General features: G+C 68.6%; 103 protein-coding genes and 1 tRNA gene (1 of these 104 only partly in view). 66 read left to right on the forward strand and 38 right to left on the reverse strand.

Features of this window, described 5'->3' with window-relative positions; all coding sequences use genetic code 11:
* The first annotated feature begins 30 nt into the window (after window positions 1-30).
* The 5 genes from AC5P9I_RS08550 (at window position 31) to AC5P9I_RS08570 (ending at window position 5,440) form a co-directional block, all read left to right on the forward strand.
* Window positions 31-1,452 carry an FAD/NAD(P)-binding protein gene (locus AC5P9I_RS08550; protein WP_130768296.1) on the forward strand — a complete coding sequence of 474 codons (1,422 nt, stop codon included), beginning with the start codon at window positions 31-33 and terminating at the stop codon, window positions 1,450-1,452.
* Between the two features lie 9 nt (window positions 1,453-1,461).
* Window positions 1,462-3,654 carry a DNA helicase II gene (gene uvrD, locus AC5P9I_RS08555; protein ID WP_130768295.1) on the forward strand — a complete coding sequence of 731 codons (2,193 nt, stop codon included), beginning with the start codon at window positions 1,462-1,464 and terminating at the stop codon, window positions 3,652-3,654.
* A 122-nt stretch (window positions 3,655-3,776) separates the two neighbouring features.
* Entirely contained in the window at window positions 3,777-4,103 is a 327-nt protein-coding gene (locus AC5P9I_RS08560; protein WP_130768294.1) for a low molecular weight protein tyrosine phosphatase family protein, read from the forward strand.
* 106 nt (window positions 4,104-4,209) lie between these two features.
* Window positions 4,210-4,764: a hypothetical protein gene (locus AC5P9I_RS08565; RefSeq protein WP_049471154.1), complete on the forward strand. Its 555-nt coding sequence runs from the start codon at window positions 4,210-4,212 to the stop codon at window positions 4,762-4,764.
* Window positions 4,765-4,993: 229 nt separating this feature from the next.
* Window positions 4,994-5,440 (forward strand): universal stress protein, encoded by a 447-nt coding sequence (locus tag AC5P9I_RS08570; protein ID WP_005411629.1) that lies wholly within the window; start codon window positions 4,994-4,996, stop codon window positions 5,438-5,440.
* 169 nt (window positions 5,441-5,609) lie between these two features.
* On the opposite strand, the gene AC5P9I_RS08575 is transcribed toward AC5P9I_RS08570, so the two are convergent.
* Window positions 5,610-5,894, reverse strand: coding sequence for a DUF2782 domain-containing protein (locus AC5P9I_RS08575; protein ID WP_014038952.1), 285 nt, complete (start codon window positions 5,892-5,894; stop codon window positions 5,610-5,612).
* Window positions 5,895-5,992: 98 nt separating this feature from the next.
* Between AC5P9I_RS08575 and polA the strand changes: the two genes are divergently transcribed.
* Together polA and AC5P9I_RS08585 are read left to right on the forward strand one after the other, a co-directional pair.
* Window positions 5,993-8,767: a DNA polymerase I gene (gene polA / locus AC5P9I_RS08580; RefSeq protein ID WP_130768293.1), complete on the forward strand. Its 2,775-nt coding sequence runs from the start codon at window positions 5,993-5,995 to the stop codon at window positions 8,765-8,767.
* A 367-nt stretch (window positions 8,768-9,134) separates the two neighbouring features.
* On the forward strand, window positions 9,135-9,614 hold the full coding sequence (locus AC5P9I_RS08585) for a DUF421 domain-containing protein (RefSeq protein ID WP_057494038.1): 480 nt from the start codon (window positions 9,135-9,137) through the stop codon (window positions 9,612-9,614).
* A 72-nt stretch (window positions 9,615-9,686) separates the two neighbouring features.
* Here AC5P9I_RS08585 and AC5P9I_RS08590 read toward each other — a convergent pair whose 3' ends face one another.
* The 6 genes from AC5P9I_RS08590 to AC5P9I_RS08615 all read right to left on the reverse strand — a co-directional run bounded on the left by AC5P9I_RS08590 (window position 9,687) and on the right by AC5P9I_RS08615 (window position 17,324).
* Complete coding sequence (locus AC5P9I_RS08590) at window positions 9,687-11,207, reverse strand: hypothetical protein (RefSeq protein WP_495229813.1); 1,521 nt, start codon at window positions 11,205-11,207, stop codon at window positions 9,687-9,689.
* Window positions 11,208-11,303: 96 nt separating this feature from the next.
* Window positions 11,304-12,200, reverse strand: coding sequence for an oxygen-dependent coproporphyrinogen oxidase (gene hemF / locus AC5P9I_RS08595; RefSeq protein WP_235644870.1), 897 nt, complete (start codon window positions 12,198-12,200; stop codon window positions 11,304-11,306).
* 53 nt (window positions 12,201-12,253) lie between these two features.
* Window positions 12,254-13,870, reverse strand: coding sequence for a hypothetical protein (locus AC5P9I_RS08600; RefSeq protein ID WP_103282737.1), 1,617 nt, complete (start codon window positions 13,868-13,870; stop codon window positions 12,254-12,256).
* A 77-nt stretch (window positions 13,871-13,947) separates the two neighbouring features.
* Window positions 13,948-14,508, reverse strand: a complete 561-nt coding sequence (locus tag AC5P9I_RS08605; RefSeq protein WP_049471165.1) for a hypothetical protein — start codon at window positions 14,506-14,508, stop codon at window positions 13,948-13,950.
* Between the two features lie 30 nt (window positions 14,509-14,538).
* Window positions 14,539-14,958, reverse strand: a complete 420-nt coding sequence (locus tag AC5P9I_RS08610) for an NUDIX hydrolase (RefSeq protein WP_049471166.1) — start codon at window positions 14,956-14,958, stop codon at window positions 14,539-14,541.
* On the reverse strand, window positions 14,955-17,324 hold the full coding sequence (locus AC5P9I_RS08615; RefSeq protein WP_130768292.1) for a S9 family peptidase: 2,370 nt from the start codon (window positions 17,322-17,324) through the stop codon (window positions 14,955-14,957). Before AC5P9I_RS08615 ends, AC5P9I_RS08610 begins: the two co-directional genes overlap by 4 nt.
* Before the next feature lie 161 nt (window positions 17,325-17,485).
* Between AC5P9I_RS08615 and AC5P9I_RS08620 the strand changes: the two genes are divergently transcribed.
* From AC5P9I_RS08620 to AC5P9I_RS08750, 27 genes are all read left to right on the forward strand, one after another.
* Window positions 17,486-17,938 carry a hypothetical protein gene (locus tag AC5P9I_RS08620; RefSeq protein WP_049471174.1) on the forward strand — a complete coding sequence of 151 codons (453 nt, stop codon included), beginning with the start codon at window positions 17,486-17,488 and terminating at the stop codon, window positions 17,936-17,938.
* Between the two features lie 70 nt (window positions 17,939-18,008).
* Window positions 18,009-18,338, forward strand: coding sequence for a hypothetical protein (locus AC5P9I_RS08625; protein WP_005414880.1), 330 nt, complete (start codon window positions 18,009-18,011; stop codon window positions 18,336-18,338).
* A gap of 37 nt (window positions 18,339-18,375) precedes the next feature.
* Window positions 18,376-19,029 carry an RNA polymerase sigma factor gene (locus tag AC5P9I_RS08630; RefSeq protein ID WP_049471176.1) on the forward strand — a complete coding sequence of 218 codons (654 nt, stop codon included), beginning with the start codon at window positions 18,376-18,378 and terminating at the stop codon, window positions 19,027-19,029.
* A complete protein-coding gene (locus AC5P9I_RS08635; RefSeq protein WP_064239511.1) occupies window positions 19,026-19,241 on the forward strand; it encodes a hypothetical protein in 216 nt (71 codons plus the stop codon). The genes AC5P9I_RS08630 and AC5P9I_RS08635 overlap by 4 nt, the downstream gene beginning before the upstream one ends.
* Before the next feature lie 246 nt (window positions 19,242-19,487).
* Window positions 19,488-20,885, forward strand: coding sequence for a cytochrome ubiquinol oxidase subunit I (locus tag AC5P9I_RS08640; protein ID WP_049471179.1), 1,398 nt, complete (start codon window positions 19,488-19,490; stop codon window positions 20,883-20,885).
* Between the two features lies 1 nt (window position 20,886).
* Window positions 20,887-21,900, forward strand: coding sequence for a cytochrome d ubiquinol oxidase subunit II (gene cydB / locus AC5P9I_RS08645; RefSeq protein WP_049471180.1), 1,014 nt, complete (start codon window positions 20,887-20,889; stop codon window positions 21,898-21,900).
* A gap of 217 nt (window positions 21,901-22,117) precedes the next feature.
* Window positions 22,118-22,861 (forward strand): beta-ketoacyl synthase chain length factor, encoded by a 744-nt coding sequence (locus AC5P9I_RS08650; protein WP_049471182.1) that lies wholly within the window; start codon window positions 22,118-22,120, stop codon window positions 22,859-22,861.
* Complete coding sequence (locus AC5P9I_RS08655) at window positions 22,854-23,651, forward strand: lysophospholipid acyltransferase family protein (protein ID WP_049416042.1); 798 nt, start codon at window positions 22,854-22,856, stop codon at window positions 23,649-23,651. The genes AC5P9I_RS08650 and AC5P9I_RS08655 overlap by 8 nt, the downstream gene beginning before the upstream one ends.
* Window positions 23,638-23,895, forward strand: coding sequence for a phosphopantetheine-binding protein (locus tag AC5P9I_RS08660; RefSeq protein ID WP_005411610.1), 258 nt, complete (start codon window positions 23,638-23,640; stop codon window positions 23,893-23,895). Before AC5P9I_RS08655 ends, AC5P9I_RS08660 begins: the two co-directional genes overlap by 14 nt.
* Window positions 23,896-23,912: 17 nt before the next feature.
* A complete protein-coding gene (locus tag AC5P9I_RS08665; RefSeq protein WP_049471185.1) occupies window positions 23,913-24,170 on the forward strand; it encodes an acyl carrier protein in 258 nt (85 codons plus the stop codon).
* A gap of 22 nt (window positions 24,171-24,192) precedes the next feature.
* Window positions 24,193-24,744 carry a COG4648 family protein gene (locus AC5P9I_RS08670; protein WP_049471213.1) on the forward strand — a complete coding sequence of 184 codons (552 nt, stop codon included), beginning with the start codon at window positions 24,193-24,195 and terminating at the stop codon, window positions 24,742-24,744.
* Window positions 24,737-26,422 carry an ApeI family dehydratase gene (locus AC5P9I_RS08675; RefSeq protein WP_130768291.1) on the forward strand — a complete coding sequence of 562 codons (1,686 nt, stop codon included), beginning with the start codon at window positions 24,737-24,739 and terminating at the stop codon, window positions 26,420-26,422. The genes AC5P9I_RS08670 and AC5P9I_RS08675 overlap by 8 nt, the downstream gene beginning before the upstream one ends.
* Window positions 26,412-27,182 carry a glycosyltransferase family 2 protein gene (locus AC5P9I_RS08680; protein ID WP_049471187.1) on the forward strand — a complete coding sequence of 257 codons (771 nt, stop codon included), beginning with the start codon at window positions 26,412-26,414 and terminating at the stop codon, window positions 27,180-27,182. The genes AC5P9I_RS08675 and AC5P9I_RS08680 overlap by 11 nt, the downstream gene beginning before the upstream one ends.
* Before the next feature lies 1 nt (window position 27,183).
* Entirely contained in the window at window positions 27,184-28,125 is a 942-nt protein-coding gene (locus AC5P9I_RS08685) for a lysophospholipid acyltransferase family protein (protein WP_049471214.1), read from the forward strand.
* Window positions 28,115-29,665 (forward strand): HAL/PAL/TAL family ammonia-lyase, encoded by a 1,551-nt coding sequence (locus AC5P9I_RS08690; RefSeq protein ID WP_049471192.1) that lies wholly within the window; start codon window positions 28,115-28,117, stop codon window positions 29,663-29,665. Before AC5P9I_RS08685 ends, AC5P9I_RS08690 begins: the two co-directional genes overlap by 11 nt.
* The gene (locus tag AC5P9I_RS08695) at window positions 29,658-30,083 is read left to right on the forward strand and encodes an acyl-CoA thioesterase (RefSeq protein WP_014648843.1); all 426 of its coding nucleotides are present in this window, start codon (window positions 29,658-29,660) and stop codon (window positions 30,081-30,083) included. Before AC5P9I_RS08690 ends, AC5P9I_RS08695 begins: the two co-directional genes overlap by 8 nt.
* Window positions 30,080-30,709, forward strand: coding sequence for a LolA family protein (locus tag AC5P9I_RS08700; protein WP_049471194.1), 630 nt, complete (start codon window positions 30,080-30,082; stop codon window positions 30,707-30,709). The genes AC5P9I_RS08695 and AC5P9I_RS08700 overlap by 4 nt, the downstream gene beginning before the upstream one ends.
* Window positions 30,702-33,056, forward strand: coding sequence for an MMPL family transporter (locus AC5P9I_RS08705; protein WP_088475897.1), 2,355 nt, complete (start codon window positions 30,702-30,704; stop codon window positions 33,054-33,056). Before AC5P9I_RS08700 ends, AC5P9I_RS08705 begins: the two co-directional genes overlap by 8 nt.
* Before the next feature lie 55 nt (window positions 33,057-33,111).
* Window positions 33,112-34,362 carry an NAD(P)/FAD-dependent oxidoreductase gene (locus AC5P9I_RS08710; protein ID WP_049471199.1) on the forward strand — a complete coding sequence of 417 codons (1,251 nt, stop codon included), beginning with the start codon at window positions 33,112-33,114 and terminating at the stop codon, window positions 34,360-34,362.
* Window positions 34,350-34,907, forward strand: a complete 558-nt coding sequence (locus tag AC5P9I_RS08715; RefSeq protein ID WP_049471201.1) for a DUF3261 domain-containing protein — start codon at window positions 34,350-34,352, stop codon at window positions 34,905-34,907. The genes AC5P9I_RS08710 and AC5P9I_RS08715 overlap by 13 nt, the downstream gene beginning before the upstream one ends.
* A complete protein-coding gene (locus AC5P9I_RS08720) occupies window positions 34,904-36,088 on the forward strand; it encodes a beta-ketoacyl-[acyl-carrier-protein] synthase family protein (RefSeq protein WP_049471203.1) in 1,185 nt (394 codons plus the stop codon). The genes AC5P9I_RS08715 and AC5P9I_RS08720 overlap by 4 nt, the downstream gene beginning before the upstream one ends.
* Window positions 36,085-36,540, forward strand: a complete 456-nt coding sequence (locus AC5P9I_RS08725) for a hotdog family protein (protein WP_032960608.1) — start codon at window positions 36,085-36,087, stop codon at window positions 36,538-36,540. The genes AC5P9I_RS08720 and AC5P9I_RS08725 overlap by 4 nt, the downstream gene beginning before the upstream one ends.
* Window positions 36,537-37,268 carry a 3-oxoacyl-ACP reductase FabG gene (gene fabG, locus AC5P9I_RS08730; protein ID WP_049471205.1) on the forward strand — a complete coding sequence of 244 codons (732 nt, stop codon included), beginning with the start codon at window positions 36,537-36,539 and terminating at the stop codon, window positions 37,266-37,268. The genes AC5P9I_RS08725 and fabG overlap by 4 nt, the downstream gene beginning before the upstream one ends.
* On the forward strand, window positions 37,268-38,506 hold the full coding sequence (locus tag AC5P9I_RS08735) for a beta-ketoacyl-ACP synthase (protein WP_049471207.1): 1,239 nt from the start codon (window positions 37,268-37,270) through the stop codon (window positions 38,504-38,506). The genes fabG and AC5P9I_RS08735 overlap by 1 nt, the downstream gene beginning before the upstream one ends.
* Window positions 38,507-38,567: 61 nt before the next feature.
* Window positions 38,568-39,008, forward strand: a complete 441-nt coding sequence (locus AC5P9I_RS08740; RefSeq protein ID WP_005420284.1) for a hypothetical protein — start codon at window positions 38,568-38,570, stop codon at window positions 39,006-39,008.
* Between the two features lie 160 nt (window positions 39,009-39,168).
* Window positions 39,169-39,429, forward strand: coding sequence for a YcgL domain-containing protein (locus AC5P9I_RS08745; RefSeq protein WP_049459612.1), 261 nt, complete (start codon window positions 39,169-39,171; stop codon window positions 39,427-39,429).
* A complete protein-coding gene (locus AC5P9I_RS08750; RefSeq protein ID WP_049471209.1) occupies window positions 39,422-42,760 on the forward strand; it encodes an ankyrin repeat domain-containing protein in 3,339 nt (1,112 codons plus the stop codon). Before AC5P9I_RS08745 ends, AC5P9I_RS08750 begins: the two co-directional genes overlap by 8 nt.
* Before the next feature lie 124 nt (window positions 42,761-42,884).
* Here AC5P9I_RS08750 and AC5P9I_RS08755 read toward each other — a convergent pair whose 3' ends face one another.
* Window positions 42,885-44,663, reverse strand: coding sequence for a monovalent cation:proton antiporter-2 (CPA2) family protein (locus tag AC5P9I_RS08755; RefSeq protein ID WP_049459610.1), 1,779 nt, complete (start codon window positions 44,661-44,663; stop codon window positions 42,885-42,887).
* Between the two features lie 342 nt (window positions 44,664-45,005).
* On the opposite strand from AC5P9I_RS08755, the gene mgtE reads away from it, so the two are divergent.
* Both mgtE and AC5P9I_RS08765 read left to right on the forward strand, forming a co-directional pair.
* Window positions 45,006-46,376, forward strand: a complete 1,371-nt coding sequence (gene mgtE, locus AC5P9I_RS08760; RefSeq protein WP_049471211.1) for a magnesium transporter — start codon at window positions 45,006-45,008, stop codon at window positions 46,374-46,376.
* An 85-nt stretch (window positions 46,377-46,461) separates the two neighbouring features.
* The gene (locus tag AC5P9I_RS08765; RefSeq protein ID WP_235644866.1) at window positions 46,462-49,182 is read left to right on the forward strand and encodes a bifunctional acetate--CoA ligase family protein/GNAT family N-acetyltransferase; all 2,721 of its coding nucleotides are present in this window, start codon (window positions 46,462-46,464) and stop codon (window positions 49,180-49,182) included.
* Window positions 49,183-49,255: 73 nt separating this feature from the next.
* On the opposite strand, the gene AC5P9I_RS08770 is transcribed toward AC5P9I_RS08765, so the two are convergent.
* The gene (locus AC5P9I_RS08770; protein WP_130768290.1) at window positions 49,256-49,636 is read right to left on the reverse strand and encodes a YbjQ family protein; all 381 of its coding nucleotides are present in this window, start codon (window positions 49,634-49,636) and stop codon (window positions 49,256-49,258) included.
* 98 nt (window positions 49,637-49,734) lie between these two features.
* Between AC5P9I_RS08770 and AC5P9I_RS08775 the strand changes: the two genes are divergently transcribed.
* Window positions 49,735-50,442, forward strand: a complete 708-nt coding sequence (locus tag AC5P9I_RS08775; RefSeq protein WP_049470736.1) for an alpha/beta fold hydrolase — start codon at window positions 49,735-49,737, stop codon at window positions 50,440-50,442.
* On the opposite strand, the gene AC5P9I_RS08780 is transcribed toward AC5P9I_RS08775, so the two are convergent.
* Complete coding sequence (locus AC5P9I_RS08780) at window positions 50,399-51,178, reverse strand: YdcF family protein (RefSeq protein ID WP_049470740.1); 780 nt, start codon at window positions 51,176-51,178, stop codon at window positions 50,399-50,401. The two genes, AC5P9I_RS08775 and AC5P9I_RS08780, sit on opposite strands and share 44 nt — an antisense overlap.
* A 310-nt stretch (window positions 51,179-51,488) precedes the next feature.
* Between AC5P9I_RS08780 and AC5P9I_RS08785 the strand changes: the two genes are divergently transcribed.
* The gene (locus tag AC5P9I_RS08785; protein ID WP_049470743.1) at window positions 51,489-51,893 is read left to right on the forward strand and encodes a hypothetical protein; all 405 of its coding nucleotides are present in this window, start codon (window positions 51,489-51,491) and stop codon (window positions 51,891-51,893) included.
* Window positions 51,894-51,909: 16 nt separating this feature from the next.
* Window positions 51,910-53,628, forward strand: a complete 1,719-nt coding sequence (locus tag AC5P9I_RS08790; RefSeq protein WP_495223781.1) for an ATP-binding response regulator — start codon at window positions 51,910-51,912, stop codon at window positions 53,626-53,628.
* 109 nt (window positions 53,629-53,737) lie between these two features.
* On the opposite strand, the gene dkgB is transcribed toward AC5P9I_RS08790, so the two are convergent.
* Window positions 53,738-54,547 carry a 2,5-didehydrogluconate reductase DkgB gene (gene dkgB / locus AC5P9I_RS08795; RefSeq protein ID WP_049470749.1) on the reverse strand — a complete coding sequence of 270 codons (810 nt, stop codon included), beginning with the start codon at window positions 54,545-54,547 and terminating at the stop codon, window positions 53,738-53,740.
* Window positions 54,548-54,769: 222 nt separating this feature from the next.
* Window positions 54,770-56,890: a methyl-accepting chemotaxis protein gene (locus AC5P9I_RS08800; RefSeq protein ID WP_049470753.1), complete on the reverse strand. Its 2,121-nt coding sequence runs from the start codon at window positions 56,888-56,890 to the stop codon at window positions 54,770-54,772.
* A gap of 183 nt (window positions 56,891-57,073) precedes the next feature.
* On the opposite strand from AC5P9I_RS08800, the gene AC5P9I_RS08805 reads away from it, so the two are divergent.
* On the forward strand, window positions 57,074-57,529 hold the full coding sequence (locus AC5P9I_RS08805; RefSeq protein WP_049470756.1) for an Rrf2 family transcriptional regulator: 456 nt from the start codon (window positions 57,074-57,076) through the stop codon (window positions 57,527-57,529).
* Entirely contained in the window at window positions 57,519-58,424 is a 906-nt protein-coding gene (locus tag AC5P9I_RS08810; RefSeq protein ID WP_049470760.1) for an NAD(P)/FAD-dependent oxidoreductase, read from the forward strand. The genes AC5P9I_RS08805 and AC5P9I_RS08810 overlap by 11 nt, the downstream gene beginning before the upstream one ends.
* 95 nt (window positions 58,425-58,519) lie before the next feature.
* Here AC5P9I_RS08810 and AC5P9I_RS08815 read toward each other — a convergent pair whose 3' ends face one another.
* The 4 genes from AC5P9I_RS08815 to AC5P9I_RS08830 all read right to left on the reverse strand — a co-directional run bounded on the left by AC5P9I_RS08815 (window position 58,520) and on the right by AC5P9I_RS08830 (window position 63,060).
* Window positions 58,520-59,740, reverse strand: coding sequence for an RtcB family protein (locus tag AC5P9I_RS08815; RefSeq protein ID WP_049470762.1), 1,221 nt, complete (start codon window positions 59,738-59,740; stop codon window positions 58,520-58,522).
* 56 nt (window positions 59,741-59,796) lie between these two features.
* Window positions 59,797-60,921, reverse strand: coding sequence for a slipin family protein (locus tag AC5P9I_RS08820; protein ID WP_049470767.1), 1,125 nt, complete (start codon window positions 60,919-60,921; stop codon window positions 59,797-59,799).
* 356 nt (window positions 60,922-61,277) lie between these two features.
* A tRNA-Gln gene (locus tag AC5P9I_RS08825) sits at window positions 61,278-61,350 on the reverse strand.
* Between the two features lie 753 nt (window positions 61,351-62,103).
* Entirely contained in the window at window positions 62,104-63,060 is a 957-nt protein-coding gene (locus AC5P9I_RS08830; RefSeq protein ID WP_049470769.1) for an aldo/keto reductase, read from the reverse strand.
* Window positions 63,061-63,229: 169 nt separating this feature from the next.
* Between AC5P9I_RS08830 and AC5P9I_RS08835 the strand changes: the two genes are divergently transcribed.
* The 3 genes from AC5P9I_RS08835 to AC5P9I_RS08845 all read left to right on the forward strand — a co-directional run bounded on the left by AC5P9I_RS08835 (window position 63,230) and on the right by AC5P9I_RS08845 (window position 65,098).
* Complete coding sequence (locus AC5P9I_RS08835) at window positions 63,230-64,087, forward strand: class I SAM-dependent methyltransferase (protein ID WP_049470771.1); 858 nt, start codon at window positions 63,230-63,232, stop codon at window positions 64,085-64,087.
* A gap of 110 nt (window positions 64,088-64,197) precedes the next feature.
* Window positions 64,198-64,449, forward strand: a complete 252-nt coding sequence (locus tag AC5P9I_RS08840) for a hypothetical protein (RefSeq protein WP_223224768.1) — start codon at window positions 64,198-64,200, stop codon at window positions 64,447-64,449.
* 109 nt (window positions 64,450-64,558) lie between these two features.
* Window positions 64,559-65,098 (forward strand): pseudouridine synthase, encoded by a 540-nt coding sequence (locus tag AC5P9I_RS08845; protein WP_049470775.1) that lies wholly within the window; start codon window positions 64,559-64,561, stop codon window positions 65,096-65,098.
* Between the two features lie 93 nt (window positions 65,099-65,191).
* On the opposite strand, the gene AC5P9I_RS08850 is transcribed toward AC5P9I_RS08845, so the two are convergent.
* Window positions 65,192-65,581: a hypothetical protein gene (locus AC5P9I_RS08850; protein ID WP_049459858.1), complete on the reverse strand. Its 390-nt coding sequence runs from the start codon at window positions 65,579-65,581 to the stop codon at window positions 65,192-65,194.
* Window positions 65,582-65,781: 200 nt separating this feature from the next.
* Entirely contained in the window at window positions 65,782-68,286 is a 2,505-nt protein-coding gene (gene hrpB, locus AC5P9I_RS08855; protein ID WP_049470779.1) for an ATP-dependent helicase HrpB, read from the reverse strand.
* 175 nt (window positions 68,287-68,461) lie between these two features.
* Between hrpB and AC5P9I_RS08860 the strand changes: the two genes are divergently transcribed.
* On the forward strand, window positions 68,462-68,839 hold the full coding sequence (locus AC5P9I_RS08860) for a hypothetical protein (protein WP_130768288.1): 378 nt from the start codon (window positions 68,462-68,464) through the stop codon (window positions 68,837-68,839).
* A 61-nt stretch (window positions 68,840-68,900) separates the two neighbouring features.
* Complete coding sequence (locus AC5P9I_RS08865) at window positions 68,901-69,698, forward strand: TatD family hydrolase (RefSeq protein WP_049470782.1); 798 nt, start codon at window positions 68,901-68,903, stop codon at window positions 69,696-69,698.
* A 56-nt stretch (window positions 69,699-69,754) separates the two neighbouring features.
* On the opposite strand, the gene AC5P9I_RS08870 is transcribed toward AC5P9I_RS08865, so the two are convergent.
* The 5 genes from AC5P9I_RS08870 to AC5P9I_RS08890 form a co-directional block, all read right to left on the reverse strand.
* On the reverse strand, window positions 69,755-70,639 hold the full coding sequence (locus tag AC5P9I_RS08870) for an NAD-dependent epimerase/dehydratase family protein (protein WP_049470785.1): 885 nt from the start codon (window positions 70,637-70,639) through the stop codon (window positions 69,755-69,757).
* Complete coding sequence (gene panE / locus AC5P9I_RS08875) at window positions 70,636-71,574, reverse strand: 2-dehydropantoate 2-reductase (protein ID WP_049470788.1); 939 nt, start codon at window positions 71,572-71,574, stop codon at window positions 70,636-70,638. The genes AC5P9I_RS08870 and panE overlap by 4 nt, the downstream gene beginning before the upstream one ends.
* 189 nt (window positions 71,575-71,763) lie before the next feature.
* Entirely contained in the window at window positions 71,764-72,531 is a 768-nt protein-coding gene (locus tag AC5P9I_RS08880) for a hypothetical protein (RefSeq protein WP_049470791.1), read from the reverse strand.
* Window positions 72,532-72,659: 128 nt separating this feature from the next.
* Window positions 72,660-73,451, reverse strand: a complete 792-nt coding sequence (locus AC5P9I_RS08885) for an ABC transporter permease (protein ID WP_049459865.1) — start codon at window positions 73,449-73,451, stop codon at window positions 72,660-72,662.
* The gene (locus tag AC5P9I_RS08890) at window positions 73,448-74,416 is read right to left on the reverse strand and encodes an ABC transporter ATP-binding protein (RefSeq protein WP_049470794.1); all 969 of its coding nucleotides are present in this window, start codon (window positions 74,414-74,416) and stop codon (window positions 73,448-73,450) included. Before AC5P9I_RS08890 ends, AC5P9I_RS08885 begins: the two co-directional genes overlap by 4 nt.
* Before the next feature lie 84 nt (window positions 74,417-74,500).
* Here AC5P9I_RS08890 and AC5P9I_RS08895 point away from each other — a divergent pair, with 84 nt between their 5' ends.
* Window positions 74,501-75,250 (forward strand): ferredoxin--NADP reductase, encoded by a 750-nt coding sequence (locus AC5P9I_RS08895; protein WP_130768286.1) that lies wholly within the window; start codon window positions 74,501-74,503, stop codon window positions 75,248-75,250.
* A gap of 169 nt (window positions 75,251-75,419) precedes the next feature.
* On the opposite strand, the gene AC5P9I_RS08900 is transcribed toward AC5P9I_RS08895, so the two are convergent.
* The 3 genes from AC5P9I_RS08900 to AC5P9I_RS08910 form a co-directional block, all read right to left on the reverse strand.
* Window positions 75,420-76,574, reverse strand: a complete 1,155-nt coding sequence (locus AC5P9I_RS08900) for a lytic polysaccharide monooxygenase (RefSeq protein ID WP_049465222.1) — start codon at window positions 76,572-76,574, stop codon at window positions 75,420-75,422.
* 181 nt (window positions 76,575-76,755) lie between these two features.
* Entirely contained in the window at window positions 76,756-77,928 is a 1,173-nt protein-coding gene (locus tag AC5P9I_RS08905; RefSeq protein ID WP_049465224.1) for a lytic polysaccharide monooxygenase auxiliary activity family 9 protein, read from the reverse strand.
* A gap of 191 nt (window positions 77,929-78,119) precedes the next feature.
* Window positions 78,120-78,647: a DUF1203 domain-containing protein gene (locus tag AC5P9I_RS08910; protein ID WP_049465226.1), complete on the reverse strand. Its 528-nt coding sequence runs from the start codon at window positions 78,645-78,647 to the stop codon at window positions 78,120-78,122.
* Between the two features lie 155 nt (window positions 78,648-78,802).
* On the opposite strand from AC5P9I_RS08910, the gene AC5P9I_RS08915 reads away from it, so the two are divergent.
* The 4 genes from AC5P9I_RS08915 to AC5P9I_RS08930 all read left to right on the forward strand — a co-directional run bounded on the left by AC5P9I_RS08915 (window position 78,803) and on the right by AC5P9I_RS08930 (window position 83,524).
* Window positions 78,803-80,005: a GGDEF domain-containing protein gene (locus AC5P9I_RS08915; RefSeq protein WP_049465228.1), complete on the forward strand. Its 1,203-nt coding sequence runs from the start codon at window positions 78,803-78,805 to the stop codon at window positions 80,003-80,005.
* A 68-nt stretch (window positions 80,006-80,073) separates the two neighbouring features.
* Entirely contained in the window at window positions 80,074-81,600 is a 1,527-nt protein-coding gene (locus tag AC5P9I_RS08920; protein ID WP_049465230.1) for an alpha/beta fold hydrolase, read from the forward strand.
* Window positions 81,597-82,343: an ABC transporter ATP-binding protein gene (locus AC5P9I_RS08925; protein ID WP_049465232.1), complete on the forward strand. Its 747-nt coding sequence runs from the start codon at window positions 81,597-81,599 to the stop codon at window positions 82,341-82,343. Before AC5P9I_RS08920 ends, AC5P9I_RS08925 begins: the two co-directional genes overlap by 4 nt.
* Window positions 82,340-83,524 carry an ABC transporter permease gene (locus AC5P9I_RS08930; protein ID WP_049465234.1) on the forward strand — a complete coding sequence of 395 codons (1,185 nt, stop codon included), beginning with the start codon at window positions 82,340-82,342 and terminating at the stop codon, window positions 83,522-83,524. The genes AC5P9I_RS08925 and AC5P9I_RS08930 overlap by 4 nt, the downstream gene beginning before the upstream one ends.
* Window positions 83,525-83,596: 72 nt before the next feature.
* Here the strand turns inward: AC5P9I_RS08930 and AC5P9I_RS08935 are convergent, their stop codons facing one another.
* Both AC5P9I_RS08935 and AC5P9I_RS08940 read right to left on the reverse strand, forming a co-directional pair.
* Entirely contained in the window at window positions 83,597-84,025 is a 429-nt protein-coding gene (locus AC5P9I_RS08935) for a DUF7832 domain-containing protein (RefSeq protein ID WP_049465236.1), read from the reverse strand.
* 67 nt (window positions 84,026-84,092) lie between these two features.
* The gene (locus AC5P9I_RS08940; protein ID WP_049465238.1) at window positions 84,093-84,878 is read right to left on the reverse strand and encodes an AraC family transcriptional regulator; all 786 of its coding nucleotides are present in this window, start codon (window positions 84,876-84,878) and stop codon (window positions 84,093-84,095) included.
* A gap of 78 nt (window positions 84,879-84,956) precedes the next feature.
* Between AC5P9I_RS08940 and AC5P9I_RS08945 the strand changes: the two genes are divergently transcribed.
* Window positions 84,957-85,211 (forward strand): hypothetical protein, encoded by a 255-nt coding sequence (locus AC5P9I_RS08945; protein ID WP_049465240.1) that lies wholly within the window; start codon window positions 84,957-84,959, stop codon window positions 85,209-85,211.
* 85 nt (window positions 85,212-85,296) lie between these two features.
* Here the strand turns inward: AC5P9I_RS08945 and AC5P9I_RS08950 are convergent, their stop codons facing one another.
* The gene (locus tag AC5P9I_RS08950; protein WP_049459556.1) at window positions 85,297-86,310 is read right to left on the reverse strand and encodes an energy transducer TonB; all 1,014 of its coding nucleotides are present in this window, start codon (window positions 86,308-86,310) and stop codon (window positions 85,297-85,299) included.
* Window positions 86,311-86,511: 201 nt separating this feature from the next.
* Window positions 86,512-87,132: a TIGR00645 family protein gene (locus AC5P9I_RS08955; RefSeq protein ID WP_049465242.1), complete on the reverse strand. Its 621-nt coding sequence runs from the start codon at window positions 87,130-87,132 to the stop codon at window positions 86,512-86,514.
* A gap of 112 nt (window positions 87,133-87,244) precedes the next feature.
* On the opposite strand from AC5P9I_RS08955, the gene AC5P9I_RS08960 reads away from it, so the two are divergent.
* The 4 genes from AC5P9I_RS08960 (at window position 87,245) to AC5P9I_RS08975 (ending at window position 92,928) form a co-directional block, all read left to right on the forward strand.
* The gene (locus tag AC5P9I_RS08960; RefSeq protein ID WP_049465243.1) at window positions 87,245-87,934 is read left to right on the forward strand and encodes a glutathione binding-like protein; all 690 of its coding nucleotides are present in this window, start codon (window positions 87,245-87,247) and stop codon (window positions 87,932-87,934) included.
* A 176-nt stretch (window positions 87,935-88,110) separates the two neighbouring features.
* Window positions 88,111-90,336 (forward strand): S9 family peptidase, encoded by a 2,226-nt coding sequence (locus tag AC5P9I_RS08965; protein WP_049465246.1) that lies wholly within the window; start codon window positions 88,111-88,113, stop codon window positions 90,334-90,336.
* Between the two features lie 25 nt (window positions 90,337-90,361).
* Window positions 90,362-90,877, forward strand: a complete 516-nt coding sequence (locus AC5P9I_RS08970) for a cytochrome c oxidase assembly factor Coa1 family protein (RefSeq protein ID WP_049465248.1) — start codon at window positions 90,362-90,364, stop codon at window positions 90,875-90,877.
* A gap of 251 nt (window positions 90,878-91,128) precedes the next feature.
* Window positions 91,129-92,928 carry a DUF885 domain-containing protein gene (locus tag AC5P9I_RS08975; protein WP_088476065.1) on the forward strand — a complete coding sequence of 600 codons (1,800 nt, stop codon included), beginning with the start codon at window positions 91,129-91,131 and terminating at the stop codon, window positions 92,926-92,928.
* A gap of 154 nt (window positions 92,929-93,082) precedes the next feature.
* Here the strand turns inward: AC5P9I_RS08975 and AC5P9I_RS08980 are convergent, their stop codons facing one another.
* Window positions 93,083-93,541, reverse strand: a complete 459-nt coding sequence (locus AC5P9I_RS08980) for a hypothetical protein (protein WP_005420187.1) — start codon at window positions 93,539-93,541, stop codon at window positions 93,083-93,085.
* A 184-nt stretch (window positions 93,542-93,725) separates the two neighbouring features.
* Between AC5P9I_RS08980 and AC5P9I_RS08985 the strand changes: the two genes are divergently transcribed.
* The 4 genes from AC5P9I_RS08985 (at window position 93,726) to AC5P9I_RS09000 (ending at window position 96,325) form a co-directional block, all read left to right on the forward strand.
* Window positions 93,726-93,974, forward strand: coding sequence for a hypothetical protein (locus AC5P9I_RS08985; RefSeq protein ID WP_006475755.1), 249 nt, complete (start codon window positions 93,726-93,728; stop codon window positions 93,972-93,974).
* Between the two features lie 122 nt (window positions 93,975-94,096).
* Window positions 94,097-95,014, forward strand: coding sequence for a bestrophin family protein (locus AC5P9I_RS08990; protein ID WP_049465251.1), 918 nt, complete (start codon window positions 94,097-94,099; stop codon window positions 95,012-95,014).
* Window positions 95,015-95,033: 19 nt separating this feature from the next.
* Entirely contained in the window at window positions 95,034-96,023 is a 990-nt protein-coding gene (hemB, locus tag AC5P9I_RS08995) for a porphobilinogen synthase (RefSeq protein ID WP_049459543.1), read from the forward strand.
* A 32-nt stretch (window positions 96,024-96,055) separates the two neighbouring features.
* Window positions 96,056-96,325: a hypothetical protein gene (locus tag AC5P9I_RS09000; protein ID WP_049465253.1), complete on the forward strand. Its 270-nt coding sequence runs from the start codon at window positions 96,056-96,058 to the stop codon at window positions 96,323-96,325.
* Between the two features lie 82 nt (window positions 96,326-96,407).
* Here the strand turns inward: AC5P9I_RS09000 and AC5P9I_RS09005 are convergent, their stop codons facing one another.
* On the reverse strand, window positions 96,408-97,271 hold the full coding sequence (locus AC5P9I_RS09005; RefSeq protein WP_049465296.1) for a TolB family protein: 864 nt from the start codon (window positions 97,269-97,271) through the stop codon (window positions 96,408-96,410).
* A gap of 48 nt (window positions 97,272-97,319) precedes the next feature.
* Between AC5P9I_RS09005 and aroE the strand changes: the two genes are divergently transcribed.
* The 3 genes from aroE to dinG all read left to right on the forward strand — a co-directional run bounded on the left by aroE (window position 97,320) and on the right by dinG (window position 100,792).
* Window positions 97,320-98,165 carry a shikimate dehydrogenase gene (gene aroE / locus AC5P9I_RS09010; protein WP_130768284.1) on the forward strand — a complete coding sequence of 282 codons (846 nt, stop codon included), beginning with the start codon at window positions 97,320-97,322 and terminating at the stop codon, window positions 98,163-98,165.
* 3 nt (window positions 98,166-98,168) lie between these two features.
* Window positions 98,169-98,522 (forward strand): hypothetical protein, encoded by a 354-nt coding sequence (locus tag AC5P9I_RS09015; protein ID WP_049465257.1) that lies wholly within the window; start codon window positions 98,169-98,171, stop codon window positions 98,520-98,522.
* Between the two features lie 167 nt (window positions 98,523-98,689).
* Complete coding sequence (dinG, locus tag AC5P9I_RS09020; protein ID WP_049465259.1) at window positions 98,690-100,792, forward strand: ATP-dependent DNA helicase DinG; 2,103 nt, start codon at window positions 98,690-98,692, stop codon at window positions 100,790-100,792.
* A gap of 130 nt (window positions 100,793-100,922) precedes the next feature.
* Here dinG and ilvD read toward each other — a convergent pair whose 3' ends face one another.
* Window positions 100,923-102,761, reverse strand: a complete 1,839-nt coding sequence (gene ilvD / locus AC5P9I_RS09025; protein ID WP_049465262.1) for a dihydroxy-acid dehydratase — start codon at window positions 102,759-102,761, stop codon at window positions 100,923-100,925.
* 382 nt (window positions 102,762-103,143) lie between these two features.
* On the opposite strand from ilvD, the gene AC5P9I_RS09030 reads away from it, so the two are divergent.
* Genes AC5P9I_RS09030 through AC5P9I_RS09040 form a run of 3 tightly spaced genes read left to right on the forward strand, consistent with a single transcriptional unit; the run spans window position 103,144 to window position 105,549 of the window.
* Entirely contained in the window at window positions 103,144-103,716 is a 573-nt protein-coding gene (locus AC5P9I_RS09030) for a DUF1190 domain-containing protein (protein WP_049465264.1), read from the forward strand.
* 7 nt (window positions 103,717-103,723) lie between these two features.
* Window positions 103,724-104,902, forward strand: coding sequence for a glutathionylspermidine synthase family protein (locus AC5P9I_RS09035; protein WP_049465267.1), 1,179 nt, complete (start codon window positions 103,724-103,726; stop codon window positions 104,900-104,902).
* Entirely contained in the window at window positions 104,902-105,549 is a 648-nt protein-coding gene (locus tag AC5P9I_RS09040; protein WP_049465269.1) for a hypothetical protein, read from the forward strand. Before AC5P9I_RS09035 ends, AC5P9I_RS09040 begins: the two co-directional genes overlap by 1 nt.
* A gap of 142 nt (window positions 105,550-105,691) precedes the next feature.
* Here the strand turns inward: AC5P9I_RS09040 and AC5P9I_RS09045 are convergent, their stop codons facing one another.
* The 5 genes in view from AC5P9I_RS09045 to AC5P9I_RS09065 are tightly spaced (each overlapping or abutting the next) and all read right to left on the reverse strand, a layout consistent with a single transcriptional unit that may run on beyond the window.
* The gene (locus AC5P9I_RS09045; protein WP_049465271.1) at window positions 105,692-106,990 is read right to left on the reverse strand and encodes a DUF58 domain-containing protein; all 1,299 of its coding nucleotides are present in this window, start codon (window positions 106,988-106,990) and stop codon (window positions 105,692-105,694) included.
* On the reverse strand, window positions 106,987-107,973 hold the full coding sequence (locus tag AC5P9I_RS09050) for an AAA family ATPase (RefSeq protein WP_049465272.1): 987 nt from the start codon (window positions 107,971-107,973) through the stop codon (window positions 106,987-106,989). The genes AC5P9I_RS09045 and AC5P9I_RS09050 overlap by 4 nt, the downstream gene beginning before the upstream one ends.
* The gene (locus AC5P9I_RS09055; RefSeq protein WP_049465273.1) at window positions 107,970-109,154 is read right to left on the reverse strand and encodes a DUF4350 domain-containing protein; all 1,185 of its coding nucleotides are present in this window, start codon (window positions 109,152-109,154) and stop codon (window positions 107,970-107,972) included. Before AC5P9I_RS09055 ends, AC5P9I_RS09050 begins: the two co-directional genes overlap by 4 nt.
* Entirely contained in the window at window positions 109,151-110,767 is a 1,617-nt protein-coding gene (locus AC5P9I_RS09060; protein WP_495217356.1) for a DUF4129 domain-containing protein, read from the reverse strand. The genes AC5P9I_RS09055 and AC5P9I_RS09060 overlap by 4 nt, the downstream gene beginning before the upstream one ends.
* Window positions 110,757-111,731, reverse strand: the 3' portion of a protein-coding gene (locus AC5P9I_RS09065; RefSeq protein WP_057493950.1) for a stage II sporulation protein M. Its footprint extends 18 nt past the window's final position; only the last 975 of its 993 coding nucleotides appear in the window; the start codon falls outside the window, past its right edge; its stop codon occupies window positions 110,757-110,759. Before AC5P9I_RS09065 ends, AC5P9I_RS09060 begins: the two co-directional genes overlap by 11 nt.

A 111,731-nucleotide genomic window follows, 5' to 3' on the forward strand; every position in this document is an offset into this window, starting at 1 on the left:
CCGCTTCGGCAACCCGGCCCGTCATCGCCGATGGCCTACAATCGGCGCATGACTGATTCACCGCGTAATGGCGAACTGGACCTGGCAATCATCGGCGGTGGTGCGGCCGGGGTGCTGGTGGCGATCCAGGTGCTGCGCCAGGCCCAGGCGCCGCTGGCGATTGCCATCTTCGAACCCGCCTCGCAGCTGGCGCAGGGCATCGCCTATGCCACGCCCTGGCCGGAGCACCTGCTGAACGTGCCGGCGGCGAAGATGAGTGCGTTTGCCGACCAGCCTGGCGATTTCCTCGACTACCTGATGGCCGCCAACGCCTACCCGGGCGAGGCGCGCGAGGTGCTGGGCGAGCGCTACGTGTGCCGCCACTACTTTGCGGCGTACCTGCAGCAGCGCCTGCAGGAGGCCGCCGCGGCCAGCCCGGCGCAGCTGCAGGTGATCGCGCAGCCGGTGCTGGGCCTGCAGCCGGATGACCACGGCTACCAGCTGGCACTCGGCGATGGACAGACGCTGCATGCCGCGCAGGTGGCACTGGCCACCGGCAACAGCATGCGGCCGCTGCCGGTAGCCGGTGCCGAGGCACTGCCCGCCGACGATGTGATCGAGGCCTGGGACTACGACGGCGTGCGCACCCTGGCCGGTGAGCAGGCCGTGGCCATCGTCGGCTCCGGCCTGAGCATGGCCGACACCGTGCTGGCGCTGGTTGCAGCCGGCCACACCGGCCCGCTGCATGTGATCTCGCGCCATGGCCTGCTGCCGCTGCCGCATGCGCATGGTGGCCTGCCCACGTTCGACCCGGCTGCGCTGCTGCCGATGAGCCTGCGCCAGCGCCTGCGCGCGTTGCGCGGGTTCGCCCGCCAGGCGCAGGCCGAGGGCCTGCCGTGGCAGGGCGTGATGGACCGCATCCGTCCGCACGGGCAGGCGCTGTGGTGCAGCCTCGACGCGGCCGACCAGCGCCGCTTCCTGCGCCATGTGGTGCGCTACTGGGACGTGCATCGCCACCGCATCGCCGAAGAGGTCGACGCACAGCTGCAGGCGCTGATCGAAAGCGGCCAACTGCGTATTCACCGGTCCCGCCTGCAACGCGTCGGCCGCGAAGGCGATGCCCTGCGGCTGTCGGGTCGCGATGCCTCCGGCAAGGATCAGCAGTGGACGATCAGCGGGGTGATCAACGCCACCGGTGTGGAAACCCGCGCCAGCGCGCTGCGCAATCCGCTGCTGCAGCAGCTGCAGGCCGATGGCCTGGCCCGCCCCGGCCCGCATGGGCTGGGCCTGGACAGCACGGTGCCGGGCGACCGCCTGCGTGCGGCCGGTGGCCAGTCGCAGGCACGGCTGGGCGTACTTGGCAGCCTGCGCATCGGCAGCCTGTGGGAAAGCCTGGCGGTGCCTGAACTGCGTCAGCAGGCGCAGGCGCTGGCCACCCAGGTGGTCGCAGGAGCCGCGACGGCGATGCCGTAAAATGGGGGCATGGATGTCTCCCACCTGCTTGATGGCCTGAACCCGGCCCAGCGCGAAGCCGTCTCCGCTCCCCCCGGTCACCACCTGGTGCTGGCCGGTGCCGGTTCCGGCAAGACCCGCGTACTCACCCACCGCATCGCCTGGCTGCATGAAGTCGATGGCGTGCCGACCCACGGCATTTTCGCGGTGACCTTCACCAACAGGGCGGCCGGCGAGATGCGCCACCGCATCGATGCACAGTTGCCCCATGGCAGCCGTGGCATGTGGATCGGTACCTTCCACGGCCTGGCCAACCGCCTGCTGCGCCTGCACTGGCAGGACGCGAAGCTGCCCGAAGGCTTCCAGGTGATGGATTCGGACGACCAGCTGCGGCTGGTCAAGCGCGTGGTGCAGGCGCTGGAGCTGGACGACGGCAAGTACCCGCCCAAGCAGATCGCGTGGTGGATCAACGCGCAGAAGGACGAGGGCCGCCGCCCACAGCACATCCAGCCGGAACCGCACGACGCGTGGCTGGAAACCATGCGCCAGGCCTACATCGAGTACCAGGCGCGCTGCGACCGCGCCGGGCTGGTCGACTTCGCCGAGCTGCTGCTGCGCGCGCATGAACTGCTGCGCGACAATCCGGCGCTGCTGTCGCACTACCGCGCCCGCTTCCGCGAGATCCTGGTGGACGAGTTCCAGGACACCAACGCCATCCAGTACGCCTTCGTGCGCGTGCTGGCCGGTGATTCCGGCCACGTGTTCGTGGTCGGCGACGATGACCAGGCCATCTACGGCTGGCGCGGCGCCAAGGTCGAGAACGTGCAGGGCTTCCTGCGCGATTTCCCGGGCGCGCAGACCATCCGCCTGGAGCAGAACTACCGCTCCACCGCCAACATCCTCGGCGCTGCCAACGCGGTGATCGCGCACAACCCGGACCGCATCGGCAAGCAGCTGTGGACCGACAGCGGCGACGGCGAGCCGATCGACCTGTACGCCGCGTACAACGAGATGGACGAGGCGCGCTACATCGTCGAGCGCGCCCGCCAGTGGGTGCGCGACGGGGGCAGCTACACCGAAGTGGCCGTGCTCTATCGCAGCAACGCGCAGTCGCGCGCGCTGGAAGAAGCGCTGCTGAGCGAGCAGGTGCCGTACCGCGTGTATGGCGGCATGCGCTTCTTCGAACGGGCCGAAATCAAGGACGCGCTGGCCTACCTGCGCCTGCTGTCCAACCGCAACGATGACGCCGCCTTCGAGCGCGCGGTCAACACGCCCACCCGGGGCATCGGCGACCGTACGCTGGACGAAGTGCGTCGCGAGGCGCGCGCGCAGGGCATCTCGCTGTGGGAAGCAACGATGCTGGTCACCCAGGGCAACGCGCTGGCCGCGCGCGCGCGCAATGCGCTGGCCGGCTTCCTGGGACTGGTCAACGAGCTGCAGGCACAGACCGTGCACATGACCCTGGCCGAGCGCGTGGACCACGTGCTGGCCCGCTCGCAGCTGCGCGAGCACTGGAGCAAGGAAAGCCGCAATTCGCTGGATTCGGAATCGCGCACCGACAACCTCGACGAACTGGTCTCGGTCGCCTCGCGCTTCGTGCGCCGCGCCGACGACATCGAGGAAGTGGGCGAGGACATGGACGAGCTGGTCGCGTTCCTGGCCTATGCCGCGCTGGAGGCCGGTGAAGGCCAGGCGCAGGCCGGCGAGGACGGTGTGCAGTTGATGACCCTGCATTCGGCCAAGGGCCTGGAATTCCCGCTGGTGTTCCTGGCGGGCATGGAAGACGGCCTGTTCCCCAGCGCACGTTCGCTGGAAGAAAGCGGGCGGCTGGAGGAAGAGCGCCGCCTGGCCTACGTCGGCATCACCCGCGCGCGCCAGAAGCTGGTGCTGAGCTACGCCGAGTCGCGCCGCATCCACGGCCAGGACAACTACAGCCTGCCGTCGCGCTTCCTGCGCGAGATTCCGCGCGAGCTGCTGCACGAAGTGCGCCCGAAGGTGCAGGTCTCGCGGCCGGCCTCGATGGGCGCCAGCCGGGTGATGGGCCATGCCTCGATCGAGGCGCCGCCAGTCAAGCTCGGCGCGCTGGTCACCCATCCCAAGTTCGGCGAAGGCATGGTGACCGACTACGAAGGCAGCGGCGCGCACGCCCGCGTGCAGGTCGAGTTTGCTGATGCCGGCAGCAAGTGGCTGGTGATGGCCTACGCCAACCTGACGGTGATCTGATCACCGTTCAGGGGTCGGATCCCTCCCGCAGGGAGGGCTCTGACCCCATCGCGGAATGCACGTGGTTGGGGCCGGAGCCTTTTCCGTTGGAAAAGGGATCCGGCCCCGATTAGGCTGCGCGCATGACCCGCAACGTGCTCTTCCTCTGCAGCCAGAACCGCCTGCGCAGCCCCACCGCCGAGCAGGTATTCGCCGACTGGCCGGGCATCGAGACCGCCTCGGCCGGGTTGCTGGCCGATGCCGAGGAAGTGCTCAGCTCTGAGCTGCTGCAGTGGGCCGATATCGTGTTCGTGATGGAGCGCGCCCACCGCAACCGGCTGTCCAGCCGCTACAAGGCATGGCTGAACGGCAAGCGGGTGATCTGCCTGGATATCCCGGACGACTACGAGTACATGGACCCGGTGTTGGTGGAGCTGCTGAAGCGCAAGGTCACGCCCTTCCTGCGTTGACAGGCTGTTGTAGAGCCGAGCCGATGCTCGGCGGCGTCTGGCGCGAAAAGCAGCCGAGCATCGGCTCGGCTCTACAATAGGCGGCACTTCTTCCAGGAACGCCCCCATGACCGAACCCACGCTGCACGTCACCGTGACGTTGAATGCCAAGCTGCAACCCGAACATCGCCATGAACTGTTCGAGGATCCGCTTGACGCGTTGTTGCAGGCGGCCCAGGTGGGCGAGCTGACGGGCGGCGGCACTGCGATGTCCGATCTGGGTGAGGTCGAATACGGCGACATCGAAGTGGCGCTGGTCGATGCGGGTGGCGTACCGAAGCTGATCGACCTGCTGGAGCAGTTGGGTGCACCGAAGGGCTCGAAGATCCACGGCGCAGGCGAGGCCGACCGCAGTTTCGGCGTGACCGAGGGCCTGGGCATCTACCTGGATGGCCTGAACCTGCCGGACGACGTCTACGAGCAGTGCGATTCCAACCACGTGTTCGAGCAGCTGTCGGAGAGCATCGACGGCCTGGGCGAGATCTGCAGCTGGTGGCAGGGCCCGACCGAGACCGCGCTGTACATGTACGGCCAATCGTTCGAGGCGATGCGCGATGCGATCGCCGAATTCGTGGCCAGCTACCCGCTGTGTCAGAACGCGCGCATCGTGCAGATCGCCTGAGCGACGTTGTCGTAGAGCCGAGCCCATGCTCGGCTGCCTTTCCCGCCAGAAGCAGCCGAGCACGGGCTCGGCTCTACAGAGAAGGGCGGGCCGGGCCTGTCCCCCGGACCACGTGACGATGCGCACAGGCCGCTGCGCGACGCCGGATTGATCCTGCTCAAGGCGCCGCCTCCACATCCGGTGTGCAATGGTGTCGTTCCCATCTGGCAGACCGCCACGGAGCCCCACCATGTACAAGCGCATCCTGATTGCCACCGACGGGTCCGAGCTGGCCGACAAGGGCCTGGCGAAGGGCCTGGAGCTGGCCAAGGACCTCAACGCCGAGGTCGATATCGTCACTGTTTCCGAGCCGTGGGCGGTCGGCATGTACGACGCCATGGGCTGGAGCGTGGGTTACATGAACAGCCCCGAGTACAAGGCCGACCGCGAGGAAGGGGCGCAGAAGGTGCTGCAGCCGGCGCTGGCCAAGGCCGCCGAGCAGGGCATCACCGCCAACCCGGTACACGTGCTGGACCGCTACGCGGCCGACGGCATCATCGAGACCGCCGGCGAGCGCAACAGCGACCTGATCGTGATGACCTCGCACGGCCGCCGTGGCGTGACCCGTGTACTGCTGGGCAGCCAGACCGCCGAAGTGCTGGCGCGCAGCACGCTGCCGGTGCTGGTCATCCGCTGATCCATACCCGCTGATTCAAGCGTTCCCGGGGAGGGGACCCGACGCCGGCCGCAGGATGCGCGCCGGCGTTGTTTTTTGTGGGGGATCGGGGGCCGTGCCGACGGCCCCGAGGGGGTCAGAGCCCTTTCCTGTGGAAAGGGATCCGGCCCCGGTCACAACCCCGGTCACCTCACCAGCTGTACAGCTTCCAGTAGACCGGCGACACGCCGTCCTTGTCGTTGTCCATGCGGCCGTCGCCGTTCTTGTCGTACATGTAGAACGGGGCACCGCGCGACGGGGTCACCTTGACCATGCGCAGCTGGCCGGACACACGGTATTCCTCGATGGTGTCACCGTTGTCCATGGTGCGCTTGGATACATCCGCGCCCTTGACGTCCACCGGGGGAGCACCCGCGCCACCCATGCTGGCGCAGCCAGCGAGCAGGAGCAGGGAAGCCAGCATCAGGGTCTTCATCGGCGGGGGCCTTTGCCTGGAAAGAGCCCTGATTATGCCCCATCGCGGTGTGCGCGCCGTGTCGCCGCGGTGCAGGCACGGGCGCGTAGAATCGGCCCATGAGCAGATTAGTCCTGATCGACGGGTCCAGTTACCTGTACCGCGCGTTCCACGCGCTGCCGCCCCTGTCCAATGCACAGGGTGAACCCACCGGCGCGCTGTTCGGCGTGGTCAACATGCTGCGTTCGACGCTGAAGGAGCGCCCGGCCTACGTCGCGTTCGTGGTCGACGCGCCGGGCAAGACCTTCCGTGACGACCTGTACGACCAGTACAAGGCCAACCGCCCGCCGATGCCCGATGAGCTGCGCAGCCAGGTCGAGCCGATGTGCCGCATCGTCGAAGCGCTGGGCATCAGCATCCTGCGCGTCCCCGGCGTGGAAGCCGATGATGTGATCGGCACGCTGGCCCTTCAGGGCCTGGCGCAGGACCTGAAGGTGACCATTTCCACCGGCGACAAGGACTTCGCCCAGCTGGTGCGCCCGGGCATCGAGCTGGTCAACACCATGACCGGCAGCCGCATGGATTCGGACGCGGCGGTGATGGAGAAGTTCGGCGTGCGCGCCGACCAGATCATCGACCTGCTGGCGCTGATGGGCGACGCGGTCGACAACGTGCCGGGCGTGGAGAAGTGCGGGCCGAAGACCGCCGCCAAGTGGCTGGCCGAGTACCAGCACCTGGACGGCGTGATGGCAGCCGCGCCGGCCATGAAGGGCAAGATCGGCGAGAACCTGCGCGCCGCACTGGAGCGGCTGCCGCTGAACCGCGAGCTGGTGACCATCCGTACCGACGTGCAGCTGGACGCCAGCCCGACCACGCTGGCCCTGCGCGAGCAGGATGTGCCGGAGCTGACCGAGCTGTATACGCGCTATGGCTTCACCCAGGCGCTGAAGGAGCTGGGCGCGCCGGTGCCGGCACCGGTGGCCGCCAGCGAGGCGACCCCGAGCCTGCGCGGCACTGCGGCCGGCTTCGCGCGTGGCGGCGTCGAGGCGCCCGCCGCCGGCACGCTGGATCCGGCACTGTCCGCGCCGGGTGAATACGAGACCGTGCTGACCGCCGAGCAGCTGCAGGCCTGGGTCGAACGCCTGCAGCAGGCCGACCTGATCAGCTTCGATACCGAGACCGACGCGCTGGACGCGATGCGCGCGCGCCTGGTGGGCATCAGCCTGGCCGTCGAGCCGGGCAGGGCGGCGTACATTCCGGTCGGCCACGATTACCCAGGTGCGCCGGCCCAGCTGCCGATGCAGCAGGTGCTGGACGCACTGCGCCCGGCGCTGCAGGACCCGGCGAAAAAGAAGCTGGGCCAGCATGGCAAGTACGACCTGCATGTGCTGCGCCGCCACGGCGTGGCGGTGCAGGGCTACCACGATGACACCATGCTCGAGAGCTTCGTGCTCAATTCCACCGCCACCCGCCACGACATGGATTCGCTGGCCCTGCGTTACCTGGGCTACAGCACCATCAAGTTCGAGGACGTGGCCGGCAAAGGCGCCAAGCAGATCCCGTTCTCGCAGGTAGGCATCGACGAGGCCAGCCGCTATGCGGCCGAAGACGCCGACATCACCCTGCGCCTGCACCACGCGTTGCAGCCGCAGCTGCTGGCCGAGCCGGCGCTGGACAGCGTGTACCGCAACATCGAGATGCCGCTGGTGCCGGTGCTGGCCAGCATTGAAGCCAATGGCGTGCGGATCGACACCGACGAACTTCGCCGGCAGAGCCAGGACCTGTCCTCGCGCATGCTGGCCGCGCAGCAGAAGGCCACCGAGCTGGCCGGGCGCAGCTTCAACCTGGATTCGCCCAAGCAGCTGCAGGCGGTGCTGTTCGACGAGCTGAAGCTGCCGGCGGTGGTGAAGACCCCGAAGGGCCAGCCCAGCACCAATGAAGAGGCGCTGGAGGCGATTGCCGACCAGCATGAGCTGCCGCGGGTGATCCTCGACTACCGCGGGCTGGCCAAGCTGCGCAGCACCTACACCGACAAGCTGCCGGAGATGGTCAACCCGGACACCGGCCGGGTGCATACCAGCTACCACCAGTCCGGTGCCGCCACCGGCCGCCTGTCCTCCTCGGACCCGAACCTGCAGAACATCCCGATCCGCACCGAGGACGGCCGCCGCATCCGCCGCGCGTTCGTGGCGCCGGAAGGCTTCCAGCTGCTGGCGGCCGACTATTCGCAGATCGAGCTGCGGATCATGGCGCACCTGTCCGAAGACCCGGGCCTGGTGCGTGCCTTCGAGCAGGGCGCCGACGTGCATCGTGCCACCGCCGCCGAGGTGTTCGGGCGCACGCTGGAGGAGGTGACCCCGAACGAGCGTCGCGCCGCCAAGGCGATCAACTTCGGCCTGATGTATGGCATGAGCGCGTTCGGCCTGGCCCGCAACCTGGGCATCGACCGTGGCCAGGCGCAGGACTACGTGGCCCTGTACTTCAGCCGCTACCCCGGCGTGCGCGACTTCATGGAGCGGATGCGCCAGCAGGCCCGTGACCAGGGCTACGTGGAAACCCTGTTCGGCCGCCGCCTGTACCTGAACGACATTCATGCCCGCAACCAGGGCCTGCGCGCCGGTGCCGAGCGCGCGGCGATCAACGCGCCGATGCAGGGCACCGCCGCCGACATCATCAAGCGCGCGATGGTGGATGTGGACCAGTGGCTGCGCGACAGCGGGGCACCGGCACGGATGATCCTGCAGGTGCACGATGAACTGGTGTTCGAAACCGAAAGCAGTTTCGTTGAAGACTTGCGTTTGCAGGTGGTGGAGCGCATGTCGCAAGCGGCCAAACTGCGAGTGCCGCTGGTGGTCGACACGGGCGTCGGCAATAACTGGGACGAAGCACACTGACGGTGTTTCAGGCCGAAAACGACGTGAATTTGTTCATGAGTCGGGTGTTTCTGACTCGACCATGAATGTTGCCCCGATTGAAATTCATTAAATGGGGCCCCTTCACGAACCGTTAGTGTTCGGAGTGCTTCTATAACTCCCGACAGGCGCAATGCCTGTTGTGGATCTCTCCCATCCCCTGGAGCAGATCTCGGAACGGGGACTCCTCCCCAAGTGCCCGTTCCCCGGCCCCGTTGACCTCCCCCTGGTCAGCGGGGCTTTTTATTTGTGCCGCCGGAACCTCGGATGGGGTCAGATCCCTTTGCCCGACGGGCAAGGGATCTGACCCCAGGTGCTAGGCTGGGCCACCGTTCCGCAGGGGAAGACCATGCCCGACCTGTTCGCCCTGGCCATGCCGTGGTGGGAATTCATCCTGCGCGCGGTGGTGGTCTATGTCGTGGTGCTGGGCATGGTCCGGCTGGGCGGCAAGCGGGCTCTGGGGCAGATCACGCCCTTCGACGTGCTGCTGATCGTGCTGCTGGGCAACGCGGTGCAGAACGCGCTGCTGGGTACCGATACGTCGCTGGGCGGCGGCCTGCTGCTGGCGGCCACCCTGATCGTGCTGAACTATGGGGTGGGCTGGTTGACCACCCGCAATCGGCGCATGGAGCGGATGATCGAAGGAGAGCCCACCGTGATCGCGCGTGATGGCCGGCTGTTGGAGGGCGTTCTCCGCCGCGAACTGATCAGCCGTGCAGATTTCGACGCCGCGCTGCGCCAGCAGGGCGGGCTGCAGATCGAAGACGTACAGATCGCCCTGCTGGAGACGACCGGGCACATCACCATCATTGCCAGGAAGAGCGCCTGACCTTGTAGAGCCCTTGCTCGGCTGCCTTGCGCCCGGAGCCAGGCATGCGCCCGGCTCAACAGGTGCCTGGCCTCAGGGCGCGGCTTCGGCCTTCAGCGCCGGCCAGTTGCGCGTCGCGTCCACATCGCAGGCGACGTGGGTGCCCTTGCCCTCCTTCGCACAGGTCGCAGCCATGGCCTGCGGAATCTTCGGGTCCGCGGTATGCGCATACACCGCGGCCATTGCCAGGCAACCTTCGCGCACACCCGCGCTGCACAGCGTCTGGAAGTAGGGCAGCGATGCGGCCCATTGTTCGTTGTTGAACAGTGCCTCGCCGGCAACCTTGCAGCCCAGCAGCTTGCCATCGGTGCAGCAGGCCTTGGCGCCGTCCTTGCGGTCCAGGGTCGGGCAGTCCAGCGGCAGGGGGATCTCCACGAAGGCCACCGGCGGTGCGCAGCTGGCATTGCCTGAGCCCGGCTTGCGCTCGTAGTAGGCGAAGCGGTTGCCGCCGTCGACGCTGGCCAGGTTTCCGTTCTTCAGCGGCTGCAGTACGAAGTCGCTGCCGACGTCGCGATGGATGAGGATGCGGCCGTCCTGCAGGCTCGCGCGCAGGCGCTGGTCGCGGCCCCCGGCTTCCACCAGGCCACCCTCGAGGAAGCGCAGCTGCGAGAGCACGCCGTACTCCGCTTCATAGCTCCCACAGGGCAGCGCGGAAGCCGGCACCGGGGCCAGTGCAGCGGCCGGTACCGAGGCCAGGCGGGCATGCGCCTCGGCGCGGCCGCAGGCCACGCCCTCCGCGCGCTGGGCGCACGACAGCTGCAGCGCCTCGTGGGCCTGCGGCAGGCGCCCACCACTCCACAGCGCCTCGGCAACGTCGGCGCAGAACGTCTCGCCGTGCTGCTGCCGGCACAGTACGGCCAGCTCATCGAGCTGCGCGGATGGCAACGCAGGGTCGACCGAATGCTGCAGGCCGAGCACGGCCTTGCCCATCATCTCCGCGCCGATCACCTCGGCGATCGCCCTGCAGCCCTCGGCATTGAAGGAGGCGGAATCCTCCTTGCAGATCTCAGGCATCGGCGGCTCGGTACGTGCAGGCGCCGGGGCGGCCTCCTTGGCCTGCCGCTGGTAAGTCTCCAGCAGCTGCATGCAGGCCGCGCCCACGCCTTCGGCGCACCAGGCATGCAGCTTCAGCGGTTCGGCCTCCGGCAACGCCTCCAGGCACTCGGAGGTGTTCATCACGCAGCCGCCCTCGATGGGTTCCGGCATCGTCGTGCACGCGGCGGAACGCTCACGGGTGAACTCGCGATAGGGCGTGCTGATCGTGCGGTCGTTGTCCGAGAAGTACCAGTTTTCCAGTTGGCCCGTGGACAGGTTGCCGGTGCCGAGCACGTCCTCCTGGCGGGCGATGCGCAGTTGCTCGGTGGCCTGGTAGGGACCGGACAGGAAACCGTGGCCTTCGCTCTCGATGGTCAGCGTGGTGTTGCCGCTGCTGTCCTTGTAGGTGCCGCAGGCCATCGATTGCGCCGCGGCCGGCAGGCTGGCCGAGGCCAGCGCGAGCACCAGCAGGGCACGCCAGCCCGCGGCGCGGGGGCGGAAGGGAACAGCAACAGGCATGGGGTCATCCTTGAAGGAGGCAGAGCAGGGCCTGTCCGGTGCAGGGCGCACCACAGGCGCGAGAAGGCGCCACGCGTCAGGCGCGGCGCCGGAAGATCAGAGCCAGTCGCGTGGCACCAGGTAGTCGGCCAGGCGCGATTCGGCACTGCCGGGTTCAGGCGAGAAGCCGTACTCCCAGCGCACCCGCGGCGGCAGGCTCATCAGGATGCTTTCGCTGCGGCCGCCGCTCTGCAGCCCGAACAGGGTACCGCGGTCATAGACCAGGTTGAATTCCACGTAGCGGCCGCGGCGGTACAGCTGGAACTCGCGTTCGCGCTCTCCATAGAGGGTGTCCTTGCGCTGCTGCACGATCGGCAGGTACGCATCAAGGAAGCCATCGCCGACCGCACGCAGATAAGCGAAATCGCGCTCGAAGTCGCCGTGCAGGTCATCGAAGAACAGGCCGCCGACGCCGCGCGTTTCATTGCGGTGGCGCAGGAAGAAGTATTCGTCGCACCAGCGCTTGTGCGCGGCATAGCGTTCTTCGCCGAACGGCGTGCACAGGTCGCGTGCGACCCGGTGCCAATGCTGCACGTCCTCGTCGAACGGGTAGAACGGGGTCAGGTCGAAGCCGCCGCCGAACCAGCTGGCCACCACTTCGCCGTCGCGCTGCGCTTGGAAGAAGCGCACGTTGGCATGGGTGGTCGGCACGTAGGGATTGAGCGGGTGGAACACCAGCGACACGCCGGTGGCGCGCCAGGAGGCGCCGGCCAGTTCCGGGCGGTTGGCCGAGGCCGACGGCGGCAGGCGGCTGCCGGCCACGTCGGAGAAGCCGATGCCGGCCTGCTCGAATACCGCGCCGTCGCGCAGCACGCGGGTACGCCCACCACCACCCTCGGCACGCTGCCACAGGTCTTCCTGGAAGCGGGCCCGGCCATCGACGGCCTCGATCGTCGCACAGATGCGGTCCTGCAGCTCGGTGAGGTAGGCGCGCACGCGCTCGAATTCGTTCATGGCGCTACTTTACCGCAGGGCCCGGGCAACGCTGCGGACAGGCGCTGGCAGGCTCAGCGCTTGCGGTTGGAAGCACGCGGCGCCGGAGTGTCGCCCGCGGCGGCACCGTCCACCGCCTCCTGCAGGACGCGACCCAGCTCCAGGGCGCTCCAGTTTCCGGTGTCCAGCACGTCGCAGGCGACGTGGCGCCCGCTGCGGTCGGCAGTGCACAGCCGCTCCAGCGTCGCGTGGGCATCCACGTCGCCGCTGTGACCCTGCGCCGCGACCAGGTTCTCGCAGCCCTCGCGGACACCGGCACGGCACACGGTGGCGTAGTGCTCTGCGGCCTGTCGCCACTGGCCGGACAGGGCAAGGCGGTTGCCGAGGATGTTGCAGCCCTGCAGCTTGCCCTCCGCGCAGCACGCTTCGGCACCGCCGCTGGCCAGTGCCTGCGGGCAGTCCCGTGGCAGCGGCAGCACCGTGTAGTGTTTCGGCGGGTTGCAGGTGCTCGCGCCCTCGCCGGTCGGCACGAATACCTGGAAGCGGGTCCACGTGTCCAGGCCCAGCAGCTGCCCCCCGGGCAACGGGCGCAGCACGAAGTCACCGCCCTTGTCGTGGCGGATGCGGATGTCGCCGTCTTCGACACGGGCACGCAGCTGGCTGTCCCAGCCGATGCCGACCCGTCCCGCATCGCCGAAGTCCAGCGTGTCCATCAGGCCACCCTCGGCGTGGAAGTTGCCACAGGGCAGTGCCGTTGCCGGCTGCGGCCGCAACGAGGTGCCCAGCGCCTGCAACGCAGGCAGGCGCTCACAGGCGGCGCTGTCATTGCCGGGTGCGCACGCTACGGCCAGTGCCTGCACCGCCTGCAAGTGATCTCCGGACTCCCACGAGAGCTCGGCCACGCGGCTGCAGAAGCCGCCATGGCTGACCTGCTGGCACAACTGCAACAGCTGCTGGCGCTGCACGGCTGGCATCACCACCGGCGTGGATGGTGACAGCACGGAGCTCACGGCTTCGACCATCGCCGCGCCCATCGCGGCCTTGACGATCTGCTCCTGCAGCGCCGGATCCGCTTCCAGCGCCGCTGCACAGGCCGGTGTTTCGTTGCTGAAGCCGCCATCCCGGCACGGCGCAGGCAGTGCGATGCCGGCCAGTGCGGTATCGAGGATGGCCTGTTGTTGCGCCTCATCCGGCGTGGCCGGCGCCCTGGCCTCGTCATGCCAGCGATCGGCCAGCTGCAGGCACATGCCCGGCACGCCTTCCCGGCACGCCGCTTCCAGCGCGGTCGGGGTCGCCTCGTGGCGGTTGTCCAGGCAGGCCGCTGCATCGGCCAGGCAGCTGCCCGCAGCCGGCGTGGCGGCTGCGGCGCACTGTGCAGGCGCCTGCAGGTTGTAGATCGTGCCGTCCACCTCGAGGGTGCGGCCACGGTCGCGCACCTGCAGCGCGCTGGGCAGGCCGTATTCCAGATTGACCAGTTGCAGCTTCCCTTCGATCTGCTGGAACGCGACCGGCGTGGGTGCGCTGCCGAAGTGCTTCTGCTCGCCACGGTTGGATGAGCTGACCCGCAGCGTGCTGCTGCCTTCGTCGGCCTTGAACAGGCCACATTGCGGCGACTGTGCGGCGGCGGCTACCGGCGCGGCGAGCAGCAACGCCCAGGCCATCCAGTGGCGGTACGGCGTGAGTGAGCGCATTGTGCGCATGTCGTCTCCTTGACGATCAAAGGAAGAACGCCGGGCGGTGCCGGGGACCCGCGCACGCCGGGTGGGAGTCAGTGGAAGCGCGAGCGCACATCCGGTCGCAGCAGGCGCCAGGCCAGCCAGCCCTGCAGGCCGAGAAGCACGAACGACATGCCGACCACGGTCAGCGTGATCAGCCAGCGTTTCAGCTGCAGCTCCTGCAGCAGGGCCGGGTCATCGGCCAGCAGCGGAATGAAGTCGCCCATGAACAGGTCCAGCCACCAGGCGGCCGCGAAGTTGGTCAAGCCACTCAGCAGCAGCAGTACCACGAAGCTCCACAGGCCCCAGCGACGTTCACGCAGCAGGCCCCAGCTGGACACGGTCGAGGCCAGGCACAACAGCGCGACGACCATCGATGCGGCGACCGGGTGCGCCAGCAGCCAGATCAGGCTGTGCAGCTGCTGGTGCTGCACTTCGCTTTCCACCAGGCGCCACAGCGCGAGGTTGTGCAGCGGCCACAGCACCAGTCCCTGCAGCACGAAGTAGACCGTCAGCAGCAGTGACAGCCAGAACGAGGCCTGTGCCACCGGGCGCACCCAGGCGTGATAGGCCGGGGACGGCGGCGAGGGGATCGACGGGATCGACATTGACATCCGATGTCCTTGCAGTCGGCGCCCGCCTGCTCAGCGGGCCGTCACCCGGGTGGCGACCGCCGGCAGGATATGGTGTTCGCTCAAGGGTGCCAAGGGCAGGCCATGCGGCGGTTGCAGCGGCACCCAGGCCAGTTCGGCGATCTCGGCGCGCGCCTGCGGCGTGCCGTGCACCTGCACCCACCACGCCTGTGCCTGCACGCGGTGGCCGGGCTCGTTCACCGCCCAGTCCTCGAACGTGCCCAGCGCGATGGCGGCATCGGCGCACAGCTGGACGCCCAGTTCTTCGTCCAGCTCGCGGGCCAGCGCCTGCAGGGGTGCTTCGCCGGGTTCGGGCTTGCCACCGGGCTGGATGAAGCGGCGGGCACCGTGCTTGCGCACCAGCAGCGCCCGGCCGCGGTCATCCAGGATGACCGCGGCCACGATCCGGATCGTGGCCGCGGTGTTGCTCACTTCAGGTTCTGCTCGAACAGCTTGAGGATGCGCTTGTACTGGTCCAGCCAGGAATCGGCGCGCACGTAGCCGTGGCGTTCCAGCGGGTACGGTGCGATCGACCAGTTGTCCTTGTGCAGCTCGATCAGGCGCTGGGTCAGGTTCACCGAATCCTGGAAGAACACGTTGTCATCCATCATGCCGTGGGCGATCAGCAGGTTGTCCTGCAGGTTCTGCGCGTACTCGATCGGCGAGGACACGCGGTACGCCTCCGGGTCGATGTCCGGCGTGTTGAGGATGTTGCTGGTGTAGCCGTGGTTGTAGTTGTGCCAGTCGACCACCGGGCGCAGCGCGGCGCCGGCCTTGAAGGTGCCCGGCGCACGGAACAGCGCCATGAAGGTCATGAAACCGCCGTAGGAGCCACCGTAGATGCCGGCGTGGTCACGGTCGCCCTGCTGGGTGTCGACCAGCCAGTCCAGGCCGTCCTTGTAGTCATCCAGTTCCGGGTGGCCCATGTTGCGGTAGATCGCCGTGCGCCAGTCGCGGCCGTAGCCCTCGCTGCCGCGGTAGTCCATGTCCAGCACGATGTAGCCCTTCTGCACCAGCAGGTTGTGGAACATCTGCTCGCGGAAGTAGGCCGGGTAGCGCTGGTGCACGTTCTGCAGGTAGCCGGCGCCGTGCACGAACATCACGATCGGGTACTTCTTCCCCGGTTCCTTGTTTTCCGGCTCGTAGTACTTGGCCCAGACCACGCCGGCACCGTGCTTGGACGGTACCGCGACCAGCTTCGGCTGGATCCACTGGCGTGCCTTGTAGTCGGCGGTGCGGGTGTCGGTCAGCACGCGTGCCTGGCCACCGGCACTGGGCAACACCGCCAGCTGCGGCGGCAGGTAGGCACCGGAGTAACGCACCAGCAGCTGCTGGCCGTCCGGCGACAGCGAGAAATCCTCCACGCCGTTGAGGCTGGTCAGCTCGCGCACCTGGCGGCTGCCGGTGTCGACCGCGCAGACTTCGTAGTCATGCGGCGCCTGCTGGTTGCACAGGAAGTAGAAGCCCTTGCCATCGGCCGACGGCACCGGCGCCGAGGTTTCCCACTTGCCGCTGGTCAGCGCCTGCGGCTTGGCGGTGCCGGCCTGGGTGTACAGGTGCGAGAAGCCCGATTCCTCGGACAGCAGCCACAGCGTGCGGCCATCGGCCATCCAGCCGAAATCGTTGAAGCCCCAGTTGATCCAGGCGTTGTCGGTCAGGCGGTGGCGGTTCTGCACGCGGCCGTCGGCGGCATTGACGCTGATGATCCAGCGGTCCTTGTTGTCGTTGGCACGCAGCATCACGGCGGCCTGCTGGCCATCGGCGCTCCAGCGGATGCCACCGCCCATGAAGTCGCTCATCACCTGCACGCTGCGCTCGCCCTTCAGCGCGTCCTTGCCGGCCTTGCGGCGCAGTTCGGCCAGCGGGTCGGTGCTGATGCCCGGCAGGCTGGCCAGCGAGAGCTTTTCGGCCTTGCCGGTGCGCACGTCCACGTACCACAGGGTGTGCGGTTCGAAGCCGTTGCGGCCGACGCGGGTGCGGGTGTCCTCGGTTTCCTCGTAGCCCGATTCGGTCACGTACAGCGGCATCTTGCTGGTGCGGCCGTCGTCGAAGTCCTTCGGCTTGGTCACCACGATCAGGTGGGTCAGGTCCGGCGACAGCACGCTGTCACCGATCTCGACGTCGGCACCCAGGTAGACCGGGCCCGGTGCGCGGGTCGGGTCGGCCTGGCGCCAGCGCTGGTCCTGGTCCTTCAATGCCTCGCGCTGCTCGCGGTCGCGGCGCAGGGTTTCCAGCGTGCGCAGCTGCTGGTCGCGCAGCACGTCGGCCTTCGGCGGCGTGCGCGGGTCCTTCTCGGCCTTCAGGCTGGCCACCTGCTGCACGCCGCTGGCGGCGGTCCAGTGGAACCAGTTCTGGCCGACGCGCCAGATCACGCCGTTGTCGGCGGCAAAGTTCACGTTGCCCGCGCGCTCGTTGCTGCGGGTGAGCTGGGTCAGCGCGCCGCTGCGCAGGTCGCGCACGAACACATCGCCATTGCGCACGAAGGCGCTGCGGCTGCGGCTGCGGTCGTAGACCGGCTCGGCCACGTCCAGGGTGCCGCGCTGGTCATCAGCCACCTGCGCGGCCACGCCGCCGGCCACCGGCTGGCGGAAGGTATCGCGTACCGGGCTGCCGTTGCGCTTGAGCTGATACTCCACCTGCTGGCTGTTCCACGACCACCAGGCCTTCTCGACCGGCGGACCGATCCAGTCCGGGTCGGCCATCGCCTGTTCAATGGTGATCGGCGTCGGCGCGGCATGCGCGGCCGGTGCGGCCAGCACGGCCGACAGCAGGAGGGACAGGGGCAGCACTCGGAACATGGGCGGACGGCACCAGAAGAGGAAACCGGGCAAGCGTAGCAGCCGCACGGGCCCGGGGCAGGGGCCACAGGTCATGGCAGCGGAATCGGCAAAATGGCACCGCCCGGCTCGCTGCGACGGCGTGTGCGGCATGATGGCCATTCCCTTCGGATGGAACCGATATGTACTGCTACGACTACAGGATCTCTCTGGGCGTGCAGCACCCCACGCAGGCCGGTGCCGGGATTGCCGCCCGGCTGGATCTGGAACCCGGGTTTACCCGTGGTGCCGGGACCGGATACAGGGATCGCGACGGCACCCTGATCAGGGTGCATGCGGCGACCCGCGTGGTGTTCGTACTGGAGAGGGGCAAGGACGGTTGGTTGATGGATGCCTGGCCGGCGTTGGTCGATCTCCTTCGGGCACGCGCCGACGTGATCAGGGAACTGCTGCAGGAGGGGGCCGCGATCGGCCTGCGTGTCGGCATCTTTGGAAAGACCGCATGGGCGGGTTTTGTGCTGGATCAGCAGTTGCTGCGACTCATGGCGGACCTGCAGCTGGATTTTCAGGTGGAGACCTACTTCCCGGACCCGGTGGACGCGCCCGGCACCAGCGACGAGGTAGCAGACGCCTAGTGCAACCGGTTGCCATGGTCGCGCATCCATTCTCCTGAACCCGCATCATCCACCGAACAGGAGCCCGACCATGCAGGAACTGATCCCGATCACCCTCTTCATCTGCATCGCCTACGCGATCCACGCCATTGCCGATGCGCGCGCGCGCAGCAAGCTGGTGGCCCCGCACGTGCCGGAGGAAGTGATCCGCTCGCTGGCCGTGCTGGAAGAAGAGCGCCGCCGCCAGGGCGCGCTTCGCTGGGGCATCAGCCTGGTCTGCCTGGCCCTGGCCATGGCCCTGCTGGAAGCCATCGGTGCCCGTGACCTGACCTTTGGCGCCGCCGCCGCGCTGGTCGGTAGTGCCGGCCTGGGCCAGCTGCTGGCCTGGCACTTTACCCGTCCCGCCGCACGCAAGGGCTGAGCCAGGACATGCCACGGGCACAGGGGGCGCCCCGCGCATGAGCCTGCTCGGCGAAGCGCTGTCGGCACTGCGGGGCCGTCGCCGCGAGGATACGGCGGCGACGGCGGCACCCGCCGAACCGCTGGATGGGGACCAGGCCCTGGTACGGGCCATCATCGATGGCTCGCAGGCGGCCTTCGCGCAGCTGGTGGAGACCCACCAGCGCACCTGCGCGCATGTGATCGGACGCATGGTGGGCGACCGCGACCAGGTCGCCGACCTGCTGCAGGAAACCTTCCTTGCGGTGTTCCGCCAGCTGCACCGGTTTCGTTTTGAATCCTCGCTGCGCACCTGGGTTTCCCGGGTCGCCTACACCACTGCACTGCAGCATCTGCGCCGGCGGCGGCTGGAGGCGCAATGGAGGGTGGCGGTGGAGGTGCCGGAGGAACTGGGGATCGGCGATGAAGGCCCCGGGCCCGCCGAGTTGAGCGAGGCCCTGCAGGCCGGGCGCCAGCTTGGCGCGGCACTGGAACGGCTGAGCGCGCCGCAGCGCCTGATCGTCGGCCTGCATTACCTGGAGGATTTCGATCTGGCCGAGATCGAACAGGTGACCGGGCTGGCACGCGGTACCATCAAGAGCCACCTGCACCGCGCGCGCCAGGTCCTGAAGCAGGAACTGACGCGGCATGCCACCGCCGGAGAGCTGCTGTGAACCGACCGACCGACCCTCGCGATGCGGAAGCGCGCGCGCTGGCACAGGCGTTGCGTGAGCAGGCGCAGCAGGAAGCAACGCCGGATGTGAGCGAGGCGCTGCAGAAGCGCATTGCCGCTGAGTCGCGCGACAGTGGTGTGGTCTATGTGGTGGTGCAGGTGCTGTTGTTTGGCGCGCTGCTGGCTGCAGCGGCCTGGTATTTCTGGCACTGAGGCACCCGCCGGGTGATGGGCCGCTCCAATCGCTGCTGGTAGATGCCGACCTTGGTCGGCGTTTGGGTGTGTGTGCCAACCAAGGTTGGCAGCTACCAAAGCGCTTAATCCGTGGTGTTGGGCCATGCCTGGCAGGCCTTCCGCCTGCGACAAAGTGAAGCAGCGCGTCACCCGGTCGCATCCCACCTTAACGAAATCCTCCTAAAGTGGTCCGGTATCCCACCGGTCGCAGGCAGGAGGCGTCCCTTGGACGCGTTGTTGTTGTCCCGGATCCAGTTCGGATTCGTCATCAGTTTCCACGTGCTGTTTCCGGCCTTCACCATCGGCACGGCCAGCTGGCTGGCCTTCATCGAATGGCGCTGGCTGCGCACGAAGTTGCCCGTGTGGCGCGAGCTGTATTTCTTCTGGCAGAAGATCTTCGCGGTGTCGTTCGGCATGGGCGTGGTCAGCGGCATCGTCATGGCGTTCCAGTTCGGCACCAACTGGCCGCGGCTGAGCGAGGTGGCCGGTACGGTCATCGGCCCGCTGCTGACCTACGAAGTGCTGACCGCGTTCTTCCTGGAAGCCAGCTTCCTCGGCGTGATGATGTTCGGCTGGGGCCGCGTCTCGCCGCGCCTGCATTTCCTGTCCACCTGCATGGTGGCGCTGGGCACGCTGTTCTCCACGTTCTGGATCCTGTCGTCCAACAGCTGGCTGCATACGCCGGCCGGCTACGAGATGGTCAACGGCGTGGTGCATCCGGTGGACTGGTGGCAGGTGGTGTTCAATCCTTCGTTCCCGTACCGGCTGGCGCACATGGCGCTGGGTTCGTTCATCACCACCTGTTTCGTGATCGGTGGCGTGGGTGCGTGGTACCTGCGCAGGGGCACGCACGTGGAAGCGGGCCGGCGCATGCTGATCGCCGCCGTTGCATTCGCCGCGCTGACCGTGCCGGTGCAGATCTTCGTCGGCGACATGCATGGCCTGAACACGCTCAAGCACCAGCCGATGAAGATCGCGGCGGTGGAAGCGCACTGGCATGAAACCCGGGAAGGCGAGGGCGTACCGCTGGTGGTGTTCGCGCTGCCCAACGAGAAGGAAGAGCGCAACGATTTCGAAGTGGCCATTCCGAAGCTGGGCAGCGTGATCCTCACCCATTCGCTGGACGGCACCTTCGACCCGCTGACCTCGGTACCGGCCAGCGAGCGGCCGCCGGTGACGCCGGTGTTCTTCGCCTTCCGCATCATGGTCGGGCTGGGCACGCTGATGCTGCTGCTGGCCTGGGTATCGGCGTTCCAGCTGTGGCGGAACAGGCTGCTGGATTCGCCGTGGCTGCTGCGCGGCTGGAACTGGATGCTGCCCAGCGGCTTCATCGCGCTGCTGTCCGGCTGGTTCGTCACCGAGATGGGCCGACAGCCATGGGTGGTGTATGGCCTGCTGCGCACCGCCGATGCGGTCGGCCCGCAGAGCGCGTGGATGACGGCGTTGTCGCTGGGCGTGTACGTGGTTGGCTATGCCTTCGTGTTCGGCTGGGGCATCTGGTACCTGGTGAAGATCCTGCGCCACGGGCCGCAGCCATATGCCGAGGGGCCGTCGCTGGACCATGGCAGCCACACCCCGGCACGCCCGCTGTCGGCGGCCGACGAACCGCTGGAGGAGCGCTGACATGGACCTGATGACCTGGCTGCCGGTGGCGTGGTTCGCGGTGATCGGCTTCGGCGTGCTGATGTACGTGGTGCTGGACGGCTTCGTGCTCGGCATCGGCATCCTGGCCCCGTTCGCCGAGGACGAGGAGCAGCTGGACCTGATGATGAACACCGCCGCGCCGATCTGGGACGGCAACGAGACCTGGCTGGTGCTGGGCGGCGCCGGGCTGCTGGCGGCGTTCCCGAAGGCCTATGCGGTGCTGTTGTCGGCGTTGTACCTGCCGGTGCTGCTGCTGGTGGTGGCGCTGGTGTTCCGCGGCGTGGCGTTCGAGTTCCGCTTCAAGGCACACCGGTCGCGCCGGCTGTGGAGCGTGGCGTTCGGCCTCGGCTCGCTGCTGGCGACCTTTGCCCAGGGCGTGATCCTGGGCACCCTGGTGCAGGGCATCCCGCTGGTGGACGGTGCCTACCAGGGCGGCGCGTTCGCCTGGTTCAGCCCGTTCGCGATGCTGACCGGTGCTGCGCTGGTGGCCGGCTATGCGCTGCTGGGCAGCACCTGGCTGATCCTGAAGACCGAAGGGCGCGTACAGGCGCTGGCGCGGCAGATGACCCGCCCGCTGGTGGTGGCGGTGATCGCGGCGATGGGGCTGGTCAGCAGTTGGCTGCCGTTCCTCGATTCGCGGCTGATGGCACGCTGGTTCAGCGACGGCAACTTCTGGTGGCTCTCGCCGGTGCCGCTCCTGACCCTGGCGGTGGCCGCCGCGCTGTGGCGCAGCGCGACCCATCCGCGCCGCGACCTGCCACCGTTCCTGCTCAGCCTGGCCCTGTTCGTGCTCGGTTTCCTTGGCCTGGTACTGGGCATGTGGCCGTACCTGCTGCCGCCGTCGATGACCCTGTGGCAGGCCGCCGCGCCGGCCTCCTCGCTGGGCTTCACCCTGGTCGGGCTGGTCATTCTGCTGCCGGTCATCCTCGGCTATACGGCGTGGTCGTACCGGGTGTTCCGCGGCAAGGTGCACGCCGATACCGGCTACCACTGATGGGTTGAAAGCGGGGCCCGCCGGTGCCGGGCCCCGTGTTGGGGAATGTGAAACCTGCACACCCTGGGCAGGACGTGCTAGCGTGCGCTCCTTTCCGGCAGCCAGGGGGGCAGCCGGCGACGTCCTGGACGGACGCACGGCTGCAGGAATGGGGGGCCGCCGCGCGTCGCCGTAATGGCTCGTGCCTATCGTTCTCCCATTGAAGCACCGTCGCTAAATGATCGAATTCTCCATCGTCGACTGGGCCGCCTGGGCGCCCGGCCTGAGCGAGCGTAGCCAGTGGTTGGGCTGGGCCGGTGCGCCATACCTGCCGCAGGGCGAAGACACGCCGGCACTGGCCGAGATCCCGGCGATGCAGCGCCGCCGCATCGAGCGGCTGGGCCGGATGGCGATCCAGACCGCCTGCTGGTGCGAGGATGGGCAGGGCGCGGACAGCCAGGTCCCGTTGGTGTTCGCCAGCCGCCACGGTGACGTGGCCCGTTCGATGGACCTGCTGGGGGCGCTGGCCAGCGATCAGCCTTTGTCCCCGACCGGGTTCGGCCTGTCGGTGCACAACGCGATCGCTGCCCTGTACTCGATCGCCCGCGGCCACCGCGGCAACTACCTGGCGCTGGCCGCTGGACAGGCCACGGTCGAGGCCGCCTGCCTGGAGGCCGCCGGTCTGCTGGCCGATGGTGCGCGCGAGGTGCGGGTGGTCGTCTACGAGTCGCCCCTGCCCGAGATTTACGCGACGTTCGCTGACGAACCCGACCCGTTCTTTGCCTGGTGCTGGCGATTGACGGCACCGACAGCGGGTCAGCCGGTGCTCTCGCTGCAGTGGGACGCGGCGCCGGCTATGGCCGACACCGCCCCGGGCACGCTGCCGCACGCGTTGGACCTGCACCGCTTCCTGCTGTCCGGCGCGCCGGCGCTGGAACATGTGGCCCAGGGCCAGCGCTGGCGCTGGGGACGCCGTGGCTGAGGCGCTGCGCCGCCTCGATCACGCCTGGCGGGTGCTCGGCACCGGCCTGAGCTTTGCCGCGTTCGGCGTGGGCGGCCTGCTGCTGGGCGTGCTGGTGATGCCGGTGCTGCTGCTGATGCGCGACCCGGTGGTCCGCCGCCGCCGCGCCCGCCGCGTGGTCCAGGTCGCCTTTGCCAGCCACCTGCGCCTGATGCGTGCGCTGGGGGTGATGACCTACCAGATCGAGGGCGGTGAGCGCCTGCAGCGCGACGGCCTGCTGGTGCTGGCCAATCATCCGACCCTGATCGATGTGGTCTGCCTGATCTCGCTGCTGCCCAACGCCGACTGCGTGGTGAAGCGGGCCGTGGCCTGCAACCCGTTCATGCGCGGCCCGGTGCGGGCGGCCGGCTACATCGCCAACGACGACGGGGCGGGCCTGGTCGATGACTGCGTGGCCGCGGTGCATGCGGGCGGCACCCTGGTGATCTTCCCGGAGGGCACCCGCAGCGTGCCGGGCCAGCCGCCGCGGCTGCAGCGCGGGGCCGCCAACATCGCCGTCCGCGGCCGGCTGGACATCACCCCGGTGCGGATCACCTGCACCCCGCCCACGTTGACCAAGGGGCAGAAGTGGTATCGTGTACCCTCACGTCGCTTTCACGTTCGGCTGCAGATCGGCGAAGATATCCCGATCGCGCCCTTCCTGGCCGATGACGACTCGCCAAGGGGGGATGCCTTGGCAGCACGCCGCGTCACCGAGCACCTTTCTCGTTATTTCGACCTGTCTGGAGATCCGCCCCGTGCAAGCACTTGAGCACGAGATCAAGGAATTGATCATTTCCTCCCTTTCGCTGGAGGACATCACGCCGGAGGACATCGATCCGACCGCGCCGCTGTTCGTCGAGGGCCTCGGCCTGGATTCGATCGACGCGCTGGAGCTGGGCCTGGCACTGCAGAAGAAGTACGGTGTCAGCCTGTCGGCCGATTCGGAAGAAACCCGTCGCCATTTCTCCAGCGTGCGCGCGCTCGGCGAGTTCGTCGCCGCCCGCCAGTCGTAACGGCGCCAGGAATTGCCATGACCAAGAATGAACTGTTCGAACGCATCGTCAGCATCCTGACCGACAGCTTCGAGATCGACGCCGCCCGGATCACCCCCGAGGCGCGCCTGTATGACGACCTGGACATCGACAGCATCGATGCGGTCGACCTGATCGTGCAGCTCAAGCCCCTGCTCGGCCGCAACCTGCAGCCGGAAGCGTTCAAGGCCGTGCGCACCGTGCAGGACATCGTTGATGTCGTGCATGGACTGCTGCCGGACCAGGCAGCCGCCTGACCGCAGCGCCGGCGGCTTCGCCATGGCTCGCGCACGTACCGTCGTGGTGGCAGCGATCTCGCTCGCCTACCCGCTGCTGGTGTACCTGGCGATGGGCCGCTTCGAGCCGCGCTGGCTGTCGCTGCTGCTGTTCACCCTGGCGCTGCTGCGTGCGCTGACCACGCGCCAGCCATTGTGGTGGGCCGCCGCGGCCGGGGCTGGCCTGCTGGCCGTGCTGGCCACCGTGCTCAACCAGGCCCTGCCGCTGAAGCTGTACCCGGTGCTGGTCAATGCGGTGATGCTGGCGGTGTTCGGCACCAGCCTGCGCTTCGGGCCGCCGCTGGTGGAGCGCCTGGCGCGGCTGCAGGAGCCGGACCTGCCCCCGTTCGCGGTGGCCTATACCCGCCGCGTCACCCAGGTGTGGTGCGGCTTTTTCGTTCTCAACGGCAGCCTGGCCCTGCTGACCGCGCTGTACGCGTCGGACCGGGCCTGGATGCTCTACAACGGATTGTTGGCGTACGTGATGATGGGCGTGTTGTTCGCAGGGGAGTGGCTGGTGCGGCGGCGGGTGAAGGCGGCGCACGCGCATGGCTGAGTGGATTGCCCTGGACCGGCTGCTGCTGGAGGCCCGGCCGCAGCGCAGCGTCGGCCTCTGCAATGGCGAGGTGATCGACCATGCCGGCTTCCGCCAGCGCGTGCTGGCCTGGCGCGCCGCCTTTGCGGCGGCCGAAGGCCGCGACTGGGCCCTGTACTTCGATGACGCCGTGGCCTTTGCCGCGGCGCTGTTCGGTGCCTGGCATGCCGGCAAGCGGGTGTTCCTGGCCGCCGACAACCTGCCGGCCACGCTGCAGGCGTTGCAGCCGCAGGTGAGCGGTTTCGCCGGTGATGTCTGTGCCGATTACCGCCCGCTGGCCGCACCGGATGCTGTGCTGGACGACGGGCTGCAGGCGCTGGACGAGCGCGCCTGCGAGCTGTGCGTGTTCACCTCCGGCAGCACCGGCCAGCCCAGTGCGATCGGCAAGCGGCTGGACCAGCTGGCGCGCGAGGTGGAGGCGCTGCAGGCCGCGTTCGGCGCGCAGATGGAGGGTGTGCAGGTCCATGGCACGGTCTCCCACCAGCACATCTACGGGCTGTTGTTCCGCGTGCTGTGGCCACTGGCCGCCGGCCGCCTGATCCATCCGCGCCGGTTCTTCCACGAAGACCTGGTCGGCGCGCTGGCCGGTACCGACACGGTGCTGGTGGCAACGCCGGCCCACCTCAAGCGCCTGCCCGAGCAGCTCGACTGGGCCAGCCTGCACGGCCGCCTGCGCGCGGTGTTCTCCTCCGGTGGCCCACTGCCGGAAGAAGCGGCACGACAGGTGCGGCAGTGGCTGGGCGTGGCCCCGACCGAGGTCTACGGCAGCAGCGAGACCGGCGGCATCGCCTGGCGCCGCTGGGACACCGACCTGCCGCCGTGGCAGCCGTTGCCGGGCGTGCAGTGGCGGATCGACGACGGCTGCCTGGCGGTGGCCTCGGCGCATCTGGACACCCCTGACTGGTGGCGCACCCAGGACCGTGTTGAAGCCCTGGCCGACGGCCGCTTCCGCCTGTTGGGCCGGGCCGACCGCATCGTCAAGATCGAGGAACGCCGGGTATCGCTGGATGCGCTGGAACGCGCGCTGCGCGAGGATGCCGAGGTGGATGACGCGCGTGTACTGGTCCTGCCGGGCCATCGCGAGCAGCTGGCCGCCGTGGTGGTGCCGGCCGACCCGGCGCTGCTGGAGGGCGGCGACGCTGCGCGGCGGGCGCTGGGCCAGCGCCTGGGCGCACGCCTGGCCAACGCGCATGACGCGGTGACCCGGCCGCGCCGCTGGCGGCTGGTGCAGGCGCTGCCGATCAATGCGCAGGGCAAGGTGACCCAGGCCGCGCTGGCGGCGCTGTTCCAGCCGTTGATGCCGGTGCCGGCGTGGGACCGCCGCGATGCCGCCAGCGCCACCCTGCGCATGACCCTGGACCCGGCGCTGCGGCCGTTCCAGGGCCACTTCCCACAGGCGGCAATCCTGCCCGGCGTGGCGCAGCTGGACTGGGCGGTGCGCTTCGCCCGGCAGACGTTCGTGATGCCGGCCGCGTTCGTGCGCATGGATGCGGTGAAATTCCAGCACGTGGCCCGCCCCGGTGACGAGTTGACCCTGCAGCTGGACTGGGATGCCGCACGCAACGTGCTGGCCTTCCGCTACACCTCCAGCCACGGTGTGCATGCCAGCGGCAGGGTGGTTTTCGCTGATGCGGACTGATCCGGCCGTTGCCGGTGCCGCATTCGCGCCACTGGTTGTGATTCCCGTCTACGACCACGAGCACGCCATCGCGGCGGTGGTCGATGGCGTGCAGGCCGCGGGGCTGCCCTGCCTGCTGGTCGACGATGGTTCGCACGATGGGTGCGCGGCGGTGCTGCGCGCGCTGGCACAGCGCCAAGGCGTCGACCTGCTGCGCCTGGACATCAACCAGGGCAAGGGCGGGGCGATGCTGGCCGGTTTTGCCGAGGCCGGCGCGCGTGGCTACAGCCACGTGCTGCAGATCGATGCCGACGGCCAGCACGATACCGCTGACCTGCCACGCTTCATCGAAGCCGCGCGCGCCCATCCCGAGGCGGTGATCTGCGGCATTCCGGCTTACGACGCCAGTGTTCCCAAGGCGCGCCTGTATGGCCGCTACGCCACCCACATCTGGGTCTGGATCAACACGCTGTCGCTGCACCTGCGCGACACCATGTGCGGCTTCCGCGTGTATCCGCTGCCGCCGGTGCTGCGCCTGATCGGTGAAGAGACCATCGGCCGGCGCATGGATTTCGATACCGAAATAATGGTGCGCCTGTACTGGCGCCGGCTGCCGGTCGAGCACCTGGCCACGCGGGTGACCTATCCGTCCGATGGCGTGTCGCACTTCGATGTGTGGCGCGACAACGTGCGCATCAGCCGCATGCATACCCGCCTGTTCTTCGGCATGCTCTGGCGTGCGCCGCGCCTGCTGTGGCGCCGCCTGCGGGGGCAGCGCTGAGATGGCGGCCGCGCAGGGCGCCCCGCACTGGGCCGACATCGGCGAATCGACGTCGGTGGCCGGCGTGCTGTTCCTGTGCTGGGTGCACCGCTGGTTCGGGCGCTGGCCGTTCCGCCTGTGCGTGTGGCCAGTGGTGGCCTGCCATTGGCTGGGCAACCGTGTAGGGCGCCAGGCCTCGATGCAGTACCTGCAGCGGCTGCAGGCGCACAGCGGCGTGCTCGGCCGCGCGCCGACACGGCGTGACAGCCTGCGCCACTTCTTCGCCTTCGCCGACACGATGCTGGACAAGATCCTCGGCCTGGGCGGGCGCTACCCGGCCGACTGCATCCACCTGCACCGCGACCTGGTACTGCAGAAGATCGCGCGCCGCGAGGGCGGGCTGATCCTCACCGCGCACATCGGCTGCCTGGAGCTGTGCCAGGTGCTGGCCGAGCAGGTGCCGGGATTCCGCATCACCGTGCTGGTGCATACCGCGCACGCGCAGCGCTTCAACCGTTTGCTGCAGCGGCTGGACCCGCTGGCGGCGGTGGAACTGGTGCAGGTGACCGAAATGGGGCCGGCCACGGCGGTGATGCTGGCCGAGCGCGTGGCGGCGGGGGGCTTCGTTGCCATCGTCGGCGACCGCACGCCGGTGCAGGGTGGCCGCAGCGTCACCGCCGATTTCCTGGGCCACCGCGCGCCGTTCCCGATCGGCGCCTATGTGCTCGCCGCGGCGCTGGGGTGCCCGGTCTACACCATGGCCTGCCTGCATGAGGGCGACGGCTATCGGGTGGCATTCGAACAGTTCGCCGAACGCATCGTACTGCCGCGTGGCTCGCGCGACGCCGCGCTGGCCGAACAGGCACAGCGCTTCGCGCGCTGGCTGGAACTCCAGGTCATCCAGTCCCCGTTGGACTGGTTCAATTTCTTCCCCTTCTGGGATCAGGCTCCGCATGACGACTGACGCCGTACCCGTGTGCCGCTTTGGCGATGCACCGTTGACCATCGAAGACGTGGTTGCCCTGGCCCAGCGCCAGTGCGAGGCCGCACTGAGCGACGCACCGGCCTTCCGCGCGCACATCCAGCGCGGTGCCGACTTCCTCGACCGCCTGTTGCGCGAGGATGGCGTGATCTACGGCGTGACCACCGGCTATGGAGACTCGTGCACGGTGAACATCCCGTCGGCGCTGGTGGTCGAGCTGCCGCACCACTTGTACACCTACCACGGCTGCGGCCTGGGCCGTTACCTGGACCCGGTCGAGACCCGTGCAGTGCTGGCTGCGCGCCTGGCGTCGCTGGTGCGCGGCATGTCCGGCGTCAGCGTGCCGCTGCTGGAAGGCCTGGCCACGCTGCTGCAGCACGACGTGCTGCCGATGATCCCGGCCGAAGGCTCGGTCGGTGCCAGCGGCGACCTGACCCCGCTGTCGTACGTGGCGGCGGTGCTGTGCGGCGAGCGCGAGGTGCTGCACGACGGTCGCGTGCAGCCGGCGGCGGAGGTGCTGGCGAAGATCGGCATGACCCCGCTGAAGCTGCGGCCGAAGGAAGGCCTGGCGATCATGAACGGCACCGCGGTGATGACCGGCCTGGCCTGCCTGGCCTGGCAGCGCGCCGATTATCTGGCTCGCATGGCCACGCGCCTGACCGCGTTCAACGTGCTGGCCAGCGACGGCAACGCGCACCACTTCGACGAAACCCTGTTCGCCGCCAAGCCACACCCGGGCCAGGGCCGCATCGCTGCGCGCCTGCGCAGCGACCTGCACAGCGAACGCCCGCCGCGCAACGAACAGCGCCTGCAGGACCGCTACTCGTTGCGCTGCGCGCCGCACGTCATCGGCGTGCTGGAAGACAGCCTGCCGTTCCTGCGCCAGCTGATCGAAACCGAGCTGAACAGCGCCAACGACAACCCGCTGATCGATGCCGATGGCGAGCGCATCCTGCACGGCGGCCACTTCTACGGGGGCCACATCGCACTGGCGATGGACACCCTGAAGAACACCGTGGCCAACGTTGCCGATCTGCTTGACCGGCAGCTGGCGCTGGTGGTCGATGCCCGCTACAGCCATGGCCTGCCGGCCAACCTGTCGGCGGCCACGGGCCCGCGCGCGGCCATCAACCATGGCCTGAAGGCGCTGCAGATCAGCGTTTCGGCCTGGACCGCCGAAGCGCTGAAGCAGACCATGCCGGCCAGCGTGTTCTCGCGCTCCACCGAGTGCCACAACCAGGACAAGGTCAGCATGGGCACCATTGCCGCGCGCGACTGCCTGCGCGTGATCGAGCTGACCGAGCAGGTGGTGGCCGCGATGCTGATCGCTGCCCGCCAGGGCCTGGCGCTGCGCGAACGGGTTGGCCTGAATGCGCAGCTGCATGGCAGTCTGGCCGACATGTACGCCGACCTGGGGCAGCGCATCGCCCTGGTCGAAGAAGACCGCGCGCTGGATCGCGAACTGCGGGAACTGCTGGTGGAGATCCGCGCGCAACGTTGGGAGCTGTACGCCGGTGAATGAGGCCATCGAACGGGTTGGCGAAATCGCGTTGACCCCTGCCTTCCATGACTGCGATCCGATGAACGTGGTCTGGCATGGTAACTACTTCAAGTACTTCGAGATCGCGCGCTGCGCGCTGCTCGGCCGCTATGACTACGACTATCCACAGATGCTCGAATCGGGCTACCTGTGGCCGGTGGTCGATGCGCGGGTGAAGTACGTGCGGCCGCTGTTGTTCAACCAGGCCCTGCGCGTGGTCGCGCGCATCGTGGAATGGGAGAACCGGCTGAAGATCGAGTATGAAATCCTCGACGCGCAGAGCGGCCAGGTGCTGACCCGCGCGATGACCATCCAGGTCGCGGTGGACGCGGCCAGCAAGGAAATGCTCTACCAATGCCCGCCGGTACTGTGGGAACGCCTCGGAGTGCCTGCACCGTGAACACCCTTGTCCGTCTTTCGAGCGTGCTGCTGTGCGCGCTGATCTTCGTTGCCGCACCACAGGTGCAGGCCGCCGACCCCGCCATCGATGCGATTACCCAGGCGGTGGCGCAGCCGGAGGTACTGCGTGGCCAGTTCAGCCAGGAAAAGCAGGTCAGCGGCTTCAAGAACCCGCTGCGCTCGCAGGGCCAGTTCGTGGTCGCGCGCCAGCACGGCGTGATCTGGACCACGCTCAAGCCGTTCCCTTCCGAAGTGGTGGTCACTGCCGACCGCATCCTCAGCCGCCAGCGCGATGGCAGCACCCGTGTCGAGCTCGACGCACGGCAGCAGCCGGCGATGCGTTCGGTGAACGCGATCATGTTCGCGCTGATGAGCGGCGACGTGCAGGCGCTGTCGAGCCAGTTCAATGTGGCGGCCAGCCGCGAAGGGCAGGGCTGGCGGCTGCGCCTGACGCCGAAGTCGGCGATGCTGGCCAAGGCCTTCCAGTCGCTGACCCTGCAGGGTGACCGCTACGTGCGCCAGGTCGAGATCGTCGAGGCCAACAAGGACCGCACGCAGATCCAGTTCAGCGCGCTGAGCGAGGCACCGGCCACCCTCAGCGCCGACGAGGCACGCCGCTTTGAGTGAGGCCGTCGCATCGAACGCAGCGGCGCGACTGCGGCGCTGGTGGCACTGGCTGGGCATCGCCTGGCTGGTGCTGCTGCTGGGCTTGGGCGCGCAGCAGTGGCACCTGTGGAGCCAGCAGTCGCGGATCGACACCGACATCCTCGCGCTGCTGCCGCAGGATGCCCATGACCGCCTGTTGAGCGACGTCACCCGGCGCATTGCCGACGGCAGCTCGCGGCAGGTGGTGGTGCTGCTGGGCAGCAAGGATGGCGCTGCCGCCAAGCGCGCGCAGGCGGCCTTCGCTGCGGCCATGGCCGAGGACGTCGACCATGCATTGCTGGTGCCCAGTGGTTCGATCGAAGGCTGGTTCGACGAGGCGCGCGCGTTCTACGCGCCGTACCGCGACCGCCTGCTGACACCGGCCCAGCGCGAGCAGCTGCAGGGCAGCGAGCCGGGCGCGCTGGCCGAGCAGGCGCTGGCTGCACTGTATGGCCCGATGGGCGCCCCGCGCCTGACCGACTGGCGGCAAGACCCGCTGTCGCTGTGGCCGCAATGGTGGCAGCAGCAGGCGCAGGGTTCGGGGTTGCGGCTGGGCGATGACGGCCTGCTCGAAGCCGAGGGCAGGCACTGGGCCGTGCTGCAGTTCGATACGCCGGGGTCGGCGTTCCAGCTGGATGGCGAGCGCCATCTCGACGGCCTGCTGGAACGTGCCGGGCAGGCCGCCAGGGCGGCAGCGCCGGAGCTGGAAATCCTGCATGCCGGCGTGCCGTTGCATGCCGAGGCGGCCGCGGTGCAGGCCAACCGTGAGATCAATACCATCGGCTGGGGCTCGCTGGCTGCGGTGCTGCTGCTGGTGTGGCTGGCGTTCCGTTCGCTGCGGCCGATCCTGCTGGTCGCAGCGTCGTTGCTGATCGGTTGTGGCGTGGCGCTGGCGGTGACCGTGCTGGTGTTCGGCAAGGTGCACGTGCTCACCCTGGTGTTCGGTGCATCGCTGGTGGGCGTGGCCGAGGATTACGGCATCCACTGGTTTGCGTCGCGCCAGGCCGAGCCGGCCGATCGCCGCTGGAAACTGCTGCGGCACCTGCTGCCGGGCCTGTGGCTGGCCCTGCTGACCAGCGCGCTGGCCTACCTGGCACTGGGCCTGGCGCCGTTCCCGGGCCTGCGCCAGATGGCGCTGTTCTCGGTGGTCGGCCTGGCGGCCGCGTTCCTCACGGTGATCTTCTGGTTCCCGTGGCTGGATGGCGGCGAGATCCGCAAGACCCGTTTCTCGCAGTGGCTGGGCAACACGCTGGAGCGCTTCCCGCGCCTGCAGGGGCGCCGGCCGGTGATGGTGTTCCTCGGTGCCACCGTGGTGCTTTCGGCCATCGGCATCGCCCGCCTGCACAGCGACGACGACCTGCGCAGCCTGCAGTCCTCGCCGCCGGCGTTGATGGCCCAGCAGATCCGCCTGAGCCAGTTGCTGGGCATGCCCAGCCCGGCGCAGTTCTACCTCGTGCAGGGCAGCGACGCTGCGCAGCTGCTGCAGCGCGAAGAGGCGCTGACCGGACGCCTGCGTGCGCTGGCCGCCGACAAGCGCATCGGCGGTTACCGCGCGATCAGTGACTGGCTGCCGTCGCCGGCACGCCAGCAGGCCGACGCCGCGCTGACCGCCAAGGTGGAACCGGGCGTGCTGCAGGCCGTGTCCGATGCAGTCGGAGAACCCTTGCCGCGCCCGGACTTCGCCACCACGCCGCTGACCGCCGAGGCGTTCCTGGCCTCGCCGGCGTCGCAGCCGTTCCGCTACCTGTGGGTGGGTGAGGTCGGCGGGCAGATGATCAGCGTGGTGATGGTCGACGACCTGTCGCGCGCCGATGCGCTGGCGACCCTGCGTGGCGCGGCCGAGGGCTTGCCCGGCGTGCGCTGGGTGGATCGCACCGCCGACTTCTCGCAGCTGCTGGGCCACTACCGCAAGCTGATGGGGGGGCTGCTGCTGGTCGGCATCGTGCTGGTGTTCGGTGCGCTGTGGCTGCGCTACCGCCGCCAGGCCTGGCGCGTGTTCGCACCGACCCTGGTTGCCGGTGCGTTGACCCTGGGCCTGCTGGGCCTGTTCGGCCAGCCGCTGCAGCTGTTCAACGTGCTGGCGCTGATGCTGCTGCTGGGCATGGGCATCGACTACGGCATCTTCCTGATCGAGCACCGCGGCGACGCCAGCGCGTGGCTGGCCGTGTGCGTGGGCGCGGCCAGCACCTGGCTGTCGTTCGGCCTGCTCGGCCTGTCGCAGACGCCGGCGCTGCGCGCCTTCGGCCTGACCCTGTTGTTCGGCATCGGCCTGGTCTGGCTGATCTCGCCGCTGTTCCGGCCGCCGCCGCACGAGCTGCCGCCGGCCTGACCGCGGTTTTCCCGACTTTCTTTTTTCCACTTGATCGAGCAACAAGGACGCACCGATGAACACTGCTGTGGATGCTGTCGAACGTACCGAGATCCTGATCATCGGCGCCGGACCGGCCGGCTCGGTGGCCGCGGCGATGCTGCGCCAGCAGGGCCGCCAGGTCCTGATGCTGGAACGCCAGCAGTTCCCGCGCTTTTCCATCGGCGAAAGCCTGCTGCCGCAGAGCATGGAGTACATCGAGGCGGCCGGCCTGCTGCAGGACGTGGTCGAGGCGGGCTTCCAGCACAAGAACGGGGCCGCCTTCGTGCACGGCGAAGCGCGTACCGCATTCGACTTCAGGAAGAAGTTCTCGCCGGGCTGGGGCACCACCTATCAGGTGCAGCGCGCCGACTTCGACAACGTGCTGGCGCGCGGTGCCGAGCGCATGGGGGCCACGCTGCGTTTCGGCGACGAGGTGCTGTCGGTCGAGCCCGGCGAGCAGCCGGCGGTGACGGTGCGCCGCCCGGACGGCAGCGAGTACCGCATCGAGGCCGATTTCATCCTCGACGCCTCGGGCTTCGCGCGCCTGCTGCCGCGCCTGCTGCAGCTGGAGTCGCCGTCCAACTTCCCGGTGCGCGGCGCGATCTTCTGCCATGTGCGCGACAACATCCCGGCCGAAGCGGACTTCGATCGCAACAAGATCCTGATCACCACCCACCCCGAGCACGTCGACGTCTGGTACTGGACGATCCCGTTCTCCAACGGCTGCTGCTCGCTGGGCGTGGTCGCCGAGCCGTCGTTCTTCGAGCGCTACGACGGCGACGACCTGCAGAAACTGCAGGCGATCGTCGGCGAGGATCCGAACCTGACCCGGCTGCTGGCCAATGCCGAATGGGCGGTGCTGCCGGTACGCCGCATCACCGGCTACTCGGCCAATGTCAGTTCGTTGTGGGGACCGGGCTATGCCCTGCTGGGCAATGCCGGCGAGTTCCTCGACCCGGTGTTCTCGTCCGGCGTGACCATCGCCTTCAAGTCCGCGCAGCTGGCCAGCGCATGCCTGGCGCGCCGCTATGCCGGCGAAGCCGTGGACTGGGAAGCGGAGTTCTCGGTCCCGCTGCGGGCGGGCGTGAAGACCTTCCGCCGCTTCGTCGAAAGCTGGTACGAAGGCGGTTTCCAGAAGATCATCTACCACCCGCAGCAGCAGCCCGAAGTGCGCGACATGATCAGCTCCATCCTGGCCGGTTACGCCTGGGACACCAACAACCCGTACGTGGCCGATGACAGTGGCCGCCGGATGCGCGTGCTGGAGCAGCTGTGCGGCGCCTGATCGCCCCTGCCACGGCACTGCTGCTGAGCCTGCTGCTGGCGGCCTGCGCCGGCCGCATGCCGAAGCCGTTGGTGGAACTGCCGCCGCTGCGCCTGTCGCCGGCCAGCCTGCCGGCGCCGCTGGCGTTGCAGCAGCAGCTGCATTTCCGTTTCGGCAGCCATGAACGCGACCTCGATGCGCTGCTGGAAGCCGATGCGCAGCAGGTGCAGCTGGCCGTGCAGGCGATGGGCCAGACCGGTGTGCGCCTGCAGTGGGACGGCCAGCAGCTGACCCAGCAGCGCGCGCCGTGGCTGCCGCCGCAGGTGCGCGCCGAGCGCGTGCTGGATGACCTGCAGTTCGCGTTGTGGCCGACCGCGGCCATCGCCGCCGCGCTGCCGGCCGGCTGGCAGGTCCGTGACGATGGTCATCAGCGCAGCCTGTCGCGCGATGGCACGGTGTGGCTGCAGCTACTGCGCCTGGACGATGGCAGCGTGCAGCTGGACAACCGGGCCGAAGGCTATGCGCTGCGCATCGAATCGATCGACATGGCCGGGCCGGATCGATGAGTTCACCGATCTACCTGAACGACCTGGGCGTGGTCTGCGCGCTCGGCGATGGCCGCGACGCGGTGGCGTCGGCGATGTTCGCCGGCGTGCCGGGCGGGCTCAGCGACAACGATACCCTGCTGCCGGGACACACCCTGGCGCTGGGGCAGGTGCGTACACCGCTGCCGACGCTGGAAGAACTGCCGGCCGCCCTGCGCGGGCGCAACAACGCCCTGCTTGACGTGGCGCTGGCGCAGATCGCACCGGCGGTGGCCGCCGCGATCGCCCGCCACGGCGCCGAACGCGTGGCGGTCGTGCTGGGCACCAGTACCTCGGGCATCGGTGAATCCGAGCAGGCCCTGCGCACCCATGCCGAACAGGGCCAATGGCCGCCCGGGTTCGATTACGCCCAGCAGGAAATGGGCACCGCCGCGCAGTTCGTGCGCCAGCGCAGTGGCGCGCAGGGCCCGGCATGGACGCTGTCCACCGCCTGCTCGTCCAGCGCCAAGGCCTTGATGTCGGCCGCACGCATGCTGCGCGCGGGCATCGTCGATGCAGTGATCGCCGGCGGTGCCGATTCGCTGTGCCGCTTCACCGTGGCCGGCTTCAGCGCGCTGGAATCGGTCTCGGCGCTGCGCTGCAATCCATTCTCGCAGCATCGCGCCGGCATCAACATCGGCGAGGGCGCCGCGCTGTTCCTGCTCACCCGCGAGCCCGGCCCGGTATGCCTGGCCGGCTGGGGTGAGTCGGCCGACGCGCACCACATGTCCGCCCCCGACCCGCAGGGGCTTGGCGCCATCGATGCCCTGCAGCAGGCGTTGCTGCGCGCCGGCTGGGCGGCCGATGAGGTGGACTACGTGAACCTGCATGGCACCGCCACCGGCCACAACGATGCGATGGAAAGCCTGGCGGTGGCGCAGGTGCTGGGCAACGGCGTGCCGGCCAGTTCAACCAAACCGCTGACCGGCCACACGCTGGGTGCTTCGGGCGCGATCGAGGCAGCGCTGTGCTGGATCGTGCTGGCCGAGAACCCGCAGCAGCAGCTGCCACCTCACTGGTGGGACGGCGTGGCCGACCCCGCATTGCCGGTGTTGCCGCTGGTCGCACCGGCCACCCGCCTGGCGCATCCGGCGCGGCGGGTACTGAGCAATTCGTTTGCATTCGGCGGCAGCAATGCCGTGCTGGCGCTGGAGCGTCGATGAACACGCTGTACGCGATCGAAGAGGTGGTGCCGCACCGCCAGGACATGTGCCTGCTGGAGCGCATCACGCACTGGGACCAGGACACCATCGAGGCCGAACTGGTGGTGCCCGACGCGGGCCTGTTCGTCGAGGAGGGCCAGGTGCCGGCGTGGGTCGGGATCGAATACATGGCGCAGGCCATCGCGGCCTGGGCCGGTTGCCGTGCGCGTGCGGCCGGCAAGCCGCCGCAGTTGGGCTTCCTGCTTGGCAGCCGCCGCTACAGCAGCCCGCGCAGCAGCTTTCCCAGCGGATCGCGGCTGCGCGTGCAGGCGCGCTGCGAGCTGTTGGGCGACAATGGATTGGGGATGTTCGCCTGCCGCATCCTGGCAGGCGAGGACGAATGGGCGACAGCCAACGTGTCGGTGTTCGAACCGGCCGACGCGATGGCCTATCTGGAGAGTGGACAGGCATGACAGGGAATCGAAGCGTGCTGGTGACCGGCGCCAGCCGGGGCATTGGCCGGGCCATCGCGCTGCGCATCGCGCGTGACGGCTTCGACGTGGTGGTGCATTGCCGCAGCCGCGTGGATGAAGCGCAGGCGGTGGTCGCCGAGATCGAGGCACTGGGCCAGCAGGCCCGCGTGCTGGTGTTCGACGTGGCCGACCGCGCGTCTGCGCGGGCCGCGCTGGAGGCCGATGTCGAAGCGCATGGCGCGTACTACGGCGTGGTCTGCAATGCCGGCATCGCCCGTGACGGCGCCTTCCCGGCGTTGTCGGCCGACGACTGGGACCAGGTCATCCACACCAACCTGGATGGCTTCTACAACGTGCTGCATCCCCTGATCATGCCGATGGTGCGGCGGCGCAAGCCGGGCCGCATCGTCACCCTGTCGTCGGTATCCGGGCTCGCCGGGAACCGCGGGCAGGTCAACTACAGCGCCGCCAAGGCCGGCATCATCGGGGCCACCAAGGCGCTGGCGCTGGAACTGGCCAGCCGCCAGATCACCGTCAATTGCGTGGCCCCGGGCCTGATCGAGACCGAAATGCTCAACGATGAAGTGGTTGAACACGCGCTCAAGCTGATTCCCGCCGGCCGCGTCGGTCGTCCCGACGAAGTGGCGGCGACGGTGGCGTTCCTGCTGTCCGAGCCGGCCGGCTACATCACCCGCCAGGTGATCTCGGTGAACGGAGGCATGATCTGATGGCCGCCGATCGTCGCGTGGTGGTCACCGGCGCCGCCGCCATCAGTCCGCTCGGCCACGACTGGTCCACCATCGAAGCGCACCTGCGCAGCTGCCGCAATGCCGTGCGTGCAATGCCCGAGTGGGATGTGTATGCCGGCCTGAACACCAAGCTGGCCGCGCCGGCGCAGGACTTCGAGCTGCCGCCGAACTACAACCGCAAGACCACCCGCTCGATGGGCAAGGTCGCGATCATGTCGGTGCGTGCCACCGAGGTGGCGCTGCGCGAGGCAGGCCTGCACGAGCACCCGGTGCTGCGCAGCGGCCGTACCGGCGTGGCCTATGGTTCCTCGTCGGGCAGCCATGAGGCCACCGGTGAATTCGGGCGCATGCTCAACGAGTTCACCACCGATGGCATCAGTGCCACCACCTACCTGAAGATGATGAGCCACACCGCGCCGGTCAACATCGGCGTGTTCTTCGGCCTGTCCGGGCGCGTGTACACGACGTCCAGTGCCTGCACTTCCGGCAGCCAGGGCGTGGGTGCGGCCTATGAAGCGATCCGCAGCGGCAAGCAGACGGTGATGGTGGCCGGCGGTGCCGAGCAGCTCGATGCCACCGCTGCGGCGGTGTTCGACACGCTGTTCGCCACCAGCGTGCGCAATGACGCGCCGCAGACCACGCCGCGCCCGTTCGATGCCGGCCGTGATGGCCTGGTACTGGGCGAGGGCGCCTGCACGCTGATCCTGGAGGACCTGGAACACGCGCAGGCGCGTGGCGCCACCATCCTGGCCGAGGTGGTCGGCTACGGCACCAACAGCGATGGCCAGCACGTCACCCAGCCCAGCGCCGACACCATGGCCCAGGCCATGCGCCTGGCGCTGGAAGATGCCGGCCTGGACGCGGCGCAGATCGACTACGTCAACGCGCACGGCACCGCCACCGACCACGGTGACATCGCCGAAACCCAGGCCACCGCGCAGGTGTTCGGCAACCGCGTGCCGATCAGCTCGCTGAAGAGCTACGTCGGCCACATGCTGGGTGCCTGTGGCGCGTTCGAGGCCTGGGTGAGCATCGAGATGATGCGCGCCGGCTGGTTCGCGCCCACCCTGAACCTGGCCGAGGTCGACCCGCGCTGTGGCCAGCTCGACTTCATCACCGGGCAGGGCCGCGAGCTGCAGGCCGAGTACGTGATGAGCAACAACTTCGCTTTCGGCGGCATCAACACCTCGCTGGTGTTCCGCCGCTGGCGCGAGTGACCCACCGTCCCACCGCACTGTTTCCGCTACCCACCCGCACCCCTGACAAGGAGAAGTTTCGATGCGCCGCACTCTCATGATCGCCACTGCCACCGCGCTGCTGGCCCTGACCTCCACCGCCTCTGCCCGCGACACGCGTGTCGAACAGTCCCTGCAGGAACTGGTCAATTCGCAGGCCGCCAAGGACGCCGGCATTGACGGCAGCGTGCGCTTCTACCTGGCCGGCCAGCCGGTCAGCGTGCAGCAGCGCCTGGGCGAAGACGTGACCAACAAGAAGACCAACGCGGCCAACAAGAGCGATGCCGAGGCCTGCCGCTGGGTCGCGCTGTCGGCGCTGCGCGCGCTGCAGGACGGTGCCAAGTCGCGCGGCGCCAACGCCGTGGTCGACATCGTCAGCTACTACAAGAAGAACGAGTTCAAGAGCAGCACCAACTACGAGTGCTACGCCGGCGCCATCCTCGCCGGTGTCGCGCTGAAGGGCACCTACGCCAAGGTCAAGTAAGCGCCCGTGTGGCGGCGGCGCTGGCTGAACGTCGCCGCCACATTGCTGAACCCCGCCGGGGAAACGCCGCCGATCACGCCGCCATCGTCGGCCGACGGCTTTCCCCGCTGTCGGCTTTCCGACACAATCATGGCTCTTCCCGGGTTATCGTCCCGCGGACATGCACGCCTACGTCTATAAAAGCCAACTCAAGCCGGACACCTACGTCTACGTTCCCCGACGCGATGATTTCAGTGCGCTGCCCGCGCCGCTGCTGAGCTCGCTGGGGGCGCTCGCCTTCGTCCTGGAAGTGGCCCTGGATGCCCAGCGCCGCCTGGCCCAGGCCGATCCGGAAAAGGTCCGCAGTGAAATGAGCGAACGCGGGTTCTATCTGCAGGTGCCGCCGTCGGTGGCCAGCCTGATGCCGCGTCACTATGACTGACGCCTCCCGACCGCGCGTCCTGTCGATCGCCTTCGCCGCCGGTGCCGTGCTGGCGCTGGGCGCCGCAGTGGGCGGCGTTCCGGGTGCCCTGCTTGCCGCATTGGCGCAGCCGGCGTTCGCGCTGGGGGTGTCGTGGTGGCGCCGCAGCCGCGCGCTGCGGCCGCTGGCGCTGGTGGCTCGCCAGGACCTGCCGGCGCTGCTGGCGCTGTGGGCCGCTGCGCCGCTGCTGCTGGCCCTGCTGCTGGCCTGGCCGTTGGCGGCACTGCGTGACAGCGGCAGCCTGGCTGCGGTGCTGGGCCTGAGCGTGCTGGTCAGTGCCGGCCTGCTGGCGGCCTGGCGCACCTGGCCGCTGTGGAACGATGTCGAACGCCTGGATGGCAGCCTGGCCCAGCACTGGCAGGCGCTGGCCGGCCGCGACCTGACCGCCTGGCGTGGTCTTGGCGTGGCCGCGCTGGTGATCGCCTTGGCCGCACTGGTGGTGCTGCCGGCCTGGCCGGGCCTGTTGCCGGACAGCGCACGCTGGCCGGCTGCGCTGGCGGTGGTGGTGCTGTCGCCGCTGCTGCACCTGCTGCTGCAGCGGGTCGCGCCCGCGCCGCTGGTGGCGTTGCGGCCCAGCCCGTTGGCGGCGGCCAGCAGCGACCACGAACCGATGTTCGCAGCGGTGGCGGACACCGCGCCGCTGGAAGCCATGGCGCCGCAGGAACTGACCCCTGCGCTGTATGAAGCCGCCCGCCACGGCCGCGTCGACCGTGCCCTGCAGCTGCTGCAGGCCGGCGCCGACCCCTACGCGCTGCCGGACCCGGACTGGCGTGACCAGCGCAGCCTGGCGGTGCTGGCCGCAGTGCTGCCGGACCTGCGCCTGCTGCGCGAACTGATTGCCCGCGGCGTCGATGTGAATGCGCCCCACCGGGGCATGACGCCGCTGTTGGCGGCCACCCGCGACAGCTGGCATGGCCGTCCCGAAGCGGTGATGACCCTGCTCGCCAACGGCGCCGATTCGCGCGCCACCGACAGCGACGGCAACACCCCGCTGCACCATGCCGCGCGCAGTTCCGACCCGGGTGTGGCGGCGTTGCTGCGCGATGCCGCAGCCGAAGTGGATGCACTCAACCGCGACGGCTGGTCGCCGCTGGCGGTGGCCTGCCAGGTCGGCAACTGGCGCCTGGCCCGCTTCCTGCTCGAGCGCGGTGCACGCAGCGAACCGGCCGAGGGCACCCCGGTGCTGCTGGCCGCCGCCGCCACCGAGGACGACGATCCGGCCGGCGTGCAGCTGCTGCTCAAGCACAAGGCACGCGCCGACGCGCGTGATCGCCAGCGCCGCAGCGCGCTGCACGAGGCAGCGCTGGCCGGCCACGTGGAGATCATCGGCGTGCTGCTGGGCGCCGGCGCCAACCTGGAAGCGCGCGATGCACTGGGCCGCACGCCGTGGCTGGAAGCCGCCCGTGCCGGTCGTGCCGCCGTGGTCGAGCACCTGCTGCCGCACAAGCCGGACCTGGTCGCGGTGGACGGCGAAGGCCGCAATGCGGTGCAGCTGGCGGTGATGGCCGAGGATGTCTCGCCGCTGCTGATCAAGCGCCTGGTCGAACTGGGCATCGCCGCCGACGCCACCGACCCGGTCGGCCGCCGCGCGGTGGACTACGCGGCCGAAGCGGGCCGCTGGGCGATCGTGGCCCTGCTGGACCCGTCCTATCCGCTGCCGGCAGCCGTCAGTGATGGGCTGGCCGAGCGCGGTGAAGCGGCCAGCGCCAGCGGCCTGTTGCCGGACCGTCCGCCGCTGACCCTGCTGCGCGAAGCGCTGGGCTTCGGCAACACCGATGGCATGGCCGCGCTGGCCAAGCTGTGCCAGCCGGAGGAACTCGGCGGCCTGCTGCTCGATCCGGAGCTGGCACTGGAGCCGCGCGCGGTCGATTGGCTGCTGGCCCACGGTGCCGACCCCTATGTGCGCGACGCCTGCGCCGATACGCCGATGTTCGCGCTGCTGTCGCGCGGGATCGACGCGGTGCCGGCGCTGCAGGTGATGCTGCAGCGCGGCCTGTCACCGGCCGGCCGCGGTGGGCTGGCACGCTTCCTGGCCGCCTGCGCGCAGCACGACCAGGCCGCCCGCGGCCTGGAACAGCTGGCGCTGGAACTGCTGGAACGTGGCGCGGACCCGTTCGCAGCCTCGCCGGCCGGTGACCCACCGCTGTCGCTGGCGGTACGCCTGGGCTGGCTGCGCCTGCAGCAGGCCCTGCTCAAGGCGGGCGTCGATCGCGAGGCGCGCGACAGTCATGGCATGACCGCACTGCACCTGGCCACCGCCCTGGCCCGCGAGGGCGCACTGAAGCTGCTGGTGCAGCACGGTGCCTCGCCGGAAGCGCGTGCTGCCGACGGCCAGACGCCGCTGGGCGTGGCGCTGTCGATCGGCCGCCGCGATCTGGCCGACTGGCTGGACTGGCGGGTGTGGCCGCTGCCGCGCCGTACCCTGCGCGAAGCGGATCTGCCGGCCGCGGCCATGGCCGGCGATGTTGACGCGGTGCGTCGCCTGATCGATCTGGGATTTGCCGTCGACGCCGTCGATGCACAGGGCTGCACGGCACTGCTGCGTGCCGCCGGCGGTGGCCACCTGGCGGTGACCGACCTGCTGCTGGCACGCGGCGCCGATCCGCAGCACGCTGCCGCCAGTGGCGCGACGCCGTTGTCGGCCGCGGTCAGCATGCGCCAGGTGGACATTGTCTCGGCTCTGCTTGATGCCGGCGCCAAGCTGGAACACCGCCTGCCGGGCGGGGTGACCGTGCTGATGCTGGCCTCGGCGCTGGGCCTGCCGGACATCGCCGCGCGCCTGCTCACCGCCGGTGCCGACGTGCATGCCGGTGACGCGCAGCAACTGGGGCCGCTGCACTGTGCCGCGCTGTATGGCTTCAGCGCCCGCGACCGCTCCCGCCTGCTGGCCCTGCTCGACACCCTGCTGCTGGCCGGTGCCGAACCGGACCAGGCGGCGGCGGGCTCGGTCACGCCGTTGCTGCTGCTGCTGGGCGCACGTGCCGAGCCGGGCACCGCCTGCGACGAGCAGGTGGTGATGGCGGCGGTGGAACGGCTTCTGGATGAGGACGTCAGCCTGGACGTGCGTGACCCGCGCGGCTTCGGTCCGCTGCACCTGGCTGCGCTGCATGGCCTGCCGTTGCTGGTGCAGCGTCTGCTGCGTGCCGGTGCCGATCCGGAAGCGCGGGACAGCCTCAACCGCAGCCCGCGCGAGATCGCAGTGATGCGCGGCTTCATCGACGTGGCCGGCGAATTCGAACCGCGCGTGCCGGGTGTCTCGTCGATGGCGCGGTTCCTGCGCGACAACGGCTGAGGGTCGGGGTCGGAATCCGCAGTAGGTAGTGCCGGCCGCTGGCCGGCAATCTCCTGAGGCCTCCGGGATACCGAGGCTGCCGGCCAGCGGCCGGCACTACCGGGTCCGTCCTCGATCGGCACTCCTACGTGTCGTCGCTTTCCGCGTCGGCCTCGAACAGGTGCATCAGGTCATTGCGTGCATCGCGCGAGGTCTGGATCACCGCCGCCTCGTCGTCGTACACCAGATACTGGTCGCGCAGCAGCTGTTCGTCGTGTTCGCGGAAGCGTTGCACATGGCGCTCGGCCACGTCCGGTGCCACGCCCAGCGCGGTCAACACGCGGCCGCTCATCTCCAGGCTGGTACCGAACACCTCGCGGAACGGCTCGGCCGACATGTCCATCAGGCGCCACGCATGCTGGCGATTGCGCGCGCGCGCCAGCACTTTCGCGTCCGGGTACAGCCGGCGCACCATGCGCACGGCGCGCAGGTTGGTCTCCGGGTCGTCCACGGTGATCACGAACACATCGATGTGCTCGCCGCCGGCGGCGCGCAGCATCTCCGGCCGGGTCGGATCGCCGTAGTAGAGCTGGTTGCCGAAGCGGCGCAGGTCGGCCACGGTGTCCGGGTTCGCCTCCAGCGCCACGAACGGCACTTTCTGCGCGGTCAGCAGGCGCGCGATCACCTGGCCGAAACGCCCCATGCCGGCGATCAGCACCTTGGGCCGGTTGTCGGGTGCCACCTTGTCGGCCTCGGCCGCCTCGCGCGGTGTGGTCTTCTCCTGGCCGAGCAGCTTGAGCAGCACGATCATCAGCAGCGGCGTGATCGCCATCGACAGGCCGACGATGGCCACCAGCCGGTCGTGGTTGGCATTGCCCAGCAGGTGCGCGCGCTGCGCTTCGTTGAACACCACGAAGGCGAATTCGCCCCCCAGCCACAGCACACTGCCCAGCAGCAGCGACTGTCGCCGGCTGAGCCGGGCGATGCGGCCGATCACGTACAGCAGGCTGAATTTGACCACCAGCAGGATCGCGACGCCGGCCGCGATCAGCCAGGGCTCGGCGGCAATGCGGTCAAGGTCGATGCCCATGCCCACGGCAATGAAGAACAGGCCCAGCAGCAGGCCCTTGAACGGCTCGATCTGCGCTTCCAGTTCATGCCGGAATTCCGAATCGGACAGCAGCACGCCGGCCAGGAACGCGCCCAGGCTGGGGCTGAGGCCGGCTTCCTGCATGAACCAGGCGGTGCCCAGCACCACCAGCAGGGCGGTGGCGGTGAACACTTCCGGGCTGCGGGTGCGCGCGATGATGCCAAATACCCGGCGCAGGACCGGCCGCCCGCACAGGATCACCACGGCCAGCGCGCCCAGCGCCACCATTGCATCCTCGATGCGCAGGGTCTCGTTCTTCACCCCGCCCAGCAGCGGGATGGCCGCCAGCAGCGGAATCGCGATCAGGTCCTGGAACAGCAGGATGGCAAAGCCCAGCCGGCCATGGTCGCTGTTGATCGCCTTATGCTCGGACAGCAGCTGCAGGCCCACCGCGGTGGACGACAGCGCCAGCGCCACGCCCACCACCAGCGCGCTCTTCCACTGGAAATGGTCGAGCAGCAGCAGGCCGCCGAGCACCAGCCCGGACAGCGCCACCTGCGCCGCACCGGCACCGAACACGGAGCGCCGCATCACCTTCAGGCGCGCCGGCGACAGCTCCAGGCCGATCACGAACAGCAGCATCACCACCCCGATCTCGGCCGCGCCGAGGATGCGGTCGGCGTCCTGCACGAAGCCCAACCCGTCCGGGCCCAGCACCACGCCCGCCGCCAGATAGCCCAGCACCGCGCCGAAGCCGAACTTCTTGAACACCGGCACGGCGATGACCGCTGCCAGCAACAGCACCAGGGCCAGTTCCAGACCACCGCTATGCATGGGAATACCTGGTCATCGGGGAAGCCCGCAGTGCGTCCGTTCGGGGGAAAGGCGTGGCGAGCGCCACGGCCCCATTATGCGCGCCGGCCGGTGCAGGCACGAGAACAACCTGCCATGCCGGCGCCTGGCGCAGGGCCAGCGGGTTGACCTGCATGGCGCGCGGGTCCAGACTGCCCGCCGCTGGCGGCCCGACCGCCGGCACACGCATCCCGGAGTCCCCAACCCATGTCCAGCGACAGTAGAAGTCGACCTCGTTCGACGCCAGCGATGGCCACCGCCTGACATCGGGACGGTCTGCCTGCGTTGGCGTTGCGCGAGGTCGCACCCCACAAGGCAGAACCGATGAACCAGAAGCAATTGCTGCGCCCGGTGGCCGATGCCGCTGCCCTGGCCGCACCACTGGCGAACTACAACACCGCCGATGCGGTGGAATTCCTCAACACGCTGGAACTGACCCGCGCCGCGGAAACGCTGGCCGCGCTGCCGTTGCCGCGTGCAGTGAAAATGCTGGAAGCACCCGAGCTGCAGCGCAGCGGCGAGCTGGTGGCCGCGCTGCCACCGGCCCGCGCCGCCGCCCTGCTGGGGCTGATGGCCGATGACCGCGCCACCGACATCGTCCACGAGCTGGATGAGGAAGAGCGCGCACGGCTGATCCCGCTGCTGGGCAGCGACGCCCGCCAGGTCATCCAGAAGCTGCTGAGCTACCCGCCGAACACCGCCGGCGCGCTGATGACCACCGAATACGTGGCGGTGCCCGCCAGCTGGACCGTGGCGCAGACCCTGCAGCACATCCGCCAGGTCGAGCGCACGCGTGAAACGGTGTACGCGATCTACGTGCTGGACCCGGCCAGCCAGCAGCTGCAGCAGGTGGTGACCATGCGCCGGCTGATCACCGGCCTGCCGGAGGAGTCGATCCTGGACGTGGCCCAGGTCAATCCGCCGGTGACAGTGGATGCACTGATGGACCAGGAGGAAGTCGCGCGGCTGATCCGCCGCCACGACCTGCTGGCGATCCCGGTGGTCGATGCGCAGCAGCAGATGCTGGGCATCGTCACCGTGGACGACGTGCTCGACGCGCTGATCGAGGAATCCACCGAGGACGCGCACAAGTTCGGCGGCATGGAAGCCTTGGACAAGCCGTACATGCAGATCGGCTTCTTCGAGATGCTGCGCAAGCGCGCCGGTTGGCTGAGCGTGCTGTTCCTGGGCGAGATGCTGACCGCCAGCGCGATGCAGCACTACGAGGACGAACTGGCGCGGGCGGTGGTGCTGACCCTGTTCATTCCGCTGATCATGAGCTCGGGTGGCAACTCCGGCTCGCAGGCCACGTCGCTGCTGATCCGCAGCCTGGCACTGCGCGAGCTGCGCCTGCGCGACTGGTGGAAGGTGGCCTTGCGCGAGATTCCGACCGGCATGGTGCTCGGCGCGATCCTCGGCTGCCTGGCCATCGTGCGCATCGTGATCTGGCAGCTGGGCGGCCTGCATGACTACGGCGAGCACTGGATCCTGCTGGCAATCACCATCGGCGCTGCACTGGTCGGCATCGTCACCTTCGGCTCGCTGTCCGGCTCGATGCTGCCCTTCGTCCTGAAGCGGCTCGGCTTCGATCCGGCCAGCGCCTCGGCGCCGTTCGTGGCCACCCTGGTGGATGTCACTGGCCTGGTGATCTATTTCAGCATCGCCGCGCTGATCCTGCACGGCACGCTGCTGTAACGAAAAAAGGGGACGGAGGGGATTAAGTCGTTTGTGCACAAACGACTTAATCCCCTCCGTCCCCTTTTTTGGGTACCGTAGGCGCATGAGTACCTACCACCTGCAGTCCGTGTTCCATCCGCAGTCGGTCGCGGTGATCGGTGGCAGCCCGCGTGAGCGCTCGGCCGGCCGTGCGGTGATGCGCAACCTGCGCGGCACCGGCTTCCCCGGCAAGGTGGCGTGGATCAACCCGCGGCACGCCGAGATCGATGGCATCCGCACGGTCAAGCGGCTGAAGGACCTGGACTGGGTGCCTGACCTGGTGGTGATCACGGCACCAGCGGCAATCGTGCCGCAGGTGGTGCGCACCGCCGCCGAGCGCGGCGTGCAGGCCGCGATCATCCTGACCGCGCACCTGGGCGAAGGCCCCGGCTCGCTGTCGGCGCAGGTGGAAGCGGTGGCGCGCAAGCATGGCCTGCGCATCCTCGGCCCGCATTGCCTGGGCGTGATCGCGCCGCACGCGCGGCTCAATGCCAGCATCGCCGCACATTTCCCGCAGGCCGGCGACCTCGCGCTGATCTCCGAATCCTCGGCCATTGCCGCCGCGCTGGTGGAGTGGGGCGTGGCGCGCTCGGTCGGGTTTTCCGCGGTGGTCTCGCTGGGCGACACGATGGACGTCGACTTCGGTGACCTGCTCGACTACTTCGCCACCGACTACCGCACCCGCGCCATCCTGCTCTACGTCGAGCAGATCAAGGATGCGCGCAAGTTCATGTCGGCCGCGCGTGCCGCCGCCCGCGCCAAGCCGGTGGTGGTGGTGAAGTCGGGCCGCGCCGAGCGCGTGCAGCCGGGCAGCCGCGATACCCATGTGCAGGCCCTGGCCCGCGCCGACGATGTGTACGGTGCAGCCTTCAACCGCGCCGGCCTGCTGCGCGTGGGCGCGCTGGACGAGCTGTTCACCGCCGCCGAATCGCTCGGGCGGCTGGGCACGTTCCCTGGCCGCCGCCTGGCCATCCTCAGCAATGGTGGCGGCGTCGGCCGCCTCGCCGTGGACCAGCTGATCGCGCTGCGTGGCACGCTGGCCACCCTGTCCGACAGCACGGTGCAGAAGCTCGATGCGGTACTGCCGCAGGGCTGGTCGCGCAGCAATCCGGTCGACATCGTGGTCGATGCCGACGGCGAGCGCTATGCCGCGGCCATCGAAGCGCTGCTGGCCGACAACGAGAACGACGCGGTGATGGTGGTCAACGTCCCCACCGCATTCACGTCGTCTGCAGACGCTGCGCAGGCGCTCACCCGCACGCTCGGCCTGCGTCCGCGCCATCATCGCGACAAGCCGGTGTTCGCGGTGTGGCTGGGCAACGACGACCAGGCCACCGCCACGCTCAACGCCGCACGGGTGCCGACCTATCCGACCGAGGCCGAGGCGGTACGCGGCTTCCAGCATCTGGTGCGTTACCGCGAGGCGCAGAACGCATTGATGGAAACGCCGCCCAGCCTGCCGCAGGACTTCAACGTCGATGCGGCGGCCGCGCGCACGCTGGTCGATGCCGCGCTGGCCAATGGGCAGCAGTGGCTGGACCCGCTGGCCACGCACGAGCTGCTCAAGGCCTACGGCATTCCGTCCGCGCCGGTGATGCACGCGCGCGATGCGCACGAAGCGATGGACCTGGCGCAGCCACTGCTGGAACGCGGTGCGTCCGTAGCGCTGAAGATCCTGTCGCCGGACATTCCGCACAAGTCCGAAGTGGACGGCGTGCGCCTGAACCTGTCCACGCTGCCGGCGGTGCAGAGCGCGGCCAACGCGATCCTGTCACGTGCGCGCCAGTTGCGGCCGGCCGCGCGCATCGACGGCCTGCTGGTGCAGCCGACCATCGTGCGCCCGAAAGCGCGTGAGCTGATCGTCGGCATTGCCGATGACGCAACGTTCGGCCCGGTGATCGTGGTCGGTCGTGGCGGCACCGCAGTCGAGGTGATCAATGACAAGGCGCTGGCACTGCCGCCGCTCGACCTGCGCCTGGCCCATGAACTGATCGGCCAGACCCGCGCCTCGCGCATCCTCAAGGCCTACGGCGATGTGCCCGCCGCCGACGAGCGCGCACTGGCGCTGGCGCTGGTCAAGCTGGCGCAGCTGGCCGCCGACATTCCCGAAGTACGCACGCTGGACATCAACCCGCTGCTGGTCGACGGCAAGGGCATCCTCGCCCTCGACGCGCGCGTGGCGGTGGCGCCGTCGCGCATCCTGCACAAGGGCCGCGGCCATCCGCGCTTCTCGGTGTTCCCGTACCCGAAGGAGTGGGAGCGCACCATTGAACTGTCCGATGGCGGCCGCGCGTTCGTGCGCCCGGTGCGGCCGGAAGACGATGCGCTGTTCCGCGCGTTCTTCGCCCGCGTCAGCGACGAAGACCTGCGCCTGCGCTTCTTCCAGTCGGTGAAGCACTTCAGCCACGAATTCATCGCGCGCCTGACCCAGCTCGACTACGCGCGCTCGATTGCGCTGGTGGCGATCGAGCCGCGCAGTGGCGAAATGCTCGGCGCGGTGCGCCTGCACGCCGATGCCGATTACCACCGTGGCGAGTACGGCATCCTGATCCGCTCGGACCTGAAGGGCCATGGCATCGGCTGGCGGCTGATGGCGATCATGATCGAGTACGCCAAGTGGCTGGGGCTGGACGTGGTCGAAGGCCAGGTGCTGCGCGAGAACAGCACCATGCTGGCGATGTGCCAGAGCCTGGGCTTCAAGACCCGGCTGGACCCGGATGACCCGACAGTGATGGTGGTGACGCTGCCGGTGCAGCAGGTCGAGGTGCCCGACGTCCCGGTGTAGCGCCGAGCCCACGCTCGGCTGCCTAGCATCATACGGGCACGCCTGAGCCGAGCATGGGCTCGGCTCTACAGCTTCAACGCGTGGGTTCCACCACCACCGCCGTGCCGTAGCACAGCACCTCGGTCAGCCCGGTCATCACATCGGTGGCGTCGTAGCGCATGCCGATGATTGCGTTGGCACCCAGCTGCCGCGCGTGCTTGACCATGTCGCGGTAGGTTTCCTCGCGAGCCTGTTCGCACAGCTCGGTGTAGATGGTGATGTTGCCGCCGAAGATCGTCTGGATACCGCCGAGGAAGTTGCCGACGATCGAGCGCGAGCGTACGGTGATGCCGCGCACCACACCCAGGTTGCGCACGACGCGATGGCCGGGCAGCTCGAAGGCGGTGGTGACCCGCGAATCGTCGAAGCGCAGCGCGGGTGGGGTGGGGGTACCGCTGTTGTAGGGGTCTGCCATGGTCGCGTCCGTATCGGAGAGTCGAGCTTGCTCGACTCTACAACGCAACCGCCCGTTGCGGCATGGTTCCCTCACCGCACCGGCGCGACAATACCGCCATGACCGACCGTATCCCCCTGCTCCTGCTGCCTGGCCTGCTCAACGATGCCGAGCTGTGGCGCGCGCAGTTGGCTGACCTGGCCGACATCGCCGATTGCACGGTCGGCGACCAGACCCGTGGCGAAACCCTGCAGGCGGTGGCCGAGGACGTGCTCGCACAGGCACCGGCGCGCTTTGCGCTGGCTGGCTTCTCACTGGGCGGCTTCGTCGCCCAGCAGATCCTGCGCATTGCGCCAGAGCGCGTGCTGCAGCTGGCGCTGATCGATACCTCGATCCACGCCGATTCACCGGAACGTGCCGAGCAGCGCCGCAGCCAGCGCGCCAGCGTGCGCCTGCCCGGAAAGTTCCATGGTTTCGGTGATGTGCTGATGCGCAGCTACATCGATGCGTCGCGGCTGGACGACTACGTGCTGGTGCAGCGCGTGCGCGACATGACCGCCCGCCTCGGTGCGGACGTCTTCCTGCGGCAGAGCGCACTGGAGCGCCGTGACGGCCATGATGTGCTGGCTGGTTACCGCGATCCGCTGCTGATCGTGTGCGGCGCCAATGACCGGATCACGCCGTTGGCGGTAAGCGAAGAAATGCACGCGATGGTGCCGCACTCGCAGCTGGTGGTGGTGCCCGATTGTGGGCACCTGGCACCGATGGAAAAGCCGGAGGAGGTCAGTGCGGCAATGCGTGGGTGGTTGCTGCAGGCGCGGCACTGACGGGCTCGATGGGGGCGTCGTTCCAGCCCATCCGGTTGTAAAGATGGTAACGGAGAACGCCAATGCGCTCATGCAGCATCACCTCGACCAGCAGTAGATTGAATGTGGAGGGCAGCCACCCACGGGTGGCGCGGAGGCGGTCACTGGGGAGGCCTTCGGCCGCGATGCCGAAGTGACGGAAGTAGGTCAGGCTCCGCGTGAGATGAAGGCCCGAGGTGACCAGCACCACTCTCGAACTGTGATGACCGATGATTGCACTGCTGTTTCTGGCGTTCTGCCATGTGTTTGCGCTGGTGCGCTCGCGGACGATGTGCTCGGTGGGAACGCCCAGCGCCATCAGTTCCCGTGCATAGACGTCGGCTTCGGCGGCGCCCCCCGCAGCAGTGATGCCTCCGCTGGCAAGCACCCTACAGTTCTCACGCGCGCGCTCGCATTCGTGGTAACGCTGTGCAGCAGCCAGCAGCCGGCTGTAGCCGGCCAGCCCGGGCCTGGAGCCCTGGGCGTCGTGGTCGATGCCGGCACCCAGCACCACGATCACAGTGCGCGGATGAAGTGCGCCGTGATCATTGACAGAACGGGTGCCCTGCGCGCGATCCAGCAACCATTGCGTGACCGGAGCGCTGGCACTGGCTGCCATGGCCAGCGGAAGCGTCGCCAGAAACGCAGCAATGCGCAGACGGCGTTTCCAGACCAGCACGCTGCATGAAAGTAGCAGGAGAAGTGTCAATGTCAGCATTATGGTCCATGAGGAAAGTTTGAAAGAATTCCGATGGCGTAGCGCAATCGTTGCCTACATGCTGGATGCCATGGACCTGAAGCGACTATCACTCCCGGCCCGATGTGCTGCCATCGTAGGCGGAATCATGCTCGCGGTGGCTGCGGGTCATTTGCTGGGTGGCTGCTTTCCACAGCTCTTCGTGCAGATCCATCAGCGAATGCAGTAGCTCGCGGGTCCTGCGTGCTGACGCCTGAAGTCTCCAGTCAGGCGTGACAGGACGCTGAGATGCGTTCGTTCAGGTGTTGAACGCGACAGATGGAGGAAGGCGATGCAACGGTTGAATTCCCGGGTTGGGTTGAACTCAGGCTCACACGCCACGGACTGGCCTGAGCTTGGGGAACGCTCGATGCTTTGTCTCATTGCAGCAACGTCGCCCCACCAGCTGCCTTCATTCACCGCGGCGTTGGACGCGGCCATATCGCAGTGGATGAGCAAGGCGAAAGAAGAATCCTTCGGTGGCATGGAGCAGGAGCTGGCGCGCCTGCATGCCTTGAAGAGCATTACCTCGGCGTTGGGCAGCGCCGGGGTTGCCCTGGCCTGCGACGCATTGAGTGAGTGTCTCCGCTCGGGTACAGAAGCGTGGGCTGTGCGGCGGCGGGCGTGCGCGTTGGCGATGTCTGCACAACGCCTTCTACGCCGTGCGACGACACATTTCCGTATCGAAGGGGGCTGACGTGCGCGAGCCCTGTGTGTCCTCGCAGACCTCAGCCCCGGCGGCATTGCTGCAGGCAGCCCGCGCGCTGGAGATGCACCACCTGGTCTGGCTGCTGTCGTGCCTGCAGGAGCCACGCGCCAGCGGATTCCGGGTACTGCTGCAGGCACTGGTGGTGCTGTGGTGCTGGCTGTGGCTGGATGGTCCGCAGCCGGTTCTGGCCAATGAGGCGGCCAGCGTGTTGCCGGTGGCCGTTGCACTGCTTGCGGTGTCCGTGACATGGGCGCTCGTTGCAAGGCTTTGCATGGAGCGCTGCCGCCACTGGTGCGATGGGGTAGGCCTTCTACTCAGCCTGGCAATGGTTGCGATCCAGGTGGACGCGGCGTTCATCCTGCTGATGACGCTCAATGCAGCCCTGCCTTTCCTCGTGATCTCTGCGACCGCGGTATATGGCCGCAGGGCAATCGCTCCCGCGATTGCATCGACTGCGCTGACATTGCTGTGGGCCGCACCCGAAGGCTATTGGGTGTCTCGGCCTGCCTACCTGGCCTACGCGCTGGCACTTACCATCCTGCTGCCGCTGGTAGTGGCGTCGCTGATGGCGGCGATGCGCGACATAGCGCTGCGCGCCATTGCTTCGCGTGAGGCGCAGGGCCGATTCGTCAGTACGATGAGCCACGAGCTGCGGACGCCGCTGAACGCCATCATCAGTGGGATGCAGTTGATGGAGGTGGGTACGGTAAGTGCAGCCCAACGGCATGCACTGGCGACGGTCGCGAGGCAGGCGCAGGCGCTCAGGCACCGCATCGATGATGTACTGGACGTAGCCAGCATCGACGGTGGCCGGTTGCAGTTGCGGCTTCATCCTTGTTCGCTGCGGTCGATCATTGAAAGCGTGCAGGCGACCTGCATGCCGGCTGCCGCCGACAAGGGCGTACTTCTGCAGCTGGATGGGAGCGAGTGCGATGTCTGGATGCTGGCAGACGGCGGCCGTATCGAACAGGTAGTGACCAATCTTGTCTGCAATGCCATCAAGTTCAGCCCGATGGCGGGCGAGGTATGGGTATCCATCAATGCCACCCGATCGGGTGACGACTGCCAGGTTCAGATCGAGGTCTGCGATTCCGGCACGGGGATCGAAGCCGCGGACCTGGAGACGATCTTCTCGCCGTTCGTACAGCTCAGCCAGGGTGAGGCACGCTGCGAGCAGGGTGTCGGGCTGGGGCTGTACATCGTGCGGCTGATTTCCGATGCCATGGGTGGGACGATCAGCGTGGGCCGCAGTGAAGCAGGCGGTGCCTCATTCGCGTGGCGCTTCACGGTGGCCTCCACCACGGAGGTGGACCCTCTTCCTTCCCTTGAAGAACTTCTTCAGTCACACGCAGCGTCGGTGCGACCGCTGCACTGCCTGCTGTTCGAGGACGTGGAAACCAACCGTGAGGTGGTGGAGCGCCTGCTGCAGAGCGCCGGCCATCGCCTCAGCTCTCGCCATGATGGCCACGATGCGCGGAAAGTGATCATGGCACTCGGACCTGATGTGGTGCTGCTGGATCTGCACATGCCGGGCTGCAGCGGATGCGAGGTGCTGGAGTCGGTAGCCAGTGACCCCGGCGCGCCACCGGTTCTTGTAATGAGCGCGGATACGCGGGTACAGGTGATTGAAAGAGCCCGCGCGCTGGGGGCTGCCGGTTTTCTATGCAAGCCCTTGGACATCCACGACGTGCTGGATATGTTGCGCGGTGTTGCCGAGCGCTGACCGTCCGGTAGGTGCCGACCTTGGTCGGCACGGTGTTTCATCGATCGATCAGACGTCTGCGCCGACCAAGGTCGGCGTCTACCAGAGCAGTTGCGCGCCGTCGTTGGAATCAATCCCAGGCCGGCGCGATGCCTTCCGGGTTCGCCAGGCGATGGCCGCGGTCGAGCTTGGCGATCTGTGCCATGTCTTCGTCGGTCAGGCGGATCGCTGCTGCTTCCAGGTTGCTGGCCAGGTTCTCGCGCTTGGTCGAGGACGGAATGACCGAGAAGCCCTGCTGCAGCGCCCAGGCCAGCGCGACCTGCGCCGGCGTGGCCTGGTGGCGTCCGGCGATGGCCTGGATCACCGGGTCCTTGATCACCTCGCCATAGGCCAGGCTCATGTAGGCGGTGATGTGGATGCCGTTGTCCTGCAGGAACTTCACCAGCAGGCGATTCTGCAGGTAGGGGTGGATTTCGATCTGGTTGGTGGCGATGGCATCGGCGCCGAGGATGCTGATCGCCTTGCGGGTCTGCGCGATGGTGAAGTTGGAGATGCCGATCTCACGGGTCAGGCCCTGCGCCTTGGCTTCAGCCAGTGCGGACAGGTACTCCTCCATCGGCACGTCAACCTTGTCGTTCGGCGATGGCCAGTGGATCAGCGCCAGGTCGACGTACTCGGTGCGCAGCTTTTCCAGGCTCGTGCGCAGGCTGGCCAGCAGCGCATCGCGCTTGAACGCGGTGATCCAGACCTTGGTGGTCAGGTAGATGTCGTCGCGCGGCACGCCGGAATCGGCGATGGCCTGGCCGACCTCGGCTTCGTTGCCGTAGATCTGCGCGGTGTCGATGGCGCGGTAGCCGACCTCCAGCGCGTTGCGCACGGAGTCGATCACGGTCTGGTCTTTCAGGCGGAAGGTGCCGAGACCGAAGGCGGGGACAGTCATGGGGGGCTCCAGCAGAGGGGGAGGGAGGCGGGAATGTCCACGAAAGGGTAGGCCAGTCTCCGTGTGCATGCCGGCAACGGTGCATTGCGCCGCCGTATACGACCGCAGGTCCGCCGCGGGCCCTGGTGGGTGCGGACCGTGGGTCCGCACCCATTCCAGCCGTCGCCCGACCCACGGTCGGGCGCCACCGATCCCCGCGACGTGGGGAACCCGGAAGATTGCTCAGGCCGCGCGCGCCAACGCGTCCTTCGCCGCCGCCGTGGTCGACAGGTCGAACACATCCACCGCATCGATCAGGCGGTTGGCCTGTTGCTCAAGGCTGCGCGCGGCAGCGCTGGCTTCTTCCACCAGCGCGGCATTCTGCTGGGTGGTGCCATCCATCTGGACCACGGTCTGGCTGACCTGTTCGATACCCGCGCTCTGTTCCTGCGAGGCTGCGGAGATCTCGGCCATGATGTCGGTCACCCGCTGCACCGATGCGACGATCTCGGCCATGGTGTCGCCGGCCTCACGCACGCGCTGCGCGCCCTGTCCGACCTGTTCCACCGAGGCCTCGATCAGCGACTTGATTTCCTTGGCGGCCGCCGCCGAACGCTGCGCCAGCGTGCGCACTTCACTGGCGACCACCGCAAAGCCGCGGCCCTGTTCACCGGCCCGTGCCGCTTCGACGGCGGCATTCAGCGCCAGGATGTTGGTCTGGAAGGCGATGCCGTCGATCACGCTGATGATGTCGGCGATCTGCCGCGACGAGGTCTCGATCGCGCCCATCGTCGCCACCACCTGGCCGACCACGCTGCCGCCGTGCGAGGCGACCGTGTGTGCGCCGATCGCCAGCTGGTTGGCCTGGCGTGCGTGCTCGGCGTTCTGGCGCACGGTGGAGGTCAGTTCCTCCATCGATGCTGCCGTCTCTTCCAGGTTGGCGGCCTGCTGCTCGGTGCGGCGCGACAGGTCATTGTTGCCGGCGGCGATCTCCGCGGCGGCGGTGTGGATGTTGCCGGAGGCGTGCTTGATGTCGGTGACGATGGTCGCCAGCTGCGTGGCGGTGGTATTGGCATCGCCGGCGATACGCGCGAACACACCCTGGAAATCACCGTGCATGCGTGCACCGAGGCGGCCATCGGCGATCGCGCGCAGCATCGTCGAGACTTCGCCGAGGTTCAGTTCGGTGGTCTGCATCAGGCGGTTCAGGCCATCGACCATCGCGCGGAAGTCATGCTCGAAGCGCGCGCTGTCGCCACGCTGGCTGAAGTCTCCCGCGCCGGCAGCTTCGGCCAGGCGCCGGATTTCGCCATTGATCCTGCCGAGGTTGTGCTTGGCCATGTCCAGTGCTTCGGTGATCACCGCCTTCTCGCCGGGCAGGCGTTCCATGTCCTGGCTGAGGTCGCCGACCGCATAGCGGCCCATGATCGAGATCGCGCGCATCTTTACCTGGATATGCGCATCGACCAGCGTGTTGCAGTCGGCCACCATGGTGCCGAACGCGCCGGGGAATGCATCGGCCTCCATGCGATGGCTGATGGTGCCGGCCTCGTGCGCCTGTGCCATCGCGGCCTGGGCATCCAGTACCCTGCGCAGGGTGGACTGCACCGCTTGCATGGCCTGCGCGAGGCGGCCGATCTCATCGCGGCTGCGCACCTGCACCACGTGCTGCAGGTCGCCGGCGGCCACCGCACGTGCAGCGGCTTCCACCGCCAGCACCGGCTGCACCACTGCGCGCCGCAGCCACCAGGCCAGGCCGATCAGCAGCAGCACGGCGGCCAGTACGGTCAGTGCCGCGCACAGCAGCAGGGTCTGCCGGGCCTGCTGCGAACGGGACGCCAGCGCTGCTTCAGCCACCTGCGTGGCGTGCGTGCTCAGCGCATCCAGTGCCATCGCCACCGGGCGATCCTTGCCGCGCACCAGGTTGTCGCCGGCCGCGGGATCGTAGCCGGCCGCGGCAAATGCCTGCAGCGCCGCGTGATAGTCCTGCTGCAGCTGCGCGTGCAGGCCAACGAACGCCTGCGCCAGCTCACGCGTGCGCGGGTCCGGGCTGGTGGCCAGACCCTTGGCCAGTTGCTCGACCAGGCGGCCTTCGCTGTCGAAGCCATCCAGGTGGCGTTGGCGCAGCGCGTCGTCGTGCCCGCGCAGCAGCACGTTCTTCCATTCCTGCACCTGGCCACGGAACTCACGCTGCAGGCGTTCGGCATCGCGGCTGTGCGCGACTTCGGGCGGGACCTCGGTGGACAACTTCAACCAGGCGGAGGCCAGGCCTGCCAGTGCGCACAGCAGGACCACGGCCAAGCCAACAGAAACCGCGCCGAGCAGCTTGGACTGCAGGCGCGGAGCACGGACAGACGCATTCATCGGGAAGCACTCTCGGGAAGGGGCAATGCGGTATCGACCCGCTACGCTTCCGCTGAAGTGCGACGAACATCACATTAGCGTTTCGTTTAGTGATGTGAAGGAAGTGTTTCATAGGACAAATGTGTCCATATGGAACAAATACGGACCCTGGACAGGGGATATAAATGTAACTAATGTAGTTACATGAAATCCGCGAACCCGCTCTCTGACGCCCTGCACGTGATGGCGCACCTGGTCGGCCAGGATGGCCCACGCACCTCCGAGCAGCTGGCGTCCTGCCTGCCGACCCATCCAGTGGTGATCCGCCGCCTGCTGGCACAGCTGCACAAGGCCGGCCTGGTACGCAGCACCCGCGGCCATGGGGGTGGCAGCCAGCTGGCCCACGATGCGGCGGCGATCACCCTGCATGACATCTACCTGGCCGTGGGCGCACCGCCCCTGGTGCAGGTCGGTACCCGCGACGCCGGCCGCGGCTGCCCGATCCAGCAGCTGGTCAACAGCGCGCTGCTGGAGGGGGCACGCGAGGCACAGCGGCTGCTGGAGGCGCGCCTGCGGGCGACCACGCTGGACCAGCTCGGCGCCGACTTCGCCCGCCATCTCGCCCATCACCGTTCCCTGGAAGGTCACCATGAATCCTGATGTGCTCATCGTCGGCGGCAGCTACGCCGGCATTGCCGCCGGCCTGATCCTGGCCCGTGCCCGCCGCCCGGTCACCGTCATCGACGCCGGCTTGCCGCGCAACCGCTTCGCCAGCCATTCGCACGGCGTGCCAGGGCTGGATGGCATCAGTGGTGCCGAGCTGCTGAAGACCGCGCGCCAGCAGCTGCTGGACTACCCCACGGTGCGCTGGGTCCATGCCGAGGCCGTGCAGGCCAACGCCAGCGCAGAGGGCGTGGAAGTGCGGACCGCCGATGGCCAGGTGCTGGCCGCGCGCAAGCTGCTGCTGGCCAGTGGCATCGCCGACCAGCTGCCGGCGCTGCCGGGTCTGGCCGAGCGCTGGGGCAGCACCGTGCTGCACTGCCCCTACTGCCACGGTTACGAAGTGGGTGGCGGCGCCATCGGCCTGCTTGGTGGCCATCCGATGTCCGCCAGCAAGGCACCGTTGTTCGCCGACTGGGGCAATGTCACGTTCTTCAGCATGGGACGGGACATCACCGATGAGGAACGCGCCGCCATGCAGCAGCGCGGGGTGCAGATCGAGACGTCACCGGTGCTGCGCGTGCAGGGCGACCAGCCGACCTGGCTGGAGGTGGAGCTGGCCGACGGCCGCCGCATCGCCCAGCGGGCGCTGTTCGTGCCGGCCACCCAGGTGATGGCCACACCGCTGGTGCAACAACTGGGCTGCACATTGGCCGAGAGCCCGCTGGGCGAGCTGATCGAGGTCGACATGATGAAGCAGACCTCGGTGCCCAACGTGTACGCCGCAGGCGATGCGACCACGGTCGGCAACATCACCCTGGCCATGGCCGAAGGCGTGCGCGCGGGTATCGGCGTGCACCACGCGCTGGTGGCCGAAGACAGCGTGCCGCGCTGAATGTGCCGGGGGCAGATCCCTTTCGCAGAAAGGGATCTGACCCCCGACGCGACGCGCTGCTCTGGTAGAGGCCGGCCTTGGCCGGCACCGCTCGGTTACCCCTTCACGCACAGCACCTGGCGCAGGGTGTGCACCACCTCGACCAGGTCCAGCTGCGCGGCCATCACATCGTCGATCGACTTGTACGCGGCCGGTGACTCGTCCAGCACGCCGCTGTCCTTGCGGCATTCCACGTGCGCGGTGGCCTCGCGGTGCTGGGCCAGCGTGATCTGCTGGCGCGCGGCGCCACGGCTCATCACCCGGCCGGCACCGTGGCTGCAGCTGTGGAAGCTGTCGGCGTTGCCCTTGCCACGCACGATGTAGCTGCGCGTGCCCATGCTGCCGGGAATGATGCCCAGCTCACCCTCGCGGGCACTGACGGCCCCCTTCCGGGTCACCAGCAGCTCCTGCCCGTGGTGCGTTTCCTTCTGCACGTAGTTGTGGTGGCAGTTCACCGCCATCGCTGCCAGCTGGAACTTCGGCAACCGGTGGCGCATCTCGGCCAGCACGCGCGACATCATCGCCTCGCGGTTCTGCCGGGCATAGTCCTGCGCCCACGACACGGCTTCGACGTAGTCATCGAACAGCGGCTCGCCTTCCATGAAGAACGCCAGGTCCTTGTCCGGCAGGTGGAAGCCGAGCACGCGCCGGGCCAGTTCCTCGCGCGCCTTCTCGATGAAGTAGGTACCGATCAGGTTGCCGGTGCCGCGCGACCCGCTGTGCAGCATCACCCACACCGTATCGGTCTCGTCCAGGCACAGTTCGATGAAGTGGTTGCCGCCACCCAGCGTACCCAGCTGGCGGTCCAGCTTGTCGGTGCGGATCCTGCGGTGCTTGTCCTTGATCTTCTCCAGGCCGGCGGCCAGCCCGGACTGCACCAGCCGGGTGTGGATGCTGTCGGGCATGCGGTGATGCTCGCCGCCGCGCCCATTGCCGACCGGAATGCTGCGCTCGATGCTGTTGCGCAGTTGCCGCAGGTCATCGGGCAGGTCGTTGGCGCGCAGCGTGGTGCGCACCGCCGCCATGCCGCAGCCGATGTCGACGCCGACTGCGGCCGGGATGATCGCACCGCGGGTCGGGATCACCGAGCCCACGGTCGCGCCCTTGCCCAGGTGCACGTCCGGCATCACCGCCACCCACGGCCCGACGAACGGGATCGCGGCGATGTTGCGCAGCTGCACGTGCGCCTGCGCTTCCAGCGGCACACCATTGACCCAGCCCTTGATCGGCGTGGTGCCCTCGGCGTGCAGCCATTGATAGTTCTGTTGCGTGTCCATGTCTTTGTGTGTGTCCTTGATGGGCCGGCGGCGCGTCCCTGCGCTGCCGCGACCCCCTACCTGATCGTCACCAGCTGCTTCAGCACGCCATCCAGGCCGCCGAACACGGTGAGCGTGTCGATCTTCTCGGTGACCTTCTCCAGTGCCTCCAGCTCCTTCAAGCGCATCAGCACCGGGTTGTCCTCGATCAGCTTTGCGGTGTTGAGCTGCGAACGCGTGGCGTTGGCCTCCTCGCGGCGACGGATCACGCTGGCCTGGGCCTGCTTCTCGGCCAGCACCACGCCGTTGAGGATCTCCTTCATCTCGCCCGGCAGGATCACGTCCTTGATGCCGACGCCGAGCAAGCGCACGCCGTGGCCCTCGATCGCCGCCTGCACATGGGCGGCGATCTCACCGTCCAGTGCTGCCTTGTCGCCCAGCAGCTCGTCCAGGCTGCGCGCGGCAATCGCCTGGCGCAGGCCGAACTGCAGCTGCCGGTAGACGAACTCATCGGCATTGCTGAGCGTGCGGTGTGCACGCACCGGGTCGACCACCTGCACGGTCGCGGCCAGGTTCACCCGCAGGGTCACCTTGTCACGGCTGAGCAGCTCCTGGCCGGACACGTCCAGCGAACGTGCACGCAGTTCCACGCGCTCCACCGACACGTTGCCGTTGAAGTTCCAGAACGCGTGCAGGCCGGCGTCCAGCGTCTGCCGCAGCGTGCCATCGATGAACAGCAGGCCCACCGACTCGCTCGGCACGGTGCTGATCACCGCCACACGCGGCAGCACGCCCAGCTGGCCCAGGCGCTGCTGCACGTCCACCGGAATGCGCGGCTCGTCACCCAGCGCCATCACGCGCACCTGGGTGTCGACCGAACCGCGCCAGTACAGGCGACGGCTGCCCGGCGGCAGGACTTCATCGATGCGGCCATTGCGCAGCACCAGGCCGACCTCGGTGGCGCCGACATTGGCCAGCACGAAGTGGGTGTCCAGCTGTGCGCCCAGCGCTTCGATCAGGCTGTCCTGGTCGCTGCCGGTGTAGGCCGCGCCCTTCGATGCGGTGTGGACGTCTACCTGCGGGCGGCCGCCGAACAGCGACAGGCGGTGCACGCCCGGCAGCAGGATCTGCTGGAAACGACGGTTGCGATACACCAGGCCGCGCTCGCCGTCGCCGATCACGACCTTGATGGTCCAGAACATGGGAGTCTCTCCTTGTATGGCTCTGGTGGTTCGACCCGTTGCGGATGAATCGCCATGACCCGGGTCGATCAGGTCGTGGCGCGGCCGCCTGCACACCACGTGCAGGCAGCGGAAGAGGGCGGCCATCGGCGGACGGTCCGCGCGCGGAGCCTTCGGTGCACCGGCAGTGCTGCCATCGTCGTTCCCGGCAGGCAGCACCGGGGCGGAACGTGGCTGGCAGTGGCGGCGGGCCGGGGCCCGGCGTGCGGTCCGTTGCCGTCCACGCCCCGCCCGAAGGCGATGGCGGTGGACGGCGACGATGGCCGCTGGGGCTTGCGCCCCGGGTGTTGCTTCAGGTCATGACGTGACAGGTCATGTGGTTTGGAGTGGGAATCGAACCCACGACAGACGGAATCAGGATCCGTTGCTCTACCCTACTGAGCTATCCAGTTGGGGACCGCGCGGAATCGAACCGCGTACCGGCGAACCGGTGCCTGCCTCCAGCAGGCGATCCAGGCGATGGCATGTCCGCGACCTCCGGCATACGCCACGGCAACGCCGCGCGCACCAGCCCGTGGTGGAAACGGGACCGTTGGAGAATCGAGGGTGCAGCCCACCGACATTATCGCGAGCGATAATGTTTGGGAGCGATGCAGATAATGTCCAGGCGTCGCCACTCGCGCGAAGTAAATCCTTCTGCGGGGCGGGGAAAATCCTGGGTCAGTGAGCGGCGGGTTGCCGCGCGGGGTGCAGTTCTGGCATCGCGGGTCCTTGTGCCGACGCAAACGAAAACGCCCCCGGGACTTGCGTTCCGAGGGCGTCGTCAGGCCTCGGAGATCGGGGTGGCCGATCTCCGCAGGGCGGGTATCAGGCCGTTGTCAGCTGGGCTTCCCTGCCGAACGCGCGCGCCAGCACGTCCATGCGCAGGCATGGCAGCAGTTTGGCGATGGCGACGGAATGCGCGTTCAAGGGAAGTTTCCAGTGGTTGTTGAAACGAGGTGCGCACGATAAACCACGATTTAGTCGCGCGCAACCATTTTGTTCAATTATTTTCTTCTTTACCGCGCGATGCCGGCCAGCGACCGGCACTACCTGACTGTGTCATGCCGGCCAGCGACCGGCACTACCTGACTGTGTCATGCCGGCCAGCGGCCGGCACCACCTGACCGTGTCATGCCGGCCAGCGGCCGGCACCACCGGGTCTCATGCTTCGGCGCTGGCGGCGTCAAGTTGCGCGATGTCCTGCACGCTCAGCGACAGGTTGGCCGCTGCCAGCAGGTCGTGCAGCTGCTCGACACTGGTGGCGCTGACGATCGGTGCGGTGACCGACGGCCGCGCGATCTGCCATGCCAGTGCGATCTGTGCAGCGCTTGCGCTGTGCTTGCTGGCCACGTCGTCCAGCGCCTGCAGGATGCGCAGGCCGCGCGGGTTCAGGTAGCGCTTCACCACGGTCTCGCCACGTGCCGGGCTCTTGGCTGCATCGGCCGGCGTGCGGTACTTGCCGCTGAGGAAGCCGCTGGCCAGGGCGTAGTAGCCGATCACGCCGATCTGTTCGCGCTGCACCAGGGGTTCCAGCTCCTTTTCGTAGCCGGCACGGTCATACAGGTTGTACTCCGGCTGCAGCGTTTCGTAACGCGGCAACTTGTAGTCGGTGGACACCTTCAGGGCATCGGCCAAGCGCGTGGCGCTGTAGTTGGACGCACCGATGGCGCGCACCTTGCCGGCTTCGATCAGCCGGCCGAACGCGGCCAGGGTCGCTTCCAGCGGCGTCGCCTCGTCATCCTCGTGGGCCTGGTACAGATCGATCACATCGGTCTGCAGCCGGCGCAGCGAATCCTCGACCGCCGCATTGATGTTGTCAGGGGTCAGGCCAGGGCGCTCGGCCCACTTGGCCACCTTGGTCGCCAGCACCACCTTGTCGCGCTTGCCGCTGCGGGCAAACCACTTGCCGATCAGTGTTTCCGATTCGCCGCCGGCATTGCCCGGCACCCAGGCCGAGTACACATCGGCGGTGTCGACCAGATTGAAACCGGCGTCAACGAAGGCATCGAGCAGGGCGAAGCTGGCCTTCTCGTCGGCGCTCCAGCCAAACACGTTGCCACCGAAGGCGAGCGGACGTACATGCAGGCCGGAACGGCCCAGTTCGCGGGTTGCCGTCATGGGCACGGACTCCTTGGGGGAAGTGCTCCAGAATAGAACGCGTTGTGTGACCGTGCTGCGGCGGCAACCACAAAACAGTGTTCCGCGTCAGGCGCGCAGCTAACGTTTTGTGAACACCTGGTGCGCCGCGGCTGCTAGTCTCGCCGCATCTTCCGCTGGAGTCGCTCCGATGATGCCTGTTTCGTCCCTGCGTGGTTGCCGCCTGCTGCTTGCTTCGGCCCTGATTGCCGCTGTTCCTGCGTTCGCCGCACCGGCCACGGTGGCGCCGGCGAAGATCCAGGTGTCACCGGCCATCGACGCGGCGGTGAAGGCACCCACCCGTGATGCCAACAACGTCAAGCGCGACGGCTTCCGCCACCCGGCGCAGACGCTGTCGTTCTTCAAGGTGACGCCGGAGAAGACCGTCATCGAGATCACGCCTGGCAACGGCTGGTATTCGGAGATCCTGGCGCCGCTGCTGCAGGACAAGGGCCGCTACGTGGCTGCCGTGGTCGATCCGATGGCGGTGCCCGAGGGTCGCGGCCGTGACTACCAGCAGCGCAGCCGCGACAGCCTGGAAAAGAAGTACGCCGGCGCGCCGGCACAGTTCGGCAAGACTGCCGTGGTGGCCTATGATCCGGCCAAGCCGGTGTTCGGCCCGGCCAATTCAGCCGATGTGGTGCTGACCTTCCGCAACGTGCACAACTGGCGCAAGGCTGGCCAGGCGCAGGGCATGTTCCAGGGCTTCTTCAACGTGCTCAAGCCGGGCGGCGTGCTGGGCGTGGTCGAGCATCGCGCCAAGGCCGACGTGGCCGACGACGATGACACCGGCTATGTCGGCCAGCAGCAGGTGATCGCAATGGCCGAAGCCGCCGGCTTCAAACTGGACGCGCGCAGCGAGGTCAACGCCAACCCGCGTGACACCAAGGACCACCCGAACGGCGTGTGGACGTTGCCGCCGACCAACCAGCACGACAAGGCAGATGATGCGAAGTACCAGGCGATCGGCGAAAGCGACCGCATGACCCTGCGCTTCATCAAGCCGTAAGTGCGGCGCCGGGCTGCGCCCGGTGAGCGCTGCGGCGTCACAATGGACGTAAGGTGTATCCGCCGGGCGTGGCCCGGCCCTGCTGCCAATGGAGTGGACAGTTGAAGAAGGTGTTCTATATCGCTGTTGCAGTGCTGGTGTTGGCGCGGCTGATTGATTTCGTGTTCTACGGTGGCCATGCCTACGACCTGGTGGCGACGGTGGGGTTTGTCGTGCTGTTTGCCGGTGCGCTGCTGGAGGAGCGCGCGCGGGCCATGAATCCGCCGCCGGTTCGCCTGCGGCGCCGGGCCAATGTCATCGCGGCGTGCGGCATCGCACTGGTGCTGGGCTCTTTCCTGCTGGAGTGGAAGGTCTTCGGTTGATCGCGTCGCAGCTTCGGCGGGCGTGATGCCCGGTAGCGCCGGGCCGCGCTCGGCGAGCGGGCAGCGCGGCATGGGACAATGCTTGCACCCGCCGCCTGCCGTGCCCGCAATGCTGATCGCCTTCAACAAGCCCTTCAACGTGCTCTGCCAGTTCACCGACCGCAGTGTGCCGCCACGGCCGACCCTGGCCGGGTTCGGCCTGCCGCCGCGCGTGTATGCCGCCGGCCGCCTGGACCATGACAGCGAGGGCCTGCTGCTGCTGACCGACAACGGCACCCTGGCGCACAAGCTCACCGACCCCCGGCACAAGGCCGACAAGACCTACTGGGTGCAGGTGGAAGGCACGCCCGGTGACGAGCAGTTGCAACGGTTGCGCGACGGGGTGGAACTGAATGACGGGCCGACCCTGCCGGCGAAGATCGAACGCCTTGATCCGGCCCCCGCGTTGTGGACGCGCGATCCGCCGGTACGCTTCCGCAAGACCGTGCCTGACAGCTGGCTGGCGATCACGATCCGCGAGGGGCGCAACCGCCAGGTGCGGCGGATGACGGCGGCGGTGAACCTGCCGACACTGCGGCTGGTGCGGGTGTCGATGGGACCCTACCGGCTGGACGACCTGCAGCCCGGACAGTGGCGGCAGATCGGTTGAGACAGAAAGGGCCGGAGGCCTTGCGGCGTCCGGCCCTCATGCGCTGCCCTGGGTCAGAGCCCTTCCTGCGGAAGGGATCCGACCCCGGTGGATTCACGCGTCGCTGCCGATATCGCTGTGCTCGTCCACCACGGTATCGTTGCGGCGGTCACGCGCGCTGATCCGCTGCGCCTGCCCATTCACCACGTGGCCGTTGGCGGCCTTCTTCTTCTGCTGCTTGCGGTACAGCGCATAGCCGAGCAGGCCGACGCCCACTGCGGCGGCGGCGATGGTCACAGCCGGGTTGCGGCGGGCGAACTTGGTGGCGACCTTGCCACCGGTCTTGACGGCGCCCAGCGCCGCGCCGGTCTTGATCCAGTCACTGGCCTGCGGGCCAAGATGGCGCAGGCTGCCACCGGCGCTCTTCAGGCCGTCGCCGGCACTATGGGCCAGGTCCAGGGCGCGCTCCAGAGCGCGGTCGGTGATCACGGTCAGCTTGCTCATGCGGGGGTCCTTTGCCTCGGGTCGAAGTCCAGTGTCGCGTGTTGCCCGTAAACGGTATGTCAGTCGGGGACGCAGGCGGTGTGACTTCAGCGTAGCCATTCAGGATCAGGCAGGGTCCGCTGGCGGGAGTGCCGGCCGCCGGCCGGCAATGCGCTCCACCTGGTGCCACGGAGCTGCCGGCCAGCGGCCGGCACTACCAATCAGGTCCCGCGCGGCTTGGCCCGGTGCGTGGCCGTGGCCGTCCACGGATCATCCGGCCACGGATGGCGCGGGTAGCGGCCCTTCATTTCCTTTTTTACTTCGGCGTAGGTGTTCTCCCAGAAATTGCGCAGATCCTGGGTGACCTGCAGCGGGCGGCCGCCGGGAGAGAGCAGGTGCAGGGTCAGCGGCACGCGGCCATCGGCGATGCGCGGCGTATCGGCCAGACCGAACAGTTCCTGCAGCTTCACCGCCAGCACCGGCGGCAGCGGATCGCCGCGCTCGCTGTCCAGCGCATAGGTGATCGGCCGCTCCAGTCCGGACGGCACGGTGATGCGCGTGGGTGCATGACGCTCGATCAGCTGCCGTTGTGACCACTCCAACGGCGACTTCAGCGCCTCGCCGAAACTGGACTCGTCCAGCGCATCCAGGCGGCTCTTGCCGGCAAATGCGGGCTGCAGCCACTGTGCGCGGTTGGCCAGCAGGGCCGCGTCGCTGCAGTCGGGTAGATCCAGTTCCGGCATCCAGCGTCGAAGCGATTCGACACGGGCCTGCCACTGGCGCAGGCCTTCGGTCCACGGCAGGGCCTGCAGGCCGAGTTCGGCCACCGCATCGGTCAGCGCCTGCGCGGCATGCTGCGGATCGACCCGGCCGGCGGAGCGGCTGTCGAGCACGATGCGGTCGAAACGGGTCTCGCGCAGCGCCACCAGGGCGCGGCGTTCACTGTCCCAGCGCACCACGTCTTCAGTGACGAAGCGTTCCGGCCACGCGTTGCGCAGCCGGCCCTCATCCACCGGGGCGGCACGCAGCAGCAGCGCATCGCGCGCTTCGAAGCGCAGTTCGCTGGCCACCAGCCACGGTTCACCACGCAGGTCACTCAGCTCGTGCAGGCGCGCGCTGCGACCATTGGCCAGCAGGTAGCGCAGGGGATCGCTGGGATGCTGGAAACCGATCCGGTCGGGAAAAGCGTGTGCGAGCAGGTCACCGAGTTCGTGCGCTTCGATGCTGGACGGCGGCGCGGTCTCGCAGCGCAGGCGTCGTCGCCACTGCTTGGCGGCAGCATCGATGGCGGCCAGCCCGCTGCGATTGGCGTCCACCGGCGCGCGGCCGTTACGGAACGCGGCCAGTGCGCGCCAGCGGGCCGCCAGCGCGTCACCGCCCTGGCGCAGCGGGTCGCGCGCTTCCAGCAGGGCGGCCAGATCGGCGGCCAGGGCCTGCGCACGTGCATCGGGCGCTGCCAGCAGCATTGCCGCCATCCGTGGATGCGTGCCCAGCGCCAGCACGCGCCGGCCGAGTGCGGTGATCGCGCCACTGCTGGACAGCGCGCCCAGCCGCTGCAGCAGTTCGCGCGCCGCGCCCATCGGGCCGGCAGGTGGCGGATCGAGGAAGCGCAGGTCAGTGCTGCCCCAGGCGGCCAGTTCCAGCGCCAGTCCGGCCAGTTCCACCTGGTCGATCTCGGCGCGGCGTTGCGGCTCCAGCCGCTGCGACTGCGGCCACAACCGCCAGGCCACGCCTTCGGCCACGCGGCCGGCACGGCCCGCGCGCTGGTCCGCCGAGGCCTGTGCGATGGCTACCACGTCCAGCCGGGTGAAACCGCTATTGGGGTCGTAGCGCGGCTCGCGCGCCTGGCCGCTGTCGATCACCACGCGCACGCCGGGCAGCGTCACCGACGACTCGGCGACGTTGGTGGCCAGCACCACGCGGCGGCGCCCATCGCTGGCCGCCTGCAGTACGCGCGCCTGCTGTTCCACCGGCAGTTCACCGTGCAGGGCCAGCACCTCCACGCCGGCATCCAGCGATTCCTGCAGGCCCGCTTGCACGCGCGCGATCTCGCGCTGGCCGGGCAGGAACACCAGCAGGTCACCCGGATGCTCGGCCAGGGCCTGCTGCACGGCGCGGCGCACCTGCAGTTCCAGGGTTTCATCGCGGCGCGCCGGGAAGTGGCTGATCGCCACCGGATAACTGCGGCCCTCGCTGCTCAACCGCGGTGCATCGAGGAAGCGTGCCAGCCGCTCGCCGTCCAGCGTGGCCGACATCACCACCAGGCGCAGGTCGTCACGCAGCTGCGCCTGCACGTCCAGCGCCAGCGCCAGCCCGAGGTCGCCACTGAGGTGGCGCTCGTGGAATTCGTCGAACAGGATCGCACCGACCTCTTCCAGCATCGGGTCGTCCTGCAGCATGCGGGTCAGGATGCCTTCGGTGACGACTTCGATGCGCGTGCGTGACGAGATCCTGTTCTCGAAGCGGATGCGGTAGCCGACCGTGGCGCCGACGTCCTCGCCGAGCTGTCGCGCCATGAACAGCGCGGCGCTGCGTGCGGCGACCCGGCGCGGCTCCAGCAGGATGATCTTCCGCCCCTGCAGCCACGGTGCATCGAGCAGCGCCAGTGGCACCTGGGTGGTCTTGCCGGCGCCAGGTGGCGCTTCCAGCACCAATCGAGAGTGCTGTCGAAGTACGTCCAGGACCTGCGGAATCAGCGTGGAGATCGGGAAAACAGGCGGTTTCATGTTCCAAGGATAAACGTCCCGGCGCCGACGTGGCTTGACCCCGCAAGGTCGGGGTGCTCTGGTAACGCGCCCTGCCTCCGGCCTGCCCATGCGTCCCAGCCTCCTGCTTGCCTCACTCCTGCTGCTGCCTACGTGCAACAGTGCCAGCGCCGCGCCGTCCGACACAGCCCACCCGATGGCGCGCCTGCTGGGTGCGGACGTTCAGCAGCGCTACCTGCCGCAGGGCATGAGCGACGAACTGTCGATCCGGCGTGCCTATGAACAGGGCATTCTGCGTTCGCCGGACTTTCCTTCGCTGGAACTCTCCGGCGACCAGGCTTTTATCTTCTTCGCCCAGTTCGCGCGCAGCAGGATGGGGCCGACCTTCAATACCTTGACCGTGTGCCACAATCCAGACGGCTTCCGGCTGTTGGTCGGAGGTGGATCGCGCCAGTCCTGCGCAGCACGCCCCGACGCGGGGATGCGGTTCATCCGCCAACGAAATGGCGACCTGGTGTGCGAGCCCTGCGCTGCGCTCAACTTGCCGGAGCGCTGGGAGCGCCACACGCATTGACCCGCCGATCACCGCCGAGGCGGGGGCTACAATGTGCACGAATACTGCCCAGTAGCCCCCCATGCACCTGATCGATATCGGCGCCAACCTGACCCACGACTCCTTCGACCGCGACCGCGATGCCGTGCTGGACCGCGCGCGCCAGGCCGGCGTGGTGCAGATGGTCATCACCGGCGCCAGCCGCGAGCACTCGCCGCTGGCCCTGCAGCTGGCGCAGCAGCACCCGGGCTTCCTGTACGCCACCGCCGGCGTGCACCCGCACCACGCGGTGGAATACACCGAGGAATGCGATGCTGAAATGCGCGCGCTGCATGCCCACCCCGAAGTGGTGGCGGTGGGCGAGTGCGGGCTGGACTACTTCCGTGACTTCTCGCCGCGCCCGGCCCAGCACCGTGCCTTCGAGCGCCAGCTGCAGCTGGCGGCAGACAACGGCAAGCCCCTGTTCCTGCACCAGCGCGATGCACACGCCGATTTCATGGCACAGATGAAGAACTTCGAAGGCCGCATCGGCCCGGCGGTGGTGCATTGCTTCACCGGCGAACGCGATGAGCTGTTCGACTACCTGGACCAGGACTGGTACATCGGCATCACTGGTTGGCTGTGTGACGAGCGCCGTGGCGCGCACCTGCGCGAACTGGTGAAGAACATCCCGGCCAACCGCCTGATGATCGAGACCGATGCGCCGTACCTGCTGCCGCGCACGCTGAAGCCGATGCCGAAGGACCGCCGCAATGAACCGATGTTCCTCTCGCACATCGTGGAAGAACTGGCCCGTGACCGGGGCGAGGACGTGGCCGTGACTGCGGCCAATGCCACTGCCGCCACGCGTGCGTTCTTCCGCCTGCCCGACGCGGCTTGATGGTAGTGCCGGCCGCTGGCCGGCAGCACATCCTGATTGCCGGCCAGCGGCCGGCACTACCGGAGCAGGTCGCGCAGGCCCTCACGGTAGCTGGGGAATCGCGGCTGCCACCCCAGCGCGGCACGCGTGCCGCGACTGTTGATGCGCTTGCTGCTCTGGTAGAAGCGCCGCAGGGCCGGGCTCAGCGCCGGGTCATCCAAGGCCACGGCGGGTGGCATCGCAAATCCCCCCAGCTGCGCGGCGAAGGCCAGCACGTCCTGCGGCGGTGCCGGCTCGTCATCGCTGGGCAGGTACATCCCCTGCGCTACCGGTCGCTGCATCGCCGCGATGATCACCGCGGCCAGATCCTGCACGTGCAGGCGGTTGAACACCAGGCCAGGGCGCACCACGTGGCGTGCACGCCCCTGCGCCAGCTGCAGCAGCGCATTGCGACCCGGTCCGTAAAGGCCGGGCAGGCGCAGTACCGCAGAGGCAATGCCGCGTTGCTCGGCCAGCGCACGCCACTGGGCTTCCGCGAGCCGGCGCTGCACGCCGACGGCTTCAGTGGCGTCCGCCACGCTGGATTCGTCGATCCAGCCGCCGGCACGGTCGGCATACACCGAGGTCGATGACAGATAGCCGACCCAGCGCAAGGCCGGGCTGGCGTGCAGCGCCGGCAGCAGCATGCGCAGCGCCGGGTCACCCTCGGCATCGGCCGGTACGCTGCACAGTACGGCCTCGGCGCGCGCGATCTCCTCGAGCAGGCCGGGCGCAGGCGGGGTACCGGCCTGCAACGGGTACCGACGCAGGCCATCGTCGGGCGACGCTGCCGGATCACGTACTGTCCCGGCAACCTGCACGCCGCGCGCCTGCAGCTGCGCGGCCAGCACGCGTCCGCTCCAGCCCAGGCCGAGGATCAGCACCCGTCCCGGCAGCGCGCTCGCCTGCGGGCTGAGGCTCACGCGCCGCGCAACGCCTGGTAGGCCTGCAGGCTGCTGTAGGCCACCTGCAGCAGCAGCGCTTCCTGGTCGGCCTTGCGCGCACGCGCCAGCATGTCGCCGACGATCTGCTCGGCCTCCACCTGCTGGCCCGCTTCCAGGTCACGCAGCATCGATGCCTTCAGTGCCGAGCCGGCCTGGGTCAGGGTGCCGCGCGCGGTGTCCTGCGCGGCCTCGGGAATCGGTTCGCCGGCGGCTTCGGCAACGGCCAGGCATTCGTCGTACAGGCCGCGCACGATGGCCTGGCCATCATCGGTGGCAACGATGGTGCCGATGTCGGCACGCAGCAGGCAGGTTGCCGCCGCCAGCGCGGTCAGGAAGGTGTACTTGATCCACTGTTCCTGGCCGATGCGGTCGCTGGCCACGTGGTCCAGGTTGGCCTTCGCGCAGACCGCAGCGAAGGCGCGCACGCGCGCGGAAACCGCACCGCCATCACGCTCGCCGAACGTCAGCTTGGCCGGCTTGCCCAGGTGCAGCACCGCGCCATCGGGTGCCTTGGTGGCGCTGATGAAGCACAGGCCGCCGAGCACGGCCTCACGGCCGAAGCGCGCGTCCAGCGCGTGGTAGTGATGCAGGCCATTGAGGATCGGCAGCACCGTGGTGCCCGCGCCAACGGCCGGGGCAATGGCGTCAATGGAGCTGTCCAGGTCGTAGGCCTTGCAGCTGAGGATGACCAGATCGAACGGCGTCTCCGCAGCGAGCGCGGGCAGCGCATCGGCGGTGACGTGCTGCACCGGGAAGCGGGCATCGCCCAGCGGGCTGCGGATGACCAGGCCGTCGCGGTCCAGCTGTGCGGCGCGTGCCGGGCGCACCAGGAAGGTGACATCGACGCCGGCCTGGGCCAGGCGACCACCGAAGTATCCGCCGGTACCGCCGGCGCCGAGGATCAGGATGCGCATTGCACGTTCACCGTGTTCTGGGGGAATCAGAACTGCGATTGTGCCGGAGATTGCGGCCAACGGCGGTGCCCCTCGTGGTGGTTCGCGGAAAGCACGGTTCAGTGGGGTTGGCCGGGTGCGGCCACCACGGAAAACAGATCAGGAGCGGAAGCGGGGTCGCTCGCTGCGCGAGCGGGTGTAGAGCCGCGCTCAGGGCAGCTGTTCGCTGAAGCCTTCGGTGTATCCCAATAGAAGCGTGGTGCGGGAGGTCAGCGTTGCAGCCAGTTGTGACCAGGTGTCGTGCGTTCCGGCAGCGTAGACGCGCTGCAGGTCCGCGACCAGAGCATCCGCTTCCGCAGGCGAAGGCGCGCTGTCGCGCTGGAAGCCCAGCCACGATGCGCCGAGTCCGAACAGGTGGTATTCGTAGTGCTTTTGCAGGTGCCGGATCAGGGCGTGGTTCTGGAAGATGCTCCAGTCCGCGCTGAAGTAGCCGTTGGGCAGGGCGGCGATCAGCAGGTCGTCACGATCCACGGGCACCTGTTGCACGCAGACCACCTCGTCGACGATGAGGTCCGGTGCGGCATTGGCCGCGACCAATGCCTCGATGTCTGCGTCATTGCACATCAGCGTGCCCGCCAGTGCGCCCCATTCCAGCCGATGAGAGGAATGCTCGAGTTGCGCGACCACATGCGCAAGCAACCGCCCGCGTGCCGCCAACGCATCGTCGGGGGTTGCCGGGTCTTCGTCCTCGTAGAGCGCGATGCGCGCGTCGTCTGACGCGTGCATGCTGGTGTAGCGGCACTGGCCGGCATCATCGAGCGTGCACAGGTAGCGATACCGGGGATCAGCCGCGTGCCGCGAGGCCAGGTATTCCAGCACCTCATCCAGCGTGGGTGAATCGCCCAGCAACGCATGGCTGAAGGCATCGATGGGGCCATCCGATACGGCCTCGTCCAACGGAATGGAAGTGATCTTCATCGCCACAGCCTAGCCGTAATCCGAAACGAAAAGAGCCAAGCATCGGCTTGGCTCTACAGGGAACGCTTCATCCACGCATGGCGTGGATCCAGTGTCGCCGGCCAGCGGCCGGCACTACCACGCAGGTCTCAACTGCGCATGCCCACGCCACGGCGCAGCAGCCACAGCGCCACCAGGGTCAGTACCACCACGAAACCGACCATGAGTGCATACGCCACCGTCACCGGCACGTCGCTGCTGCCCAGCAGGCCATAGCGGAACGCATTGACCATGTAGAAGATCGGGTTCGCGTGCGTGGCCGCTTCGGCCCAGCCCGGCAGCAGCTTCACCGAATAGAACACGCCGCCCAGGTAGGTCAGCGGGGTCAGGATGAAGGTCGGCACGATCGCCACGTCATCGAACTTCTTGGCGTACACCGCGTTGATGAAGCCGGCCAGCGAGAAGATCGTCGCGCCCAGCAGCACCGTGGTCAGCGTCACCAGCGGGTGCGGGATGCGCACCGGTGTGAAGAACATCGCGATGATCAGCACGATCACGCCCACCATCAGGCCGCGCAGCACGGCACCGGCCACGTAGCCCCACAGGATCACCCAGTTCGGCATCGGGCTGACCAGCAGTTCCTCGACGTGGCGGCCGAACTTGGCACCGAAGAACGAGGAACTGATGTTGCCGTAGCTGTTCTGGATCACGCTCATCATCACCAGGCCCGGCACGATGAACTGCATGTAGGTGTAGCCGCCCATGTCACCCACGCGCGACCCGATCAGGTTGCCGAAGATCAGGAAGTACAGGGTCATGGTGATCGCCGGCGGCACCAGGGTCTGGCCCCAGATGCGCATGATGCGGGCGACTTCTCGGCGCACGATGGTCATCAGTGCGATGCGGTTGCGCTGGCCGTCGGTCAGCTCGGTGGTGCTCATGCAGGCTTCTCCAGGTTGCCGGTGAGGCGCACGAACAGCTCCTCCAGGCGGTTGCTCTTGGTACGCATCGAGCGCACGCGGATGCCGGACGCGTTGAGCGTGGCGAACACGCGGTTGAGGTCCATCGCACGCGGCATGTCGATGTCCAGGGTGTGCGGGTCCGGCGCGGTCAGCGTCGCGCCTTCGATCACCGGCAGCTGCGCCGGCAGGTCGCCGTCGATGTCCAGCAGGAAGCCTTCCACATCCAGCTTGGCCAGCAGGGTGCGCATCGGCCCCTGCTCGACGATCTGGCCGTGGTTGATGATCGCCAGGTGGCGGCACAGGTACTCGGCTTCTTCCAGGTAGTGCGTGGTAAGGATGATCGTGGTGCCTGCGGCATTGATCTCCTTCAGCACGCGCCACATGTCGCGGCGGATCTCGATGTCCACGCCGGCGGTCGGTTCGTCCAGGATCAGCAGGCGCGGGCGGGTCATCATCGCGCGGGCGATCATCAGCCGGCGCTTCATGCCGCCGGACAGCGTGCGGCTCATCACCTGTGCTTTTTCCCACAGGTGTGCGCGCTTGAGTTCCTCTTCGGCGCGCTGCTCGGCCTCCTCGCGGGGCACGCCGTAGAAACCGGCGTAGTTCACCAGGATGTCGAAGGGCTTCTCGAACAGGTTGAAGTTGATTTCCTGCGGCACCAGCCCGATCAGGCGCATGGTGGCGCTGCGGTTGACCACCAGGTCGCTGCCGAACACCTCCACCTTGCCTTCGCTGAGGTTGACCAGGGAGCTGATGATGCCGATCAGGGTCGACTTGCCGGCCCCGTTGGGGCCAAGCAGGGCGAAGAAGTCGCCCGGGGCCACTTCCAGGGAAACGCCCTTCAGGGCCTGGGTGCCGTTGTCGTAGGTCTTGCGCAGGTCGCGCACGCGCAGGGCGGGCGCCGTATCGTTCTGGGATGCCAAGCTCGAAGCCTTCGCGCCCATGGGCTGGCGCTGGAGAGGGGCGGGGAGGGGCTATTATAGAAGACCCCGAGGGCTTGCCCCGGCTACACACTGTCCCGAAAAGTCGTGCCTGTTCAATTCCCCCTCAAGCTGGTCGGCCGCCGCATGCTGGCCCCGACCGTCGGCCACTACCAGTTCGTGCGTGATGATGGACAGCCGCTGGATTTCCAGCCCGGCCAGTTCATCCAGGTCCATTTCAGCTACGCAGACGGCACCGAAACCAAGCGCAGCTACTCGCTGGCGACCATCCACGACCACGCGCTGGGCCCGGGCGAGGCGGTCGACATCGCGGTCAGTTTCGTGCCCGGTGGCGCTGCCACGGCGCTGTTCGAGGCGCTGGAGCACGGCAGCCGGATCAACGCGTCGGGCCCGTACGGGCGGTTCTGCCTGCACCCCGGCGACCACAACGGCCGCTACCTGCTGATCGCTACCGGTACGGGCGTCACCCCCTACCGCTCGATGCTGCCGCTGCTGGAAAAGGCCATGGCCGAACGCGGTGTGAAGATCGTGCTGCTGCAGGGCGCGCGCAGCCCGGGCGAGCTGCTGTACAGCGAAGATTTCTACAGCTTCGCCGAAAAGCACCCGAACTTCCGCTATGTTCCGTGCCTGTCGCGCGAACTGCCGGCCAACCCGCACCCAGATGTGCAGCATGGCTACGTGCAGCAGGGGCTGGCCGGCTTCACGCCGGACCCGGCCACCGACATCGCCTACCTGTGCGGCAACCCGGACATGGTCGATGCCTGCGCCGAGCTGCTGAAGGCCGCCGGCCTGGGCAACCCGCAGATCCGCCGCGAGAAGTACGTCAGCAGCAAGTAAGCCCCGGTCGTGCCGGCCGCTGGCCGGCAACCGCACGAACCCCGGTAGTGCCGGCCGCTGGCCGGCAATCGCATGAACCCCGGGCAGTGCCGGCCGCTGGCCGGCAATCGCACTGCCCGGCAACCCTGGAAACCGGAGGCGACCCTACGCCGCCCCCGGTGCCCTGGCTTCAGTACTCGATCCAGGCATCGCGCCAGGCAGAGCCGGTACCCGGACGGTAGGCTTCGGCGTTGACATTGCACCAGGCGCCCTCCGGGAACGGGCGGCAGGCGTAGAGCTTGCCGTCCGAGCCCTTGACCACGGTTTCGCCGGGCTTATAGCTGCCGATACCTTCCGGATACACGAAGTCGTAGTCACCCGGCGGCGGATCGACCGGATCCGGCAACGCCGTGTCGAGCTGGAAGCGATGGCCCGGCTTCAGGTAGACGCGGTTCCCGGTGGCCGAGGCGATGGGGGTGATGATGCCGTTGTTCAGTACACCCACCCGGGCATGCTGGGCCGAAGCATTGACCTTGCGGCCCAGCGCCAGCGGCCATTGCGTGGCGGAGGTCTGCCCGGTGGCAAGGGTGATCTTCGGGCTTTCCAGGTCATTGCCGCTGGCGTTGAACACGCGCAGGGTCAGGGTGGTACCGGTCTCCAGTTCCCCCCGCGCGGTGATGGCCCCCGCGTCTTCCCACTCCGGTGGCGGGGTGATGTCACCCCCCTCAAAACGTACGTCGGCACAGGTATAGAACGCTTCCTTCGAATCGGAGCGCTGCCACGTGTTGTAGATCACGTGCTGGCCGCTGCGCTTGGGCAGTGGGCAGTCCAACTTGTAGACATCGCCCGAAAGCGGCACGTTGCCCAGCGTGCAGAACGCCTCCAGATCGGCCCAGCGCAGCGGGCTGCCCGGCTGCCAGCCCTCGCGGGTGACGTAGAACGTCCAGTCGCGGGTGGCGTGCGGTGCCGGTGCCTTGAACTCGAATGTGTAGCGGCCACGTGCGTCGGCGCGGATCGGCGAAGTCTGCCAATCGCTGCGGTTCAGGTCCAGGCCGCGGTACTTGCTGTTGCCACCGCTGCACAGCTCGCCATCCGGCACGACGGCCTGGTGGTTGCCATCGGCCTCGGCCTGGTTGATCCCGGCCCAGTCGTAGAACGGTTGCGCACCACCGATCGCCTTGGCGGCGGCGCAGGCCGGATGGGTCGGGTTTTCAGGATTCCCCTGGTAACAGGCGTAGACGCGGCTGGAGGGTTTGGACAGGGTGCCGTGGGCGAACGCGCTGCCGGAGGCGACGATGCCGGCAAGCGCAGACAGCGCGAAAAACGTCCGATGGGACAGATGCATGCAGATCTCCTGTGGGTGGTGGAACCCCGCGAAGTCTCGGCATGCGCACTGCCCGTATCCATCGGATTACTTTGAAAGGCGACGCGGATGGCGTCGCCTGGGAGCGGCTTCACACTCACCCGCTGGCTTGCCTCACGCTTTGCAGGGAACGGTGCTCGACCACCGTTCCCTGCGCGTGTTCTCAGTAAGCGATCCAGGCATCGCGCCAGGCCGCGCCCACGCCCGGCCGGTACGCCTCGGCATTGACGTTGCACCACGCGCCCTCCGGGAACGGGCGGCAGGCATACAGCTTGCCGTCGCTGCCCTTCACCACGGTCTGGCCCGGCACATAGCTGCCGATGCCCGCCGGGTACACGTGGTCGAAGTCACCGCCGGGCGACGGCGTGCCCGGGTCCGGCACGCGGGTATCGAGCTGGAAGCGGTTGCCGTCCTTCAGGTACACGCGGTTGTCGGTCGCCGAGGCTGCCGGCGTGATCACGCCATTGCTGAGCACGCCGACGCGTGCATGCTGCGCGCTGGCATTGACCTTGCGCGCCAGCGCCAACGGCCACTGCGCCGCCGTGGTCTGGCCACTGGCCAGCGTGACCTCCACGCGTTCGACATCGTTGCCGCCGGCATTGAACACGCGCAACGCCAGGGTGGTTCCCACCGGCAGCTCGCCGCGCGCGGTGACCGGGCCGGCATCCTGCCACTGCGGTGCCGGTGTCGTCCCCCCAGCACCGCCCTCGAAGCGCACGTCCATGCAGGTGTAGAACGCCTCGGTCGAATCCGAGCGCTGCCAGGTGTTGTAGATCACATGCTGGCCGCTGCGCTGCGGCAACGTGCACTGCAGCTTGTAGGTGCCATCGGCCGACAGCGGCGTGTTGCCCAGCGTGCAGAACTCCTGCAGGTCGGCCCAGCGCAGCGGGCTGCCCGGCTGCCAGCCTTCGCGGGTGACGAAGAAGCGCCAGTCACGGGTGGCGTGCGGTGCGGTCGCCTTGAACACGAAGGTGAACTTCCCATTGGCATCGGGCTGGATCGGCGTGGTCGGCCAGTCACTGCGGTTCACGTCCAGGCCGCGGAAGGTCGGGTTGTTGCCGCTGCACAGCTTGCCGTCGGGTACCACGGCCTGGTGGTTGCCGTTGGCGTTGGCCTGGTTGATGCCGTTCCAGTCGTAGAACGCCTGCGAACCGCCAATCGCCTTGGCGGCGGCGCAGGCCGGATTGGTCGGGTTCTCGGGATTGCCCTGGAAGCAGGCATAGACGCGGCTGACCGGCGTGGTCATGGTGCCGTGGGCGAACGCGTTGCCGGCCAGGCACAGGCCCGCAGCCGCGAACGCGGTGGTCAGCAGCAGCGGTGTGGATCGGAATGACATGGCGCATCCTTGTGGTCGTCGAAAGGGGACGGTGACCGCAGGAGCTGCACGGCGTTGCGGGCTTTCGGCGGCACCACGGCGAGTTTCGAGTCGTGATGCGGGCGACGGAACCCGCGCAGTGCCGATCCGTGACTGCGCATGTGAAGCCCTTCCCGCAGGCTTCACGCCGGGCTGAACGGATGCGCTGGACGTCACGTGACCGGCGTGGCATCGATCACGTCATGGAGGTCGCCCGGCGTGGTTTGCCTGTCCACCCGATCCGCCTGGCACGAGAAGCAGCCATGCGCGGCGTTGTGCAACTGGACAAAGGCCACTGCGGGGTCGGCAAACAGCGCATCCAGCCGGTCGGCAACGTCGCTGCCCGCGCAGACCTCGGCACCGCGCATCAGCGCGGCGTGGTCATAGGCGCGCACCGAGATCATCCGGCGCTGCACGTACGGGGGCACTTCGCCCGGTGGCAGCACGCAGCGGGTCACGCCGCGCTGCACGAAGATCGGGCCGGAGGCGCGATACGGCGAGTGCAGCGGCAGGTGGACGTGGGGCAGCAGGAGCAGTTCGCTGCCCGGCGGCGGATCGCTCAGGCTGACCCGGCAGGGATGGCCGCCGCTGTCGCCCGCCCAGCGGCGCTGGATGCCGAGCGCGGCGAGCGCGCTGTCGCTCAATTCGAACAGGTGCAGGAACGGGCGGTGGTCGATGCCACCGAGGTACCACGTGTGCATGGGTGTCTCCTTGGGTTTCCAGCGGATAGTGCGCAAGCGCCGGCCCTCGTGCTCGCCGTTTTCAGACCCCGCATCGCCGTCGGGCCGGAGCGGGCGGCAGGGATCGCGCGGCAAGGCGCTAAGATGCGCGCGCCGCCCCGGCCGACGAGTGCCGCATGTCCCTGGATTTCCCCACCATCACCGTGCTTGGCTTCCTGCTCTGCATCGGCATTGCGGTGGGCTTCTCGCTGCTGCTGGTCGTACTGCGCGGGCAACCGGTGCTGCGGCAGTGGACCATCAGCCTGTGGCTGTTGACCCTGGGGGTGACCCTGCTGGCGCTGCGGCCCTACCTGCCGCTGGTGCCGGCGGTGCTGGCCGGCAATGCGGCGATGGCCGGCTGCGGGTTGATGATGCTGCGCGGCATGGCCCTGCATCTGCAACGGCCGTTGCCGCTGTGGTGGCCGCTGCTGATGGCGACCGCGTTCATGGCCTGCATCTTCGCCTTCCTGGTGCCGTGGCCGGACCTGGGCATGCGGCTGCTGGTGTTCAGCGTGTTCGCACTGATGGTCGACGGCTGGATCGCCGCGTTGCTGCTGCGGCATGCACCGCCACAGCAGCGCACCAGCTGCCGCCTGGCCGCTGCCGTATTCCTGGCAGAGGCTGCGTTGTACGCGGTTCGCCTGTTCCTGCCGGTGGCGCCCGATGCCGGTGAGGACATCATGCGGACCGGCTCGCCGATGTTCGCCACCTATATCGCGGGGGTGATGCTGGAACTGGCGCGTTGCTTCGCGATGGTACTGCTGCTGGTCGAGCGCATGCTGGTGGACCTGCGCCGCGCGGCCCGCACCGACGGCCTGACCGGCCTGCTCAACCGCAGCGCAGTGCTGGCCGATGGCCAGGCGCAACTGCAGAAGCTGCGCCGCCAGCGCCGGCCGCTGGCATTGCTGCTGGTCGACGTGGACCACTTCAAGAAGATCAATGATCGCTGGGGCCATCTGGCCGGCGACCAGGTGCTGCGCCATTTCGCGGCGACACTGCAGCACTGCGTGCAGGGCCATGAGCACCTGCTCGGCCGTTACGGTGGCGAAGAATTCGTGCTGGTGCTGGCTGGAGGCACGCGCGGCGAAGCCATGGAACGGGCGGCGGCGATCCGCGCGCGACTGCAGCAGCGGCCGGCGCTGCTGGCCGACGGGCCGGTGTGGGTCACCGCCAGCGTCGGCCTGGCGATGGACGCGGGGCAGGGCGATCTGTCGACGTTGCTGGCCGCTGCCGATGCCGCCCTGTACCGGGCCAAGGCCGAAGGGCGGGACCGCCTGGTCTGCGCGCCGCCGGCGGCCGATTCGCCATTGCCCATCGCCCCCGGCGCGCTGCCCGTGTAAGTTGAGTCACATCTTCCGCGGCAGCCCGTCGTGGTCGACAGGAACGTCCTCCAGGGGAAACGAGCACGATGCAAAGACACCACCTCGCGCTGGCCGGAATGCTGGCCAGCCTGTTGCTTGCCGGGTGCAGCCCGTCGCCGGCGGCCGACGCCGGCAGCGCCAGCGATGCACCCAGCCGCCGCTTCGGCACGATCGACTTCCAGCCCTGCACGCTGTCCACCGTCGGCGCCAGCGCCAACGTGGAAGCGCAGTGCGCCACCCTGCAGGTGCCGGAAGACCGGGCCCGGCCTGAGGCCCGCCGCATCGACCTGCGCATCGCCTGGCTGGAATCGGGCAGCAGCGGTTCCAGCCAGCCCGATCCGGTGTTCTTCCTCGCCGGTGGCCCTGGCCAGGCGGCCAGCGAAGTGGCCGTCGTCGTCGACACCGCGCTGCGCCAGGTACGCAAGCAGCGTGACGTGTTCCTGATCGACCAGCGCGGCACCGGCGGATCGAACCCGCTCAGCTGCCTGGGCGCGGACGGCAAGGAGCTGCCGATGGGCGAAGATGACGCGTCTTCGGAGGCCTCGCTGCGCGACTACGCCCAACGCTGCGCCGCGTCGCTGCAGGGGCGCGCCGACGCGCGCTTCTATACCACCACCGAAGCCATCGCCGACCTGGATGCGGTGCGGGCGGCGCTCGGCGTGGACAAGGTCAACCTGGTCGGCGGTTCCTACGGCACCCGCGTGGCCCAGCGCTACGCCGGTGCCTACCCGCAGCACACGCGCAGCATCGTCATCGATGGCGTGATACCGAACGAACTGGTGGTCGGCGGTGACTTCGCGACCACGTTCGAGGATGCGATCGCCCTGCAGTCGGCGCAGTGCCGCAAGGACGCCGCCTGCAGCAAGCGTTTCCCGACCGATACCCGCGCGCAGCTGCGCAGCGTGGTCGACACCCTGCGCCGTGCGCCGGTTCCGGTCGAGTATCGCGACCCGGGTACCAACGCACCGCGGCAGGATGTCCTGACGCCGGACAGTGTGGTCGGCCTGGCCTTCGCCTTCTCGTACGTGCCGCAGTATTCCTCGCTGTTGCCGCTGGTGCTGGATGAGGCCGCTCATGGCCGCTACGCGCCGCTGGCGTCGTTGGCCCGCGGTGCGAACCGCAGCATGGATTTCCAGATCAACCGCGGCATGCAGTGGTCGGTGATCTGCAGCGAGGATGCACCGCGCTATCACGCGCCGGCCGAGGATCCCGCGCGGCTGTTCGGCAACGAGGTGGCCAGCACCTTCTTCGCCGCCTGCCCGGTGTGGCCACACCGGCCGGCGCCGGCGACCGATGCGGTGCCACTGCGCAGCAACGTGCCGGCGCTGTTGCTGTCCGGTGAGCTGGATCCGGTGACGCCGCCGCGCTACGCCGCGCAGGTACTCAAGGGCCTGCCCAACGGCCGTGCGCTGGTCGCCCGTGGCCAGGGCCATGGCACCCTGGCCGCCGGCTGCATGCCGCGCCTGCTCGGCCAGTTCATCGACACGACCGATGCCAAGGCGCTGGATGCCGGCTGCCTGGACACGCTGAGCTACGTGCCGGCGTTCACCTCGTTCAACGGATGGGAACCATGATCGTCGCCGACAGCCTGCACAAGGCCTTCGATACCCGCACGGGCCGCATCCAGGCGGTCTCCAACGTTGGCTTCCGCGCCGGCGACGGACAGATCACCGGCCTGCTCGGCCCCAACGGTGCCGGCAAGACCACCACCATGCGCATGCTCTACACGCTGATGACGCCCGACCAGGGCAGCATCACTGTCGATGGCATCGATGCGGCACGCAATCCCGTCGAGGTGCGTCGCCACCTGGGCGTGCTGCCCGATGCACGTGGCGTCTACAAGCGCCTGACCGCGCGCGAGAACATCGCCTACTTTGGCGAGCTGCATGGCCTGTCGGCCGAGCGCATCCGCGAACGCATCGAGGTGCTGTCGCACGCGCTGGACATGGGCGACATCCTCGACCGCCAGACCGATGGTTTCTCGCAGGGCCAGCGCACCAAGACCGCGATCGCCCGCGCGCTGGTGCACGACCCGCGCAACGTCATCCTCGATGAACCGACCAACGGCCTGGATGTGATGACCACGCGCGCGCTGCGCCGCTTCCTGCTGGGCCTGCGCGAAGAAGGGCGCTGCGTGATCCTGTCCAGCCACATCATGCAGGAGGTGGGCGCGTTGTGTGACCACATCGTGATCATCGCCAAGGGCACGGTGATGGCCGCCGGCAGCGCCGACGAGCTGCGTGCGCAGGCCGGTGAAGCCAATCTTGAGGACGCGTTCGTGAAACTGATCGGCAGCGAAGAGGGCCTGCACGCATGAGCATGATGTCGACCCTGATGACGGTGATGCGCAAGGAACTGCGCGACCTGTCGCGTGACCGCCGCACGCTGCTGCTGACCCTGCTGTTCGGGCCACTGCTGTACCCGGTGCTGCTGCTGGGCATGGGCAAGCTGGCCGAGAGCCGGGTGCGCACCCAGATCGAAGCGCCGTTGCAGATTCCCACCATCGGTGCGGAGAACGCACCCAACCTGGTGCGCTTCCTCGCCGCACAGGGCCTCAATGCCGCGCCGGCACCGAAGGACCTGGCCGAGGCCATCCGCAGCCAGGACATCGATGTAGCGCTGCGCATCAGCGATGACTTCGGCAAGGACTGGGCCGAGGGCAAGCCGGCGCTGGTGGAGGTGATCAAGGACAGCACGCGTCGCGCGGCCGAAGTACCCAGTGCACGCCTGGAGGCGGCGCTGGCCACCTACAACGGCCAGGTCGGTGCCTTGCGCCTGATGGCACGCGGCATCGACGCACAGGTGGCCCGCCCGCTGGACGTGGCGCGCCAGGACCTGGCCAGTGCCGAAGCCAAGCGCGGCATGATCCTGTCGATGCTGCTGCCGGTGCTGCTGACACTGACCTCGTTCATCGGTGGCGCCTACCTGGTGATGGACGCTACCGCCGGCGAGCGCGAGCGGCAGTCGCTGGAACCCCTGCTGGCCACGCCGGGCTCGCGCAGCGCAATCGTCAGCGGCAAGATCGCCGCCGCCTGCGTGGTCGGTTTCGTGTCGCTGCTGCTGACCCTGGTCGCGTTCAAGGTGAGCGCGCAGATCGCACCCGGCAACATCGGCCGCCAGTTCAACATGAACGTCGGCTCGATGCTGCAGATGCTGCTGGTGATGCTGCCGATGCTGCTGATCGGCACCTCGCTGCTGACCTTCCTGTCGGCCGCGGCCAAGAGCATGAAGGAAGCGCAGAGCCACATGACCTGGCTGATGCTGCTGCCGATGCTGCCCGGCTACGCACTGGTGGCCTATCCGCTGAAGAGCGAACTGTGGCAGTACGCCGTGCCGTTCCTGTCGCAGAACCAGATGCTGCTGAAGGTGATTCGCCACGAGACCATCACCCCCGCAGTCTGGGCGATCTACCTCGGCGCCAGCCTCGGCTTGGCCGCCGTGCTGTGGTTCGCCGCCGTGCGCCGCTACCACAACGAGCGCCTGGCCATCTCTGGTTGACCGCCACAGGTAGCGCCGGGCCATGCCCGGCGGATATGAAACGAGGCCCGGTCATTCCGGGCCTCGTTGTTTTCAGGATTGTGTTGCCTGCCAAGCGGCGAAGCGCTGGGCGATCACCGGTGCCAGTCGGTCGAAGTTTTCCCAAGTATCGGCGACGTGGTACAGCGAAAGGACCTCGGCCGCCAACTGTTCCTCATAGTCTTCGACATACTGGCCATTCTCGAGGTCGTAGTACGAAGCAGTGAACGTGTTGGCTTCATCACTGACCAGGTCATCGACGAATTTGCCGTCGCTGCATTGAAGCAGGAACAGGCCCGGCGTCGTTCTACGTTCCCGCAGCGCCTGCAGGTCTTCTTCTGCGTCCTCGGCGAGCTCTTCGCTTGCCATGCCCTGTAGCAGCAGCCATGCCAGGTACATGCCGATGTGAGTGGCGCCGGCCTCAGCCGGAAGATCCGAAGGGAAGTCACCCCCGGAATGCCAGCTGGCGTCGTCGTACTTCATCTGTTCCCCTCCCGAAATCAGCAAGCAGCTTAGGTCGTAAGGAAGGATAGAGGGAGTGCTGGATACGTCAGCCCTCCCCGTACCGCGCGGGCGTCACACCCATCTCGCGCTTGAACACGGTGATGAACGCGCTTGGGGTGTCGTATCCCATCGACAGCGCGACGCGGGTCACCGGCTCGCCGGCCAGCAGGCGTGGCAGCGACAGCAGCACGCGCAGGCGCTGCCGCCAATGGCCCAGGGTCATGCCTGTTTCGGCCTGCCACCGGCGGGCGAGGCTGCGGCTGGACAGGCCGCCGGTGGCCGCCCACGCTTCGACACTGCGCAGGTCGTCCGGCGATCGCGCCAGCGCCGCCGCGATCCGCCGCAACCGGCGATCCCGCGGTTGTGGCAGGGCAAGTGGCAAGGGAGTGCTGGCACGGATCTCATCGGCGAGGACGCCGGCCAGGCGTGCCTGCGCAGCGTCCAGTGCCTGACGCGGCCAGCGCAGTGCGCGCGTCACCGCCGCCTGCAACAGCGCATCGGGTTGGAAAATACGGGGCAGCGGGGGCAGATCCAGGCCGGCATCGGCGCGGACGTACAGGCTCCAGCCATCGAACCCGTCTGCCCCGAGCAGCGCATGGGGCAGCAGCGGCGGTATCCAGGCAACGTGCCCGGCCGGAAGCAGCCACTGCAGATTCCCGGCTTCGATCCGCAACAGGCCCTGATGGGCGCCCAGCAATTGACCGCGCCGGTGTTGGTGGCGGGCGGTGCGCCGCCTTCCGGGCACGCGCAGCTGGCCGGCCAGCACGATGGGGCCGTAGTCGGCGTCCGCCAATGCCGGATCAATCAAGCCGGTCGGTGTCTGATCTGCCATATCCATTGGCAGTTATACGGCAGAAGCGCCGATCCGCGCGCGCCACACTGGGCGCCCATTCCAACACGAGCCGCCCCGATGCAGCCCCAGGACATCCTTCCCGACCACCAGAACGAAGTACAGGTAAACGGCCTCACCGTGCGCAAGGGCAGCGTCGGCGCCTTCCTCGCCAGTGTCCGCGACTGGCAGGACGCCGCCAGCAACGACGCCACCCGCGCCGCCGCCGAAGCCGACCTGCGTGCGCTGCTGCCGGGCCTGCATGCGCTGGGCCTGTTCCAGGTGCTGGCCGCGCGCGATCCGGCACTGCAGCGCCTGATCGACAGTGCCCGCTGAAACGGACAAGGCCCGGACATGCCGGGCCTTGTCGTCATTGCGGGGCGGAAACGACTTAATCCCCTCCGTCCCCTTTTTTTTGCGGTCAGCTGCCGCCCGGGGCGAACACCAGGGTGCGGCGGGTGGTGACCGGTGCGCTGACCGGCTCGAAGCGCCAGCGCTTGACCGCGTTCATGGCCTCGCGATCGAAGACGCGCGATGGCGTTGCGCGCAGCACGCGGGCGTTGGTCACCGAACCGTCGGTGCCGACGGTGATCTCCACCAGCACCTCGCCCGAGGTGCCGGCACGCAGCGCCTCGGACGGATAGCGCGGTGCCGGCGTGCTGACCGGGCGCAGGTTGGGTGCCGCAGCGGCCGCAGGCGCTGCGGCCTGGCGTGCCGCGCTGGCCTGCTGGGCGGCAGCCTGCTGCTGCTTCTGCTCGGCTTCGCGGCGGGCCGCAGCCTGGCGCTCGGCTTCCTGGCGCTCGTTGTCGCGGCGGGCGGCGTCCTGCTGGGCAGCGATCTGCTTGGCCGCGTCGGCTTCCTTGGCACGCTGCTCGGCCAGGCGCTGCTGTTCGGTCTGCTGCTTGCTGCGGTCCTCGGCGTCCTTCTTGGCCTTCTCGGCTTCGGCCTCGGTGCGCTTGGCCGCGTTCTGCACGCCCTTGGCCAGGCCGTCCTTCAGGCGCGGCAGGGCCGGCGCGGAGGCATCGACCTTCTCGATCAGCGCCACCAGCCGCTGTGCTTCGGTGTAGTCCTCGCGCCCCAGGTGCTGTTCGGCGGCGATCAGCGTGTACGGCAGCAGGTCGGTCAGCGCGCTCTTCACCGAGGCGTCGTCCGGGGTCTTGTCGCGCAGCGCGAGGTAGTACTCGATGGCGTTGTCGCCGGCCGGCGCGTACATGCGGTTCTCGCGCAGGGCCTGGGTGGCCGACTCACGCAGCTGCTCGGTGCCCATCGACTGCACCTTGGCGGCGACCACCGGTGCGGCCGGCGCAGCGGCGGCGGGTGCGGAGGCCGGGGCCGGTGCAGCGGTTTCTTCCTTGCCCGAGCAGGCGGCCAGCGCCAGTGCCAGGGCAACCGGCAGCCACCGGCGCGCGGCGGTGATCGTTGAGACGTGCGACATCCTGCTCCCCTTTAGAAGACGACGTGACGTAAATCATTGATATGCATGGCCGGGACCCGTGGTCCAGGCGCGGCAGGGTGGCGTTTCCCGACGCCACCGCCGGCAACGGCGAGGATGCAATCTAGCATCCCGGCCACCGCCCCGCACAAGGGGTGGTGGCCGGGTGGGCCCGCGGCCATCATGCCGTGGCTGGCGGCGACCTCAGTGGTCGTGGGCCTTGTCGTGCGACTTGCTGTGGCCGTTGGACATCAGCTTGTCGGTCCAGGCGATGCCGATCGCCGACAGGATGAACACGCAGTGGATGATGGTCTGCCACAGCACGCCGTCAGGGGTCAGCATCGAGCAGCGGGCGACACCGATGTTGGCGGCGGCCACGCTCATCTGCTCCGGCGTGCACAGCGGGATGCCATTCAACGCGCCACTGGCGATGAAGGTCTTCAGCAGGTGGATCGAGGAGATGCCGATGATCGCCATCGCCAGCTTCACCTTCAGCACGCTGGCATTGACGTGGCTCAGCCATTCCGGCTGGTCCGGGTGGCCTTCCAGGCGCAGGCGCGAGACGAAGGTCTCATAGCCGCCGACGATCACCATGACCAGCAGGTTGGAGATCATCACCACGTCGATCAGGCCCAGCACGATCAGCATGATCTGCTGCTCGCCCATCGACACCGAATGCGAGATCAGGTGCCACAGTTCCTTGCCGAACAGGAACACGTAGACGCACTGCGCCACGATCAGGCCCAGGTACAGCGGCAGCTGCAGCCAGCGCGAGGCGAAGATCAACGTGGACAACGGGGAGAGCGGCGGGCGGTTTGCACTCATGCGGGGGATGCTGCGTTTCGGGGGAGAGGCGAGGTTACCGGCCCGCCATGACGGTGCCAACCCAACTCACGCACTAGACTTCAGGTTCCTTTCCGCACCCCGAGCCGACGCCATGATCGACCTGTATTACTGGCCCACCCCGAACGGCCACAAAGTGACCCTGCTGTTGGAGGAAGCCGGCCTGGAGTACCGCATCCACCCGGTCAACATCGGCTCGGGTGACCAGTTCAAGCCAGAGTTCCTGGCCATCTCGCCCAACAACAAGATGCCGGCCATCGTCGACCACGCCCCGGCCGATGGCGGCGCCCCGCAGAGCGTGTTCGAGTCCGGCGCGATCCTGCTGTACCTGGCCGAGAAGACCGGCCGCTTCCTGCCCAGCGACGCGCGTGGCCGCGTGACCACGCTGGAATGGCTGTTCTGGCAGATGGCGGGCCTGGGCCCGATGAGTGGCCAGATGGGCCATTTCAATGTGTACGCGCCGGAGAAGATTCCCTACGCGATCGAGCGCTATGACAACGAGGTGCGCCGCCTGCACGGGGTGATGGACAAGCGCCTGGCCCAGCACGCCTTCCTGGCCGGCGATGAGTACACCATCGCCGACATGGCCAGCTACCCGTGGGTCGGCGCCTACGACAAGCTGCCGGTGGACTTCGCCGCGTTCCCGAACCTCAAGCGCTGGCACGAGGCCATCGCCGCGCGCCCGGCCACCCAGCGCGCCTATGCGCTGCGCCAGCAGGTGAACCCGAACGCCGGCAAGCCGCTCAGCGACGAAGAGCGCAAGCACCTGTTCGGCCAGCGCTGACCCCGGCAGGCGGCCCCAGAGGGTCGGATCCCTTTGCAGCGCAAAGGGCGCTGACCCTCCAGTGCGCCGCCATGGGCAGAAGGTCATGCTGCCTTCCCGCACGGGCTTGGTTAGGATGGAGGAACGACCGCCCCGCGCCTGCCGCCGGGCGGACCTGCCGTTTGCCGGGATCCTCCATGCGCCACCTGTTCGCTTCGCTTGCCCTCATGCTCGCCACCAGTACCGCCGCCCACGCCGAAAAGCTGACCCTGGAGGCCATCACCGGCCCGCTGCCGCTGTCCGGCCCGACCCTGATGAAGCCCAAGGTGGCGCCGGACGGTTCGCAGGTCAGTTTCCTGCGCGGCAAGGACAGCGATCGCAACCAGCTGGATCTGTGGACCTACGACATCGGCAGTGGCCAGACCCGGTTGCTGGTTGATTCCAAGGTGGTGCTGCCCGGCACCGAGACCCTCAGCGATGAGGAAAAGGCGCGCCGCGAGCGCCAGCGCATCGCCGCCATGACCGGCATCGTCGATTACCAGTGGGCGCCGGACGCACAGCGCCTGCTGTTCCCGTTGGGCGGCGAGCTGTACCTGTACGACCTCAAGCAGCAGGGCGCGGCGGCCGTGCGCCAGCTGACCCACGGTGAGGGCTTCGCCACCGACGCCAAGCTGTCGCCCAAGGGCGGCTTCGTCAGCTTCATCCGTGGCCGCAACCTGTGGGTGATCGACCTGGCCAGCGGCAGGCAGCTGCAGCTGACCCACGACGGCAGCACCACCATCGGCAACGGCGTGGCCGAGTTCGTCGCCGATGAAGAGATGGACCGCCACACCGGTTACTGGTGGGCACCGGATGATTCGGCGATTGCCTTTGCCCGTATCGACGAGGCACCGGTGCCGGTGCAGAAGCGCTACGAGGTCTACGCCGACCGCACCGATGTGATCGAACAGCGTTACCCGGCCGCCGGCGACGCCAACGTGCGCGTGCAGCTGGGGGTCATCGCACCGGCCGCCGATGCGCAGCCGCGCTGGATCGACCTGGGCAAGGAACAGGACATCTACCTGGCCCGCGTCGACTGGCGCGATCCGCGGCACCTGAGCTTCCAGCGCCAGTCGCGCGACCAGAAGCAGCTGGACCTGGTGGAAGTGGCACTCGACTCCAACCGCCAGCGCGTACTCGCCCACGAAACCAGCCCGACCTGGGTACCGCTGCACAACAGCCTGCGCTTCCTTGAAGACGGCAGCGTGCTGTGGTCGTCCGAGCGCACGGGCTTCCAGCACCTGTACCGCATCGACAGCAAGGGCAAGACCACCGCGCTGACCCACGGCAACTGGCCGGTGGACGAGCTGCTGGCGGTGGATGAGACGGCCGGCAAGGCCTACTTCCGTGCCGGCATCGAAAGCCCGCGCGAAAGCCAGATCTACGCGGTCTCGCTGCAGGGCGGCGAGCCGCAGCGCCTGTCGAAGGCGCCAGGCATGCACAGCGCCAGCTTCGCCCGCAACGCCAGCGTCTATGTGGACAGCTGGTCCAACAGCACCACACCGCCGCAGATCGAGCTGTTCCGCGCCAACGGCGAGAAGATCGCCACGCTGGTGGAGAACGATCTGGCCGATCCCAAGCACCCGTATGCGCGCTACCGCGACGCGCAGCGCCCGGTCGAGTTCGGCACGCTCACCGCCGCCGACGGCAAGACGCCGCTGCACTACAGCCTGATCAAGCCGGCCGGCTTCGATCCGTCCAGGCGCTACCCGGTGGCGGTGTATGTCTATGGCGGCCCGGCCAGCCAGACCGTCACCGACAGCTGGCCCGGCCGCGGCGACCATCTGTTCAACCAGTACCTGGCCCAGCAGGGCTACGTGGTGTTCTCGCTGGACAACCGCGGCACCCCGCGCCGCGGCCGCGACTTCGGGGGTGCGCTGTACGGGAAGCAGGGCACGGTGGAAGTGACCGACCAGCTGCGTGGCGTGGCCTGGCTCAAGCAGCAGCCGTGGGTGGACCCGGCGCGCATCGGCGTGCAGGGCTGGTCCAACGGCGGCTACATGACCCTGATGCTGCTGGCCAAGGCGTCGAACCAGTACGCCTGCGGCGTGGCCGGCGCCCCGGTCACCGACTGGGGCCTGTACGACAGCCATTACACCGAGCGCTACATGGACCTGCCGGCGCGCAACGACGCCGGTTACCGTGAAGCGCGCGTGCTGACCCACATCGATGGCCTGCGTTCGCCGCTGCTGCTGATCCACGGCATGGCGGACGACAACGTGCTGTTCACCAATTCGACCAGCTTGATGAGCGCGCTGCAGAAGCGCGGCCAGCCGTTCGAGCTGATGACCTACCCGGGTGCCAAGCATGGCCTGTCCGGCGCCGATGCCCTGCATCGCTACCGCGTGGCCGAAGCCTTCCTGGGGCGCTGCCTGAAGCCTTGACACACAGACGGGAAGGAGCCCGCCGATGACACTGCCGCCGCCGATTCCCACCCACGGCCCGAAGCCCGCCGGCTGGTGGTCCCGCCACTGGCGCTGGGCGATGCCCGTGGCCGTGCTGCTGGTGCTGGGCGGGGCCGGTGGCACGGTGGCCTGGAGCGTGCTGCGCTGGAGCGAGGCGGCACGCGAGAGCCCACCGATGCGCGAAGCGCTGCGTCGCGCCGGCTGCAGCATCGAACTGGTGGAAGCCTTCGGCGAGCCGCTGCGTGCCGAATCGATGCCGCTGGGCAGCATGCAGACCGCGATCAACGGCCAGCGTGACGTCGGCCTGACCGTGGCCCTGGAAGGTCCCCGCGCGCACGGCCGGCTGTTCGTGAAGGGCACCCGCAGTGACGACGTGTGGGACTACCCGGTGATGTACGTGCTGGGCGAGGACAGGCAGACCTTCGACCTGACCGCGCTGGACGACGATGAGGCCGCGCAGGAATGCGAACTGCAGGCCTGCCGCGAGCGCGGCGAATGCCCGCCGACGGCTGCGATGTGACCTCCACGGGCAGGCAACTGCGGGACGTCGACGGGGTAGAGTCGACCGGGTAGAGTCGACCGTCAGTCGACTGCTCTTCGATCAGATAGCGAAACCCCCGCGCTGCGCGCGATAGTCGACTGACAGTCGACTCTACGCCGGCGGGCTTCCGCGGAGCCCCGGCTGCACAACCAGCCCGCCATGACTTCCCGCCGATTGTCGCCACCGCGCTGAGCGCGTAGGGTGCGGGCAACCCTGTCCTGGAGTGCACCATGAAGCCGATCGCGTTGGCCGTTGCCCTGGCCCTGACCGCTGCACCGCTGCTGTCCGCACCGCCGGCGCTGGCCGCACCCGCCGCCAAGGCCGCCACGCCGGCCAGCCCGGCCTGGGTGGCCCGCAGCAATGCGCTGGCGCAGATCCTGCTCGATGCACAGGGCCCGTTCCAGCCGGAAGAAACCGGCTTCTTCGGCGTGCCCGGCTACGACGACAAGGTCGCCGACCTCGGCCCCGACAACGGCAAGCGCTACCGTGCCGCGATGGCCAAGGCCCGCGAGGAGCTGAAGGCGAAGCTGGCCACCGAGAAGGATCCCAACGTCCGCCAGGACCTGGAGATCATGATCCATGCCGCCAACCAGAACATCGAAGGCAGCGAGCTCAACGAGAAGTACCTGCTGCCGTGGAGCGATGCGCCGCAGACGGTGTTCAGCGGCCTCAACCTGCTGCTGTCCGACCAGGTGCCGGCCGAGCGCCGTGCCAAGGCGCTTGACCGCCTCAAGGCCTATGCAGGCCTGCAGCCGGGCGGCACCGCGTTCACCACGCTGGCCCGCCAGCGCTACGAAGAGCGCTTGAAGGACAGCAGCCTGCTGCAGCCGACGAAGATCGAAGTGCAGCAGTCGCTGGACAACGTCGAGACCTACATCACCGGCATCGAGTCGCTGCTGAAGAAGTACCAGATCGCCGGCGCTGACGAGGCGATGAAAACCCTGGCCGGGCAGATGAAGGACTACGCCGCCTGGACCCGCAAGGAAGTGCTGCCGAAGGCACGCACCGATGCGCGCCTGCCGGCGCCGCTGTACGCCTACCAGCTCAAGCAGGTCGGCATCGACATCGATCCGAAGCTGCTGATGCAGCGCGCGCAGCTGGAGTTCATGGAAACCCGCTCGGCGATGCAGCAGCTGGCGCCGCTGGTGGTGAAGGACAAGGGCCTGAAGGTGGCCGATCCCAGCGATCCGGTGGCGGTGATCCGTGCGCTGAAGGCCGACAAGATCGCCGACGACCATCTGGAAGGGCACTACCGCAAGGTGATCGACGCGATCGATCCGCTGATCCGCGAGCACGCCATCGTCGACGTGCCCAAGCGCGCCATGCAGATGCGCCTGGGTTCGGCCGCCGAGAGCGCGGCCAGCCCGGCACCGCACTTCCTGCCGGCGCCCCTGGTCAACAACACCGGGCAGCAGGGCACCTTCGTGCTGCCGCTGGGCAATCCGGCGGCGGGCCCGGGCGCGCAGTACGACGACTTCAACTTCGGTGCGGCGGCGTGGACGCTGAGCGCGCATGAAGGCCGCCCCGGCCACGAGCTGCAGTTCACCGCGATGGTCGAGCGTGGCGTGTCGCTGGCACGCACCATGTTCGCGTTCAATTCGGTGAACGTGGAAGGCTGGGCGCTGTATGCCGAGGCCGAGATGGTGCCCTATGAACCGCTGGACGGGCAGATGATCGCCCTGCAGTTCCGCCTGCTGCGCGCCGCGCGCGCAATGCTCGACCCGATGCTCAACCTGGGCCTGACCGACCGCGCCAACGGCGAGCGCGTGCTGATGGAGCAGGTCGGCCTGTCCAAGGCGATGGCCACCCAGGAACTGGACCGCTACATGGTGCGCATGCCGGGCCAGGCCGGCAGCTACTTCTACGGTTACACCCGCATCCTGGAGCTGCGCATGCAGACCGAGCTGGCACTGGGTGCGAAGTTCGATCGCCTCGCGTTCAACAACTTCCTGCTCGACCAGGGCCTGCTGCCGCCGGACCAGCTGGCCGACGCGGTGAACAAGGTGTTCGTGCCGAAGTACAAGCGCTGAACGCCCTCCGGTAGTGCCGGCCGCTGGCCGGCATTCCCCTGGCGTAGAGAGGATTCCCGAGGTTGCCGGCCGCTGGCCGGCATTCCCCCGGTGTAGAGAGCATTCCCGAGGTTGCCGGCCAGCGGCCGGCACTACCTGCGGTGAGGCTGCCGCGTCACCGCTGCGGCGTGATCACCTGCGTCGGCAACCGCGCCGGCGGTTCCGGGTTGGGTACCCAGATCGCCACGCCGGCGGCGCGCTTCTGCGTGGTCGGAATACCAATGCCAACGCCGCCACCCACGTGCGAGCCGAACGTGCCGGCGCCCACCGACATGCCCACCGGCGAGCCGCTGCTGCCCACGCCCATCAGCACCACGCCATTGGCGCCCAGTGCTGCGGCTTCACGCTTGAGGCGCGCCACTGCGGCGTCGGTCTGGCCCTGCGTGCCGAAGCCCACGGCAGACGCCGATTCCAGCTGCGCGATTTCCTGGGAGCCGGCCGGTGGCGTGGAATAGATCTGGACCAGTGCCGGATCGATCGGCGCGCGGGCGCGGCCCAGCATGACCTTGGAGGTGCTGGCACAACCGGCGGCGACCAGCAGGATGGCCGCCAACGCGGCCCAACGGATGTTCATGGCACGACCCCTGTAGGACTGGTTGCGATCATCGGCGGGCTACTCTGAATCGGTGCCAACCCCCCGGCCAGGGCAGCCACGGCCGCACGCTAGCACGGTGCGGGTGACAGCCCCGCCAAGGGCAGTAGGCGGCGGCAGCGGGAACGACTATGGTGGGGACAGGAACCAACGACGGGAGAGCGGAATGGGTGTGATCAGTCTGTTGTGGGGCGTGCTGGCGCTGCTGTGGATGATCCTGGCGCTGATTCCGCTGCTCGGCTGGGGCAACTGGTTCCTGATCCCGTTCGCCGCCGTCGGTGCGGTGATCGCCGCGCTGGGCATCCTGTTCACCCACCCCAGCAAGCGCGGCCGGGCCTGGGCCGGGCTGGTGCTGAACGGCATCGTGGTGGTGGTCGGCATCCTGCGCCTGGGCCTGGGGGGCGGCGTGATCTGACCCCGGCGCCGGGTGCGACAGGGCGTCGCAGGTGCACGGCTGCCGGCCGGGCAGGGGCGTACAATGAGCGGCTGCGCGAGCCCCCCGCGTGCCTGTGAATCCGCGCCCGGCGCGGCTGCCCGATGATCATCCGACCCCGTCCCCACGGCTGGCAACTGCTGTACATCCTGCGCGGCTCGATCGTCAAAGCGATCGCGCCGAAGGTGCTGGCCATCCTGATCCTGTCCATCGCCGTGGCGGCGGTGGTGGAACTGGCCCCGCCGATCGGCATCGAGCGCGTGTCGGTGACGCCGTTCACCCTGCTCGGCCTGGTCCTGTCGATCTTCCTCAGCTTCCGCAACAGCGCCTGCTACGAGCGCTGGTGGGAAGGCCGCAAGCTGTGGGGCCAGCTGGTCTACGAATCGCGTTCGCTGGCCCGCCAGGTGAACCTGCTGCTGGCCGATGACCCCGGCCGCCGCCGTCGCATCGCCTATCTCACCACTGCGTTCGCCCATGCGCTGGCCGCGCGCCTGCGCGGGCGCATCGTGGCCCTGGCCGCCTTGCCATGGCTGGACAAGCCGCAGCGCGAGCAGCTGGGCCAGCGCGAGAACGTGCCCGATGCCCTGCTGTCGATGATCGCGGCCGAGCTGGCCCAGGCGCTGCGCGCCGGCGAGCTTGATCCGATCCTCTACACCCAGCTGGAGGAGCGGCTGCACGCCATGTCGTCGATCCAGGCCGGCTGCGAGCGCATCCTCACCACGCCGCTGCCGTTCGCCTACACCCTGCTGCTGCACCGCTGCGCGTGGATGTTCTGCGTGCTGCTGCCGTTCGGCCTGGCCAGTTCGCTGGGCTGGGGCACGCCGGTGCTGTCGGCGGTGCTGGCCTATGCCTTCTTCGGCCTGGACCAGCTGGGCGAAGAAATGGAAGACCCGTTCGGCCTGGAGCCGAACGACCTGCCGCTGGACGCGCTGGTGCGCACGATCGAGATCGACCAGCTCGACGCGCTCGGCGAACGCCCATTGCCCGAACCCCTGCTGCCGCAGGGCTACCTGTTGCAATAGCCACTCTTCGGAGCCTGCCATGTCCCATCCGCTTTACCGCCCGCGCCGCATGCGCCACGACGAGTTCTCGCGTCGCCTGATGCGCGAGAACACGCTGACCACCGATGACCTGATCTACCCGGTGTTCGTGCACGAACTGGCGGGCCGCACCGCAGTGCCGTCGATGCCGGGCGTGGAGCGGCTGTCGATCGAAGAGCTGCTGAAAGTGGCCGAAGAGGCGCTGGAGCTGGGCATTCCGGTGATCGACCTGTTCCCGGTGATCGACCCGTCGCTGAAGTCGCTGGACGCATCGGCGGCGTGGGCCGAGGATGGCCTGGCGCAGCGTGCGATCCGCGCGCTGAAGTCGCGCTTCCCGGAACTGGGAGTGATGACCGACGTGGCGCTGGACCCGTACACCACCCACGGCCAGGACGGCATCATCGACGACAAGGGCTACGTGCTCAACGACATCACGGTCGAAGCGCTGGTCAAGCAGTCGGTGTCGCACGCCGAGGCCGGCGTCGACATCGTCTCGCCGTCGGACATGATGGACGGCCGCATCGGCGCGATCCGCCGTGCGCTGGATGCCGAGAACCACATCAACGTGCGCATCATGGCCTACTCGGCCAAGTACGCCTCGGCGTTCTACGGCCCGTTCCGTGATGCGGTGGGCAGCGCGGCCAGCCTCGGCAAGGCCGACAAGAAGACCTACCAGATGGACCCGGCCAACGGCGACGAGGCCCTGCGCGAGATCGCGCTGGACCTGGAAGAGGGCGCCGACATGGTAATGGTCAAGCCGGGCATGCCCTACCTGGACCTGGTGCGCCGGGTGAAGGAGACCTTCGGCGTGCCGACCTTCGCTTATCAGGTCAGTGGCGAGTACGCGATGATGAAGGCCGCCTTCGCCAACGGCTGGCTGGACGAGCGTGCCTGCGTGCTGGAGTCGCTGCTGGGCTTCAAGCGGGCCGGTGCCGACGGCGTACTGACCTATTTCGCGCCGCAGGTGGCGCGATGGCTGCGCGAGCGCTGACAATAGCGCCACGATAGACGGAGGACTGCGCGATGGGACCCGAACTGGGATGGATGCAATGGCTGATCTGGGGCACCGGTACGCTGGTGTTCGGCGCCATCATCGTCGGTGTCTTCATCGCCGCGTGGCGGGCCGGCAAGCGCCCGCCGGAACAGCTCTCCGCTGCCCGCCGCGTGGCCCGTGAGCAGGCGCTGCCGGACAGCGTGCAGGCCGAGCTGGCCGCGTTGAACCAGCGCAAGGACAACGGCCAGCTGAGTGAGCTGGAGTACGAGCAGCAGCGCGCCAAGGTGTTGTCGCGCTGACGGGCAATGCCCGGGGTCGGATCCCTTTCCGCAGGAAAGGGCTCTGACCCCTTCGCGGGCGCCATCCACGCGCGGCGTGGATCTACCGCACGCACCCGGCCACCGCCGCCACCTTCGGCACCGCCAACCGGTACACGTCCACGCCACCGGCACGCGGGGCCTTCGCCGCGCTGCTGGCCACCAGCATCTCCGCCGGCTTGGCGTTGTCGATCACCGGCGCGCCGGTCCAGCCGCCGGCCTGGTTGAACGACAGCCCCAGCGGCTGCAGTGCCGCGCCGCTCCACGCGCAGCCGTTGCTCCACACCTGCGCGGTTGCACCGCTGCCGCGGCTGAACACCACGGCGCCATCCTGGCCCAGCCAGTCGCCGTCGGTTTCATCGTCGGCGCTGTTCAATGCGCTCAGCGCGCTGGCCGGGCCGCGCCTGCCGTTCGCATCCAGCGGCGCCACGAACAGATCCCAGCCAGCGCCGCGGCCCTGCTGGCGGGCAAACAGCAGCTGCTTGCCGTCCACGCTCAGCGCCGGCCCGCGCTCTTCCCGGCGCCCGCCGTCACCGGCCAGCGGCTGCGCAGGGCCCAGCTGGCCGTCGGCGGCCAACGCGGCGCGGTACAGCGCCAGCGCGCCCTCGCGACCGGCCGCGAACAGCAGCCAGCGGCCATCCCGGCTGAAGTAGGGATCGCGGGCTTCACCGGCCACGCTGACCGGCAGTGCCTGGGCCTGCTGCCAGCGGCCGTCCACCACGCGCGCCTCCCACAGGCCCCAGCCGGCCTCGCCGCGGCGGGCGAAGACGATGCGCTGGCCATCGGCGCTGATCGTGGCGCGGCCCTCGTCGGCGCGGGTCGAGACCACGCCCATGCCTTCGATGCCGTACTCGTTCAACGCCATCGCCACGGGGGCAGAGAGTAGACTGGCGGCGAGCACCAGCAGGGGCGGGGTGATGCGCATCATCCAGATCCGTGCATGAAAGAGCATCAGTCTAGCCAGCTTGAGGATTCCATGACCGACCGTTACGCCGTCTTCGGACACCCCGTTGCCCACTCGAAGTCGCCGCAGATCCACGCGACGTTCGGTCGCCAGGAAGGCATCGCCATCGACTACCGTGCGATCGACCTGGCGCCGGATGCCTTCCTGGCCGGGCTGGACGCCTTCGCCGCCGAGGGCGGTGTCGGCGCCAACGTCACCCTGCCACACAAGGAAGCCGCGTTCTCGGTGTGCACCACGCTGACCGCACGGGCGCGCCGCGCCGGCTCGGTCAACACGCTGCTGCGCAAGGGCGACCGCTGGCACGGCGACACCACCGATGGCATCGGCCTGGTGCGCGACCTGACCGACCGCCATGGCCTGGACCTGCGTGGCCGCCGCGTGCTGATGATCGGTGCCGGTGGCTCGGCGCGCAGTGTCGCACCGGCGCTGCTGGATGCCGGCATCACCGAACTGGTGGTGGTGAACCGCACGCCGGAGCGCGCCGATGAACTGATCGACGCGATGGGCGAGCCGGGCCGCGCGATCAGCCGCTACTGGGAAGACCTGCGCGAGCTGGGCGACTTCGAACTGATCGTCAATGCCACCTCGGCCGGCCGCGACCGCGACGTCGAGTTCAAGCTGCCGCTGTCGCTGGTCAATTCGATGACCACCGCCGTCGACCTGAACTACGGCGAGGCGGTCATCGCTTTCCTGGCCTGGGCCCGTGCGGCGAACTGCCGCAATACCGTGGATGGCCTGGGCATGCTGGTCGAGCAGGCGGCCGAGAGCTTCCTGCAGTGGCACGGCGTGCGCCCGCAGACCGACGAGGTCTACCAGTCGCTGCGCCAGGGCTCGGCCGTGCTGGCCGGCGAGGACTGATCGATGGACGGCACGACGTTGATGGTGACCGTGCTGAGCATGGTCGGCGTGCGCCTGCCGGTGCTGATCGCGCTGTGCATCGGCCTGGTCTGGGTGGTCGGCGCGCCGCGCGATGCCACCCGCACCGGTGCCCTGGTCGGCCTGCTGCTGTTGCTGCTGTCCAGCCTGGGCGGCCTGGCGGCGGGCATGCTGCCGATGTGGCTGGTCAGCAGTGGTAATTTCGGCGCCGTGTCGGGCATGGGTGCCATCCTCGGCGTGCTGCATTTCGCACTGGCCATGGTCGAGGCCATCGGCGTGGTGCTGCTGGTGTGGGCGCTGGTGCGCCTGCTGCGTAGCCGTCCCGCCCCGGTCGCCTGAGCGCTGGCGCCGGGCCACGCCCGGCGTGTTTCGCCCCTGTGCGGCGCGGGCTTCGGACCGTGCGCGCCGGCGGGCGTCGTCGCTGGCTCGTTCAGGGTGCCGGCAACAGTGAACGCGGCCGGCCATGCGACAATGACCGGCCTGATCCAGCTACGGTAACTCCCGGCGTGACCGAAACCGTCGCCGCTCCGCGCACGCTCGATGACCCCTTGAAGGACGCGATCCGCAAGGCGTACACGACGCTGCAGGCCAATACGCCCGGCTTCTCCACCCGCCGCTCGCAGAGCCAGATGATCGGCGTGGTGTCGCGCGCGCTGTCGAAGAGCGGTGGCGTTGGCGTGGTCGAGGCGCCCACCGGCGTCGGCAAGAGCCTGGGTTACCTCACCGCGGGCGTACCGATTGCGCTGGCCACCAAGAAGAAGCTGGTGATCAGCACAGGCACCGTGGCGCTGCAATCGCAGCTGGTCGAGCGCGACATTCCCAATTTCCTCAAGGCCACCGGCCTGGAAGCGACCGTGGCGCTGGCCAAGGGACGCACCCGCTACCTGTGCACGCGCAATGCCGCCGAGGCGCAGGGCGAGGGCTCGCAGGGCGGCATGTTCGAGGACGACGCGCCACTGTTCGACCGGCCGCTGGCGCCGATCGAGATGGACATCGCCAAGCGCCTGACCGACGCCTTCACCAGCGGCAGCTGGGATGGCGATATCGACAATGCGCCGGAGACCATCAGCCCCGGCCTGCGCAGCCGCATCACCACGCCGGCCTCGGGCTGCGCCGGCCGCCGCTGTGCCTACTCGGCGCAGTGCGCGGTGCTGCGCTCGCGCAACACGGTGCGCGATGCGCAGATCGTGGTCACCAACCATGCGCTGCTGCTGTCGGCGCTGTCGATCGGTGACAGTGACAACGGCCAGCCGTTGATCGCCCCGCCGTCGGACATGCTGCTGGTGCTGGACGAGGGCCATCACATCGGCAACGTGGCGATCGATCAGGGCGCGGCCAGCCTGGCGCTGGACGAGATGGCCAAGCGTACCGGCCGCCTGCAGATCCTGATCGCCGGCGCCTACCGCGCGGTCGACAAGGACCGCCTCGGCAACCTGCTGCCGAACGAAGCGATCGAAGTCGCCAGCAACGTCGCCAAGCAGCTGCGCGCGTTCCGTGACCACGTCGAGCGGGTGTGGATGCCGGCGCCGGCGGACGAAGAGCCGATGTGGCGCGCGGCCAACGGGCGCCTGCCCGAGGCTTGGCGCGAGCCGATCGAGGCGCTGGCCGACGATACCCGCAGCCTCTACAACTGGGCGCATGCGGCCACCGCGCAGGTAGCCAAGGGCAAGCCGGACGATGCCGCGCGCGAGCGCCTGCAGCGCAACCTGGGCATGGCGCTGGAGATGATCGAGCAGCAGTACAACCTGTGGCAGGCCTGGCGCCGCGAGGACAAGGATGGCGCGCCGCCGATGGCGCGCTGGGTCACCGCCACCCGCGATGGCGACCTGGTGCTGCACGGCTCGCCGGTGTCGGCCGCGCACGTGCTGCGCAAGCTGCTGTGGGATGAAGTGGACTCGGTGGTGATGACCTCGGCGACGTTGACCGGTGGTGGCGATTTCCAGTCGCTGGCGATCGACAACGGCATCCCCGAAGACGCCGAGATGGTCTCGCTGTCCTCGCCGTTCGACCTGCCCAACCAGGCCGAGCTGATCGTGCCGAAATTTCCGGTCACGCCGGACGACCGCGAGGGCCATCCGCGCGAAGTGGCGCGCTATCTCGACACCGAGCTGGACTGGGCCAAGGGCTCGATGGTGCTGTTCACTTCGCGCTGGAAGATGGAGAAGGTGGCCGGCCTGATGCCGGCCGCGCGCCGCAAGCAGGTGCTGGTGCAGGGCGAGATGTCCAAGACCCGGCTGATCGAGGAACACCTGCGACGTGTCGAGGCAGGCGAGGGTTCGGTGCTGTTCGGCCTGAACTCGTTCGGCGAGGGCCTCGACCTGCCCGGCGAAGCCTGCACCACGGTAGTGATCACCCAGGTGCCGTTCGCGGTGCCGACCGACCCGCAGACCGCTACCCTCAGTGAATGGTTTGAGGGGCGTGGGCTGAATGCCTTCAACCTGATCGCCATTCCGCATGCGTTGCGCACGCTGACCCAGTTCGCCGGCCGCCTGATCCGCACCTCCACCGACACCGGCCGCGTGGTGATCCTCGACTCGCGGCTGCTGACCCGCCGCTACGGCAAGCGCATCATCGACGCGCTGCCACCGTTCAAGCGCGTGATCGGCTGACCGGTAGTGCCGGCCGCTGGCCGGCAAAAAGGGGACGGAGGGGATTAAGTCGTTTTAGGCACAAACGACTTAATCCCCTCCGTCCCCATTTTCCAGATGCCGGCCAGCGGCCGGCACTACCGGATCGGCATCAATCGCCGAGCAGGGCGGTGTTGCGCACGGCGCCCTTGTCGGCGCTGGTGGCCAGCAGGGCGTAGGCCTTCAACGCGCTGGTGACCTTGCGTGGGCGCGGCGCGCGCGGCTTCCAGCCGTGTGCATCGGCATGGGCGCGGCGCTGGGCCAGCGTGGCCTCATCCAGCAGCAGGTCGATGCGGCGGGCCGGGATGTCGATGCGGATGCGGTCGCCGTCTTCCACCAGGCCGATCGTGCCGCCGCTGGCGGCTTCCGGCGAGACGTGGCCGATCGACAGGCCCGAGGTGCCACCGGAGAAACGGCCATCGGTGAGCAGCGCGCACTGCTTGCCCAGCCCCTTCGATTTCAGGTAGCTGGTCGGGTACAGCATCTCCTGCATGCCGGGGCCGCCCTTGGGGCCTTCGTAGCGGATCACCACCACCTCGCCCGGCTGCACCTCGTCGGCGAGGATGCCGGCGACGGCGGCGTCCTGGCTTTCATAGACGCGCGCGGGGCCTTCGAACACGTGGATCGATTCGTCCACGCCGGCGGTTTTCACCACGCAGCCATCCACGGCCAGGTTGCCGCGCAACACGGCGAGGCCGCCTTCCAGTGAGTACGCATGCTGCAGCGAACGGATGCAGCCCTCGGCACGGTCCACGTCCAGCGTCGGCCAGCGCGTGGCCTGGCTGAAAGCTTCCTGGGTGGGAATGCCGGCCGGGCCGGCCTTGAAGAAGGTATGCAGGGTGTCGTTGTCACTGCGCACTACGTCCCAGCGTTCCAGTGCGTCGGCCAGGCTGGCGCTGTGCACGGTGGGTACCGAGGCATCGAGCAGGCCGGCGCGGTCCAGCTCGCCGAGGATGCCGAACACACCACCGGCGCGGTGCACGTCTTCGATGTGGTACTTGGGCGTGTTCGGCGCCACCTTGCACAGCTGCGGCACGCGCCGCGACAGCGCGTCGATGTGGGTCAGGTCGAAGTCGACCTCCGCCTCCTGCGCAGCGGCCAGCAGGTGCAGGATGGTGTTAGTGGAACCGCCCATGGCGATATCCAGGGTCATTGCATTGGCGAACGCGGCCTGGGTGGCGATGCCACGCGGCAGTGCCGTCGGATCCTCGCCGCCATACCAGCGGTGGCAGAGTTCGACGATCAGGCGGCCGGCGCGGCGGAACAGCGCTTCGCGGTCGGCGTGGGTGGCCAGCGTGGTGCCGTTACCGGGCAGCGACAGGCCCAGCGCTTCGGTCAGGCAGTTCATCGAGTTGGCGGTGAACATGCCCGAGCAGGAACCGCAGGTGGGGCAGGCGCTGCGCTCGAACGCGGCCACCTTCTCGTCGGAGGCGCTGTCATCGGCGGCCACCACCATCGCATCGACCAGGTCCAGCTTGTGCTCGGACAGCTTGGTCTTGCCCGCTTCCATCGGGCCGCCGGAGACGAACACCACCGGGATGTTGAGGCGCAGCGCGGCCATCAGCATGCCGGGGGTGATCTTGTCGCAGTTGCTGATGCACACCAGCGCGTCGGCGCAGTGCGCGTTGACCATGTATTCCACGGCGTCGGCGATGATCTCGCGGCTGGGCAGCGAATACAGCATGCCGTCGTGGCCCATCGCGATGCCGTCGTCCACGGCGATGGTGTTGAATTCCTTGGCGACGCCGCCGACCTGTTCGATCTCGCGCGCGACCAGCTGGCCGAGGTCCTTCAGGTGCACGTGTCCGGGCACGAACTGGGTGAAGGAGTTGGCGATGGCGATGATCGGCTTGTGGAAGTCGCCGTCCTTCATGCCGGTGGCACGCCACAGGGCGCGGGCGCCGGCCATGTTGCGGCCGGCGGTGGAGGTACGGGAACGGTATTCGGGCATGGCGGGCGGAACGGGCGAGCCGTACGACGTGGGGGTCGCCCGATCATGGCCAATTTTTTCGGTTGCTGCTGCAACCACCGGAGGTGGTCCGGCCGGGCTGCGCCCGGCACCCGCGGTAGTGCCGGCCGCTGGCCGGCAACCTCAACAGCAACAGCGGGGCTATCCGTGGGATGGCGGGGCGGGTCCGGCTGCGGGGGCCGGCGCGCCCTGCGTTGCTCTTGGCAGGTGTCGACCCTGGTCGACACGGTAGATCCACGCCATGCGTGGATGATGGAGAGCGACGAAGATGAAAGGCCGTTCATCTTTCGCACTTTGCCGATTCCGGTTGCTGGCCCGGATTTGGCATCATTGGGGCATTGATCCGTCGACAGGGCATGAGGCCATGAAACGTTCCCGCACCACCGCGCTGTTGCTGATGAGCGCCGCGCCGCTGCTGTTCACCGCCTGCCAGAAGGAGCCGGAGGTGAAGGTGCAGGAAGGCCTGTATACCTCCGTCGAGGCCTGCACCGAGGCTACCGGCGATCCCTCGTCGTGCCGCAACGCCTTCGCCGAAGCGCAGAAGCAGGCCGCCGATGCGGCGCCGAAGTACGCCAGCAAGGAAGCCTGCGAGAAGGACTACAAGCCGGAGCAGTGCGTGCAGCAGCACACCTCGGCAGGCACGTCGTTCATCGGCCCGATGATGATGGGCTTCTTCATGTCGCAGATGCTGAGCAACCGCGGCGGCCTGGCGCCGCAGGCACCGGCGTCGGCGCCGGCCTACCAGGACAGGAATGCGGGTTGGGCGCGCCCGGCACCGGGTGGCACCGGTGGCTTGAACACCGCCAGCGGCATCGGCGCCGGCAAGGCCGGCCTGGCGCCGGTCACCAGCGAACCGAACCGTGCGGTCACTGCCAGCCGTGGTGGCTTCGGCAACACCAGCGCACGCCGCAGCAGCAGCGGCAGCTACGGCGGCTGATCGACCCATGCAGCGCATCCGGATTGCCGAGCGTGCCCAGTGGCGGGCACGCGCGGAAGAGGCGGGTTTCCGCTTCCACACCATCGACGGCCAGCCGTACTGGGATGAACGCGCGTATTACGCGTTCACCCTGCGCCAGATCGAGCAGGACATCGAAGATCCCAGCGCCGAGCTGCACCAGATGGCGCTGGACCTGGTCGGGGATGTCATCGCCAGCGAGCGCCTGATGGACCAGCTGGCGATTCCGTCGCACTACCGCGACTGGATCGCCGACAGCTGGCGCCAGCGCCAGCCGCACCTCTATGGGCGCCTGGACCTGGCCTACGATGGTACCGGCCCTGCCAAGCTGTACGAACTGAACTACGACACGCCGACCTCGCTGTTCGAGGCCAGCTTCTTCCAGTGGCAGTGGCTGGAAGAGCAGCGCAATGCCGGTCGCCTGCCGCAGCATGCCGACCAGTTCAACGCGATCCACGAAGCGCTGGTCGAGCGTTTCGGCGAACTCGCCGCGCAGCTGCCGCCGCCGCTGTACTTCAGCGCGGTCGGCAGTTCGGAGGAAGACCGTGGCACGGTCGAGTACCTGCGTGACTGCGCATCCCAGGCCGGCCTGCATGGCCAGGCCATCGCCATCGAGGACATCGGCCTGTCCGAGGACGGCCGCTTCACCGCGCTGGATGATTCGGTGATCGGCACGCTGTTCAAGCTGTACCCGCTGGAAGACCTGATGGCCGAAGAGTTCGGCCGCGCGCTGCCCGGCTCGGGCGTGCAGCTGCTGGAACCGGCGTGGAAGGCGGTGTTGAGCAACAAGGGCATCCTGCCGTTGCTGTGGCAGCGCAACGTGGGCCATCCGAACCTGCTGGAAGCGCATTTCGACGATGGCAGCAGGCTGGCCTCGGGCTGGGTGCGCAAGCCGCTGTTCTCGCGCGAAGGCGCCAACATCGAGATGCACCTGGCCGATGGCAGCACCCAGCGCAGCGACGGTCCCTACGATGGCCCGGCGATCATCCAGCGCGCCCATCCGCTGACCCGCTTCGAAGGCGGCTACCCGCTGATCGGCAGCTGGGTGATCGGTGACCACGCCTGCGGCATCGGCATCCGCGAGGACGACAGCGCGATCACCCGCGACAGTGCGCGCTTCGTGCCGCACGCGATCGTCGACGAGGCGCCGACGCGGATCTACGTCTGATGACGGTGCGGCGCTGGCCTGGCCGGCATGGGCGTGCCACGCCCGTGCCGGGTCGGCATTTCGATGACGGGCGCAGCCTGCAGGCCTTCGCGGACCGCGTCGCCGTCTGCTGCCATCGCTGTGACACTCCCGGTTGGGTGATCGCCCGCTGGGAACCGTATCGGTGGACCGCGCGTTTCCGCTGCACCGGTTGCAGTTCTGCGCTGGACAGCGGCGACTGGGTGGGGGCGGTCTGCATGCTGGGCCGCCAGCCCTGTGGATTCTGTGGGCATCAGTGGCTGCATGTGTGCCGGCGGATTCCCGCTGGCATGCCTGCGCCTGCATCGTTCCCCGCCCGATGCGCGCAGTGCGACCGCAGCACCGAGGTCACCGTCACGACGCGCCCCCTGCGTGACGCGGAGCCGGCCGATCCGCATTTCGGGCTGCCGCTGCGACTGGTCGAATCGACCCGCGCGGGCCTGTTGTGGGCTTATAACGCCGAACATCTGCAGGCACTGCACGAATACGCGAGCGCGACGCTGCGCGAGGGCCGCGGCCATCATCGATCCATGTTCTCGCGCCTGCCGCAGTGGATGAAGCTGGCCCGCAACCGGGTGCTGCTGCAGCGCGCGGTGGCGCGGTTGCAGCGGCGGTTGTTGCAGGGGTAGGTAACGCCGGCCGTTGGCCGGCAACTGTTTTTGGTAGATGCCGACCTTGGTCGGCGCTGTGGGTTCTGTGCCAACCAAGGTTGGCACCCACCAACGAGATGCGTCGGTAGCGCCGGGCCATGCCCGGCGGCGGCAACTCCGGTCAGAGCAGCCCTTCGCGCTTTACCGCCAGGTAGCGCTCCACCAGCGCGCCGGGCAGGGCGTCGGCGGTCACGTCCAGCACCATCACCTTCTCGCTGCGCAGTGCCTCGTGCGCCTTCGCGCGCTGCTGCAGGTACAGCGCCGCGGCCCCGGCCTGGGTGGCGTCTTCCAGGGTCTGCACGTCACCCTCCAGTGCGCCGTCCAGTTCGCGCTCGCGCAGGCTGGCCACGCACACCAGGTGGCGTTGCTGCAGCAGGCGCACCGCGGCCAGCAGGTCTTCGATGTCCTCGTCGCGCACGTTGCTGACCAGCATCACCAGCGCACGCCGGCGCTGGCGCAGCGACACCTCGGTGGCGGCGGCCAGGTAGTCGGTGGCCACCGCGCGTGGCTGCAGGTCGTAGCTGGCGCGCAGCAGGTGCTCGACCGTGCCCATGCCGCGCTGCGGCGCCACCCAGCGGCGTTCGCCCCCCGCAGCGTACAGGCCGGCAGCGTCGCCCTGGCGCAGCGCCAGGTAAGCCACCACCAGCGAGGCGTTCAATGCGTGGTCGAAATGCGAGAGTCCGCCTTCGCTGGCCAGCATGCGCCGGCCACTGTCCAGCATCAGCAGCAGCTGCTGGTTCTTCTCGTCCTGGTACTCGCGCGAGATCAGCTTGCGCGCACGTGCGGTGGCCTTCCAGTCCAGCTGGCGCAGGCTGTCGCCGATGCGGTACTCGCGCATCTGGTGGAAGTCGGTGCCTTCGCCACGGCGGCGCTTCACGTGCGCACCGACCAGCCGCGAGGCCTGGTCGGCACTGAACAATGCGAAGCGGGTGAGCGGCACGAAGTTCGGATAGACCCGCACCTCCAGCGCCGGCGGCAGCGTGCGTTGCTGCCACCACAGGCGCCACGGCGAACGCATGCGCAGGTGCACCCCCTCGAAGCGGAAGTGCCCACGCTGCAGCGGCTGCAGGTGGTAGTGCAGGGTGGACGCCGTACCGGCCTGCAGGCGCACGCGCTGCGGCAGCGCTTCCAGCGGCCAGCCGCCGGGCACCAGGTCGAACACCTGCACCGTCATCGATTGCTCGGCCTGCAGGCGCAACGCCGCCTCGCGGCGCACGCCCAGTGCCAGTGCCTCGGGCAGCTCGCGCTGCACCTGCGGCGATGCACGCCGCCACTGCCGCCACAGGTCCCACAGGGCAGGCAACGCGATGGCCACGGCTGCCAGTGCCCAGCTCCAGCGCGGCAGCCATCCGCCCAGCACCAGCCCGCCCAGGGCGGCCCAGGCCAGCAGCAGCGCCAGCAGCAGCGGGGCCGGCCTCATCGGCGCGGCGCTTCCACCTTGGCCAGCAGCGCGCCCAGCACGTCGTCGGCGCCCTGGCCCTCGATCTGCAGTTCCGGCGCCAGCGCGATGCGGTGGCGCAGCGCCGGGCGCGCAATGTCGCGCACGTCGTCCGGCGTGACGAAGTCGCGGCCGGCCAGCACCGCCTGTGCGCGCGAGGCACGCACCAGCGCGATGCTGCCGCGCGGGCCAGCGCCGACCGCGATGCCCGGCCACTGCCTCGTGGCCGCCACGATCCGCACCGCGTAGTCGATCACTTCGTCATCGACGGTGATCGCCGCAGTGGCACGCTGCAGTTCCAGCAGCTCGCCGGCACCGAGCACACGCGGCACCTGGCTCAGGTCGAAATCGCTGGCAGCGCGGCCGCTGGTGATCGCGGTCACCATGCGCTTCTCGTCCTCCAGCTGCGGGTAGTCGATCAGCACCTTCAGCAGGAAGCGGTCCAGCTGTGCTTCCGGCAGCGGGTAGGTGCCTTCCTGCTCCAGCGGGTTCTGCGTGGCCAGCGCCATGAAGGGCGGCGCCAGGGTGAAGGCCTTGCCCTCGATGGTCACCTGGCCTTCCTGCATCACTTCCAGCAGGGCCGACTGGGTCTTGGCCGGGGCACGGTTGATCTCGTCGGCCAGCAGCAGGTTGGTGAACACCGGGCCGCGCCGGATCTTGAAGCTCTCGCTCTTCGGGTCGTACACCGCGTGGCCGCTGACGTCGCTGGGCATCAGGTCGGGGGTGAACTGCACGCGCCCGTAGTCCAGCTCCAGGGCCTGTGCCAGTGCGCGCACCAGCAGGGTCTTGCCCAGCCCGGGCACGCCCTCGATCAGCACGTGGCCACCGGCCAGCAGCGCCACCAGGATCTGGTCCAGTACATCGGCCTGGCCGATGAAGGCGTGTCCAACGGCGGTGCGGATGGCATCGACGCGTTCGATCAGGCGGGCGTTGGCGGCCGCCGGCAGCTCGGGGACTTCGGTCATAGCAGGGATCTCATCTGGAGCAGCAAGCGGATGCGCTCGCGCAGGGCGGAGGAATCGTGCGGTGGCGGGGGCGTGAGCGCGCTGGCAACACGGCCTTGCGGCCATTTCAGCAGTTCGGCGATGGCCTGATCGCGCGGCGCGCCGTCCAGGGCAGCGGCTACCGGTGCGCGCAGCCGCAGGCGATGCAGGAACAGGGCGCGCACGGCGTCGTACAGGCGCGCGCCGTGGCCGAAGCGCAGCAGCAGCTCGCCACTGGCACGCACGTGTTCCAGCAGCGAGCGGCGTTCCAGCACCGGCGACGGCAGCAGGCTGCCGAAGCGTTGCGAGCGGGCCCACAACCAGCCCAGCAGGGCCAGCAGCAGCGGCGCCCACAGCGGCCAGCCCTGGTAGAACAGGCGCGCCCACAGCGACGGCGGGCGGCTGGCATAGACCAGCCAGAATGCACCCTTGCCGTAATTCGGGTCGAGCAGGTAACGGGTCAGGTCGCGGTGCGAGAGGTCGTGCAGGCCGTCGCTGGCCTTGCCCGCAGCCGACGCCAGGCGTGCCGCCGGCGACTCCACCTCGCCGCGCATGAATTCCATGTCGGCCAGCACGCTCACCTTGCCCTGGCCATGGTGCAGGCGTGCGAACACCAGGCCGTGCTCGTTGCCCCAGCGCCGTTCAGCCCGCGCACTGGCGGCAAAACCCAGCGTGAAGCGACGGCCGCCGCAGAACTCGACGTGGCTGGGATCATCGATGACGTGGAATGGCTGGCAGTGGCTGCGCTGGTACAGGCTGTCCACGCCCAGCTGGTCCAGCAGGGGGCCCTGCGTGCTGCTGGCGTCGTCCTCGGCCGGTGGTGGCGTGCGCACCAGCAGATGGCCACCGCCATCCACCCAGTCCATCAGGGCTCTGGCCGTCGGTGCCGGCAGCTCGCTGCTGTCCTGCAGCAGCACCACCGTATCGTGCCGGCCCAGTGCCATCTGCTGCAGCTCCAGCCGGGGGCGCGAGTGCACCTCGATGCCATCGGCGCGCAGTGCCTGGCCCAGCACGTACAGCGGGTTGTAGCCGGCCTCGCCCTGCGGCGGCAGCTGCACGGTCTCGGTGACCCGCTCATGCGTGCGCAGGTAGAGGATCGTCAGCGGTACGCCGAACAGCACCAGCGCGCCCAGCAGCAGCGACCAGAACAGGCGCGGGCTCATGCCAGCCACCTGTACTGCTGGCGCAGCGTGTCGGCCAACGCATCGAAATCGGCGCGGCTGGGCAGGCGGCCACCGTAGGCGGCGTACTGCCACATGCGCACGATGCGCGCGAACAGGTCACGGTCGGTGGCGTCGGGCATGCGCCGCGAGGCGCGCAGGCATTGCGCTTCGGTGGCGCCGGGGGGAAGCGCGATGCCGCTGCGCTCGCCCACCGTGCGCACGCTGGCGCGGTACAGCAGGGCCAGCGCCTGCCGCGGCCGGCCCTGGTCCCACAGCAGCCCGGCCTGGGGCGCCACGTCCGGCGGCAGCACGACCGGCAGCTCCACCTGTTCCTCCACCACCTGCGGTGCAGCCTCGGCCTTGCGCCGGCCACTGCCGCGCAGCCACGGCAACCACAGCCGCGCGGTCAACAGCAGGACCAGCAGCAGGACGCCGAGCAGGCCCCACAGGCCCCATTCGGCCAGGCGCGCCAGCCAGGCGATGCCGGCCTTGCGGTTGCTGCGCTCACCGGTGTCGCTGCGTTCGCGCTGCAGCGTCTTCTCTTCCTTCTTTTTGTCCTCGGCCTGTTCGATCGGCTTCCAGCGCGTGACTTGGCGGGTCGGGCGCTGCAGCGGATCTTCATAGGCACGGTTCACTGCCTGGCGGAAACCGGCGGTATCCACCGGCGCCGCGCCGAAGATCACGGCGGGCGTGTTGGCCGGGTCGTTCTCCGCGGTGGCCGGTTCTTCCGCACTGTCGTCGTTCGCTTCGGCATCGTCGGGCTGCGCAGAGACCGTCTGCGCGTCCTGCGCGTGCGCGGGCGCGCAGGCCAGCGGCAGCGCAAGGCAGAGCAGCAGGGCCAGCGTCGATGCCGCCGGCAGCAGACGCTCGCGCAGGCGGCGCAGGGCGATCTCCACGTCCCAGGCTTCCATCTGCGTGCGCCGGTTCAAGTACAGGCCGAACCCGGCGCCGACGTAGAACGGACCGATCAGCACCGAGGCCAGCCAGCACGCCAGGTTGAAGCCCAGCTGCGCCCAGGCCGGCGTGTCCTGGCCGATCATGTCCCATGCGGCCCGCCACGATTCGGACATCAGCTCCAGTGGCATGAACATGAACACCGCGCCGATCGCACCGGACACCAGCACCGCTTCAAACGCCATGCAGGCCACGGTCAGCACGGCAGCGGCACCCGCCGCGCCAGCGGCCACGGCACGGCGGCGTGCGCCGCGCTGGGCCGGCGCATTGCCCTCCAGCAGGTTCACCGGCAGGCACAGGCTGCGCAGCACGCTGAAGCGGCGCCAGCCCAGGTAGCCCCAGAAGCCGGTGTTGCCCCAGCGGCGCTGCGCGCGCAGCGCCGCCAGCGTACCCACCGGCTCGCCGAAGATGCCACGCGACAGCACGTACAGCGGTGCCCGTTCGAACAGCGGCTTGCACCACCACATTGCCAGCCACGCCCAGCCGAATGCATCCAGCCACCCGCCCAGCGCGTTGAAGACCACGAACAGCGGCGCACTGGCCAGCAGCCAGCTGCCCCACACCGCGCGTGCGTGGCGGCGCGACAGGGCACTGCCCAGCTCCATCGCTTCCCAGCCACTGCGCGCGCGCAGCACCACGTCCAGGCGGTCAATGCGCATGGCCGCCTCCGCGCCCGCCGCGCCACAGCCACAGCAGCACACCGGCCCACAGCACGCCGGCCACGCTGAACTTGCCCCACGCCGGCACTTCGGCAATCGACGACCAGAACGCTTCGATGAACGCAGCCACCAGCAGCATGAACGCCACGCCCAGGCACAGGCGGGCACCGATGCGGCCGCCCTCGACCAGCGCGTCCAGGCGGCTGCGCCGGCCGGGGGCCAGCAGTTTCATGCCCAGCTGCAGGCCGGCACCGCCGGCGATCACGATCGCGGTCAGCTCGAAGGCCCCATGGCCTGCGACGAAGCGCCAGAACGGATCGCCATGGCCGATGTGCTGCAGGTGGCCAGCCACCGAACCGATGATCACGCCGTTGAACAGCAGCACCAGCAGCGTGCCCAGCCCGGCCAGCAGGCCGCTGGCGAAGGTGCGCAGGGCGATGCTGATGTTGTTGAGGATGTAGTGGCCGAACATCATCCAGTCGGTCCCGCTGTCACGCCCGAGGCGCTCGGCAGCGGGATCGTACATGCGCTCCATCTCGGCGATCTGGCGGTTGTCCATCACCATGTGGATCAGGTCCGGGTAGACCTGCACCAGCACGAAGCAGGCCACCGCCGGCAGCGCGAACATCGCCAGCGCCACCCACATGCTGCGCGCCTGGCTGCGCACCAGCAGCGGGAAGTCGGCCACCAGGAATTCCAGCGCACCGCGCCAGCGCGTCGGCGGCGTGCGGTACAGCACGCTGTGGCCCTGCTGCATCAGCTGCTGCAGGCGCTGCACCAGCTGCGGGCTGTAGCCGCGCTCGCGGGCCAGCGCCAGCTGCTGGCACAGGCGCCGGTAGCGCTGCGGGAACGCGCTGTCGTCCAGTGCCAGCTCGCTGCGCTGGCGGCGCTTGCGGCGCGAAGCGCCGGCCCGCAGCAGCAGCCAGTGCTCCAGGTCCTGCCATTCCTGCTGGTAGCGGGCGAC

Source organism: Stenotrophomonas sp. YJH_SMC_29 (assembly GCF_059371235.1).

Bases quoted from the DNA above. Each gene is read 5' to 3' on its own strand.
- AC5P9I_RS08690 (WP_049471192.1), top strand. From the start codon at position 28,115: ATGACGACTGACGCCGTACCCGTGTGCCGCTTTGGCGATGCACCGTTG.
- AC5P9I_RS08755 (WP_049459610.1), bottom strand. From the start codon at position 44,663: ATGCATAGCGGTGGTCTGGAACTGGCCCTGGTGCTGTTGCTGGCAGCG.
- AC5P9I_RS09050 (WP_049465272.1), bottom strand. From the start codon at position 107,973: ATGACCGAAGTCCCCGAGCTGCCGGCGGCCGCCAACGCCCGCCTGATC.
- AC5P9I_RS08835 (WP_049470771.1), top strand. From the start codon at position 63,230: ATGATGCCTGTTTCGTCCCTGCGTGGTTGCCGCCTGCTGCTTGCTTCG.
- AC5P9I_RS08860 (WP_130768288.1), top strand. From the start codon at position 68,462: ATGGCGCGCCTGCTGGGTGCGGACGTTCAGCAGCGCTACCTGCCGCAG.
- aroE (WP_130768284.1), top strand. From the start codon at position 97,320: ATGACCGACCGTTACGCCGTCTTCGGACACCCCGTTGCCCACTCGAAG.
- AC5P9I_RS08935 (WP_049465236.1), bottom strand. From the start codon at position 84,025: ATGAAGTACGACGACGCCAGCTGGCATTCCGGGGGTGACTTCCCTTCG.
- AC5P9I_RS08735 (WP_049471207.1), top strand. From the start codon at position 37,268: ATGGCCGCCGATCGTCGCGTGGTGGTCACCGGCGCCGCCGCCATCAGT.
- AC5P9I_RS08575 (WP_014038952.1), bottom strand. From the start codon at position 5,894: ATGAAGACCCTGATGCTGGCTTCCCTGCTCCTGCTCGCTGGCTGCGCC.
- cydB (WP_049471180.1), top strand. From the start codon at position 20,887: ATGGACCTGATGACCTGGCTGCCGGTGGCGTGGTTCGCGGTGATCGGC.
- AC5P9I_RS09045 (WP_049465271.1), bottom strand. From the start codon at position 106,990: ATGAGGCCGGCCCCGCTGCTGCTGGCGCTGCTGCTGGCCTGGGCCGCC.
- AC5P9I_RS08615 (WP_130768292.1), bottom strand. From the start codon at position 17,324: ATGTTCCGAGTGCTGCCCCTGTCCCTCCTGCTGTCGGCCGTGCTGGCC.
- AC5P9I_RS08585 (WP_057494038.1), top strand. From the start codon at position 9,135: ATGCCCGACCTGTTCGCCCTGGCCATGCCGTGGTGGGAATTCATCCTG.
- AC5P9I_RS08710 (WP_049471199.1), top strand. From the start codon at position 33,112: ATGAACACTGCTGTGGATGCTGTCGAACGTACCGAGATCCTGATCATC.
- AC5P9I_RS08945 (WP_049465240.1), top strand. From the start codon at position 84,957: ATGCAGCCCCAGGACATCCTTCCCGACCACCAGAACGAAGTACAGGTA.
- panE (WP_049470788.1), bottom strand. From the start codon at position 71,574: ATGCGCATCCTGATCCTCGGCGCCGGCGGTACCGGCGGATACTTCGGT.
- AC5P9I_RS08910 (WP_049465226.1), bottom strand. From the start codon at position 78,647: ATGCACACGTGGTACCTCGGTGGCATCGACCACCGCCCGTTCCTGCAC.
- AC5P9I_RS08685 (WP_049471214.1), top strand. From the start codon at position 27,184: ATGGCGGCCGCGCAGGGCGCCCCGCACTGGGCCGACATCGGCGAATCG.
- AC5P9I_RS08830 (WP_049470769.1), bottom strand. From the start codon at position 63,060: ATGACGGCAACCCGCGAACTGGGCCGTTCCGGCCTGCATGTACGTCCG.
- AC5P9I_RS08900 (WP_049465222.1), bottom strand. From the start codon at position 76,574: ATGCATCTGTCCCATCGGACGTTTTTCGCGCTGTCTGCGCTTGCCGGC.
- hemB (WP_049459543.1), top strand. From the start codon at position 95,034: ATGTCCCATCCGCTTTACCGCCCGCGCCGCATGCGCCACGACGAGTTC.
- AC5P9I_RS08965 (WP_049465246.1), top strand. From the start codon at position 88,111: ATGCGCCACCTGTTCGCTTCGCTTGCCCTCATGCTCGCCACCAGTACC.
- AC5P9I_RS08720 (WP_049471203.1), top strand. From the start codon at position 34,904: ATGAGTTCACCGATCTACCTGAACGACCTGGGCGTGGTCTGCGCGCTC.
- AC5P9I_RS08740 (WP_005420284.1), top strand. From the start codon at position 38,568: ATGCGCCGCACTCTCATGATCGCCACTGCCACCGCGCTGCTGGCCCTG.
- AC5P9I_RS09040 (WP_049465269.1), top strand. From the start codon at position 104,902: ATGACGGTGCGGCGCTGGCCTGGCCGGCATGGGCGTGCCACGCCCGTG.
- AC5P9I_RS08725 (WP_032960608.1), top strand. From the start codon at position 36,085: ATGAACACGCTGTACGCGATCGAAGAGGTGGTGCCGCACCGCCAGGAC.
- AC5P9I_RS09060 (WP_495217356.1), bottom strand. From the start codon at position 110,767: ATGCGCATTGACCGCCTGGACGTGGTGCTGCGCGCGCGCAGTGGCTGG.
- AC5P9I_RS08890 (WP_049470794.1), bottom strand. From the start codon at position 74,416: ATGGGCGCGAAGGCTTCGAGCTTGGCATCCCAGAACGATACGGCGCCC.
- AC5P9I_RS08960 (WP_049465243.1), top strand. From the start codon at position 87,245: ATGATCGACCTGTATTACTGGCCCACCCCGAACGGCCACAAAGTGACC.
- AC5P9I_RS08810 (WP_049470760.1), top strand. From the start codon at position 57,519: ATGAATCCTGATGTGCTCATCGTCGGCGGCAGCTACGCCGGCATTGCC.
- AC5P9I_RS08630 (WP_049471176.1), top strand. From the start codon at position 18,376: ATGAGCCTGCTCGGCGAAGCGCTGTCGGCACTGCGGGGCCGTCGCCGC.
- AC5P9I_RS08770 (WP_130768290.1), bottom strand. From the start codon at position 49,636: ATGGCAGACCCCTACAACAGCGGTACCCCCACCCCACCCGCGCTGCGC.
- AC5P9I_RS08665 (WP_049471185.1), top strand. From the start codon at position 23,913: ATGACCAAGAATGAACTGTTCGAACGCATCGTCAGCATCCTGACCGAC.
- hemF (WP_235644870.1), bottom strand. From the start codon at position 12,200: ATGAACGAATTCGAGCGCGTGCGCGCCTACCTCACCGAGCTGCAGGAC.
- AC5P9I_RS09055 (WP_049465273.1), bottom strand. From the start codon at position 109,154: ATGAGCCCGCGCCTGTTCTGGTCGCTGCTGCTGGGCGCGCTGGTGCTG.
- uvrD (WP_130768295.1), top strand. From the start codon at position 1,462: ATGGATGTCTCCCACCTGCTTGATGGCCTGAACCCGGCCCAGCGCGAA.
- AC5P9I_RS08670 (WP_049471213.1), top strand. From the start codon at position 24,193: ATGGCTCGCGCACGTACCGTCGTGGTGGCAGCGATCTCGCTCGCCTAC.
- AC5P9I_RS08675 (WP_130768291.1), top strand. From the start codon at position 24,737: ATGGCTGAGTGGATTGCCCTGGACCGGCTGCTGCTGGAGGCCCGGCCG.
- AC5P9I_RS08775 (WP_049470736.1), top strand. From the start codon at position 49,735: ATGACCGACCGTATCCCCCTGCTCCTGCTGCCTGGCCTGCTCAACGAT.
- AC5P9I_RS08970 (WP_049465248.1), top strand. From the start codon at position 90,362: ATGACACTGCCGCCGCCGATTCCCACCCACGGCCCGAAGCCCGCCGGC.
- AC5P9I_RS08865 (WP_049470782.1), top strand. From the start codon at position 68,901: ATGCACCTGATCGATATCGGCGCCAACCTGACCCACGACTCCTTCGAC.
- AC5P9I_RS09000 (WP_049465253.1), top strand. From the start codon at position 96,056: ATGGGACCCGAACTGGGATGGATGCAATGGCTGATCTGGGGCACCGGT.
- AC5P9I_RS08915 (WP_049465228.1), top strand. From the start codon at position 78,803: ATGTCCCTGGATTTCCCCACCATCACCGTGCTTGGCTTCCTGCTCTGC.
- dkgB (WP_049470749.1), bottom strand. From the start codon at position 54,547: ATGACTGTCCCCGCCTTCGGTCTCGGCACCTTCCGCCTGAAAGACCAG.
- AC5P9I_RS08880 (WP_049470791.1), bottom strand. From the start codon at position 72,531: ATGAAGATCACTTCCATTCCGTTGGACGAGGCCGTATCGGATGGCCCC.
- AC5P9I_RS08625 (WP_005414880.1), top strand. From the start codon at position 18,009: ATGCAGGAACTGATCCCGATCACCCTCTTCATCTGCATCGCCTACGCG.
- mgtE (WP_049471211.1), top strand. From the start codon at position 45,006: ATGAACCAGAAGCAATTGCTGCGCCCGGTGGCCGATGCCGCTGCCCTG.
- AC5P9I_RS08930 (WP_049465234.1), top strand. From the start codon at position 82,340: ATGAGCATGATGTCGACCCTGATGACGGTGATGCGCAAGGAACTGCGC.
- AC5P9I_RS08600 (WP_103282737.1), bottom strand. From the start codon at position 13,870: ATGCGCTCACTCACGCCGTACCGCCACTGGATGGCCTGGGCGTTGCTG.
- AC5P9I_RS08650 (WP_049471182.1), top strand. From the start codon at position 22,118: ATGATCGAATTCTCCATCGTCGACTGGGCCGCCTGGGCGCCCGGCCTG.
- AC5P9I_RS08620 (WP_049471174.1), top strand. From the start codon at position 17,486: ATGTACTGCTACGACTACAGGATCTCTCTGGGCGTGCAGCACCCCACG.
- AC5P9I_RS08845 (WP_049470775.1), top strand. From the start codon at position 64,559: ATGCTGATCGCCTTCAACAAGCCCTTCAACGTGCTCTGCCAGTTCACC.
- fabG (WP_049471205.1), top strand. From the start codon at position 36,537: ATGACAGGGAATCGAAGCGTGCTGGTGACCGGCGCCAGCCGGGGCATT.
- AC5P9I_RS08565 (WP_049471154.1), top strand. From the start codon at position 4,210: ATGACCGAACCCACGCTGCACGTCACCGTGACGTTGAATGCCAAGCTG.
- AC5P9I_RS08985 (WP_006475755.1), top strand. From the start codon at position 93,726: ATGGGTGTGATCAGTCTGTTGTGGGGCGTGCTGGCGCTGCTGTGGATG.
- AC5P9I_RS08680 (WP_049471187.1), top strand. From the start codon at position 26,412: ATGCGGACTGATCCGGCCGTTGCCGGTGCCGCATTCGCGCCACTGGTT.
- ilvD (WP_049465262.1), bottom strand. From the start codon at position 102,761: ATGCCCGAATACCGTTCCCGTACCTCCACCGCCGGCCGCAACATGGCC.
- AC5P9I_RS09035 (WP_049465267.1), top strand. From the start codon at position 103,724: ATGCAGCGCATCCGGATTGCCGAGCGTGCCCAGTGGCGGGCACGCGCG.
- AC5P9I_RS08920 (WP_049465230.1), top strand. From the start codon at position 80,074: ATGCAAAGACACCACCTCGCGCTGGCCGGAATGCTGGCCAGCCTGTTG.
- AC5P9I_RS08560 (WP_130768294.1), top strand. From the start codon at position 3,777: ATGACCCGCAACGTGCTCTTCCTCTGCAGCCAGAACCGCCTGCGCAGC.
- AC5P9I_RS08905 (WP_049465224.1), bottom strand. From the start codon at position 77,928: ATGTCATTCCGATCCACACCGCTGCTGCTGACCACCGCGTTCGCGGCT.
- AC5P9I_RS08750 (WP_049471209.1), top strand. From the start codon at position 39,422: ATGACTGACGCCTCCCGACCGCGCGTCCTGTCGATCGCCTTCGCCGCC.
- hrpB (WP_049470779.1), bottom strand. From the start codon at position 68,286: ATGAAACCGCCTGTTTTCCCGATCTCCACGCTGATTCCGCAGGTCCTG.
- AC5P9I_RS08780 (WP_049470740.1), bottom strand. From the start codon at position 51,178: ATGCTGACATTGACACTTCTCCTGCTACTTTCATGCAGCGTGCTGGTC.
- AC5P9I_RS08785 (WP_049470743.1), top strand. From the start codon at position 51,489: ATGCAACGGTTGAATTCCCGGGTTGGGTTGAACTCAGGCTCACACGCC.
- AC5P9I_RS08605 (WP_049471165.1), bottom strand. From the start codon at position 14,508: ATGTCAATGTCGATCCCGTCGATCCCCTCGCCGCCGTCCCCGGCCTAT.
- AC5P9I_RS09015 (WP_049465257.1), top strand. From the start codon at position 98,169: ATGGACGGCACGACGTTGATGGTGACCGTGCTGAGCATGGTCGGCGTG.
- AC5P9I_RS08850 (WP_049459858.1), bottom strand. From the start codon at position 65,581: ATGAGCAAGCTGACCGTGATCACCGACCGCGCTCTGGAGCGCGCCCTG.
- AC5P9I_RS09030 (WP_049465264.1), top strand. From the start codon at position 103,144: ATGAAACGTTCCCGCACCACCGCGCTGTTGCTGATGAGCGCCGCGCCG.
- AC5P9I_RS08955 (WP_049465242.1), bottom strand. From the start codon at position 87,132: ATGAGTGCAAACCGCCCGCCGCTCTCCCCGTTGTCCACGTTGATCTTC.
- polA (WP_130768293.1), top strand. From the start codon at position 5,993: ATGAGCAGATTAGTCCTGATCGACGGGTCCAGTTACCTGTACCGCGCG.
- AC5P9I_RS08800 (WP_049470753.1), bottom strand. From the start codon at position 56,890: ATGAATGCGTCTGTCCGTGCTCCGCGCCTGCAGTCCAAGCTGCTCGGC.
- AC5P9I_RS08815 (WP_049470762.1), bottom strand. From the start codon at position 59,740: ATGGACACGCAACAGAACTATCAATGGCTGCACGCCGAGGGCACCACG.
- AC5P9I_RS08820 (WP_049470767.1), bottom strand. From the start codon at position 60,921: ATGTTCTGGACCATCAAGGTCGTGATCGGCGACGGCGAGCGCGGCCTG.
- AC5P9I_RS08975 (WP_088476065.1), top strand. From the start codon at position 91,129: ATGAAGCCGATCGCGTTGGCCGTTGCCCTGGCCCTGACCGCTGCACCG.
- AC5P9I_RS08550 (WP_130768296.1), top strand. From the start codon at position 31: ATGGCCTACAATCGGCGCATGACTGATTCACCGCGTAATGGCGAACTG.
- AC5P9I_RS08950 (WP_049459556.1), bottom strand. From the start codon at position 86,310: ATGTCGCACGTCTCAACGATCACCGCCGCGCGCCGGTGGCTGCCGGTT.
- AC5P9I_RS08570 (WP_005411629.1), top strand. From the start codon at position 4,994: ATGTACAAGCGCATCCTGATTGCCACCGACGGGTCCGAGCTGGCCGAC.
- AC5P9I_RS08980 (WP_005420187.1), bottom strand. From the start codon at position 93,541: ATGAACATCCGTTGGGCCGCGTTGGCGGCCATCCTGCTGGTCGCCGCC.
- AC5P9I_RS08745 (WP_049459612.1), top strand. From the start codon at position 39,169: ATGCACGCCTACGTCTATAAAAGCCAACTCAAGCCGGACACCTACGTC.
- AC5P9I_RS08925 (WP_049465232.1), top strand. From the start codon at position 81,597: ATGATCGTCGCCGACAGCCTGCACAAGGCCTTCGATACCCGCACGGGC.
- AC5P9I_RS08990 (WP_049465251.1), top strand. From the start codon at position 94,097: ATGATCATCCGACCCCGTCCCCACGGCTGGCAACTGCTGTACATCCTG.
- AC5P9I_RS08590 (WP_495229813.1), bottom strand. From the start codon at position 11,207: ATGCCTGTTGCTGTTCCCTTCCGCCCCCGCGCCGCGGGCTGGCGTGCC.
- AC5P9I_RS08765 (WP_235644866.1), top strand. From the start codon at position 46,462: ATGAGTACCTACCACCTGCAGTCCGTGTTCCATCCGCAGTCGGTCGCG.
- AC5P9I_RS08885 (WP_049459865.1), bottom strand. From the start codon at position 73,451: ATGAGCACCACCGAGCTGACCGACGGCCAGCGCAACCGCATCGCACTG.
- AC5P9I_RS08805 (WP_049470756.1), top strand. From the start codon at position 57,074: ATGAAATCCGCGAACCCGCTCTCTGACGCCCTGCACGTGATGGCGCAC.
- AC5P9I_RS08940 (WP_049465238.1), bottom strand. From the start codon at position 84,878: ATGGCAGATCAGACACCGACCGGCTTGATTGATCCGGCATTGGCGGAC.
- AC5P9I_RS09005 (WP_049465296.1), bottom strand. From the start codon at position 97,271: ATGATGCGCATCACCCCGCCCCTGCTGGTGCTCGCCGCCAGTCTACTC.